Below are 105949 nucleotides of genomic sequence, written 5' to 3'. Positions count from 1 at the left end.
TCCATGCCTTGCGATATCGCTGGCGTGAGCCACCACGAAAGCGCAAGTTTCAGTCCATGCCAAAGCTATCTTAGCGCCTATGCCCGTTTCCCAGGTGTGGCAGGGTCGCGGCTCGCCTTCAATCTGTCTTGGGATACGCCGGCACTGGAAGGGACCCAAGCTGCCGTCCTGTGCCGTGCCCGACCCCCAAAAGGCGCCGCGCATAGCGGGTGAGCGGCTTCTCGAACAGACGGTGGGTGATAAATGCTACGCCCAGGGTTATCGCCAAGGCCGAACCGATGAAAGCCCACGGGCCGAGCACAAAGATCAAGCCTGTACGCCAGAAAATTATGCGAATGGCGCGGATCACGAATGGATGCATGAGGTAAAGAGCGTATGACGCATCGCCAACGCCAGCGGCCCACCTCGCCGCCAGGCTGTCATGCCTCAGTTTACCCGGCGGTGCCAGGGCAGCACTCCAAACTATTAGAGACGCCGGAATGCCATACACGACAGGGCGACCAAGGCCGGCCGAGATATCGGGAAACGCCGCCGCAAGCATCAGGGCACCCAGTCCCGTTGCGGCGACACAGGCCCTGATTGGGCCGGAAGGCCGCAGGCCCGAGGCGCAAATGACCCCGATCATCGCGCCGAAAGCAAATTCGAGGATGATCGGATTGGTCCAGAAACCCCAGGGCTCTGGCAAAGGAGCCGCAAGAGCGCCCGAGAGCACCATCCCAACCAGGATCGTGAGCAGGACCGTAACTGCCCACCGCATGGGCAGCACGATCGTCGCCGTGAACAACACGTAAAACAGCATCTCATAATTGAGCGTCCAACCCAACTCGTAGACCGGCTGAACGACGCCGTCAGGGCGACTGGCCGGAACGAATAAATAGGATTCGACTACAAACCTGAAATCGACGTAGCTCTGGTTGAGAAAATTTGGGGCGGCCACCGCTACCGCAATGTAGAGCGAGGTGAGCGCCCAATATAGCGGGACAATTCGCGCGATCCGGCGGGAAATGAAGAGACGCGCGCCCCCGGGCTTTGCGAACAGCTGTCGCGACGTATGCACCATTATAAGGCCGGAAATCACGAAGAAAATATCGACTCCAGCGCTCCATGGTATCGGATTCCAGCTCTGAAAGGTGCGGCCGGCCTGTAATTCCAGGGTGGCCGCATCATGCTGGGCGTGTCGCAGCGCGACCGAACTAGCCGCGAGGGCGCGCAGGACCTGAACTTGGGTGAGGGTTTCGCGTTGGCTGCGCTCGACAGGCGTCGATCTCTCCGAGCGACGGCGCACTGCAGGCGCCGAGGCGCTCGCCATTCGGGCTTGTTCCATGGATGCTCCGCAGATTGTGAGCACACCCTGGGGCGCCTCCGAAACTGATGCATCCTTCAAATGACGGACACAGCCCGCGAAGTATCGGCTGCCCGCGCGGGTGTCCGGAACAGAGATACGCCGAAGCGTCTGTGCAGCCCTATGGCCTTTGTGCGATCCGGGCTTCGTGACTTCCTGCCCGAACGACGGCAATCACCGTAGCCAAAACAGTGCTCTCATTTGCTCGCCCTCAAGAACCAATGCCATTGACGGGCATCGACCGCGCTCGGCCTGATCGACAGCAAGGCAAAAACCAAGCCTGGCATGATTTTCAGTCGCTTGCGGATATAGACGGCCATGGCAATGCTCCAGATGCTCAGTGCAAGTGCGACACCCACCGCAGCGCCAAGCAGGCCGTACACCGCAACTCCGGCTGCACAGGCAATTATATTGGCCACAGCACCCGCTACCATCGTCGTTGCCGCAGCCCATTCATTTCCAGTCATGGTCAGGAGATTCTGTTGGGGCCCGCACAGCGCGACAAAGACATATCCCAAAATCAGAACCCGTGCGATCGGCGCTCCCGCGCTATAACCCTCACCGAAATAGCTCAAGAACGGCTCGACTATCACCATCATTGGGACGGCCACCAGGATGGCACCGCCAGCAGAAAGCAGGGTTGCGCGCGCGAACAGCTGTTGTAGGCCTCTGCGATCGCCTCTGACGTAGAGATCGGCTGCTGTTGGCGAAAACATGGTTGCCACGGCGATACGGGACAGGCCCACGAGCATCGCGACATTCAAGGCCAGCGCGAAAATACCCGCTTCAGCAATATGGCTTGTCCAGCCCAAAACCAGGACTCCTGCCCGACTGACGAAAACATCGAGCCCGGTGATGAGCATGAGCGGGGGGACGGCAAGCCACCATTCCCTCGAGGCATAACTTGGCTTGGCGTGTCCCAGGCCGGGTGGTTCAAACCTCCTCGCGATGATGAACACCAGGGCCGCTGTGAAAGCGGAACTCACAAGCACCGCCAGCGTCACCGAGGGCGCATCCACTGTTCGAAATCCCGACAATGCCAGGAGGGCTACCAACACGAGCAGGAGCCCGTCTCGCATGATGCGCTCCGGCAACAACGCCGAGACAACGCCGCCGAAAGCACGCACAAGCGTGGCTCCGAGAGCATAGGCGGTAACGAAGGGCACAGCCATCATGCCGAGCACGATGCTTGTCTCAAGCCCTCTTTCCGTTGGATCTGAAAGGAACAGGACTGACGCAGCGCCGATCATCCCGAACAAGGTTGCCGCTATCAGCGATCTCTGCAGCGCAAATCTTATCACCCCGCGGGCCAGATCAAGCCTGCCACTAGCCCTATAGGCCGGGAGGAAACGCAACAATGATACATTAAAGCCAAGCGTTGCCAGATAGGCGAGCACTGACGTCCAAGCCTGAACGTAGGAATAGATGCCGTAGTTGTGAGGTCCGATAAGGCGTGCAATTGCCAACTGGGCAAGACTGGTCAAACCAGCGCCACCAATATAGATCAACAAGGCGAAGATGCTTGCCCAAGCGAGCCGCGATCCCATGTCCTTGTTGCGCGGCGGTGTGGTTGCTGAACCAGTTGTTACGTCTGCGCGATGAGATGGCAACTCAATTTGCTTTTCGCCGACCGCCCTATCGAAGCGCGACAATGCAGAAAGTATTTGTCTCTCAATCCGACAAATACTTTTAAAGGTCGATGGACCATCGGTGTATTCGACGGAGATGATTTCCCGGCCAGATGTTGTCAGGAGGTCATGCATCGCTTCAAAAACGGCGAACGAGCGCATGTTCACGTTCAAGTCGGCCTCGAAAATCCGTTCCGCCGGCGGCTCAAGCTCCATCCGCCTACGAAGGCGACTTTCCACGACCGCAGCTGGCACCAAGAGCCTGACGGTGAGATCGGCCGCCGGTGCGAGGCTGAGCGCCTTTTCCAGCGTTCTGGGGTTGGTGCTCCCATTGAACATCGCAAGCGAACCAATCGCTTGAACATATCCTTGATCGAAAATCGTAATTTCGGGCGATTGCTCCGCAGACTTCCAGCAACGCGAAAGGTGCAGGATGTATCGCCAGATTCGCGCGCGCCATATTCGGTTTTTTGGCGGTATCATCCTCACCATTGCAAAGGAATTGGAAATATCATCGGCTCGCCCTGCCGAAAAAAGCAATATTCTGGCTGTTGAAAATATCGCCGATACGATCCGTGATATGAACAGAAAGATTCCGAGATCATATTTGGCGGCCCTGGTGCTTGGCTTGTAGCTGAGGGCGACCTTGGCGTGATAGCCTTTCCCGCGCAGCTGCTGCGCAAGCGCATGTGCGAAGGTTGTTTTGCCGGATCCTGGAGGTCCGAAAAATTCAATGATCATCGTGTAGCTGGCTCGATTTAGGGACGCGATCGCTCCCTGGAGATTCTGTTGAAGATCGCAGACGCATCTTCAAGCCCTCTCCAACAGAAGATCGGCGTTGTCTCCGAGCCTGGAGCCGGCTAGCCTCTTCAGGTTCACCCGGGTGAGCACACTCCCTACTGGAACGGTGGCGGATCCGCCGGCCCCTATTGCATCCAGAGCACCACGGGCAATGCTGCGCCTCGTCCTTGCCCAGCGAACGGCAAAAAGCACCGAATCGGCCCAGCGCTTAAGCAGCCTGGTTTCAGGCCCCCCGAGGCCCAGGGGACCGTTCATGATGACCACGTCGTAGGCCGAACGCAGCTCCTCGGTGAACTGGCATTTGTCGACGGTGGACAGAAGCGTCAGGAGATCATCGGAAGGTGCTGGAGCGGCCATGAGGTCGATACCGATTTCCGGCATCCTCGTGATTGCATCCTTCAGCACGCAACGTTCATTCACATAGTCGCCGAAGGAGTTCCGGGCCTTGTCGGTGCTGAATTCACCACGAAACCCGTTCGTGAGCCGTACATCCTTGCGATCGAGATCGAGGAAAAGCACTCTTCCTCCCAGCCGCTTTGCCGCCAGCGCCAGGCTCCATGCCAACTCGGTCTTCGCATCGTCCTGGATGCTGGACGTCACGAGAATGATATGCGGCGGCTGCCCCTTCCCCTGAGTTGGCGCCGCAGTGACGAGCAGCGAAGTCACGGCGCGGCTGAACGGCAAGTTCTGCTGGCTCAGAACCAGATGCCGTAGCTTTCTGGCGTTAAGTCCCGCAACCCTGGGAAGCAGTCCTACGCACGGGACCCCAAGCTCGGCTTCGGCTTCGGCTTCACTGCGCAAGGTTTGGTTGAAACCGTTGCGGACCAGGACAATGACCGCCCCCATGAGACCAAAGACGACCATGCCGGGGGGAATCAGGAAAATTGGCGACAATGTCATGGGGGTCGACGGCGGCCAGGCGGTCGAAAGGACCGCTACGCCTGGGGAAGGAGCGGCGATGCGACGTGTCAAGTCCTGCTGCCGGCTCAGGAGTTCGTTGTAATGCTGCGTCACGATGGCTACCCGAGGCTCAAGGGAACGCAGCCCCGAAAGTTGGCTCGCCGTGTCGGCCACGGCCGCGTCGAGCATCGCTTTGCGACTTTCAAGAGCCGTAGCCTGGGACCGGTAGACATTTGCCTCGGCAGCGATTCGGGCAACGCTTTGCTCCATTTCGCGGGCGATCGCGTTGCGCAGATCGCCGTCGGCGGCGGCACCCGACTGGCGTGTCACCAGGTCCGTCAACACGGGCGACCCGATTTCTTCAGCGATGGCCGTGACCGGGGCGCCCGCCTTGCGCAGGTCCTCAATACGGCGAAGGCGCGCTTCCGACGCGGAAAGACTGGCTTTCGATAGGAATATCTGCCGGCCGAGTTCCGCTGTCTCACTGGCTGCGTTGTTGGCCGCAGTCTGATCGACGGCGCCATGCGTGAGCCGGTATGTCTCCAGCCGATCTGTCGCTTCGACAAGATCCCTTTGTACTTGCGGAAGGCTGGCGACTATCGAATCCAGATGAACCTGATCCGATGCTCGGCTTTTTTGTACCAGATCTTGAATGTAGACTTGGGCGAACGTGTTCGCGACAAGTGCCGCACGCGCCGGACTTGGATCGGTGAAGCCGATGGTGATGACGCGCGATCGCAGCTCTTGTCCGACCCTCATTCCCTTGCGTAGCGCCTTCAGCTCGGGCGCGTCCGCTGCGTCCGGATTTTCCGCCACTGTCTTATCCTGTCTCCAGACCCTGTTCAGGAGGTCGATGAGGAACGAGCCAGCCGCGGGCGGGACGGCATTGACGACGCTCTTTCCGTTACCGTCGACTGGTTGGGCTTTGCGCAGTGCTGCCAGGACCCGACGCAGGTGGCCTTGCGAGGAGAGCATCGTCAGATGATCATCGATGTTCGATTCCAGCGAGTCCTGGGCGGATGCCACGCCACCCGAAGCACTGCTGCTCGGGGCGTCGATAATGACCTGCGTCGTTGCCTCGAACAGCACCGGGCGGGTGAAGCCTGCCAGTCCGGCCAGGATGCCGCCCAGAAGGGCCATGGCAAGCAAGAACCATTTTCGCGTCGTCAGGATGATGACGAGCTGGTGGAGGGGTGACGATTGCGTTGGCTCGCGTGGCGGCCGCATCAAGCGCAGATTGGTTTCAAGTGTCCCAGCTTCCATCTGCTTGGCGCGCGGACGCCGGGCGCGGTTGGCTATGGAACCTTCCATCTCAATCCCCTGTCAGTTCGATATGGTAAGAAGGGTGCGTGGCGACCGTCGATGGCCGCATGGCTTCGTTGCGCCACGCCTGAAACATGAGCACCGGCCACAGGTCGCGGAAATTATCTTGGCTTCCATGCAGATGATTGCGCCAGCATGCGTCGACCTTCTCACGGTCGATGACCCCGTCCCCGGAGCGGCCGATCGTGGCAATGATATCGGTTGCCCAGCCGCGCAAGGGCCCTTTCAACCAAGTCCCGACCGGAACGTCGAAACCTTGCTTGGGCCGGTCGACCAGTCGGCGTGGTACATAACGATCAAGCAGTCGGCGAAGCAACCATTTGCCCTTCCCGTTTCGGACTTTGGCACGGGCTGGCAAGCGCCAGGCGAATTCAACGACGCGATGGTCCAGGATCGGGCATCGCCCCTCGAGGCTGTTGGCCATAGTGGCTCGATCGAGCTTCACCAAAATGTCGCCCGGTAGGTAGCCTGTCATGTCGGCGAATAGGAGACGCGAGAGCAGGCCGTCGAGCTTTGTCGTGTCGGTAGGTGCTGTCGACGGCTTGCGATGAACAAGGTCGTTGGCTGAAGATTTGGTCAGTTGCAGAAGGAGTTCGTCCTCATCTCGCGCCGCGAGCAGGCGGGCAAGGCGAGCCAGGCGGTCACCGCGCAAGCCATGCCGCATATTCGATGAAAGCGGCAGATTGCCGAAGATATCTTTCTGAGAGGCTTGGGCCAGCAACCCAGCCCCCGATGCCAACAGCCGGCGAAATGACAATGGCAGCTCATGCTGCTTTGTGAGGCGGGCTGCCAGGAAGTGTCGAGAATAGCCTGCGAAGCACTCGTCGCCACCATCGCCTGAAAGCGCCACGGTTACATGTTGCCGCGCGAGCCGCGACACCAGCAGCGTCGGTATCTGCGATTCATCGGCAAACGGCTCGTCCCAAATCCGGGGCAGCTCCGGAATGACCTCAAGCGCGGCGGCCGGCGAGAGATGAAGTTCCGTATGATCGGTGCCCAGATGCCGAGCCACCGCGGCCGCATGGGGAGCTTCATCAAACCCACCTTCGCCGAACGCTATGGTGAACGTACGAACGGGGTTTCGGGACTGTGCCTGCATCAGCGCGACGACAGTCGAGCTGTCGATTCCGCCCGACAGAAAGGCGCCCAGCGGCACATCTGCAATCATTCGTTCCTTGACGGCCAGGCGGAGCAGGCTGTCGAGCTCGGTTGCGAGGTCCTCGTCGCTGGCAGCTATCGGATCGCGCTGTCCCTTGCAGGCGACATCGGCCAGCGACCACCAAGGGTGAATGCGATGCGCAAGCGAACCGCTGCCTCGGGCGTTGGCGAATTGCGCCGCAGTGACCGACAGGACTGATCCAGGTGGCAGCTTGAACACGCCCTGCCAAATGCAACGGTCATCCGGCACCCAGCCTTTGGAAACCATTGTCGTCGCCGCATCGACATCGAGTTCCGGGGTGAAGCCTGGGAAGCAAGTGATCGCCTTCAACTCCGAGGCGAAGACGAGCGCATCACGTGTCAAGGCGACATAGAGTGGCTTCTTCCCCATTCGGTCGCGGGCAAGCTGAAGCGTTCGGTTCTTCAGGTCCCACAGCCCAAAAGCAAACATGCCAGCGAAGCGCGCGAGGGCTGCATCAAGGCCCCAGCTTTCGATCGCGCACAGCATGACCTCCGTGTCGCTGGCGCCGCGGAAATGATGGCCCGCCCCTTCCAGTTCACGGCGCAGATCGCGAAAATTGTATATCTCGCCATTGAAGGTGATGACATACCGACCGCTCGCGGAGAGCATTGGCTGGCGACCCGCTTCGGACAGGTCGACGATGGCCAGTCGCCGGTGGCCGAAGGCTACCCCCCCTTCACGGCTCACCCAGAAGGCCTCACCGTCAGGTCCGCGATGACGAAGCGCCGTCGCCATCGGTCCGATGGCCCTGAGCGCACTTGCGTTGGCTGCATCGGGCGCCAACAAAATTCCGGCGATCCCACACATTCTAGCATCTCCTCTGGCGAACAATCGCGGGGATCGCTTCCGGCGTCCCAGCGGCAAGGCAGAGGGTCAGACAGAACCACACGATCGGATGGCGGATGACCAAATGCGGAGCACTGAAAACGGCGATCGATGCCACGAGCGCCACCAGAGCGTCCAGCTTCGCCCGCCAGGCGGACAACGCAGCCGAGCCGAAGATCCACATCAGGGCTAGAACCGAAATCAGGCCGCCCTGAGTGTAGAGATCCAGGATGGTGCTGTGCGCCTCGAAGGGCCGCGGCAAAAACTGTTGATTGACCACGGGCGGACTATCTAGGTGCGGGCCCGGACCCAGTCCAAGCGATCCCGATCGTGCCCCCTTCTCCAAGGCTGCATTCCAGAGGTAGAGGCGAAGCGCCGCGGTTTGGGCAGTCGCTTCCCCGCCCTTGTCTTTGGTCAGGCTCTTGGCGAAGTCTTCGGCGCTGGAGGCCTCGCTGAGGGCATAGGGCGCTATAGACAGGGCCAGCGGCAGGAAGCCAACGGCCAACAGGACGGCAAGCTGCCTTGAAAGGCTCGCCTTATTGCCGTCGCTCGTCAGCCAGGCCCGGACCCGCAGCCCGAGAAGGATCAGACAAGCCAGGACCGTGGTATAAAGGTAGGTATCGCTTTTTGTCAGCCTTCCGACGTAAACGGTGAATATGAGGCTGCATAGGGCAAGGCATCTTCCCCATTTATTGCTGGTGGTTGTGGCAAGATGCAAGGCCAGTGGACCGAGTAGGGCGCAGTAGAGCGCAAGCTGGTTCGGATTGTCGGACCACCCGCAGAAGCGGTCCCAGTACCAGGGTTCGACCCCAGCCTGATGGAGCCAGCCGAAACCAAGCCCTACCTGAATGATGAAGCCCGCATTCGCGACAGCAACCATCCACCAGGCGATACGACGCAAACGGAAAGACGCGGCGGGCTCCGCAGCGGCCAGACAGGTGACGCACGCCAACAGCACATAGGCCAGCGTGTCGTGCAACAACGGATCCAGGAACAACGTGGTTGTCAGAAAACCGATGATGTAACCCACGCCCATGGCAAGCGCCAGGATCAGCCAGAAAAGCCCAAGCTTGGCCAGTGCCGGCGTAACCTCCAGTTGGCCGCCAGCAAGGATTCGCGTCATCGACAGCATTATCCAGAGCGTGAGGCACAGTTCGCTGTAGCCGAAGGGCAGCCCTGGGATGCTGAGTTGCGCCGCGTAGGACATCGCGACGCCGAAGGCCAGAAGCGCATCACGCATCATTGCCGCGCCTCACCCAGTCGATGGGGGCTTGGCACCGCCTCTTCCCTCGGATTCGCCTGCGCAGCTTGAACAAGCCTGCTGCGATATCTGCCACCCAGTATTGTCTTGTACAGGTCGCAATACTGGTCGATCACCCACGACAGCGAGAACCGCTCCCGCACGAATCCGACGGAACGGCTGCCCATCGTCTTGCCACGGGCGGGGTCGGAAAGAAGATCGACTATCCGGGAGGCCAAGCCATCCGCGTCGTGCGGCGCCACTAGATAGCCGTTCCAGCCATCCTCAACCACATCGTTGCAGCCCGGCATGTTGGAGGCGACGATCGGTAATCCGGACAATCCCGCCTCCAGCAGGACACGCGGAATTCCCTCGCGATATTGCGTCGGAAACGCAAAGATATCCGCCATGCCAAGGAGGGCTGGAATGTCGCGCCTTGGCCCCAATGCGACAACGTGGGGAACATGGCGCTCGATATCGGCTCTGCTGACGGCAAACGGACCTTCGGAGTCTTGCGGGCCGACAAGTACGAAACGCGCGTTGGGCCTCTCGCGGATAACGCGAGGAACCGCCTCGATGAGGGTTGGAATCCCCTTCTGCCGCGTGAGCCGGCCGACAAATATTATGACCTGGGCCGATTGTAGGCCAAGTTCCTCGCGCATCGTGGCAGCCGAAGGACCACGATACCTTGCCATCGAGAATGCATCGGGGTCGATGCCAGAACTCCGGATCAGTCGCCCTTTGCCGCGAGCCACCAGCCGGTAGCGCTCGAAGAAGGCCTGATCATCACTATTCTGGAAGACGGTCATGGCTGTCCAACGAGACGCCACCCCCTGAAGGCCGCAAAAGAAAGGACGCAATGCCAGGGCCCGCGGCTCCCGCGACGAGAATGTCCAACCAAGCCCGTTGATGGTGCGAACGACGGGAACGTGCCCGCGCACCGCCAGTGGAGTTAGGAGATTGGGCTTGGTGTCGAAACTTTGAATGATGTCCGGACGCAGTTCGGACATCAGTTCACGGATCGCGCTGACAGCACCCCATTCTGCACCGCCGCTGCCAAAGCGGTCGAACCCGAATCGGCGATGGGCAATGCCATGGGGTGAAAAGGCGGCTCCGAGATCACTCGAAACGGCAGTGACTTGAAAACCCCTTTCGCGAAGCGCCAAAAGAAACGGGATTCTTAGTCTATGATCCTCGCCGCCAACGCAAACCAGATGCGGACTCATCCTGTCGCTCCTGGATGCGATCCCAATCTCGTAAAACAGCTGACCCTATCCGCGGTTTCCATGGCCGGTTTCATCGCCCCTGAACACACAACAGCCAGTCCCACGCTAGGAGCAGGCTTTCGTGCTGTCCTCGTCTGTTTGCATGAAGCAAGCTGATCAACGATGCGGCAATGCAGCCACAATCGCTGTCGCCTCGGTCAGTGCGTTGGATCATCCGGTCTGACGGTGCAACGACGACACGTTCGCGTACGACACGGCGGGCCGGATATTTAGAAAAAGAGGGCTGTGTTCGACGGGGTCCGCGCGCTCACGTTCTCTGCCCGCCTTCTCACGCCGGATCAACATCGCACCCAGATGGTGTGATGACTCGCACCGGCAGTTCTCCCGACCGCTTCGTCTGGAACAGGCTTTCACCCGGTCTTTGGATACGGTCGGACCACCAGCCGCCTCTTCCTGCGGATGGGCGACCGCGTTGCCATGCTCCCCGTCATTCGGACCCGCACGCCCGCCTTTCGGTTGAACCCGGCGGGATCCAGTTCAGTGCCTCTCCGCAATTGCCAGCGGCGAGCGCCTCGCATGACCTTGCGGACATTTGGCGCCGAGGCTTTGCTCACGAGGAGCATTGAGCGGCTGCAATGGGAGGGCTTCGCCAGGACGCGATTCTTTTGCGGTCTGAGCTCGAATAAATCCTGCGGAAGCGCGCATTTGGGCGGTGGCTCGCGCAACCGAAGCGCGCATTGGCCGATTGCCGCCACTGCAAATGCGCAGGCGCTCCGGCAGACTTCGCTGCAATGCTTTCGTTGCAGGCTTGAGCGCCCGACATACTTGGATCATCTACAAACCTCTGACGCAAGCGTAGCATCGAGGCTGTTGTGTTTTCCGGACGATGATCAAAGATTCTATCAAGGGACGCCGGTATTTGATTTGTCGCTAATGGATCCTTTCCCTAGGCAGGTGTGGGGCGCCTACCGAATCGGACGAAGGGTATGTCAATGACAACACTCCATTACGCCTCGGGCGGGTCGGCCTCCGAGGTCGCGAAAGCCGGATTCAATCTTGTTGATGTATCTTCCTTGGACCAGCTCAACGCCTTGCCGGCCGGCCAGAAAGGCCTGGTGTGGCTCAATGAAGCAGATGGTGCAACCTCCTCCTTTATCCAGAAGGTCACGCCCTTCATCGGCAATCCGAAAGTGTTTGGCTTCTTCCTCGTCGATGAGCCGGACCCGACCGGCAAATGGGGAACTTATGCCACCGCCGCTGATCTGAAGGCGGAGTCAGACTGGATCCACAGCCACCTGCCCGGCGCCAAGACCTTCATAACAATGATGAACATGGGGTCTTCCGCTAACCCCGACTTTTCAAACACCTTCAATCCTGCCAACACGCATATCGACTATTACGGCTTGGATCCCTACCCGGTACGGACCGGAACAAGCACGATTGATTACAACATGATCGACAGGACTGTGGCGGCGGCCGTCGCCTCGGGCATCCCGCTCAGTCAGGTCGTTCCCGTGTATCAGACCTTCGGCGGCGGCGACTGGACGACCGACACGGGCGGTCGCTATGTCCTGCCCAGCGTTGCTCAGGAAAAGACCATGTTGGACCACTGGGCCAAGGTAGCGCCTTCGCCGGCCTTCGACTATGCCTATGCTTGGGGTTCTCAACAGGGCGACACGGCGCTTGAGAGCTCGCCGACGCTGCAGGCTCTGTTCCTTCAACACAACCAGAGCACCGCAAGCGGTCCTTCGGCCAGCGAACCGACGCCGCCGCCTACCAGCACAGCGCCTCCGCCCACAAGTGTCCCTCCGACCAGCACCGGCGATCACATTTTCTACGGCACGGGTAGCGCGGATGTGCTTCGCGGCACCGCTGGCGCGGACACGATGATGGGCCGCGGCTACAACGACACCTACTATGTCAACAACGCCGGCGACAAGGTGGTGGAACTGCGGCACAGCGGCAACGACAGCGTGCTGGCATCGGTGAGCTACGCGCTGTCGGCCGGCTCGCAGGTCGAGCATCTTGCGACCACCAGCAAATTGGGAACTGCCGCCATCAAGCTCACGGGAAACGAATTCGCCCAAACCATCGATGGCAATTCCGGGAGCAACACTATCAACGGCGGTGGCGGGAGAGACGTTCTGACCGGACATGGCGGCAACGACGTCTTTGTCTTCGATTCGGCTCTCAAGGTCGGCAATATCGACAAGGTCACCGATTTCAAAGTGGGCCACGACAAGATCCAACTCGACCACACCGTGTTTGCCGGCCTGCATACAGGCGCCCTTCCCTCTTCGGCGTTTTACGCCGGCAGGGCCGCGCACGACAGCGGCGATCACATCGTCTATAACAGCACGACCGGCGCGCTTTCCTTTGACAGCGACGGCTCGGGCGGCGCACATCAGATCCAATTTGCCACTCTATCGCCACATCTGGCTCTGACGGCGTCCTCGTTCATCGTGACGTGACCGTGGGACGTCAGCCTGAGCAAGATGGTCTGACGTTCTTGAATATGGCTGACGGAACCAAGAAGCCCCGCCGAGCTTGTACTTGGTATGAGCGCGCGCGGCATCGAATTCCTGCAGAAATGGGTAGAGGATAAGATCCCACTCTACACCAAGGCCGATCCGGCTCTTGCGGCGAAACTTGCGGACCAAGCAACGGCGGATGCCATCAGAGCGGGAATCCGCCCCGAGGAAATCTCTGAGGAAGTCGGAAGCATGTTGACGACCATGCTCGAAGTGCTCGATCAGCACGATTCGACATGATTGCGCGCTTGGCGGCAGATGCTGCCCGGCTTGGCGCCAAATGCATAAATGTGTCATGGATCATAGGTCATGGGCCAGCCTAGGCAGCATGACCAACATGCTCTCCCAGAACGCGCGCGACGACCCCGTCCACGTCGTGAGGTTCAGCACCATTGACTTGTATCAACGGCCATCGGTCCTGGCGCAGGCACTCGCCGACCTCTCTTGAGATTTCGGCCTGCCTTAATCCTTTGTCCACGCCAAGTTCGAACAGCATAACCTCGAGGAGCGGTTGCTGCGCATGCCTATCCACAAGACGGCGGCGTAACGTTTCCTGGGGCGCGTCGAGTTGCACAACGAGATCCGGCCGCGGCAGGAACGCCAGGCACTCGCGGACCGCGTCGAGGCTTGGAGTTCTAGCCAGCACACCCAGCGCACACAAAGCCTGAATCATGCCCTCTTCGAAGATGAAGCAACCGGGCGACTCCCGCGCTTGGCGCCAGGACTGGCACAGTTGGGCGATGTCGACCTTCATTCGCCATGACCACACGCGGCTTCGAAGAGGGATCGATGCCAGAAGCCGGGCCGCGACACTGTCCTTTGGCAAGGTCGACAGCAAGATAGGACCGGATGTGGCAATCTTTTTGCCAATTCTTCCTATGCCATGGCGGATTTCCGGAGCGTCATCCTGAGCCGATCCAGGTTCAATCAGGCGATACCCATTTACTGTCTTCACATTGATGCCGTGTCTCGCCAGCCCTTGGCAGAGGCCGCGAAGCAGCGTGGTTTTACCCGCGCCAGGCGGCCCAAACAACTCGATGATCATATGCTCAAGCGTCTCCGAACGAGCAGTCATTCCCCTACGGATCAAGCTTAGCCGGATTTCAGATCACACCAACGTTCATTTGAATGATTGTTCCAGTCAGTGAATCTGGGCACCGAGCCCGGATTCTAGCGGAGATGCCGATCGCTCCGTTCGCCTGGGCAAGCCGTCTTGCGCTCGACGGAGCTTGCAAGGAAAAACGACCGGTGCTGGACACAGATGGCAAAACTTCTGAAGGACGCTCGGGAAGCGCTGGCTAGGCAAGATCGAGGCATCATCCGAATGATTGATGAAAAGATCTCCGCGGCGAGCGATGTTCGACCGTCAGCTTGGCGGGGCCCTGAATGTCCTCAGTGTGTTTGCATTCGGAAGTGGCAAATCAAAACCTACAGGTGGATCTGCGACCCACCCGAAAGTGGTCAGTCGTTCCCGAATATGATCTTGACCAAGGGGGGCCAGTCTGGCGCCGTTACCGACAGATGGGTGCCAAATTTGCGGACACTCCAATCTTCGACCACCTTGGAGATGTCGCCAGGCGGTATCCTGACAAGCTCGCAATCAGCGACGGCGCGAACCGCCTGACTTTTTCTGAGCTTTTCCGGGCGGTCGAGACGCTGGCAACTCATATCGCTGCCGTCGTCCCCGAAGGGCAGGCCATCGGCATCCTGCAAGCAAACTCCGCTTGGTATCCTGTGGCGATGTTGGCGACCATGGCGGCGGGACGGCCTTCGGTCCCGCTCAACACAAGAGATCCCGCCTCTCGCATTTTCGATATAGTCAGTGCCGCGGGGCTCGGCGCGATTATAGGCGCCGAAAATGTTCGCCCGGTCGAATTGGCCCAAGAGATCATCTGGATCGAAATTGCCGCCGCCGTGGCGCCCAACGATCAACACCCAGAACAGCAGCATGAGCCCCCTATCGTTTCGGTCGATGCGCCTGCATTGGTGCTTTACACTTCAGGTAGCACCGGGCGCCCCAAGGGAATCGTCAACAGCCAACGCAGCCTGCTATGGCGGGTCCGGCAATATGTCGATGCGTGCCATATCAGTGCGGATGACGTTTTCCTGCCGCTGACCGGGCCAGCCACGATCGCCGGTTGCCGGGAGATCTTTGCGGCGCTGCTGACGGGCGCCACATTGCATCTTCTCGAGGTGGAGACTGTCGGCCTGCGCGCTACGCGCGCTCGATTGCAGTCCGAAGGTGTGACGATCGCCTATCTTGTGCCGGCACTGCTTCGAGCCCTCCTGGCTGAGGCGCCCGCCGACGCTTCCTGGCCGCTCAGAGTGGCCCGGATCGGTGGGGAGAAAGTGTCATGGACGGACATCGCTTTGCTGCGCAAAGCCGTTTCGGACCAGTGTCTGATCCAGATCGGCTACTCATCGACTGAAACCATCGGTTCGCAATGGTTCTTGCCGCCTGACTGGCCCGAGCAAGACGCGTCGGTTCCCGTCGGCAGGCTGCTCCCTGGTATGACATTCGCTATCGTCGACGAAGCGGAGCGCAATGTAGGGCCAGGCGAAAGTGGAGAACTTCTGATCAAAAGCCGCTATGTCCTGCTTGGTCATTGGGAGAACGGTGTGGTCGTTCCCGCTCAGCCGGACCCCGACGATCCCAAGGCTCGGCTTTTTTCGACCGGGGACCTCGTTCGGCTGGACGATGATGGCATCTTGAGGATCGTCGGCCGCAAAGGGCGCCAGATCAAGATCAATGGTCGACGCATCGAGCCCGCCGAACTCGAACGGGTCTTGCGTTGCGCGCCTTCAGTGGCGGATGCCGTGGTGATGGTAACGGCCGCGCAGGAACTCATCGCCTTCGTGGTTCCCCAGCGCTTCGCAGGCGGCGCTTTTGCAGACGACCTTCGCCAGCTCCTCAGGATGACCTTGCCGGCACCATTGCGTCCCTTGCGATTGCACACCGTTGACGCAATCCCACGCCTGTCGGGAGGTAAGGTCGATTTGGCAACACTGGCCGAGATAGATCGTTCGCACGGAAGGAGGGCGCAAGCCGCCCGGTCGTCCACTCTCGATGCTCCGCCCGCCGGAGGAGCAAAGGACACGCGTCAAATAGTGCAGCACGCGTGGACGCAGGTTCTCAACACAGGCACTGCCGCCGGAAACTGGGATGATGCTGGGGGAGATTCGCTGCAGCTGCTGCACTGCGTCATGGCGATCGAAAACGCCATCGGGCAAGAGCTGGGCCTCGAGGCATTCACCGTCGGCATGAGCTTGGACGAGATGGTTGAGGCGGTCGTCTCTGCACGGTTAGGCGAAGGGCGCGAAAAGAAGCACCACCCCCCGGTTCTTTTCCTGTTTCCAGGGTCCGTTGGCTATGGTCCGAGCCTCGCTGCGTTCGCAGCCGCCATGGGGAAAGTCGCCCGTGTAAACCCGATCCGATATCCGAGCCTTGCGGCGATACTGGACGGACACAACACCCTCAGCGCCATGGCTGGCGCCGCACTCGAGCAGATAAGCCGCATCCAACCTGCGGGCCCCGTGCGACTTCTCGGCCATTCTCTGGGTGGCGCGGTTGCATTCGAGGTTGCCGCACGGCTCATGAAGGCCGGGCGAACGGTGCGGTTCCTGGGCATCCTCGACACGAGCCTCCTGCACGAGCCGAGCAACCACTGGGAGACACTTACCCGTACGTTCTATCGTATTCGCACCAACCGCATATCCGCGCACCGGATGGCTTGCAGAGCCCTTGCGAAGATCACCGTCGCCGTGGGCGGCGAAGCGCGTCTGGCCAGGATTCTGGACAGATTTGCCAATGGAGAGTTCAACCCGACGATCTTCAGGACCAAACTGGAACTGCAGGAGGTTTTAAGGGCGAAGTCATTCTTCCAGTGGCTTGAGGCACCGAAACCGGCTCTGCCCCTCTCCGGTACCTTGTTCCGATGTCGCAGGGAGGGAATGCCGCGGGCCTTGGGCTGGGACAGCGTCTTGGCACACCTGGACGTCATTTCGATCACGGGCAGCCACATCGACCTTGTCGTCGAACCAAACCTTGCCACCAACCGTCCGCTTATCGAGACGGCCATCGTGCAGACCTATTCCCCCGCCGAATCTCGCAAAAGGGAGGACTTGTCATCGACATAATTCCGGAATTCAGCAAGGACATGCTGACGCTCGATGCCGGCGCGGAGGTCGATCGCATCGTTGACACCTTGCGCACTCAGGTTCTCGGCACCCTGCATCGTCGCGGCGTGGTTGTCGGTCTTTCCGGCGGTATCGACAGCTCCGTCGTCGCGACCTTGTGCATGCGCGCGTTCGGGAAAGACAAGGTCCTGGGACTGTTCATGCCGGAGCGGGATTCTTCCGGCGACTCCCTGAGACTTGGCCGCCGCGTCGCGGCACAGCTTGGCATTGAAAGCGTCCTTGAGGACATAGCACCGGCACTGGAGACCATTGGGGCCTACCGCCGGCAGATCGATGCGATCCAGACCGTCGTTCCCGACTATGGGGAAGGGTGGAAATGCAAGCTGGTGATCGCGTCGGTTCTGGAGAGCAGCGGGCTCAATATAACCCGCCTCACGGTCCAGGATCCGCAGGGTAAAGTAGATACCGTGCGTCTGCCGCCAGCTGCCTATCTGCAGATCGTTGCTGCGACAAACTACAAGCAGCGCCTGCGCAAGATGACGGAATACTATCACGCCGACCGCCTCAAATACGCGGTTGTCGGCACTCCAAATCGCCTCGAGTACGACCAGGGCTTTTTCGTCAAGCAGGGCGACGGAGCCGCCGACGTGATGCCGATCGTTCACCTTTACAAAACCCAGGTTTATCAACTCGCGGAATATCTCGAGGTGGATGATGAAATCCGGCAGCGGCCACCGACCACCGACACCTTTTCCATGACCCAAAGCCAGGAAGAATTCTATTTCGCGCTGCCCTATCACCTGATGGATCTATGCCTCTACGGCCTGAACCACGGGGTCGCCAGCAATGAGCTCGCGGCGGTTGCTGGCCTCACCGAGCCCCAGCTTCAGAAAGTGTTCAAGGACATCGAAGCGAAACGAAGGGCGGCCCACTATCTTCACGCGCGGCCTTTGCTGTCCGCGGAAGGCGGAGATTGACCGAGCATGTGCGGCATCGCTGGAATCGTGGCGCTGAATGCCACAGCGGCTTCTCCTTCGCGGCAGGCGCTGATGCAGATGATGGGCGCGCTGGCGCATCGCGGCCCCGACGGGCGCGGTCTCTACCGGGACAGACGCGCGGGGCTGGCGCATGTGCGCCTGTCCATCGTCGATCTTTCCAGTGGCCAGCAACCGATGGCGGACACAGGCGATACGACGTGGATCGTGTTCAACGGCGAGATATTCAACTACGTCGAATTGCGTGAAAAACTCACGGCGCTCGGCCACCGCTTCCGAACCCGCAGCGACACGGAGGTCGCGCTACACGCCTATCGTGAGTGGGGAGAAACGGCCTTCGAGCGGATGAACGGCCAATGGGCAATTGCGATCTGGGATTCAGTGGCCAATCGTCTTATATTGTCGCGCGACCGCTTCGGCATTTGCCCGCTGTATTTCAGCGAGCATGCGCACCGGCTTTATTTCGCCAGCGAAGTGAAAGCCATTTTCGCGGCCGATCGAACCATACCTCGCGCCCTTGATCCAGCCGGCATCGATCAGACGTTCACGCTCTGGACGGTCGTTCCGCCGCAAGGAGTTTTCCACGGAATCAACGAACTCGAGCCGGGTCGTGTCCGCATCTATCAGGATGGCACCGTTCGTGAGCGGATTTTTTGGCAGCCTTCCTATCCCGACAAGTTCGGATCGCGGCAGGGCGAGTTCACCGGGTCCAGCGATGACGCGGTGGACCGCGTATCTAGCGCTCTTGAGGCCGCGACGGCGCTCAGAATGGCGCGCGCAGACGTGCCTGTCGGGTGCTACCTCTCCGGAGGGCTGGACAGTTCGCTTGTGGCCGCGCTCGCGAGGCGCTTCGCGGGCGATCGCTTCCAAACCTTCTCCTTGCGTTTTGCCGACGCCGAATATGACGAGACCCGCTTCCAGCGAATGGTTGCCGAGACGATCGGCAGTGAGCACCATGAAGTGGTCGTTTCGCGCAGAGATATCGCCGGAATCTTTCCGGAGGTAATCCGACACACCGAACGCCCGATACTGAGGACTGCCCCGGCGCCGCTCTTCCTGCTCTCGCGGCTGGTGCGCGAGCGTGGCATCAAGGTCGTGCTGACCGGCGAAGGCGCTGACGAAATGTTCGCCGGCTACGACCTGTTCCGCGAAGGCAAGGTCCGCCGCTTCTGGGGGCGCCACCCGACATCGACACGCCGCTCTCGGCTCCTGGAACGCCTTTACCCCTATCTCACCCGCTCGCCGGTGCAACAGCAGGCGATGGCGCGTCAGTTCTTCGGGCGAAATATTCAGGCTTACGACGCGCCGGGCTTTGCTCATGAAACGCGCTGGCAAACCACCAGGGCCATCAAGCGCTTGTTTACGACCGACATGCGCGCTCAAACGCAGGGCCGCGACGCCGTGTCCGAGTTGCTCGCCCGTCTGCCCGCGCAGTTTGCCCGTTGGGGCCCTCTTGCGCAGGACCAGTATCTCGAGGTCCAAACACTGATGTCGGGCTATCTGCTCTCCTCGCAAGGCGACAGGATGCTGATGGCTCACTCCGTCGAGGGCCGCTTCCCGTTCCTGGACGATGAACTTGTGAGGCTCGCGAATTCGCTGCCGCCCTCCTTCAAACTCCGCGGCCTCGATGAGAAGCACGTGCTGAAGCGCATGGCGGCACCCATCCTGCCCTCCGAGATCGTAGCCCGCAAGAAGCAGCCCTTCCGCGCGCCCAACGCGCTTTGCTTCGTCGGCGCAGACGCTCCGGATTACGCTCGCGAGGCGGTTTCGCAGACGGCCCTGCGCGAGGCGAATGTCTTCGATCCAAAGGGGGTCACGCACCTGCTTGCCAAATGCCAGGCCAGAACTGGCGATGGCGACCTGTCCAATGCCGACAACATGGCGCTGGTCGGCGTGTTGTCGACCCAACTTCTTCATCAGCAGTTCGTCGCGGGTTGTCCCAGTGCAACGCTCGAATGCACGCTCAGCGTCGACGTCGACTGCGAACATCGGGAAGAGCGCCTGTATGTTGCATGATGCCGTACCATTGCTGCATGACTACCTCGCCCATTCCGCCGTCCGACACGGAAGTAAGGTGGCGCTGGTGTGCAACAGGCAGCGTGTCACCTACCTCGAACTCGAAACGCGAGCCAACGCGATCGCCTGGGACCTGTCCGCATCCGGAGTCGTTCGCGGTGATCGCGTGATGATCTTCGCCGACAACACCGTCGAGACGGTGGTTAGCTTCTGGGCGGTGCTAAAGGCGAATGCGGTGGTGTGCATCGTCAACCCACTCACCAAGAGCGACAAGCTCGATTATCTGCTCAACGACTGCCGGCCGACGGCGCTCATCACGGACGGCCATCTGCAAGCGATCTTCCGCGAGCCGGCGCGCGGCTGCCCGTCACTTCTGCGGGTGATCGTATCGGGACCTATCGACGACGTCGAACTCGCCCAGCTGCCGTTTGCCATGCGCTGGGACGCCGCCCTCGCCAATGGCGCGGATACGCCGCCGGCACGGCAGTGCATCGATGTTGATCTGGCAGCCATCATCTACACGTCCGGGTCGACGGGCGAACCCAAGGGCGTGATGCTGACGCACAGAAACATGATGACCGCGTGCGCGTCTATCGCTTCCTACCTGGCGATTGCCGAGGACGAGGTGATCCTCAATGTCCTACCCCTCGCCTTCGATTATGGACTGTACCAGATGATCATGGCTTTTCGTACCGGCGCCCGGCTGGTGCTCGAACGCTCGTTCGCTTTCCCGGCACAGATCCTCGGGTTGATCAGGCAGGAGGGAGTTACGGGCTTTCCCGGCGTGCCCACAATCTTTGCCGCACTCTCCGAACTCAGGTCCCTCAAAGACCAGGATTTCTCGAGCATCCGCTACGTCACAAACACTGCGGCAGCCCTACCCCTCAAGCATATTTTCATGCTTCGCGAGCTGTTTTCGGGTGCACGCATCTATTCGATGTACGGTCTCACCGAATGCAAACGTTGCACCTATTTGCCGCCAGAGGACCTCGAGCGAAAGCCATTGAGCGTAGGGATCGCAATCCCGAATACGGAGATGTGGATCGTTGACGAGCATGACAGGCGGATAGGCCCAGGCGTTGTCGGCCAACTCGTCATTCGCGGCGCAACGGTGATGAAGGGGTATTGGGGCAAGCCCGAGGCAACGGCCAGGAAGCTCAAACCCGGCCCGCTGCCCGGCGAGCAGGTCCTATACACCGGCGACTACTGCCGGATGGATACGGAGGGTTACCTCTACTTCGTTGGCCGTGGGGATGAGATCATAAAGTCGCGAGGCGAGAAGGTGGCGCCAAGGGAAGTGGAAAACGTACTCATGGACATTCCAGGAGTCCGAGAAGCGGCTGTCATCGGTGTTCCCGACGAGCTCCTCGGGCAAGCGGTGAAAGCCTTTGTGGTGATGGAGCATGGAAGAGCCATTGGCGAAAGGGAACTGCAGAAGGAGTGCCAGAAGCGTCTGGAAAACTTCATGGTCCCGAAATCCATCGTCGTTGTGGCGAACCTGCCGATGACGGACACGGGAAAACTCAAGAAAACGGCGCTGTCATGATGCGGGGCCAGAACCAAGTCGCTGATTTAATGGTGACGCCACGGAGGACGAATTCATGTTGACCATCAAGGAACGCACCGGAATCTACAGCGAGCAGATTCGTAGTTTCTTGGTTTCAAATTTCTACGTCAGCGACGTCAAGGCATTGCTGGATGACGCATCCTTGCTCGATCAAGGCATTGTCGACTCGACGGGTGTGCTTGAGATTATCGGCTTCATCGAGGAGACCTTTGGCATTACCGTCGAGGATAGCGAACTTCTGCCTGAAAACCTCGATTCCATCCAGGGGATCGAGCAATACATCATCCGCAAAATGAACTGATGGGTAAGCGTAACGCCCAGAGCAGCCCCGTATTTGGTCTGATTGTCGCAGGATTCATGCCTGCGTCTTGACTTGCCCCAGAACCACCCGGCCCTCGCCCGCTTCGTTCGAGACCGAACGGATGTTCTCGAATGCCTTGCTGCGTTCCAGCAGACCCGCTACCTGTCGGTCTTGGCCAAGCCCGACCTCGAAGAGCAGGATGCCGCCACGCCGCAGGTATCGCGGTGCGTCTTTCAGTACGCGCATATGAATGCTCAGGCCGTAAGGGCCGGCTGCGAACGCCTCGCGCGGCTCAAGCTCGATCAGATGGGCGCGGTCGCCCTCGAGCCGCTTTTCAGAAATGTAAGGCGGATTGCAGACGATTACGTCGATAGTTCCGTCTAGCCCAAGGCCGATGAGAGAGTCGAACAAGTCGCCCTGAAGCACCGAAAGACGCTCAGCCATGCCGTGATGTGAGGTGTTGCGGCGTGCCGTTTCGACGCATTCATCGGTGAGATCGCTTGCCCAGACAAGGGCGCTGGGCACATGGTAGGCGATCGCGCACGCCAGATTCCCAGTGCCGCAGCACATATCAACTATGCGCGGAGCCGGCAGGTTCATCTGATGCAACACACCAAGCGCGGTCTTGCCGAGCAACTCGGTCTCAGGTCTGGGGACGAGCGCACCGGGCGAAACCAGCAGTTCAAGTCCCATGAACATGGCGCGGCCGGCGCCATAGGCATCAGCTACACTGAACTCTTTGCTCATGGCCGACCCCATCGCTTGATCTCCCCAGTATAGATCTGCGGCGCTCATGCGCCAGCCAAACCTGCTCCGAAATCATGAATTCTCAAGCCTTTCCTTCGAAAAACTGCAGGCACAAACTCGGTGCATCGCACTTCTGACGCTCATTGACCGATTGCAATCTCAGGTCGCCCAAGATGGAGAGAGAGGTGCTGCTCATGCTTTGAAGAGCCAATGGCGCGGTACGGCGGCTTTTAGATTTTGTGGATCGTGGAGAGGGGTAAACGCCTATCCAACTCTGATGGAGCGGAGGCGGGGACCGCAGCTCCATTGACGCGCTAATCTTCGGCTCCAGTAATTCAGCAATTGGTCGGTGGAAGCGCCTCCGCTCCAGCATCAGCCTCACCTTGCTGCATGGAGAGGTTACCTATAGGTTTGCGGACATGTCGAAACAACTGTCCGAAGGTCTCGGATCGACATCTCATTTCCGGTCAATCGCAGAGAGGGGCCGTGAGCGAAAGCGTGAGTGTTCTGATTGTTGAGGATCAATGGCTAGTCGCGCAGGACACTGCCGCGCGGCTGCGTCGCGCCGGTTATCAGGTGGTCGGACCTGTGCCGTCGGTATCCGCCGCTCTGCGTCTTGTCGAATCGGACAAGATTGACGTGGCGTTGCTAGACATCCAGCTGAACGGTGAAACGGGTCTGCCGGTGGCGAGGATATTGCAGGCGCGAGGCATCCCCTTTGCCTTCTTGTCGGGATTTGGCCCCGCCGACGTTCCCGCGGCTTTCCGCGACTGCAGATTCCTGCCGAAGCCGGCAACCGATGCTGTCATCCTTGCTGCTGTCAGCGAGTTGGCGTCCCTGCGCACAGTTTCGCGCTGACATTCGCTCCGCCGCATTATTACCGGAGTTGCGCCCTGGCGACCTGGTAGGCCGGACGAGGTCAGTCTCACAAAGGGCAACATTGGCGCTTTGGCCATGAGGACGGCGGACTACGACCGGCGAGGACGGAAATTCAGCGTTCAAAAAGCATCCGCCGGGGTTCCACTTCTCGGCCTGTTGGCGGCGATTTGGACTTAGGTCCGATCCCGGTCGCCAGAGGTCGGATTGCGGAACATCTGCCAAGGACCCACGTTCGGGTTTGAGCACGGAGGTGCCGGCCGGTCTCGAAGCGCAAGTTTCACGGGCAACTGTTGGGGAGTGTCGTAGTGCCGATTTCAAACGATATGGGGGACGAGTACCTGGAACTGGAATGTCCAAACTGTTCTCATGTCATCATAAAAAAGGGATCGTGGTTGAAGGTGATATCCAACTTCAACTGCACCCAATGCCATGCAAAAATCAGAATTGGTTATATGACCAAGCTCGCGCTTTTCGAGAAAAAAAGGCAAAGCATGAACCCGGCTGCCCGGTGAGAGTCCTAGCGGCCCGACAGTCGTTTGGGGTGGTGCGTTGAACCGTCGGGCCTGACCGGCCCGATGGCGGGGGAGCCAGGCCGGCTGGGTGAATCGTATACATTAGATCGTGCTTATCAAGCCCAAATCCGCGGCGCGACATCGCCTGGTGGGCAACGGTGAAACTCGCGCCCGTATACGCGCTAGGAGGAACGTCGGCGGTCAACATGCCGCTCATTCGTAGAGAGTGCGAACAGCTTCATCAAACAGCTCCACCTCGGCTTCAACCTTTTCAGCCGCTTTATCGACCTTGTCGAAACGCTTCAGCATTCGGTTGTGGAGCATGGACAAGCGTGCGGCATGGTAGACCACGCTGCGCTTGTAACCTTCAGAGTCGAGTGGTTCGAACAACATTGTCATGGCAGAAATCCTCAATGTTTTTCGTCCTGCAATCCTTCCCTAGTAAACCGCCAATTAACTCTTTCGTTCCGCTGGTGATGCGAAGGCGCCCGACTGAATAAGTCGTTGCGCTGTCTCCAGACTGCACGAGCGTGCTTCGTCTGTCTGAGGTTGGGCCCCAAGGCTTGCGCTTGCCTCGCCTGTTCGGCTCATGCTGCGTCAGTCACGACATCGACGGCCAGCTTCAGTTTAATCGCTTTGGGCGTGAGTTGAATACCGGCGCTGCCAAGAAATTGCCGAATGATCATCCTGCTCTGGTGGGACCGCTCAACCCGTCAGGAGCGACGAACCGAGCCGGCTTGGATAGTCGCCCCGCCGCAAGGACGCGAGCGGATCGAAGATCACGTCGGCAGGTGCTCTGCCCTCTCTAGGAAGCCGGCGCCGCGCGCATTACTGAAAAAACCCAAACAGAATAAGAGCGAGAAAGGCAAACAGCAGCGCTGCAGCCGCTAGCAACACACCTTTGTTGGAGCCCCGCCGAGGTTGAGGGTCAGGCACGAGTTTTTTCCGGTTTGGGAGTTCATTCATTGGACATTAATTTGCGGCTGCAAATTAGGTTCCGCTCATGCTTGAATGCCTACAATGCCGCCCCACAGCGCCCTACAGGCGCACGACCTTCGCTAGCCATAGGCGTATCCGCTGGCCTTCTGCAAAGGACAACGCGAACGATTCCTGATTGAATGACCGGGCAATTTCCTGATCTTTCTCATTGATTTCGTTTAGCTGGTTTACTTACTGATGTTGCGAACGACAGATGTCGCCGAAACCACAACGTAGAAACACGGCGACTGCAAATCCTAGTTTAAGCCACTCGAGCAGAAGATCGGAGCGATGCCTATGTGCCGCCGAAGCGCAAGAAGCCGCTGCGGGACATGCCAGTCTCGCCAGCGCTAGTTAGGGCTGCCGGCGCGAATCTAGCGTTTCTTCGGCTTCGGCGTGATGTCCTGCGACCCGCGCCTTGTCGCCATTTTTCGCGAGAACACCAGATTTTGCCTTGTCCTTACTGGTCGGCAACTCTGGACCGCAGCGACCGACGGCGCCGGGCGCCAGTGGCAGATCGGTCGTGGCCTTCAACGGCAAGCACCGCATGCGCGCGGGCATGACTTCTTCGTTGCCGTAGCAATCGCAATCGGCTGCCCAACGGCAGTGCCTGGCCGCTACGCGCCACGGAAGAATTGTTCCTCTCAAGCCTCTTGGCTGGAAAAGGGCTTCCGCAAGTTCAACAACAACGCGCAAAGCCCGTATTGGCTCACATCCAAACAATCGCACATAGTGCTCCCGCGCCATCTCGGTCGCGTTTTCGCATTTTGGGTGTGTGCGGCGCGTCTCGGCGAAGGGCTATGGAGAATTCGTATTTCGTTCCTTTCGCCGCCTTGAATGAGACCAAGAATTTCATGGCTGTCAGAAAACGACACGTACCAACCCGCTCACGACGATCCATAGGCGCCGTGATGATAGATCAGTGCCGGACCGGGCTCTCCGCTCACCACATGCCGGACGCTGCCGAGTATTAGCGCATGGCTGTGGCGAACTATGGTATCCTCGACGGTGCAATCGACCGCGGCAAGCGCACCTTCGAGCGCCAATGCGCCGCTTGCAAGGGTGGACCAGCGTGCACCCTCGTAGCGAGCCTGCCCCTTGAGGCCGCCTCGACCAGCAAAACGGTCGGCAATCGCAATCTGGTCGGCGCGCAGCACATTCACGCAGAAGTGCCGATGCCGGCTGATGGCTGCCCATGTCGACGAGCTCAGGTTGATGCTGACGACCATTACCTCCGGTTCGACCGACAGGGAATGGGCGGTGGTAATTGTTGCGCCTGTCCGCTCGTCGCCAATGCCTGCGGTGACCACGGACACGGCTCCAGCCAGGTGTCGCATCGCAAATTTCAGGGGGATCCGGGTTTCATCCGAGAGAATGCGTTCGCTTAGTGTCATCTGGATAGCCTCATCGTGTTTGCAGCTTCACGACGCCCTGCGACGCAACGCGGTCTGGTATCCCAACCATTGGTGAATTTCGGTGGCGATGCTCTCGGCATGGGCGGTGACTTCAGGGATGCCCATCAGCTCGCCGACGCTGCCGCGCGCCAGCGGTCCGCTGATGAAAATAGTGTCGGCCGGGTGACCTGACTTACCGACCGCGCGGCCGTGGCTGTCGGTGTCGAGACCAAGGCCGGTTGGGTCAAGACGGACCAGGCCCAGATGTCCAAGGGCGGCAATCGCCGTGTTGGTGCGAAGAATGTCGGCATGCGCCGGCCCGGTCGTCACGATCACGCTGTCGAACGTCTCAACGATGAGATCGTGTCGGCGCCTTGACCGCTGCGTGACGCGGATACGTCCGTCGGCCTCTTCGGCCTCGACAATCGATCCGGCGCGATAAGCGAGCGTCCCCTCGTCAAGGCGGCGATCCAGCACGACTGCTACCTGTGGCGCGATGCGGAAACGATGCACGTCCCAGAGCGCGCGAAGATGGCGCACCACGCGGCGCTGCTCGGCGAGCGGCAAGGCCTGCCAGATCAACTGCCCCTGACGCCGGACAGCGTCGAGGACCGGATACCAGTCTTCGCCCTGTCGCGTCGCTGCCGCGATCGTGGCCCGGATGCGCCTGAGCAGCACCGTGGCGCTGCGTAAAGGCAGGCTGGTGAAGTCGCCTATCGGGTCGCCCTGCATGGCGGCCTGCACATGCGAGCGATAGCCATGGCGCGACAGTGCCGTGATGCGGCCGCGATGACCTCTACGGTCGAGGGCTGCAATGACGTCGGCCGAGGTCAGACCGGTGCCAACAATGAGAACACGGTCGTCGCGGCCGATCGCCTGCAGCCGTTCGAGATCGTAGGGATTGGCCACCAATCCGGCGACTGAGGCCACGCTGCGCAGCGGCGCCGGGAGGGCCGGCAATGGATGCGTCGCCGCGATCACCACAGCATCGGCGGAAAGCGTTGCGCCATCGGACAGGACAAGCCGGTAGCCCTCACCACTGCGCTCGACCCAAGCAACTTCGGCCCTGACATGGCGGATCGCCTTGCTTTGCAGGAAGGGCTGCAGGTGGGATTCGACATAGCGGCCGAAGACCCGACGCTGCGGGTAAATCGCGCCGCTGGCGGCGATGGCCTGCGTATCGTCCAGAATAGCGCCGGTCTGCTCCAGCCAGTCGGAAAAATGGCCCTCCTCACCTGAGATCAGCGTCATCCTGGACGCCCGCACGTTGATGCGGTGCGAGGGATCGGCCGTCGAATAGGCCAGACCATAGCCGAGCGCCTCGCGCGGTTCGACGACCACGATATCGGCTGCATCGGCGGGCAGCAGCCGCGCCAGGTGAAACGCGGTTGCGGCGCCGGAAAAGCCGCCGCCAATGATGGCGACCGTCAGTTTCCCAGCCCTGCGGGAAGCGCTCAAGACTGGCTCGCGCGCAGCGCCGATGGTCGATGATCTCCGGCCACCGTTTCGCCGAACGGTCCCATGTTCACCGTCGTCGGCCGGGTCGAGATTTCGTGATCGAGCGGCAGCAGCGGCAGCACCAGTTCGCCGAAGCGATAGGCTTCCTCCAGATGCGGATAGCCGGACAGGATGAAGGTATCGATGCCAATCCTTCGGTATTCGTCGATCCGTTCTGCCACGGTCGCCGCGTCACCGACCAAGGCGGTGCCGGCGCCGCCGCGCACGAGGCCAACGCCGGCCCAAAGGTTCGGGCTGATTTCGAGCTTGTCGCGGCTGCCGCCATGCAACCGGCTCATGCGCGACTGGCCAACCGAATCCATGCGGGCGAAAACCTTCTGTGCCTCGGCGATCGTCTTGTCGTCGAGGCGGCTGATCAGCCGATCGGCATCGGCCCAGGCCTCGTCATTGGTCTCGCGAACGATGACATGCAATCGGATGCCAAAGCTCACTTCGCGGCCGGCCTTTTCGGCAAGGCCGCGCACATGCTCGACCTTGGCGGCGACGTCCGCCGGCGGCTCGCCCCAGGTGAGGTACTTGTCGATCTGCTCGGCGGCGACCGCATTGGCCGCGTCCGACGAGCCGCCGAAATAGAGCGGCGGGTGCGGCGTCTGCACCGGCGGGAACAGCAACCTGCCATCTTCGATGTGGAAATGCTTGCCTTCGAAGGCTACGGTTTCGCCGCTGAGCACGGCCTTGTAGATGTCGAGAAATTCCCGCGTCACCTCATAACGCTCGTCATGGCTGAGGAATATGCCATCGCCCTTGTTCTCGACCGGATCTCCGCCCGTGACCACGTTGATCAGCAAGCGCCCGCCCGAAATGCGGTCGAGCGTCGAGGTCATGCGCGCGGCGAGCGTCGGCGACTGCAGCCCTGGACGGACCGCAACGAGAAAGCGAAGTCGTTGCGTCAGCGGCGCCAACGCCGACGCCACCACCCAGCTGTCTTCGCAACTGCGCCCGGTCGGCAGCAGCGCGCCATAATAGCCGATGGCGTCGGCCGCCTTGGCGACCTGGGTGAGATAGGGCAGGTCGACCGCCCTGCCGCCCTCGGAGGTGCCGAGATAGCGGCTGTCGCCATGGGTGGGCAAGAACCACAGGGCCTTGATCCTGTCGGGGGCGGCAGTGCTCATGAATACTCCTTTGTATGTTTAGCCGACGCTCAGAGACTGTTTCGAAACTCGCTCTGGCGAGTCATATGGTGGTGGTTTCGAGAACCGGCGCGCAGCGGACGTTGGGTCCGTGAGCACCGGAAGCGCAGAAACGCCATCAGATGGCCGCCAGAGTCTCAGCTCCAGGCGTGGAGCGGCGGGTTGACCTCGTTCAGGTAATAATTGCCGAGGATCGCGTATTTCCAGCGCACCGGATCGTGCAGCGTGTGGGTGCGGGCATTGCGCCAGTGGCGGTCGAGATTGTGCTCGGCCAGCGTGGATCGCGTGCCGGCGAGTTCGAACAGTTTGTTGGTGGCGTTGATGGCGATCTCGGTGGTGAGGATCTTGGATTCGGCGACCGCGATCTGCGCTTCCGCGACCGTCTTCTCGTTAGGATCGGCCACGGCGCGGTCGACCGCAAGGCCGGCCTTTTCCAGAATAGCCTCGGCCGCATTGGCGCGCAGGCGGAGGTCGCCGATCGCCTGGATCGTATAGGGATCCTGCCAGGCATGATCGACGCCGCTGTCGATCCACGCGCGCGACCTGGTACGCACGAAGCTGACCGTCTCGTCGATCGCCGCCTTGGCGATGCCGAGATCGACCGCCGCCTGGATGATCTGGAAGATGGGTCCGTCGGCTGTCGGTTTGTCGTACCCCTTGTAGCCGGGGACGAGATGCGTCTTCGCCACCTTCACATTGTCGAGCAGGACCGTGCCGGAGAGCGTCGTCTTCTGGCCGAAGCTCGACCAGTCATCGATGACGGTCAGTCCGGGCGCGCCGCGATCGGCGATGGCATACCAGGCGCGCCCCTCGTCATCGAGCGCCACAATCGGCACCAGATGGGCGAGCAGGGCGCCGCTTGAATAGAATTTCTGGCCGTTGACCACGACATGGTCACCGGCATCGACGAACTTGGTCTCGAAGTCGGCGGCACGCTTGGAGCCGAACTCGGAAAACGCGTTGCCAAAGCGCGTGCCGGACAGTGCCTCGGCGAAGAGCAGCTTTTTCTGCGCCTCGTCCGAAACCGTGCGGATGGCGGCGACCACGCCGAGATGGTTTTGCGGAATCTGGCCAAGCGAGGGATCAGCCGCCGAGATGATGGTGATCACCTTCGACAGCGTCACATAGGAAACCTCCGGCCCGCCATAGGCCTTCGGCACATTGATCGACCACAAGCCGCTCTGCGAAAAAGCATCGAGCTCTTCCTTCGGCCAGATGCGCTCGCGGTCCCGCTTCGAGGCTTCCCTAGCGAATTCAATGGCAAGTTTTTCGGCGATGGCGATCGCCTCGGCATCGGTCTTGATGATATGTGCCTTGGCCGACGGGCGCTCGACCGGAGGCACGGCGACGCGCGCGTCGGACGGCTGCTTGGATTGGATGGTCATGCTGCAGTCTCCTGGGGAAAGTGTTGCGATGGAAGCGGCGCGCCGCCGAGATAGTAGATCTTGATGTCGTCGCGCTGGCGCAGGTCGGCAGCCGACCCTTCCAGCACGCTTTTACCGTTTTCGAGCACGGTGGCGCGGTCGGCATATTTCAGCGCCACCGCCGAATTCTGCTCGGCGACAAGGATCGAAAGACCCTCGTCCCGATTGAGCCGCTTCAAGGCGCTGAAGATCTCGTCGACGATCAGCGGCGCGAGCCCCATCGAGGGCTCGTCGAGCACGAAGAGTTTCGGCCGCGACATCAGTCCGCGACCGATCGCCGTCATCTGCTGCTCGCCGCCGGAGGTGAGGCCGGACCGCGTGCGCCGTTTCTCGAGAAGCCTCGGAAACAGCGCGTAGACACGCTCAAGGTCGGCCTTCACGCCAACGCGCGAGGATGAACGCCCGAGCGCCCCGGTCAGAAGGTTCTCCTCGACCGTCAGCGAGCGAAAGCAGTGCCGGCCCTCGAGAACCTGGACCAGGCCCTTGCGGACGAGGTGCGAGGGACTTGCCCTAGAAACATCCTCGCCATCGAAAATGATCCGGCCGGCAGTGACGGAGCCGCGCTCTGCCGGCAGAAGATTGGATGCGGCGCGCAACAGCGTCGTCTTGCCGGCGCCGTTGGAGCCGAGCAACGCCACGATCTCGCCCTTGCCGACCGAGAGGTCGACGCCATGCAGGGCGGCGATGGCGCCATTGTAGACGGCCTCGACGCGGCTGATCGACAGGATCGGATTTTCCGGGCTGGACATCGATAACTCCGCTGCGAAGATGGATGGCACGGCCGGCCCGCGGGCCGGCCGTGAGCTCTTCAAACTCAGTTGCTGACCACCGCATCGGCGTCTTCGGCCGTGCGGATCTTGAGGCCCTTTTCCTTGGCATAGGCCTCGGACGACTTCTCGATGATCGGGCGCAGCAGCTTCCAGTCCGGCGCGATCCAGTCGGACACGACGTTCCACTTCTTGCCGTCCCACTGCTGGAAGGTCACGTAGCCATCACCCTCGTGATTGTCCCAGGAGACGTTGATCGAGTGGAACAGGTCCTTGGCACCGAGTGCCTCGACGCGCGCCGGGTCGAGCTTGAGGTGTTCGAAGCCCCAGCGAACCTCGTCGCCGGTCAGCGTGCGATTGCCGAACTTGGCCTGGGCGATGCGGATGGCTTCGACATTGAGGATGCCGTTGACGATGCCGAGATTGTGGTAGACCGAGCCGATGCGGCTCTTGTCCTCGAGATTGCCCTTGCCGGCGTCGTAGACCGTCTTGACGATCTCCTTGACGACCGGATAGTCGGCGCCAGACGCCTGGGTGGTGATGGCGGTGTAGCCCTTGGCGGCGTCGCCGGCGGGGATGACGTCCTCTTCGGAGTTGGACCAAACATTGCCGACGATATGATCGGCCGGGAAGCCGGTCTTCTGCGCGGTCTTGAGCGCAACCGGGTTCATCACGCCCCAGCCGCGCAGCACGACATAGTCGGGGTGCTCGCGACGGATGGTTAGCCACTGCGCCTGCTGCTCGTTGCCGGGATGGGGAACTTCAATCTGCGACAGCTCGAAGCCGTATTTCTGCGACAGCAGCTCATAGATAGGGATCGTCTCCTTGCCGTAGGGCGAGCCGTGATAGAGCACGACGATCTTCTTGCCCTTGAGCTTATCGAGGCCGCCTTCCTTGGAGGCGATGTAGTTCACGATGCCCGACGTTTCGCTGTAGGGGTTGAGCAGCAGCGGGAAGACGTAAGGGAATACCCGGCCGTCGGTGGTGTCGGTGCGGCCGTGGTTGATGGTGATCAGCGGCACCTTGTCATCGGTGATGCGGTCGATCATGGCATAGGCGATGCCGACCGAGAGCGGGTTCCAGGCCGCGATGCCGGGATTGCTCTTCAACCGCTCGTAGACCTCGACGCCCTTCTCAACTTCGTACTGGGTTTCGCCCTCGCTCCAGGTCAGCTTGACGCCATTGACGCCGCCGTCGCGGATGTTGATCAGGTTGAGATAGTCGATGAAGCCGCCAAAGAAGCCGGTGCCGCCGGCGGCATATGGGCCAACGCGGTAGCTCTGCAGCGGGAAATATTGTTCGTCGGCATGCACGGCTGTCGCGCCGAGCACGAAAGCGGTGGCGATCGCCGCTTTCTTGAGGTGATTGAAGAAGGTCATGAGTTGCGTCTCCTGAGGTGGGTCCGTGAGAGAATGTCGAGCGGCGCTCAGCTGGACCTTGAGCCGATCCGTCGTTTCAGGCGGTCGAAGAGGGCCGACAGCCCGTTCGGTTCCGCGATGAGGAAAATGATGATGAGCGCGCCAAGCACGATGCGCTGGCTCATGTCGAGCACACCAGAATCGAACAGGCCGCCGAACACGAAGGCGCCGAGCCGAGACAGAACGAGCGGGAAGACGACGATGAATGCGGCGCCCAGAAACGCACCGCGTATCGAAGCCAGCCCGCCGATGATGATGATGAACAGGATCTGAAACGAGCGGTCTAGATTGAAGCCGGCCGGCTCGACCGTGCGCAGATAGGTGAAGGCCCACAGCACGCCGGCGACGCCGATGATGAAGGATGAAATGGCGAAGGCCAGCAGCTTGGTCCGCAGCACCGGCACGCCAATGACGCGCGCGGCGGTTTCATTGTCGCGCACGGCAATGAAGTTGCGGCCGGTCGCGCTGTTGACCAGCCGCCAAACCAGCGCCGTCAGCACGATGACGGTGGTGACGGAAAGCAAATAGCGTCCGGTGGCGCCGTCGAGCGAAAACCCGGCTACGGCAAGGTGCGGTGCAGAAATCACCCCGGACGGATTGTCGTTGGAGAACCAGCCGAACTTGGTCAGCGCCCACTGCACGAAAAACTGGGCGGCAAGCGTCGAGACAGCGAGATAGAAGCCGCGCAGGCGCAGGCTCGGCAATCCGAAGATGACGCCGATGCCGGCGGCCGAAATTCCGGCCAGGATCATGGTCGCCGCCAGCGGCAGTCCTTCGACCCGCAGGTTGAAATTGTAGGCAGCGAAGGCGCCTACCGCCATGAAGGCGGAAGAGCCAAGCGAAAGCTGGCCGCAATAGCCGGTCAAGAGGTTGAGGCCGACTGCCGCCAGGCTGAGCGCAAGGAACGGCAGCAGGATCGCCTCGACCAGATAGCTCGACGCAAAGGCCGGGACCAGGCCGTAGACGACGACGATCGCCACGGCCGGCAAAGCTAATTTCCGGGCGAAGCTCAGCCAGTCGATTGGAGCCCTTGCGGCATCGAGCGCTTGCACGGCCATCGGTCAGACCCTTTCGACGGTTTTCTGGCCAAACAGGCCGGAGGGGCGCACCAGTAGGACAACCAGCGCCAGCGCATAGGCGAACCAGCCTTCGATGCCGCCGCCGACGAAGGGTCCGAGATAGACCTCAGCGAGCTTTTCGCTGGCGCCGATGACGAGGCCGCCGACGATGGCGCCAAGGATGGAATCGAAGCCGCCAAGCACCAGCACCGGCAGCGCCTTCAACACGATCAGTGACAGCGAGAACTGGACGCCGAGGCGGGCACCCCACAGCAGTCCCGCGACCAGCGCCACGAAGCCCGCGGCCGTCCACACCGTTCCCCATATCCGCGGCAGCCGCAGTCCGACGGCAAGGGCCGCGAACTGGTCGTCGGCGACGGCGCGAAACGCCAGCCCGATCCGGGTCCAATAGAAGAAGGCGCTCAAGCCCGCCACCATCGCTGCGGCGATGCCAGCTGCCAGAAGGTCGAACGACGAGATCAGGATGCCGCCGACCTCGAAGGGCGTGTCGTCGATGCCGAGATCAAGCCCGTGCACCTGCGTGCCCCAGATCAGTTGGGCAGCGCCCTCAATGATGTAGGACAGGCCAAGCGTGGCCATGAACAGTGTCATCGGCGAGCGGTTCACCAGCGGCCTGAGCACGGTTCGCTCGATGGTGAAACCCAGCGCGACCATGACTGCGAAGGTGATGAGCAGCGCAAGCGCAAACGGGATGCCGCGTTCGACCAGGCTGACAAAGGTGAGTGCCGCAAACAGCACCATCGACCCTTGCGCGAAGTTCAGCACACCCGACGTCTTGTAGATCAGCACGAAGCCGATGGCGACGAGCGAATACATGACTCCCGACAACAGGCCGCCGACCAGCACTTCGACAACGAAGAGAAAATCATAGTAGCTCATCAGATGCCCTCGCCATCCTCGCCCTCGGCGGTGCCGAGATAGGCCCGGATCACGTCCGGATCGGCGCGCACTTCGGCCGGCGTGCCGTCGGCGATCTTGCGGCCGTAATCGAGCACGGCGACGCGGTCGGATAGGCCCATGACGACCCCGATGTCGTGCTCGATCAGGATGATGGTGACGCCATGCCGGTCGCGCGCGGCGCGCACGAACCCGGCCATCTCGGCTTTCTCGGTCGCCGTCATGCCCGCCATCGGTTCGTCGAGCAGCAGGATCTTCGGCTCGGCAACCAGCGCTCGCGCCAGTTCGACCCGCTTCTGCAAGCCGTAGGGCAGCGTCGCGACCAGCTGATCGGCGACCGTTTCCAGATGCAGGAAGGCGATTGTCTGGTCGACCTTTTCGGCAATCGCAGCGTCTTCGCGCCTGGCGCGTGGCAGGCCGGCAATATGTTCGACAAAACTGGCGCGCCTGGTGTGGACGCGGCCCGACGCGATGTTGTCGCGCACCGAAAGCCCGGGAAAGAGCGCCAGGTTCTGGAAGGTGCGCGCGACGCCCAGACGTGCCAGACGGTTCGCGGGCACACGGGAGAATGACTGGCCGGCGATCGCGATCTTGCCGTGGTCGGCGTGATAGAGGCCGCTGATGATGTTGATCAGCGAGGATTTGCCTGCGCCGTTGGGGCCGATCACGGCGCGGATTTCGCCGCTCTTGACCTCGAGATCGACATCGCTCAGCGCCGTGACGCCGCCGAACGAAATGCCAATTCCGCTCAGGGTCAGGATCGCATCGACCTTTGCCGACAGGCGCGCCGGGCGCGTGTCCGTGAGTGGACCAGCGCCAGCAAGAATGCCGGGGATTTCGGGCGCACGCTCGTATGCGGCGGCTCCCAGCGAAGCACCAATCATGACACGTTCCTGATTTTGGAGGAGTGCGCGGCCCGCAGGCCGCGCCCTGGCCTATTCGGCGGCGACAAGCTCCCTGTCACGCGCCGCTTCCAGTTCGCGCACCAGCGGGATGATGCGCTTGCCGAAGAACTCGACCTCTTCCTGGAAATGCAGGAAGCCGAGCAGGATCAGATCGGCGCCGGCATCCTTCAGCTTGAGGATGCGTTCGGCGATCTGTTCCGGCGTGCCAATCAGATTGCTGCGGAAGCCGTCATTGTATTGCACCAGATCCTCAAGGGACGACTTCGCCCAGTTGCCCTCGCCTTCCGGCGAGGCCTTGCCGGCATTCTTGACCTGGTCGGCAAAGCCCTGCACCGCTTCGGGATTGGCCTTGGCGACGATCTCGTCCAGCACGGCGCGTGCTTCCGCCTCGGTTTCGCGAGCAATGGCAAAGGCGTTGACGCCGATCTTCACCTTGTGGCCATTGGCCTTCGCCTTGGCCTGGATATCGTCGACCTGCTTCCTGATCTCTTCGGGCGTGTTGCCGTTGGTGAAATACCAGTCGGACACCCGCGAAGCCATGTCACGCGCGGCGCGCGACGAGCCGCCCTGGAAGATCTCGGGCTGCGGATCGATCGGCTTCGGCTTCATCGAGTAGTTGGTGAAGCGATAGAAGTCGCCCTTCAGCGTAAAATTGTCCTCGGTCCAGATGCCGCGCAACGCGCGGATGAACTCCTCCGAGCGGCGGTAGCGCTCGTCATGGTCGAGCCACAGCTCGCCGATGGCGGCGAACTCGCCACGGAACCAGCCGCTGACGACATTGACGGCCACGCGGCCATTGGTCAGGTGGTTGATGGTGGCGATCTGCTTGGCCGCCAGCGCCGGGTTCCATGGACCGGGCAAGACGGCGGCAATCACTTTCAGCGTTGTGGTGGCGGCCAGCAGTGCGTGGCTGAACGACACGGATTCGTGCTGGTTGTCGGCGCCGTAGCCGGCGGTGAAGCGGATCTGGCTCAGTGCGTAGTCGAAGCCGTTGGCCTCTGCGATCTGGGCGAGCTTGCGGTTGTAGTCGATGTCCCAACCGGTCCGCTGCTCGATATTGGAGATGACCAGGCCGCCGGAGACGTTCGGAACCCAGTAGGCGAATTTCAGGCCGTCGGAATGAGACGTCATGTCGTTGTTCCCTTTTTGGTTGGCTCAGCCGACGCGCGCTGCGGCGGCGGCATTTGCATGGTTGGAATTGAGCAGTGAAACCGCTTCGGATGCGGCCCGTGAAATGCGTTCGCGTATCGCCTCGCCGACGATTTCGGCGCCGATAAAATCGTCGGGCGCCCCATAGACGCCGGTCGGCACGGTGACGGCGCCGAAAAAGCCGAATAATGGCCGCAGCTGATGTTCGAGAACCAGGCCATGGTATGGACCTCCGCCTGTCGCCGCGAGAAGCACGGTCTTGCCGGCGAGCGCGCGATAGTCGACGAGGTCGAACAGGTGCTTGAGGGCGCCGGTGTAGGAAGCCCGATAGACAGGCGTTCCGACCACGAGCAGATCGGCCTTCTCGACACGCTGGATGATCGCTTCGCCGGACGCGCCGAGGGCGCCACGGGACAGTCCGACGAAAAGCGAAGGCGCCGCCTCGGTGATTTCGATCAGGCCCGTGTCTGCCGGGACGCGCAGCGCGACGTCCTTGACCAGCGCGTTCACCACCGCGGTTGTGCGCGATGGCGTGCTTACGCCGCCGGATATTCCGAGAACCGATAGCCTTGCCAACTCGTCAATCTCCCAGACCCTGCATGCGCATCGGTCATTTCCAAACCGGGGCAGACGATATTCGACAAAATCTATAGAGATAAGGAACGACGTTTCGATTTTTCGCCTTTGGCGAGAAAAATCCGGTTCTGCTAATGTGCGGTAGCAACGTCCATCTGGCGATGGCCGGGAAGGATCAAAACGGCTCGCAGTCATCTATCGACATTTTTGAAAGCGCCGATGCCTTTGGGCAATAAGGTTCGTTGCCATGATGCCTGGCGTCGCCGTCGCGCAATACTACGAAGCGGCTTCCCTTGCCGGCGACATCACCAGTTTCTGGGTGCCCAATCGGGATTGTCTCTTTCCATGGTGCGCGACATTGGCTTTAGGATTAACCGCAGCGACAGTTGGGACACACGCATCCTTGTGGACGCCTCGAGTGCGACAACGTCCAGCAGCGCTGGACGGCTGGACGGCGCCAGTTGCTCGCGATCGACACGGGCAAGCTCTATGGCGGGCGTGGGGATTTCCTGCCGGTGGCCGAGGCGATAGCCCAGCAGATCGTCCATCTCGGTAAGTCGACGAGATCGTCACCGCCTATCACCCACGGCGTCAATGACGGCCCAGGGATCTGGTGGGCTTTTCTGCTGGGTCAGGTGTTGAATGTGGGCCGATCGTACGTCCGCGATCAATCCGCCGCAGCTCGGCGGCCTTGACCACCCGTTGCAGCCCGCCGACGTCACGAAACGACGGACGGGCACCAGGAAGTCCCACGGGTTGCCTCTTCACGCCAGCACGCCTGTGCCACCGTCGCTGCCTAAGAGGCGGCGACGGTGGCCGCTTGAAGCAGAACCCGCGCGCCGGTAACCGCGTGGGCAGGCTCCACATATTCCGCCTCGTTGTGGCTCAGCCCGTCACGGCACGGCACAAAGATCATCACGGCAGGCGCCACCCGGGCGAGGAACAGCGCGTCATGGAATGCACCCGAGATCATCTGTTTGTGCGGCAGCTTTAGGCTATTGGCGGCCTCCTCGACGGTTTTGACCATATCGGGAGAGAATGCCGCCCCCGGCATGTCGAACGACCGACTGATCGTTACCGTGCAATGCTGAGCTTCTGCCTCCGCCGCGCACACCTGGCGCAGTTCTGCTTCGATGGCATCGAGCCGCTCTACCCGCGGATGCCTGATATCGACGGCGAAGACCACAGACTGCGGTATGGCGTTGATCGATCCCGGCTGGGCGGTCACCCGGCCCACCGTCAGCCTTGCCCTGCTGTCGAACGGCATGATCGTCGTCTGGAGCCTGTGAATCGCGGCAACGGCCGCGACCATCGGATCCCTACGGTAGGCGAGGCCGGTTGTACCGGCGTGACCGGCGGCGCCCTCAATGCAGACCTCCAGCCAGCGCGTACCTTGCACGGCTGTGACGATACCGATCGGCAACCGCTCCTTTTCCAGCGATGGTCCCTGTTCGATATGCAGCTCGATGTAGCCGGATATCGGCATGCCGAGGGGGCGAAGGGTTGCCTCTGGCAAGGCGGAGATCGTTGCCCCGAGCTCCTCTGCGAGGGACGCACCGTCGCTGCCGACTATGGACCGCCATGCGGAAATGTCGGCTCCGGTGAAGGCCATGGAGCCCATGACACCCGGCTTAAACCGGCTGCCCTCTTCATTGGCCCAGGCGACCACCTCGATCGGCATCCGAGTCTCGGCCCTCGCGTCCTCCAGCGCTTCGAGCGCCTCGAAGGCGGAAAGCGTGCCGAGCGCTCCATCGAAGCGCCCGCCGGTCGGCTGGCTGTCGAGGTGGCTGCCGATAAGCAGCGGCGGCAGGGTGGCATCCGTGCCCTCGCGGCGGATGAAAAGGTTTGCCATGGCGTCCTGGAAAACCGCGAAGCCGCGCGCGAGCGCCAATTCCGCCAACAGGCGCCGGGCGCCGCGATCCTCGATGCTGAACGCCTGTCGGTTTACGCCACCGGCTGGCGTCGCGCCGATCCGGGCGAAGGCATCGAGCCGGCCCAGCAGCCGCTCGCCGTCGATCTCCGGCACTAAAGTCACCGCTTGAGGCCGCGGATGAAGGCCTTCACCCGTTGCGGATCGACCTGATTCCACCACACTCCATCATGTTTCAGCGAGCTGGCGACAATGACGCCGTCGACGATGTCCAAGATATCGTTGGCGTTGTCGGGTGTCACCCCGCTGCCGACAAGCGTCGGCAGTCCGGCGGCGTCCTTGATCATCCTGATGTAGCTGAGGTCGGCGGCGTGGCCAGTGCGCTGGCCGGTGGCGATCACCGCGTCGGCATCGAAGAACACGAGGTCCTTGACCTGCTCCTCGATCGGCCGGTCGCCGACGATCGCGTGGGCGCCATGCTTGACATGCGCGTCGGCGAAGATGCGGATACCGTTGGCCCGAAGCCTAGCGCGGAAACGCATGGCGCGCGCCGCTTCGCCTTCGATAAAGCCCTCGTTGGCGACATAGGCGTTGGCCCATTGATTGACGCGCACGAAGGAAGCACCGGAGGCACTGGCGATCGAAAGCGCGGGAATGGAGGCATTGGCAAGCACATTGATGCCGATCGGCCGGCCGAGTTCTCTGCGGATCCGGTCTGAGACGACAGACATGTAGGCGGAGGTTTCCGGCCCGATATCATCCGGCTTGGAAAACGGCACGTCACCATGGTTTTCGGCGATCACGCCGTCACACCCTCCCTGCAAATAGGCTTTGGCGTCGTCGAGGCCGCGTTGATAGATGGCCTCGATCGCCTCGCCATGGTAGCGCGGCGCCCCCGGCAGGGGGGCGAGATGAACCACGCCGATCACCACCTTGCTTCTGCCGAAGATCGACTGCAGCGCATCATTCGTCACCTGGCCGACGGGTTTGGGGGATTGTGTCATGCGGTTTCCGCTTCTGTCGTTTCCATGAGCAGTTTCATCTCCCGCCTGCCGGGGCAGGACTCAAGCGTGCCGGCGCGTCCGACCGAGACAGCGGCCGCGCGGACCGCAATCCGCGCTGCCGCGGGGAGCTCCATGCCGGCCGCAAGGCAACCAGCGAGGCAACCGCAAAAGACGTCGCCCGCGCCGCTGGTGTCTAGCACGGCCACCCTGGGCGCCGCGATCCGGTCGATCCGTCCTTCGCCATCGGCGACCAGGCAGCCGAGTGCGCCAAGCGTCACGATGGCAGCGCCGGCGCCCTGACGGATCAAGTCGCGGGCCGCCATGGCAGGGTCGCCAGCCCCGGTCAGTTGCGCCGCTTCGCCCGCGTTGGCGATGACGACGCTGACGTCGCTCAAGCCCGGTGTGTGGTCGGCCGCAAGCGGGCTCGGATTGAAGATCGTCATCGCTCCCGCGCCCCGCGCCACCTTCAGGCAAGTGGCCGTGATATCCGGACCCAGATTGCCCTGAAATACTACGATATCGCCGCGTGCGATCGATCGGGTAAAACCGCTGTCGGCCATAGGATTGTACGCGGCGGCGCAACTGGCTCCGGTGACGATGAGGTTTTCGCCGCGCGCATCGACCATGATCGTCGACCGATCGCTGGGCAGTGCCAGTACCGCCAGATGGCTGGCATCGAGATCGCGGCTCAACTGCTCTGCGATCCAGGCTCCGGCGGGATCGTTGCCGATCGCGGCACGGAAGCGAACATCGGCTCCGGTGCGCGCCGCGGCCAGCGCCTGGTTCGCACCCTTGCCGCCAAGTCCGTCAGCATGTTCCGATGCGTTCAGCGTTTCGCCTGCCGCCGGAAACCGGTCCAACCGAAACGTTGTATCGACGCAAACATTGCCGACGACATGGACGCGCATGGCTAATCCCTGGCCGTTGCCCAGCCTAGCATCTGTTCGAACAACGTCTTGTAGCCATTCCAGGCGATGAAGCCCGGCGGCAGCCAATGCGGCCCTACATCCGAGGTCCAGGCGACAGTGCGGCCCCGACCATATTTGCCGGCCACCAGCAGTGGCAGCGAACGGTAGTCGGAGGACACGGTGGCGAGAACTTCCGAACCGTCCTTGACCGTGACCTCGTTGAAGCCAAGCAGGATCGGCCAATCCTTGCCTAGGCCCTTGAGGATCGGATGGGTCTGCGGGCCGACGACGACCGGCGCATAGCCTTCTGGAACCTCGACACGGTCGTCCACCGGCAGGCAGATGACCGGCAAAACGTCCTCAACCGGCGTCTTGTGATAGCGCGCGCCGCCATTGATGCCCTGAAAGCTGTAATAGCCGCCGAACATCAACAGGCCGCCGCCATTGCCGACATAGTCGCGCAACAGGCGCAGCCGGTTCGGCGTCGGTTTGGAGTGGGTCCAGGTATCGGGGTGAAGCAGCAGCGTGTTGGCCCCAAGATCGGAGAGCACGACCGCGTCATAGGCCGAAAGCGCTTCCATGGTCTGCGGGAAGTTCCGCTGTGCCTCATGCGCCGGCATGAAGGTGACGTCGAACAGGCTGTCCTTCAGCGCGGCCAGCAACTCATCGGCACCGGTGTGATAGGTCACGGTGGGAAACTGATCGAAGCCTTTGATGTGGGTCGCGGTCGAGACCCAGGACTCGCCTGCGAGAAGAACCTTCTTCCTGGACATGTAGTCTCCCTATCTTGTTTTGGAGCCGCGGCTCAGAGGCCCTCGGCGAACACAGTCTTTGGATTGTCGATGAGCATCGTGTCGATTGCCGACTGCTCGACACCATGGCGTTTCAGTCTCGGCACGAAATGCTTGAGGATGAAGCCGTAGCCGAAACCGCCGAAGCGGGTCAGCATGATCTTGAGAAAGACGTCCTGCGACAGCAGAATCCTGTCGAGCAGTCCCATATCGATCAGCGAGCGGATCGCCCGCGCATTCTGCTCGTCGGACGGCGACTGCGCATCCTGGTCGGCATAGTAGAAATCCATGCCGATCATGTCGTATTCCAGGAAGGCGCCACGCGCGGCGAGGCTTTGCTGGTAGGCAAGATCGTTGTGGCTGGGGTTCATGTGGCAAAGCACCGTATGCCGGAGATCCGCGCCTTCTGCCTCGACCACGTCAAGCACATCATGCGCCAGCCGCTCCCAGCCGGGCAGATGAATCGTCAGCGGCACGCCGGTCATCTTGGCCGCACGGGCGGAGGCCCGCAGCGACTTGCGCTCCTCGTCGGTAAAATCCTTGCTGACGCCAACCTCACCGATAATGCCGGCAATGATTTCGGGCTGCGCCGACCCGCCGCCGACATCATTGACGAGGAATTCGGTGACGTCGTCAACGTCCATCGCTTTCAGCCAGACGGGATGGGTGTGCTGCAGGTAGAAGCCCGTCCCCATGACGATCCGCAATCCCGAGGCACGGGCGATGCGCGCCAGCTTCACCGGATCGCGGCCAATGCCGATGTTGGTCGCATCCACCATGGTATGGCCGCCGAGCGCCCGGTATTTCGCCAACTCCGAAAGCGCCAGGTCGCTGTCGTCGAGCGAGACGTTGTCGCGGTTCATGTAGGGGTTCATCCGCAACTCGCCGATGATCTCCATGCTGACCGGCTGCTCGGCGATCTTCTTCTCGTCGGGATGGCAAGGGCATTTCCACGACGTCGCGCCATCGAGCAGTATGTGTTCATGCATCAGCGTCACGCCCATATCGGCAATCGCAACCGGGCCGGTAACGGTCATCACCGTGCCGGAGCGAACACCGATCGGTGCCCGTTCCCTTGGCTTGTCGTCGAACAGATGATCCATGTCAGCGGCTCCGCGTTGCGCCCTTGAACAGCCGGAAATTCAGCCAGATGGCAACGAGGATGATTGTGCCGGTAACGATCGGCGTCAGGAAGGGCGACATATGCGCAAGGATCAAGCCGTTGCCGATGACCGCGACGGTCAACGCGCCGAGCACAGTGCCGATGATCGTACCGCGCCCGCCGAACAGACTGGTGCCGCCAAGCACCACGGCGGCGATGACATCGAGCTCGAAACCCTGGCCGGCATTCGACGAGCCGGAACCGAGCCGGGCGGCGAGGATGATGCCGGCCACCGCCGCCGCCATGCCCGACAGGATGTAGACGAAGAGCGTCATGCAGCGCGTATCGACACCGGCTCGGCGCACGGCCTCTGTATTGGCGCCGATGCCGGTGACATAGCGGCCGAACGGCGTCTGGTTGAAGGCGAGATAGGCAATGATCAGCACGACAAGGGCGAGCAGCGCCGGTACCGGCACGCCGAGAAACCAGGCCCTGCCGATGTTGACGAAGAAGCTGGTCGGTTCGACCGGGATCGAATAGCCGCCGGTGATCAGCAACGCCACGCCGCGGATGACGGAGAGCCCGGCAAGGGTGACGATGAAGGGCGGTATCCGCTCGTAGGCGATGAAGAAGCCGTGCAAGGCGCCGATCGCAGCACCAAGCGCCAGCATGGCGATGACGACCAGCGGCCATGGCAGGTCGGCCTGCAGGAAAACCGCCGACAGCGTTGCCGTCAGCGCCAGCACGGAGCCGACCGAGAGGTCGATGCCGCCGGTGGTGATGACGAAGGTCATCGCGGCCGCAACGATCAGCAGCGGCGCCGACTGGCGCGCGATGTTGAGCAGATTGGGCGTCGTCAGGAAGGAACCGGTGATCAGCGAGAAGACCACGCAGACGACGATGAAGAACAGCGCAATCGAGACGACGCTGCCATTGGCTAACGCCACATCCTTCCACGTGCTGTTGTGAGCGCGTTTGGGCGAGGCGCCAACACCGGCGGAGGTAACGTTCATGGTTGGACCCCCTCATCGCGGCTTGCGCGGGCCGAGCGCGCGTTGAATTTGCGGCCGACGATCAGGTTGACGACCTCCTCGATGCTGGTCTCGCCGATCTTGCGCTCGGCGACTTTGCGGCCTTCGTACATGACCTGGATACGATCGCAGACCAGGAACAGATCCTGCAGGCGATGGGTGATGAGGATGACGCTGACGCCCCGGGCGCTGACGGCGCGGATGAGTTCCAGAACCGCCTCGACTTCCGCTACCGCAAGGGCGGCCGTCGGCTCGTCCATGATCAGCACCGACGGATCGAAGGAAGCCGCGCGGCCGATGGCGATCGACTGGCGCTGCCCACCGGAGAGGTTTTCGACCTTGAGCCTGGTGTCGGTGATGACGATGCCGAGCCGGTCGAGCATCTGGCGCGTCTCGCCATGCATGCGCTTGTTGTCGAGAAAGGGGACGCCGAGAACGCGGCGACGCGGCTCGCGGCCGAGGAAGAGATTGCCCGCCACATCCACCGTGTCGCAGAGCGAAAGGTCCTGGTAGACCATCTCCACCCGCGCGGCGCGGGCATCGGCCGGCGACGAGAAAGACGCCGCCTTGCCATCGATCTCGATGGTGCCGGCATCAGGAATGACCGCACCGGACAGCACCTTGCTCAAGGTGGATTTGCCGGCGCCATTGTCGCCGACCAGACCGAGCACTTCGCCAGGCTTCAGGTTCAGCGAGACATCGTCCAGCGTCTGGATAGGGCCGTACCGTTTGGAAATACCGGTCATCCTGACGCGGTAGGTCTCGCCATCGCTCATCATGGTTCCAATTCTCTGGGCGCGACATGTTCAATTGGTCGCCGGGCTGCGCAGGCAACCCTCGGGTCGATGCGCAGCCCTGCGGTCCGGGGAGGATACTACTTGAACATGTCCTTGAACTGGCCGACATTTTCCTTGGTCACGATGGTGATCGGAACGTTGATGATCGGGTCGATCTTCTCGCCCTGCTTGAGCTTGACGAAGGCTTCGATGGCAGCCTTGCCTTCACCGGCCGGATCCTGCTGGACGACAGCGACCACCCAGCCCTCTTCGAGACCCTGCACCGCCGACTTGGTCAGGTCCCAGCCGAACACCTTGACGTCGCCCGTACGGGCCTGGCTGGAGACGGCGGAAACCGCGCCGAGCAGAGCCGGCTCGCCGGTCGCGTAAAGCGTCGTCATGTCAGGATTGGCGGTCATCAGGTTTTCGGAGGCGGACAGGGCGACGTCCTGGACGTTCTGGCCGTCGACCGTGTCGAGGAAGGTGACCTTCTGGCCGCTGTCGGTGACAGCCTTCTTGAAGCCGTCGAGGCGCTGGTTCTGGATAAACGAATTGAGCGCGCCGACGACGCCGATCTTGGCGGTGCCGCTCAGCTTGGTCTTGACATATTCGGCGTAGAACTTGCCGATATCCTCGCCTGCCTTGGTGTTGTCAACGCCGACGAAGGCGACGTTGTCGCCATTTGGGATCTGCGCGTCAATGGCGATGACCGGAATGCCGGCGGCTTTGGCCGCGGTGATGGCCGGCTTCACGCCGTTGACATCGATGGCGACGAGAATGATGCCGTCGACCTTCTGGGTGATATAGTTCTCGATGGCGTCGTTCTGCGCGCTCGGTACATTGTTGGCGTTGAAGATGACGAGGTCGACGCCGGCAGCCTTTGCGGCAGCCGTTGCGCCGTCATTGATCTGGTTGAAGAACAGGGCCTGCTGGTTGATGGTCACCAGCGCATAGGTCTCGGCCATGGCGGAAGCAGAGCCGAGGGCGAGGGTCATGGCGATGGCTGCGGCGCAGCCTGAAAGGATCTTGGTAAGACGCATTCCGGTTCCCCTTGGTTTTCTCGAAAAGGCCCTTGATCGGGCTCACCTGGCGCCTGCGCGCAGAGCATATTTCAAGATGCTTGATTTCTTGTCAAGTGACTTGAATTGGCATCAACGAAGAGAAATGAGGGGCTCGCCCGATCAGAATGTCGCGGGCGTGTTGACCCAGAAAATGCTGGCGCGTTCGTCGCCGACATTGCGGTACCAGTGCGGCAGTTCGGAATTGAAGACGAAGGAATCGCCGGCCGACAGGCGAAACGTCTTTTCGCCGACCATCAATTCGATCGCACCTGCCAGGAGGTAGCCGACTTCCTCGCCAGCATGCTGGATCGGGCCGGCGCTCTCACCTCCCGCCTCGATGTGATGGATATTGCACTGCAGGAGGTGGCCGGGCGAATATGGAATGACGCGCTCGAGCGAAATGCCTTCGCCGCGCCGAAGCGGATCGAGCGCGATCAACGGCCGCGATCCAGCCCGAAAGACGATGCCTTCCTCACCATCGGATTCCTCGAACATCCAGCCAATGTTCGTGCCAAGCACCTCGACAAGCCGGTGCAGCATGGGAAGCGAGGGCGAGACCTTGCCGTTCTCGACCTTGGAAAGCAGGCTTTCAGAGCAGTTCGCGGCGGCAGCTAGCGCCTTCAAGGTCAGCCCACGCGTCTGCCGGGAGAGTTTCAACCGTATGCCGAGCCGCAGAAGGCTGGTGGCGGTCGAGCGCTCGTCGCCGCCCTTGCTGTTTTGGGTGTCCATCTTGTTCATTTGGGGACGCGAACATCTCCGCTGGTTGGGCTGACTCGTAAAACTGATCCCAGGCGTTGTCCATCCTGTGAAAAACGGACGATCCATCCAATCGACTCGGCTGGGCTTTTCAAAACCATCATCCCCGACCAAACGCTACGACGCCTTCGGCGCATTTGCGAGTAACTGCCCGATGCATGCCGCAGAGGTACCGTCATCGACCACTGATACCACAGCAAGATGCCTAACTCCTCGGGAGGGCCGCGTTAGCTGAGCGTGAGCAACTCGCCTCGCGCAACTCCCACAAGCGTGTGGCTGGCGCGCGGCCACCCGGGGAGCCTGTTTGGGATTCACCTGAACTACATTCCCGGCAGCTTCCGCCCAGGGACCGGTCCGGGATCGCCGCCGATTCTGCCGAGGAGCAGGCGTTCCTGGATAACGGCGTCGCTTTCTCGACCGAGGAAGGCGTCTATGGGACGCTGCAGGCGACTAAGCCGCAGACGCTCGCCTTCGCGCTCAGCGACAGCCCGCCGGGCTGGCGGCATAAGACCGCCGCTTGCCAGCTGACCGATCGGCGTCATACGCGATCGCGTATACATCAATTTTATACGCAACCCCGTATGTTACGACTAATACGCGATCGCGTATATTGCAGACGTGGAGACCCATCATGACAGACCAGATCGCTCGCAACGAAAAACAACTCGGGGCCATCCTGCGCCGCGCCCGCAAGAACGCCGGGGCTCACGCAAGGCTCGCTCAGCAACCAGATCCACCTGCGCCCTGGCGCTATCGGACGAAGGAGCGTTTGGTCAGCCTGCCTACTCCCAATCAGCCGGGATTTAAGGACGCAGACCAGGCAGCGGTCGAAGGCCGAAAAGTCCCCAAGGCAACCGTCGTCCAAATGCCTGGTGCCGCCCTGCCAGGCACATTTGGAGCGGCCTTTCAACGGTTGAAGATCTCAGTCAAGTGGTTGGCGCTTGACGAAGCCAGCAAGCGCAAGAACACGCGGCTGATTGAAGAATTTCTGGAACTGCGGGTGGTCCCAGATCACCCACTGATTTGGCGCGACGTACCGGTTAAGAACCTTAGACGTATCCATATTGAAGAGCTTCTTGGCCGCTTCATCGCCACACCCCATAAGGCCAAGCACCTGCTGGTGGGCATACGCAAGCTGGTCTATGTAGCACTGCGACAAGATTGGATCAAATCGATCCCACAGCAGCGGTCGAGTGGCGCCCGGCCTATGTCGGTTGGAAAGCCTGGTCGCGCGAAGCGATGGCGCAATTTGAAAACCGTTGGCACTTGGGCACCGCAGCACGCACTTGCTATGGTTTGGCGCTTTGGCTCGGCAGCCGCCGCGGCGACGTCGCGGGCCTGCGCTGGGACCAGAGGGTCACCAGCCGTGTCTTCATCGATGGCGTCGAGCGTCACTTTGACGGGTTTGATATCGTCCAGGCCAAGAACAAGGGACGAACAGGCGGCAAACGGCTTTTCGTGCCGATCACGCCGATGCTGTCCGAGATCCTGGATGCGGCTGACAGGCGCGGCGAGACCGTCTTGGTCAACGCCTATGGGGAGCCCTTCTCCGCCAAGTCCTTGACTGGAATGATGGCGCATTGGTGCAAGCTTGCCGGTCTTCCGAAGGGCCTTACCCTGCATGGTTTGAGGAAATCGCTCGGTGTTTATCTGGCGGAGGCCGAGGCCTCCACCAGGCAGATGATGGACGTCCTCGGTCACGACGATATCGATCATGCGGAGCTCTATTCGCGCGAGCATAGCAGGTACGGCTGGCGGTCCAGGGGATCGAGTCGTGCGGCTGGTCACGCGCAAGCCGATGCTTGGCGAACCTGTTGGCGAACCTCGTGGCGAATCACCCTATAACACATTGATAAATAACGATAATGGTGGGCCCGGAGGATGTTTGGAAAAGAAGTTAAATCAAGCAGTTAGGAACTACTGGGACAGCAAAGCATTCAAATCTGCTCCAATGTTTTTCGATGTTCTTGTCCCACCTACACCGCTGCATTTCGCCCGATGAACGCCTCACTCACCCTATCTCGCGAAGAAGGATCGTGAAGGTGTTCAGTCTCTCATTGGAAAGTCGCGGTAGCACCATTAACGACGTTCTTCGACGAGCAAGGAGCGGTAGTGTGCTGAGAGTTCTGCAAATTCGCTGAGAGGGGGCGGTCATGGCAGGCTGGTGATGTTCAACGTCACCGATTCCCTAAAGGAACGCCACCATGACCAAGACAGAAGGTAAATCGACCAGCGCTGCCGTCAAAGACATTTTGCTTTCGAACCCGGATGGATTGCACGAAGTGCTCCGTGCGGTGATGCAGGAGGTGCTTGAGGCCGAGATGGACGAGGCGCTGGGTGCCTCGAAGAGCGAGCGCACGCCCGAACGGCTTGGCTATCGCTCGGGCTATTACGGCCGTACCCTTGTGACGCGGGTCGGCAAGCTCGAGCTGCGGGTTCCGCAGGACCGGGCCGGGCGCTTCTCCACCGAGCTGTTCGAGCGCTACCAGCGTTCCGAGCGGGCCTTGGTGGCGACACCGGCGGAGATGTATGTGCAGGGCGTGTCGACCCGCAAGGTGAAGGCGATCACGGAAGAACTGTGCGGCCATGCCTTCTCGGCCTCGTCGATCTCGGCCATCAACAAGCGGCTGGACGAGAGCCTCGCTGCCTTTGCCAGGCGCCCCCTTCAAGAGCCGTTTCCTTACCTCATCCTCGATGCGCGCTACGAGAAGGTGCGGTGAGCCGGTGTTGTCATGAGCCAGGCGGTGCTGATCGCGGTCGGTATCGACTGGGACGGAAGGCGCCAGATCCTGGCCGCCCCATTTTGCAGAACTTGACGCACACAACCAGGACCTGAAAGGCACGCTTGCCGCGGCCGTGCCTGGAAAAGCGCCGTTGGACCAACAACAAGCGCAAACGGGTTTCAGCGGCGGACCCCAACCCGTCTGGCCGGCGACCGCGGCTGCTGTTGGCCTGATCCTCAATCTGGGCCTTGACGCCGTCCTGGCCCATAGGCTGGTCAAGCGCTTCCGCGCACATCCATCGGGCTGACCGCGACCGAGTGCGGGCGGCCTTCAACCCCACGCGAGCGATTGTCGGCCGTTAAGTTCGACTTCCGGATCATGATGGCCGACGCCGACGAGTGCCTTCCGTCGATCTCAGCGGCGGTCTCGCCTCCCCCTCGAGCGCGGTTGGCCTAGATTTTTGGATAGTGGCAGGCCACTTGCCTGTTGCCGGTTATGGCCCGCAGCAGCGGTCGCTCAGCGCGGCAGCGATCTTGAACGATCGAGCAGTGCGAGGAGAACTTGCAGCCTTTCGGCGTATGATGCGAACTTGGCATGTCAGTCATTAGGATGGTCCGCGGCCGCAGCTTGGCGCGCGTTTGCTGTACGGATGAAACCAGCGCTCTAGCATAGGGATGTGCTGGTCTCTCGAATACATCGTCGGTGTTCCCGATCTCGACCAGAGAGCCGAGATACATAATCGCCATTCGATCCGCAATCTGGCGGATCACGGCAAGGTCATGGGCTATGAAGATAAGTGACAGATGCAGTTGGTCGCGTAGGTCTAGGAACAGATTGACCATTTGCGCCTGCAACGAGACGTCCAGTGCGGAGACCGGCTCGTCGGCGATGATGAGCGCCGGCTCCACTGCGAGTGCCCGGGCAATGCCGATGCGCTGTCTCTGCCCGCCAGAAAATTCGTGCGGATAGCGTTCGAGCGCTTCGAAAGGCAGGCCGACCAGTTGCATCAGCTCCTTAAGCCTTGCACCGAGGTCAGCCGGCCTGCGCAGCTTATGGAAAAGGATCGGTTCGGCAATAATATCGCCGATCCGCCGCCTAGGGTTTAGTGAAGAGGAGGGATCCTGAAAGGTCATCTGCACCCGGCGCCGGAACAAAGCCAGCCGTCGCTCCGGCGCATGGCTGATATCTACACCCTCGAACTCCAGAGCACCGCCACTGATTTCGTAAAGCCGTGCAATACAGCGGCCAAGCGTCGTCTTTCCGCATCCCGACTCACCTACTAGCCCAACTGCCTCCCCCTCAGCCACTTCGAACGTCACGCCGTCCACAGCGAGCACCATCCCACCTTTCGACCCGGGCAGCGCACGAGGTATACGGTAGATCTTAGTAAGGGCTTTCACCGCGATTATAGGCTTTGAAGCGGAACGCGTGGGGTCAATCCTGGGAGCAGGCGCCTCAGCCCCCAATACGCGGTCTCGGTGAGCCGGGCGATCGACCGGTTCCAGATGGCAAAGCGAGAAATGATCGTTTTCGACGGTACACTGCGGCGCGGTATCACAGATCCCCATTCGAAACTGGCAGCGGGGTGCGAAGCTGCAGCCATTGCCAATCTCATCAGAGCTCGGCGGCGCGCCGGGTATGCTAGCAAGCCTGGACTGTCGTTTCCCGCTCAAGGGAGGAATGGAAGCTAACATGCCCCAAGTATAGGGATGATTGGGACGACTGAAGATCGGTCCCGTTGGCGCGTGCTCGACGATTCGTCCTGCATACATCACTGCGACCTTGTCAGCTATATCGGCTGCCACACTCATGCTGTGGCTGACGAGGATGATCGAGGATCCAAGATGCGTCCTGAGCCGATCAAGCAGGCTCAACACTTGCACTTGCGCTGTCCTATCAAGAGCAGAGGTAGGCTCGTCGGCGATTAACAGCACCGGATTGGAGGAGATCGACATAGCGATTATGGCCCGCTGCCGCATACCGCCGGAGAGCTCGTGCGGATAGCGGCCGGCGATTTCAGATGGGTTGGCGAACCCGACTTCACCGAGCAACTCAACTGCCCGCCGGCGTGCCGACGATAGAGGAATTTTTTCATGCGCTCGGATCTGCTCGGCGATCTGCCAGCCCACCGTATAAACGGGCGTCATCGCTGTCATTGGGTCCTGAGGGATCAGTGCGATTCCGGGGCCCCGCAAACGGCGCAATTTGCGATCGGACAGTTTAAGAATATCCTGGTCCTGGAATTCGACCGTGCCAGTGACCGCGCCGTTACTACGGTCGACGAGCCCGAGAAGGCTCAGCACAGTAGCAGTTTTGCCCGATCCGCTTTCACCGACAATGGCCAGAATCTCCTTGCGGCTAAGTTGAAAGGATACATCGCGCACAGCCCTGACCAGGCCACTGTCAGTCTCAAAGGAGACACTGAGCCCACTGACATTCAGCAGAGACCGTTCCCTCGGGGTTGCGGACGCGCCGTCGGGGTTCATGGTGCGCGCACCTGAGTCATCGCGTGCGCACCCTTGGGTCCATGAGGACATAGGCGACATCCACAGCGGCGTTGACGATTACAACCCAAAAGGACGAATACATTACGATACCCAAGACAACGGGCAGATCTAGGATCTGCATCGAACGGTAAGTTAACCGCCCGACCCCGTTCAACCCGAATACTACTTCCGTGAGAAGTGCCGAGCCCCCCACCAGCACGCCGAAATCGAGACCGAACATAGTGACGAACGAGATGAGCGAGGATCGAAACGCGTGCTTCAGCATAATCCGCGATCGGCTTAGGCCCTTGGCTCGCGCAGTGCGGATGAAATCTTCTCCGTAGGCTTCGACAATGTTTGTCCGCAGGACCCGCCCATAGAGACCGATGTAGAGGATTGCCAGCGAAAGCCATGGAATTATAAGCACTCGGAACCATCCCCAGGGGTCCCGAGTAAAGGGGATATAACCGAGGGGAGGCACCCAGCTGAAAAGCCAGGTATCGTGGAACCGGCTTTGCGAGAGTAGGTTCATCACTTCGCCGACCCAGAACACCGGCATCGAGACGCCGACAAGCGCAACCGCCATCAAGGCTTTGTCCAACAAGCTCCCGGGCCTGACGGCAGCTGTTACGCCCAGGACTACCGAGCCAGCCACCCAGAGCAGGGCGGCCCCGATTACCAGCGACAACGTTACCGGGGCAGCGGCTACAATTTCCGGCACCACAAGTTGGCCGCGCGTCGTGAACGAGGACAGATCGCGCGTGATGAACAGCCGATTCATCATTGCGACGTACTGGGCAGGCAAGGGCCGGTCGAGGCCAAAATCGCGGCGCACCGCAGCAACTGTCTCGGGCGCCGCGTTGCGGCCTGCTATACGCGCCGCGGGGTCAGCGCCAGGCGTTACGAAAAAGATTAAAAACACCAGCACGCTAATGCCAAACATGACAAAGAGCATCTGCAGAAGGCGAAACCCGATGAAGACCTTTAGGCTCATCCGTTTCTCGACTTGGTGCGAGGATCGAGCACCTCGCGCAGCCCTTCGCCAAAAAGGTTAAGCGCGACAACGGTGACGACAATAGCGAGACCGGGGGCGAGCGATACAGCCGGGCGAGTGTAAAGCAATGCCTGTCCATCCTGTATGATAGTGCCCCAACTAGCGCCCGGCGGCTGTACCCCGATCGACAAAAAAGATAGGGCAGACTCGGTGACGATGTTTAGCGCCATCAGCAAAGGCATGAAGACCAGGAGGGTCGGCAAAACGTTGGGCAGGATGTCATGCAGTATGATGCGCCAGCGCGGCAGGCCGAGTCCAATCGAGGCAAGCACAAACTCGCTCCGGCGTAAGCTCAGCACTTGTCCGCGGATTGGCCTGGCGACGTAAGGCACGTAGATTATTCCAAGAATGAAAATCGGCATCAAAAGGCTTCCCGATCCGATGACAAAGGGACCCATGACAATTGTCTGCGAAATAAGGACGATCGAGAGCGAGATGGCGAGAAGATAGGCTGGGAAGGCCCACAAAATGTCGAGCATGCGCGACAGCACCATATCAACCACCCCGCCCCAATAGCCTGAGACAAACCCGACAAGCCCGGCGAGCGTTAGGCAAAGAAAGGTGGCCGCCGCTGCAATTAAAAGAGAACTGCGGCCGCCGTAGAACATTCGCGCGGCGACGTCCCGGCCTTGATTGTCAGCGCCGAGGAAATAGCTCGGTTGCCAAGTCGGGCCGATCGGCGTCACACCAAGCCTGAGACCGGTGGTCGACGGCTGCATCACTGGCACTAGCCTACCGTCGACCACGATCTTGGCGTTGAGCCCGGAATGAAACGGATCGTTGTGGGACACAAGGCTGGAGTAGAGCGGAGCGGCCAAGGCCCCGAGCACGATCAGCAGCAGAAACGCGCCGGCGGCCATGGCGATCCGGTCGCGTCCGAGCTTACGCAAGGCCGAGCGCCATCGTCGCTGGCCCCAAGCACCATCGATCGCCGCGCTGCCGAACCCCGGCTCAGCAAATTGCGATGTCACAAAAACACCTTCTAAGTGCACCGGCAGACTTTAGTACGACCATCGTCCCTTCCAACCTAGCTTACCTGACCCAGGCCTGGGAAAAAACAAAAAGGAACTGGTTCGAAAACATGAAGTTACCGAGTCGCTTAGAAACGAAGTCCACGTGTTTGGGCGTGATCAGCGGCAAGATGGGCGACTTCTCCATAGCTTCTCTATCAATGTCCGCCCAAGCTCTCTCTGCGCCCTCAGGATCGGAAACAGCCTGTTTCAATGCAGCCTTCATTTTCGCGTCAAATCCGGGGTCGCAGAATTGCGCCGAATTCTGAGCATTGTCGGAACCTCGCGTAAAGGAGGCACAACTTAAAAGCACGTTTAAGAAGTTGGAAGCGGCAGGGTAATCGGCATACCACTGAGTTATGCTTATTTGGACGTTATTATTCGAGTTCTTGATATAGGTGCCCTGGATTTCTGACGAGATCGCCATGACGGTGGCTTCGTAGCCAAGGTCCGTGAGCACGCTCTGCAGATACGTTCCAATCGCCTTGGACACCGCTTCGTCAGCTGCTATGATTTGAACTCGCTGTCCGGTGGTGCCGGACTCCTTAACCAGGGCCCTGGCTTTGTCCAAGTCTGGCGCCGACCATTTAGCGCCTGGTTCTTTTGTGTAGACGCAGCTGTCGACATGACCAGGGAAATTAGGCGGCAGAATCTGGCAGGAAGGCTGTGCCAGCACCGGGCCCCCATACAGGTTCACTATCTGGTTGCGATCGATTGCATAGTTTAGCGCTTGGCGCACGCGGATATCATCGAAAGGTGCCAGATTGGTGTTCATAGGGGCGTACCAAAAAGCGGCAAGCGGCGTTATATGCACCTGATCGGCGTATTGGGTGCCGATTTCGTTAAGCCTGTCTGCCGGTGCAGCGTCATACATCCAATCCGCCTGCCCGTTCTCAATAGCTGTGATCGCAGCCTCTTCCGTTAGTCCATAATCATAGTGGATTTCATCAGCAAAGCCGTCGGGCTGCGCATCTGCACTCCACTCCTTGAAGTGCGGATTGCGAACCAAGATCATGCTCGTATTCGGGTCATAGCTCTCTATTATGTAAGGACCGGTACCTGGGATCGGTGTAGTGCCCTGGTCTTTCGAGGGAGTCGAGGCCGGCAGGATCGAGGCATGCGGCACAGCTAATTTGTATAAGAATTCGGGGTCAGGCTGGGTGAGATGGAATGTCACCGTACGAAGGCCATCGTTGCCATCCACCCCTCCTTCCAAAGTGCAGCCATCCGGACTCTTGAGGCAGCCGTCAGCACCGACAATGTTGTGATAGAACGTGCCCGCTGTGGGCCCAAGGATTTTGAATATCCGTCGGAACGACGCAGTGACATCATGGACAGTGACCTCGTCGCCGTTCGAAAATTTAATTCCTTTGCGCAAGGTGAAAACGTACGTCTTTCCGCCATCCTGCGGCTCCGGCAGCGCCTCGGCCAGGTCAGGAACGACAGTGAAACCTTCGTCGAGATCGCCCTTTTTGAAGGCGAGAAGACCGTCGTAGGTGTATTGAAACACCTGCCAATTTTTCAGCGAATAATTGACCTGGGGATCACCCGTGCCTTCGGCTGCGACCGCGAGCAGTCGCATCGTTCCGCCGCGATGCTGCGCCATCAAAGTCTCGCCACTGTCCGCCGCCGCCGCGCCCGCGATCCAACTTATCACCGGTACACACATAAGCGAAGCCAGGCGCAATGCGGTCAGTAGGCTTCGTGCACACGAACTCCGAATCGATCGTTCCATAGCCGTTCTTCCTGTAAAACGCTGTGGCCTGCCTGAAGTGATATCACCTTATTAGGCGGCCGTAACGACCAGCCGCGAAACCCCGCTAAAAAGCTCTAAAGGCTATTTGCTTCTTATGGACGGCTCGACCTTGCGGATGTAGCTGCAATGATCAAGGTTACTCCCCCCGCGGGATTGCAATCGGCGAAACGCATGTCTCAGTCGAAGCGGAGGGACGGCGTCGGCCGATCCCTCAGTTGCTACTCCAGCTGAACTGGTTCGGCACTTCTTGGTAACCGCAATAGCGTTCTTCATCGCTGCCGACGATGAACTCGCTGCGATCACCAATTCTCGCGCGGGGTACAGGGAGCAAAATCACAGCATTTGCTATCTATAGTATCACCGGCACCATCGTATCATAGCTTCGAGGCCGTTCCTGCAGTCTCCTTCAACTATCGCGTCCACAAGCAATTTTCTTCCATGAGGTTCAAATGCGGTCCGACATCATTCCGGGGTCGATTTTCCCAAACTATGAGCTATCAGATCACGCCGCGATGCGGCGGATGCTCTCCGACTTACAGGGAAACGACCCGATGATCCTCGTCCTCGGCAGAGGGGGGTATTGCCCCAAGGATCGCCGGCAGGCCGAAGGGCTTGTCCAACTCCATCGCGAGATGGAAGTGGGTTATTGCCAGCTCGTCACTATCACAACGGACTCCATCCTAGAAACGAACGAGTATCGCACGGGAGTGGGCGCTCATTGGCCTTTTCTTTCCGACCCGCGGCGGGTTGTTCAGAAGGACCTCGATATCATCGAATACACTGATCCCGTGCACAACCCGATGATCCCTCACGTTATCGCGCTAGAGCCAGGTCTTATCGTCTACAAAATCTACAATGGATACTGGTATTTTGGCCGACCCACACTGGAAGAACTTCGGCAGGACATGAGAGCGCTGACCAGCAAATGTCGGACGGATTGGGACATCACGACGCCTGAACTCAGGTCCGCCTGGCAATCGGGTCGTAGAAGTCTTTTTTATCCCTACGGCGATAAAACGGGCTCACACGTTACGCGTGCCTGAGAGGATTCGACATACTCTGCGAATATCGCCACTTGAGCGGGGGAAAGCCCTTTCGAGACTCGGGCAGGTTCGGCCTCCAAAGATGACCAGCCTCGCCTTTGCCGGTTAGCTTACGCATGGTTCTGGGATTTTTCCGATGGAGACAGCGTGCGCCTTCCACCCCAAAAATACTGCCACGACAGCTCCTGGATTTTCCTGACGTCGGGAACCTCAACCCACTGCGTGGACATTGGACAGCTTCTGGAAAACTAGGAGCCGGCCCTTGGGCAGCGTTTTGCCAACAGGTGTTGTCATTCGGTTCGATATTCCGGCCCATCTCGCGGGATTTCATCGACCGGCAGCAACTGGAGCAGACTTGCAGATGAACGGCAGACTCTTACACGTCAGCCCCGGCGCTTCGGCTCAACGTCATGGTCCCCCGATGCCATGCGGCATGTCCGTCCGACAGTGGTCGCCGCGGTTGACTCATGCGGGCGGCATCTTTGGGGAGAGGCCGGCTTCGTCAATCAACGTGAGCTTAGCTCGCTTCAGATGCGGAGCCTTGGCTGAAAAGGGCCAGATTCTGTTGAGGGCGCCTAGGACACTTGCGCGCCGAAGAGCGGTAGAGCGCAAACTAGCGCTCTGATCGGCCTACTAAATCACTTGGAGAGTTGCCCGATCGGTTGAGAAGGAAAACTTCCCCGTTCCATGGGCCAATTACGTCCGCCTAGCGCCTCTCCTGCATATCTCTAATCACAGTTGGTATGAGCTCCGAGACGGTTGGATGGATAGGCACGGCCCATTGAAGGTCGCGATATGGTGTGCCAACGCTGATCGCATTGAGGATACCATGGATGGCCTCGTCGCCGCCGGGCCCAAGAATCGCGCCGCCCAGGATCTTGCCAGTCTCTGCATTTGCAACAACCTTCATAAATCCGAGCGTCTCCCCTTTCTCAATTGCGCGGCCCACACGGGTCATAGATCGAGTGCCAACCTTAACGGGCAGACCGCGACTGCGGGCTTCCGTCTCAGTCATTCCCGCGCGTCCAAGTGGAGGGTCGATAAAGAGCGCATACCCCGGCACGCGGTCACTTAACCTGCGGCTTTCTCCGTCAAGCAGATTGGCAGCGAGGATCTCGAAATCATTGTAGGCCGTGTGCGTAAATGCACCGCGACCGTTGCATTCGCCGAGCGCGAACACGCCCTTGACGTTGGTGGAAAGAGAGTCGTCGACGATGATGAAACCACGCGCGTCCGTCGCGATTGCTGCTTGGTTCAACCCTAGATCATCAGTGTTTGGACGGCGTCCAACAGCGAGTAACACGTCGCTACCTACGACCTCGCGAGGTCCAGGCTCGCACTCAATGCCGACGCGAATATCGGCACCGTGTGGCTCAAGACGAATACACTCCGCGTTGAGCCTGATCGTGATACCTTCACGCTCGAGAATGTTGCTGATCGAGGCGGAAACATCTTCGTCCTCGCGCGAAACCAGCCTGGATCCCTTCTCCAACACGGTCACCTCGGTACCAAAACGACGGAACATCTGCGCGAATTCAAGGCCCACATAGCTGCCGCCTATAATGACAAGGTGGCGAGGCGCGCGTTCGAGCTCCACCATTTCGGTGTTGTCCAGGATCTTGACATTATCAATGCCAGGAATGCGCGGTTTTGCTGCTCGGCCCCCGACATTGATGACAATGATCGGCGCCGAGAGCAATTCGCCATCGACATCGACACTATGCGGATCGACGAACCGGCCGTGGCCCTGGATCAGGCTGCAGTTCTCAATCCCGATCAGCCATCTCTCAAGACCCGATCGCGCATCCAGTGTCACTTTCGCAGCGCGCTGGTGGACCCTCTTCATGTCAACTGCAATCTTGCCGCTGATTGAGACGCCGAAGTCGCCGGCACGTCGAGCGAGATTGGCCGCATATGCGCTGGCAGCCATGGCCTTGGTTGGCATACAGCCGGTGTTCACGCAGGTACCGCCAAGAAACTTGCGTTCGATAAGGGCGACCTTCATACCGGCGGCCGTGAACCGCCCCACGACAGACGGACCAGCCTGTCCGGCGCCGATAATGATCGCGTCGAAATTGCGGCTCATAATACATACTCGATCAGACGGGCAACCACGGTGGCGACAATGCCCAATCTTGTGAACGCCCTGACAATTTTCCGGATCACATATAATATAAAATCCTAGCCCCTTCTATTATACCATAGAGTTGTCGCGATTAGGCAAATTCATCCAAGGCACGTCCCACGGGTAACGGCACCACCGCGCAGATGGGATTGCTTCGAGCAACTGCACGATTTGGCAAAGTGTGCTGCTCTTGCCGGATCATTTTGCAGTGCCCATGTGGATCCAAAACCCACTGCTGCACCATCGAAATGAACGGCAGCGCGCTTATCCGCTGCCAGTGACAAGAATGAGAAATGCGAAGGCTCGTCTGCAGATTGGCAGCTCGGCTGCGCCAAAACATCAGCACACATCAAACGCTTCGAAGTGCGAAAGGCCTACATCGTTCGACGCCGCGTTTGGGCCGAGGGCGCGCTTCGAACTCTGCCCAAGACATTGCGCTGCAGCTATGAAGGCGTTGAGCCCTCGGCCCGATCTAGGATATCAGCGCACTGACTAGGCTAGAAAGACTGCAACGGCATGTTGGCCCGGATTAAGTTGCGTCAACTCACAAAAGGCTGGGTGACGAGGCTTGGCTTGCACCTAGGGCTAGGACGGCTCGTCGTTTACTGAGGCAGCATTGCGCTCTTGCTCGGCAAAGGGAACATTGTTTCTCTTTAGGGTCTCCCGCTAACTAGCCCGCCGCAAGATACTCTCGTCCACGGGCATGTGTCTCAAGCGCTTGCCTGTAGCCGCGAAGATCGCATTGCTCACAGCAGGAACGATGCAGGAAGTCCCGGCTTCACCCATCCCGCCCGGAGCTTCAGAACTCTGGACAATGTAGACCTCGACCGCTGGCGTCTCGTTCATCCGCAGGATCTCGTATGTGTCAAAGTTCGTCTGCTCGACTCGGCCGTCCTTCAGCGTGATTTCACCATAAAGCGCGGAGGTGGTTCCGAATATGACTGCACTCTGAATCTGCGCCTGGACAGTGTCCGGATTGACTACAATTCCGCAATCTACTGCGCAGACGACCCGCCGAACGTGAACGGTGCCATCTTCCGCGACTTCGACTTCGGCAACCTGCGCCATGTAGCTCCCGAACGCATTCTGGACGGAAACGCCGCGGCCAATCCCTAGGGGAAGCTTTTGCCCCCAGCCGGCTTTGTCAGCGGCGAGCTGGAGCACCGCCTTTGCGCGAGGCGACTTCCCCAGCAGCGCTAGCCGGTAGTCAACCGGATCCTGCTTAGCGGCTACCGCCAGTTCGTCCATGAAACTTTCGGTCACGAAGACATTGTGGGATGGGCCAACGCTGCGCCAGAATGCCGTCGGAATGCCCGGCGGCTCCACCCTCACGTATTCAACGTTCAGATTCGGAAGGTCGTAGACAAGGTTGATGGCTCCCTCCGTGGTGTCGGAGTCCAGACCGTTGTTGAACCCTGGAGGTAGCCATCTTGCTACTATGGAGGATCCGGCAAAACGATTGTTCCAAGCGAGAGGCATACCGTTCTTATCGAGACCTGCCGAGACCCGGTCGAAAAACATGGGCCGGTACATGTCATGCTGAAGATCCTCTTCACGCGTCCACACGACCTTGACCGGCCCTTTTACATGCTTGGCAATCTCGACCGCACGAATGACGCCGTCCACCTCGAGCCTCCGCCCGAAACCACCGCCGATCAGATGATTGTGCACCACAACCTTGTCAATCGGCAGACCGGCGGCCTCCGCCGCGGCCGCTTGGGCGCGCCCTAATGCCTGACTCCCGACCCAGATCTCACACCCGTCCGCACGTAATTGAACCGTGCAATTCATAGGTTCCATTGCCGCGTGCGCTAAAAATGGAACCCGGTAGATCGCTTCGACCTTGATGGCGGCGTCCGCCATTGCACGCTCGACCTGGCCGATACTCTGCGCAACTACGCCTGGGTTTAGCGTCGCCCCTTCAAGTTCTGCTAGAATGGTGTCCGTATCGAGATTGGCGTGCGGACCATTGTCCCATTCGATCACAAGCGCCTCAAGCCCTTTTTTGGCAGCTCCCATGTGATCCGCCACGACGGCCACGGCGTCCTGAAGTTGTACAATCTGGTGCACACCGTTGACGGCTTTGGCAGCCGCGTCGTCTACACGCCTGACGCGACCGCCAAACACCGGGGACTGCGCAAGCGTTGCGATCTTCACGCCTGGCGGACGTGCGTCAATACCGTAGACCGCCGTCCCATTTACCTTCGCCGGCGTGTCTAGACGCTTCGCCGGGGTGCCGATGAGCTTGAAATCTTCCGGTCGTTTAAGCTGAACGCTTGGGGGGACCGGAATCCGAGCTGCATCAGCAGCAATTTTGCCATACGCGAGACGTTGTCCCGTTATCGCATGAACTACTTCACCTCGTTCAGCTCGACAGGTACCCGGATCGACTTTCCAGCGTTTCGCAGCGGCGGCAACCAGCATGATCCGTGCCGTTGCGCCGGCATGACGAAGCGGTTCCCATGCTCCCCTGATCGCGTTCGAATTGCCGGTCGCCTGGACCCCGAGCAGCGGGTTAGCGTAGAGCTTTTCATTGGGTGGGGCGTGCTCCAATTCGACCTGACTGAGTTCCACCTCCAGCTCTTCGGCAACGAGCATTGGGATGGCCGTGTATGTACCTTGCCCCATTTCAACATAAGGCATCGTCAGGGTAATCTTGCCATCACTCCCGATGCGGACGAATGCGTTTGGCATAAAATCAAGATCAGTGCCCGCTCTGGCTCGGTCGCCCGCGAATGGTAGTATGAGGCTGAGCAGCAAGCCGCCGCTGCTCGCAACACCAGCCTGCAGAAAGGATCGCCGAGAGAGCGCGTTGCCTGCTGGCAATTCATGATGCCCGAAGCGTGAGGACGCCTGCTTATCGACTTCCATGAGTGCATTCCCCTATTTGTTCGCGGCAGCCTGCTTGATGGCCTCGCGAATGCGCGTGTAAGTACCGCATCGGCAAATGTTCCCCGACATCGCGTTGTCGATATCGGCATCCGTGGGATTGGGATTTTTGGCGAGTAGTTCCGCCGCGGACATGATCTGTCCCGACTGGCAGTAGCCGCACTGAACAACCTCGCGATCCAGCCAGGCCTTCTGAATTTTCGCCCCCGCTAACGTCGAACCAATATTCTCGATGGTCACGATCTCCGAAGCGCCGATACTGTCGACGGGTGTGACGCAGGAACGAGTGGCGACGCCATCGATATGCACTGTGCATGCTCCGCAGAGCCCCAATCCACATCCGAATTTCGTGCCTGTCATGCCAAGCAGGTCACGCAGCACCCACAAAAGAGGGGTGTCACTGTCAACATCCACGCTATGGAAATTGCCATTGACTGCGATGGAAAAGGCCATGGTGTGATCTCCCTTTCACTATTGTAGCTGCAAGGCTACCCCCGGCCGGCGACAAGTCCATTGCACGATGGTGTTGCCGATACTTGCGGTCAGTTGGGACAACTTGCTCGAACGCGACTGTCCCGGCACTGGTAGCTAACGATCTTCCCAGGGACGCACGCCTTCAAGGCGATCAACATAAAATAACTGCCGGAGAAACGGATGGGGGGGTTCTGCGGCAAGTTGTGGCCCATATTTCCTGGAATCATCGGTGCTGATATTTGCCGGAGAACAGGCGACGCTCCGATTCTTCCAACTCTAGCTCGCACACAGCTAGTCGAGCCGGTCAGCGCTAGTTGTGGATCAGGATCGCCACGTGGTCCAGATTGTCGAACGCCGCAGCGCAGCGTTCGACCGGTCTGCCACAACAGCCCCTCAAGCCGCCGTAGTATCACTGGCGTCTAAGGCAGCTCCCCATCAATCAGGTGTCGGAAGCTGCTGTACAGCGTGGATTAAAGCGGTAGCGGCTTGCCCGATTGCTCTGCCACAATGTATTCGGCATACCAATCCGGCCATTTCTCGTCTCGCTGTCCGCCATTTCGGCTCTCATGATGACCGTGAGCAGCTGAGGCGCGACGCAACGCATTCGCCAGATCGGAGACGGAAGCGAAGCTCGTTGTGTTTGAATCAACCCGGCCTGGGAATCGTGTGGTGACTTCCTGAAGGAGCCATTCGTTTCCATCCGGGTCATTGAAGGTGGCGTAGGTGAAGTAACTCCGCCGTTCAGGGTCCGGGCCAGCTACAGCTGGTTTTCCGGGACCGGCACGATGGAACACTTCACTCACTGCGACACCTCGAGCTACCAATTCGGCACGAGCTGCTGCCATGTCCGACACAACAAGATAGAGTGGATTTGGCGATCTTGACGATGCAGGCGGGGTCCCCGTACCAAATTGGATCGATGCCGGAGAGCCAGGAGGCGTGAATTGTACGCCCCTAAAATCACCGACGACGAAGTCCCCGTCTAGACGCCAGCCCAAGTCACCATAGAAGCGCTTAGCGCGATCCACGTCTGCAACAGAGATGACGACGACCTCGAGCTTCAAGTCGACGGTTCCTGCGGAGTGTACGATCGCGCTTTGGGAAAAAACCTGGTTCATGACGCTCTCCTTCCTCTTTAATGTTATTGCCATCCGATTGGATGCCATTCACACATCGACTTTCGGCCCACGAAAGTCTATTAAACGATAGTGTCATCGATACCATTGTATCGCTAACTACTGAGAAGCCGATTGCTCTCACACAGATGGGCAATGGCGCGGTCGCAGGGTCGATTCAAAAGCGATAAGGGCAGTGTCAGCTCGTCCGGATAACAAGTCGGGCATAGAACGCCTATCTGGTCGCTTCCGCGTGCGCGATCGCCTTCATCCACTCGCGAACCTAGCGGTCGTCCGGCCTGCTCGCAGCGAACTGTCATGCGCAACAGCCGATGCTTCGTTATCGACGAGATTGTTGTCGCTGACGGCCGCAGCAAGGCACCCAGGACCGAAAGGCTTATGCCGTGGTCGGACCTGGGGGGAGGGTTGAAGACGTACACGCCCGCCGTCCGCTCATCCCGAAGGCATTTTTAGGCGAGCGACGGCTTCGCGCTCGGGGGCGGGCCCTACCTTAAAGGCACCCGGTCCTTCCGCCCCATGATCCCTCCCTGCGGCCGCAGAGACGCGCGCGCAACTAAGTACCAATTGCCTCATGCGCTGGTGCATGCGAACTACCTACCTGGTAGCCTTGAGGTTACCTCTTGCAACAGCCAACTGTTACCCTCCGAATCGTCGAAAGTTGCAAAAGTGAGATAACTTGCCCGCCCCGGATGGAGGCCAAGTGAGCGCGCATGAACGCTAAAGGGGTTGTAGCCGCCGGTTTCATCGTGAAATATCTCACTGACTTCGACGCCCTTCTCTAGCAATTCCACTCGGGTCGTCTGGACGTCAGCAACAACCAGGTGAAGGAATTTGGCGGGGCTTATCCCCGAGGCTGCGGTACTGAGAATGATCGAACACGCGGATCCAGGTGGCGTAAACTGCAGAAGCCGGTATCCGTCTTTCGTCAGATCACCGTCTTCTCTCCACCCGATTGTTTTATAGAACTTTGCGGCCCTCGCGATATCTGTCACCGATAAAACTACAACTTCGAGTCGCATTTCCCCCAGGGCGGGCTCCGCCTTCGGGGATGATCTGGCGCTCAAGGCGTCGTTAGTCAACATTATTTCCTCCTTCATCTGAAAATGGCGGTCACCTAAATTCGTAAGGCGCTCAGCTGATTAAGCTAGCCGCTTTCTATTCGCCCTCGCCGCCTACCGATGGGTAGCCGGTCAGAGTTGCCGGGTGAGAGTGACCAGCCGGTCCGGTCTCAGGAATGACGAAGTTGATTGTCTTTTCCTGGCCTGGAAAAACGGTGTGATCGGGGTCGACAAGCTGTATGCGGACTTTGTGCGGCCCGGGTGGAAAATTTGCGATGTCAACGGTATTTGTATCACTTGCATCGGCCCACCACCACGGAAGATCATCAACGATAACGTGAAGATGTCCGACGCGAGGAGATACATCTTTAGCGGCTGCCCCAAACACTGGAACAATGCGCAAGTTCTCCACCCGATACTGCGCCCAGAACACTCCAAGCTTAAGACCCTCTGGAAGCGGTGGATCAACAATAAGTTTCGGAGGAGGCTCGCTGTTAATCGGCACGTATGGCGAACCGCCGCGAAATTGTTTTGCGGTTTGGTGCGCAGTTGCGTTCCCTGACGCGAAAGCTCCGCAACAGACGATTATCAAGGCTCGGTAGATTTTCATGACGCTCTCCGTTAGTAAGCAGATTTTCTCAGCACAAAACATTTTACGAATTTGCTTCAGCATTTTGAATTATACAAAAGTATTCCCGATACTTAGGTGTGAAGCGTTTCGGCGGGAGCATGAAACCTGCAGCAGAGCTCGGGGATTGCAACCTCGGAGTTTGACGACCCGATCATCGGGACATATAGGGGGCCGAAGCAACTCCGCAGATCAGCCGGAAAGCCCGTTTGACATGGTCCCAGCCAATACTGCGTCGACGATTCTGTTTCGGTCGAAACTGCGGCGTCATGGTGTTCTGAAACGACCATTGTCATCAACACTGCTGGCTGGCGCGTTCGATGATGGTGACGTGGCTCCTCCTGTTGTCCGCGTCGATAATTTAGCCCTGTTAGCGTTGTGATCCTTGATGGACCGGGTTGCATTTGAAGCTTTCGTGGGAGCCGTTCTGCATCAGCTCGCCCAATGACATGTAGCCATTTGACATGCCGATCATGCAGGGGGAGCCGCGACGCTTGGCGATGATGTCGTGTCTGCGCACGACACCCTCACCCGAGATCGAGGTCATCTGCTCTTCAACGTATTAACGATCATAAATCATCTTACCGGTTTGAGGTTCCGCGTCGGAACCCGCGCTGGCCATAGCTCACTGCCTCAACTACTGGCCCGGCGCCGTAAACGCAGTACGGGCCCACCCGCAAGCGGTGCTATCAAAGCGGGTCGCGGCCAGTCACCGCTGCCCGCACCAAAATAGATCGCCGTAAAAAGCTTTGGAAGCCAGTAGTTCAAAGGTGTCGACAACACCTTGGTACAATCGACTTCAAGCCGATTGGCCGGATATTGCCTACACTAGTTTGGCTGTCACAAGCGAAAGGTAACTTTCTCATGGTTGATGCACGGAGGGTAGCGATAATTACGGGCGCATCGCGCGGCATTGGCGCCGCACTCACAAGGGCGTACCGGGAGCGAGATTACCGTGTGGTTGCCACAGCCCGTTCAATTGAGTGGCCGAGCGACGACGACGTTCTGGTAGTGGCCGGAGATGTATCCGACCCCAACACAGCTCAGCGTGTTATTTCCGCGGGAATTGATCATTTCGGGCGGATAGATACGCTCATCAACAATGCCGGTGTCTTCATTTCCAAACCATTCCATCTTTACACCAGCGACGACCTCACGGCGTTGCATGGGGTCAACATCGCTGGATTTTTTCACATCACACAGCTCGCGGCACGCGAGATGGAAAAGAGAAGCAGCGGCCACATCGTGCAGGTTACGACAAGTTTGATCGCGCATCCGACTGCGGCTGTGCCAGCCGCACTCGTTGCGCTTACAAAAGGCGGGTTGAATGCCGCGACCAGATCGCTTGCTGTCGAGTATGCTAGCCGCGGGATCCGAGTGAACGCCGTCTCGCCGGGGGTCATCAAGACCACTATGCACCCAGTCCAGACGCACGAAGCGCTTGGCGCCCTTCACCCGATCGGACGGATGGGTGAAATTGCCGACGTTGTCCAGGCAATACTCTACCTGGAATCGGCTGCGTTCGTGACCGGAGAGATCCTTCATGTAGATGGCGGCCAGAGTGCCGGTCACTAGGAAATCGTTCTGTGAATGCATTTCAGCGAGGAAACAAAATGCCTATCGTTACCATTCAAGTGACCCGCGAGGGGACCAAACCAGGAGCAACGTCGGTTACGGCAGAGGAAAAGGCGGCTCTGATCAAGGGAGCGACTTACCTCCTGCGCGATGTTCTTAACAAGTCTCTGGACTCGACCTTCGTCGTTATCGAAGAGGTCGACACTGAAAATTGGGGCTGGGGAGGCTTGCCTACGCTCGACTATCGCCGCACGCGCGGAGCCATTGGAGGCTAAACCATGCACCCGAACCAAATCAACTCTGGTACTGGGATACTTGTTGGTGATCTCACGTCCACAAGCGAAAAATGTCTCCCTCGGCCGGTGGAAATGCGGTCATGAAACCGTTCAATATCACGCAACTAGCAACACTGTTCGCGGCGTGCTCGCTGATCTGCTTTTCTGGCCAGACCCTGGCACAAAACTTGAAGCGATCGGGTGGCGCCCAGGCGCCGGTTCCAACAGCCGAAACAAAAGCGCAACCAAGTATTCTGTTGACCCACCGCAGCTCAACGTACTGGGAGATAACCCTCAACAATCCGCCACTGAACATAATCGGCCCTGCCGAGGTTCTCGAATTAGCTAGTATCATTGACCAAATTGAAGCGGACCCGAGCGTTAGAGTTGTATTGATCGACAGTGCGGTTCCGGGCTATTTCGTGGCGCACTATGACCTGTTGAAGCCGCTCGAAGATTCTACGGGCATGAAGCCGGGACCTACAGGCATGCACCCAGTGCCTGACCTGATGGTCCGTCTTAGCCGGTTGAAGGCGGTGACGATCGTATCAATTCGCGGCCGGGCGAGTGGGATCGGCAGCGAACTTGCACTTGCAGCAGACATGCGTTTTGCAAGCCGCGAGAAGGCAGTGTTGTCACAATTTGAAGTCGGAGCTGGATTCGTCCCAGGTGGGGGGCCGATGGCGCGTTTGCCCCGCCTGGTCGGCCGTGGCCGCGCACTGGAAATTCTGCTTGGCGCGGATGACTTCAACGGAGAACTGGCTGAGCTTTACGGCTACGTAAATCGGGCCCTCCCCGATTCCGAACTCGACAGTTTTGTCGATGCTTTGGCGAGGCGTATCGATTCATTCGATCAGGAAGCCATTGCTGAGACCAAGACCCTGGCCAATCTCGCCAGCTCGCCGCCAGACGCCGAAATGCAACAGGGATGGGATGCCTTTATTACCTCCGTACAAAGGCCTGCTGCACAAAGCCGAATTAAAGCACTCATTGAACGGGGCTTGCAGCAGCCCGGCGACCTCGAAAGAAATCTCGGTAGTTATACTGTGAAATATCAACGGTAACCATTTCCAGCCATCCGTGCCGCGGCACAGGAGAGCGACTATGAAAATATTAATGGTAATAACGTCTCACGATCAGCTCGGGGCGACGGGCGAGGCAACAGGTTTCTGGCTCGAAGAGTTCGCGGCGCCCTACTACGTGTTCCGCGACGCCGGAGCCGAGATCACTTTGGCATCGCCTAGGGGAGGACAGCCGCCGATCGACCCGAAAAGCGACGATCCGGGCAACCAGTCAGAAGCAATGGCGCGCTTCAAAAATGACCCTGAAACTCAGCGCAAATTGGCGAACACCGAAAAGCTCCGTCATTTGACGGCGGACGGTTTTGATGCGGTCTTTTATCCGGGCGGCCATGGTCCCATGTGGGACCTTGTAAATGACGCGGATTCTATTCGCCTGATTGAGGAATTCTATAACTCGGGCAGGCCTGTTGTCGCGGTATGTCATGCACCGGCTGTCCTGCAAAAGGTGACTTATCGAAACGAGCCCATCATCAAGGGCCTGCGTGTCACCGGCTTCACCAACAGCGAGGAGGAAGCCGTCCACCTAACTGATGTCGTACCCTTCCTGGTGGAAGACGAGTTGAAGCGTCTGGGCGGCATTTATGAAAAAGCTGATGATTGGGCAGATTTCACAGTTGTGGACGGTCGTTTGATCACCGGCCAGAACCCCGCGTCATCTAGCTCGGCCGCCAAGGAATTGCTCAAGCTTCTGGAGGTCCAGCATTCTTTGAATGATGGCAAAGCGCATTCAAGCGTGACGTGAGTGCGCCAATAGCCGAAGCGGCGCCGTTGATCGCAGTTGGAGAGACGGCATCATCCGGCCGGATGCTCATGTGGCGAACGCTCGAGCGATCGACGAAAAGAGCCTTGCACTTTCTGCGCTAACGTGAACGCTCTCGGGGGACAAATAGCTGGTCCAGCAGCACTCTGGGTAAACAGATGATGGCGAGCCTAGTGCTCGCCATCAACCAATGAGCTCTCTGCGCACGGGCTGAATGCAAACGCCGCCAATTGAGCTTCTGGGCGAGCGGCTCGCACCCCATTTCCAAGCTGATCGAACGCCGATCTACGCATATTCGCGACGTGAGAACAGGGATCGAGCATATATCTCTCCAGTTGGGGTGATTGCCTGTTTATTCCGCTCGTTCGCAGACGGCGGAAAGCTTGTTTCCGTCTGGGTCACGCACGTAGCACGCATAAAAATCCGCGTGGTGAGGCCGAAGTCCGGGCTTGCCTTCGTCGGTTCCACCTGAGCCTAGCGCGGCAGCATAAAAAGCATCCACGGCAGCCCGGTCCGGCGCATCGAAAGCCACCATGGAGCCGTTGCCTACCGAGGCGGCCCTCTTGTTAAACGGGGCAGTAATCCAAAGGCGGCTGCGGCTATCGCCTACTGCCGCATACCCAATCTCGAATTCCTCGGCGCTACGGCACACATAGCTGAGGGCGCCGAGCGCTGCGTCATAAAACGCACGAGCGCGCTTAAGGTCCCTTGTACCAAGCGTGATGTACAGAAGCATAGGCTGTTAACCGGAATTACGAGCTACGGAACAGAGTACCTCTCTAAATTTAGCTTGAGATGCAAGGCTTTGTCGTTGTCCCTTGGTAACTTCTCCCCTGAAACCGTTCAGGCATGGCTTTGAGGCATCACAATCCCCGCTTGGATCGGTTGGGCTGGCGTTTCCGAAGGCGCGAGCTTCGCGCCGGCGTTGAGCCCTTGGCCTCTGCCATGCTTTGCTGGCCATATGTGGTTGGAGAGGTTGGCAGATCTAAGAGTAACCATAGCTGACATACCCGGTCTCAGAAGATCCATGTCTGGCTGCCCCGCGTCGAAGCTGATCTTGACCGGGATACGTTGGACTATGTGGGTGAAATTACCGGTCGCGTTATCAGGCGGCAAAAGCGCGAACTGTGCTCCACTCGCCGGCGAGAGGCTTTCAACGCGGCCGGTGAAACTCCTGTTGGGAACGCCATCAACTAGGATTTCTACAATATCCCCTATCCTCAATGCGGCAATCTGCGTCTCCTTAAAATTGGCTACGACCCAGACGGTTCGAGGCACGACCGGGATGAGCAGAGTACCCGCTCGGACATACTGGCCGACCCTAGCCTGGCGTTCACCGACCCAGCCGTCGGCCGGTGACCTCACGAGGGTACTTCCCAGTTCAATTTCTGCCAGTGTCAGATCTGCAGTCGCCGCGGCGATGTCGGCTTCGAGCTGAGGGCGTTGGGTTTGGACCACGCTCATCTGCTGCCGAGCTGCGGCCAGGTTTGCTTGGGCTTCGGCAATCTTGGAGCGGGCTCGGAGATCATCCGCCTCGGCCTGGTCCCTTATAGACAGCGAAGTCCAACCACCTTTGTTCAATTCTCGAGTTCTGGCGAAATTGCGCGCAGCCCTATTCGCCTCGGCTTCCGCCCCCTGCAAAGAGGCGATCGCCTGTGCAATAACGGCTGCCTGCAAGTCGATCCTGCTGGTGAGGTTTGCCAATAGAGCGCGACGCGTAGCAAGCCCTGCGGTAGCTTGATCGACCTTGGCGCGATAATCGGCGTCATCGATCCGGAACAGGACCTCCCCAGCTTTCACCGCTTGATTGTCGCGTACGGCGACTGCCGCAATGTACCCGCTGATCTTGGGACTAACGGGCGTGATATCACCACGCACATAAGCGTTGTCGGTCGAGGTTGAACTCAGTGCCATAATCCATCGTCCGGGGGCTATCGACGTGGATGCCAGGGCGAAAACCGCTCCAGTTACGACAAGGCTGGTTAGCCCAGCACTCAACAGCTTCATGGGACTTCTCCTATGGCGGCTCGCACGGACCGCAAAGGTGGCGACCGGCCAATAGCGGTGATTCCCATTGCGCCAATCAGCAACACGACGACTACCACAAGGAAGCCGTCATTGAACGCCAGGACCCATGCCTCGCGCCGTACGATCGAGGCCAAGAGTGCGGCCGCTCTTGCGGCGGCGCTGCTGTCATCGACCAGCCGATTTGAAAAGACTGCAGTGATAGTGGCAAGGCGATCAACATCAAGCCGGTTGTAGAGCGATACGTACTCTGTGATTATGTTGGAGTGAAACTTTTCGCGCTCAGTTACAAAATGGGAGACCAGAGCGACGCCAAGGGTGGTGCCTCCGAGCGTCGCTATGTTGAAAGCAAGCGAGGCTGTTGGAAGGTCAGCAGGCTTCAACGAAGTCGCGCCGACGACCAAGGCTGGGGCTAGGAACATGATCTGGCCTGTCGCGAAGATGATAAGTGTCGCACGCAGCTGCTCGGTCGCAACCAGAGCCGTACCAGGAACGACCAAAGACGTACCGATGACGCAGAGCCCCAAACCAAGCCCCATGACTACTCGCATGTCGAGACGCTGCATGAGCCACCAGACCAGCGGTAGCGCAATAAGTTGCGGTATCGCAGCCCACAGAAACAATACAGCTAGTTCGACCGGTCGATAGCCTTGCACAACCGCAAGGAACTGCGGAACCAAGTAGGCGGTAACTACCAGGCCAGCACGAAACACCAGATTTAGCGCAATCGGGATACCCAATTTGCGCGACGCAATAAGCCGAGGGGAAATGATCGGTGCGGGCGAAAATCGCACAAGGAACAGAAACCCCGCCCAAGCGCCAAGGGAAAGCGCCGTGCTCCAGGCTATGAAATCGTCTTCAAACCAGAAACGCCGCGTGCCTTGACTAAGGACAAGCATTGTCGTGGTGAGCGCCACTGACAGCAACACTACAGCGACCCAGTCGGTCCTGAGGGCCGACCAATCAAGGTCAGTCTGACGCGGTACCCACGCCCAGGCCGCGAGGGCTAGAGTCGCGCCGAAACCGGCTTGAATCAGAAACAGCATTTGCCAGCCCAGGCTGTCTTCGGCGAAGCCCGCGATGACCGGACCCATCGAGCCAGGAAACAAAAGCACGAATGCGAGCATCGTCAGGCCGAAAGGAAGCCGTGGTCCCCCAGTGACAATGAACACGGCAACGAAAGCGGCGGGACCGAACCCGCCCGCCGCGAAGCCCTGGAGTGTGCGAAGCGCGATCATCACTCGGATGTCTGGGGCTGCGGCACAACCTAAGGCGGCTATCATGAAGATACAGGCGCTCATCGTTAGAAAGCGGCCGATACTGAGAAACCTGATGAGTGGGCCGGAGAAAACAATGCCTGCGAAAGTGGCCATCGTGTAGACCGTGAGGATCCAAGATGCCTCGTCAGGCGTGGAAAAGAGGCCTCCCTGTATGTCGGCCACGTTGGCCGATGGAAACTGAGCTGACAGCCCTATGAGCAGCGATCCCGCGAGCCCGGTTGCAAGAAACAGAACCTTGCTTGGCGTCAGGGCATTTGTCGTGATCACTGCGTCAACTCCTCGATCCAGGGACGAGGACAGAATTGCGTTGGCGATTAACGGTGAATGGACGGATCAGATTGCCAGCGCCCGACGCCCGCAATGCTCCGCCGAGCAGCCCGATGACGCCAATGGCAGCCGTCTCGGCAATCACGTCGCGCCGTTTTGGCGTTGATGAATTCTCTGACATGTACATCCTCACTGTCGTCGGTCGCAGGCCGTTTGTGGCGGTCGGAGAGCGGGCCGGCAAAACAGCCCGCTCGCTTCAAATCTCTTGTCGTAGCGGCCGAAACCCTGCCCTAAGCTCGCCAGAAAATAGAAGCGGCTGCTCCCAGGCCGCAAAGTGGCCTCCCCTATCGACCTTGTTGTAGTAGATCAGCTTGGGATAAGCTCGTTCAGTCCAACTCCTTGGGGCTTGGTATTGCTCTCCAGGGAAAACCGTTACGGCCACGGGAATGGAAACGCCCTTAGCGTTGAAAAAGCCGCCCCTGTATTCCCAATAGAGGCGCGACGCAGAGACGCCCGTGTTCGTGAACCAATAAAGCGAGATGTTGTCGAGGATTTCATCCCGCGTCAGTTCGCCATTGACGCTCGTTGTGCGGTCCAGAGCGGAAGCGATTGCTGCAGCCGGCTGGCCACCAGCATCATTGTGGTCAAGGAGCCATGCCGCGAGGCCCACCGGCGAATCCGCGATGCTATACAGAGTTTGCGGGCGCGACGCCATCATCCGCGCATAGGCAACCTGCTTGAAAGTCGCGACAAGCTGATCGTACGCGCGGCCTTCGTCAGTCGCTAGAATAGACGGCGGCGGGCCTCCGGCCTGAGCCGCCTTGTCAATCTCCTCTGGAACAGTGGCAGGCATGTTGGTGTGGATCCCAAGCAATCCGGTAGGCGCCTGCAAACCCATTTGGTCGACAACAAAAGCGCCCCAGTCGCCGCCTTGGGCGACATAGCGGGAGTATCCGAGGCGCTTCATCAATTCCGCCCAGGCCCGGCCCATACGCTCAGGACCCCAGCCGGTCGTGGTCGGCTTGCCTGAAAAACCGTATCCCGGCATGGAGGGGATCACCACATCAAAAGCGTCGGATGCGCTCGCGCCATATGCCGTTGGATTTGTCAGCGGATCAATGATCTTCAGTTGCTCGATGATCGACCCCGGCCACCCGTGGGTGACGATCAGCGGCAAGGCGTTTCTATGCTTCGAACGGACGTGAATGAAGTGGATGTCCAACCCGTCAATCTCGGTGATGAATTGCGGGTAGCCGTTGAGCTTGGCCTCACCTTTGCGCCAGTCGTAATCTGTCCCCCAATAGCGCGCGAGCTTCTGAATAGTGACGAGCTGAACACCCTGCGAAGAATCAGGAACCGTCTCACGATCGGGCCACCGCGTCGCCGCTATCCGTTGACGAAGCTGAGTGATCTCCCTTTGCGGGATGTCGACACTGAATGGACGGATGGAATCGTTGGCACCCGCCGCACGAAGCGCTCCCGGCAACAGGCTGAGCGCTCCCATAGCGGCAGTTGCTACAAGCACTTCGCGTCGTGTGGCGACGATCGGTTTTGATGACATAACAGGCTCCTCTGTCTACTTGGCCCAGTGTTGGTACTAGTTAAAGATCCACTTCCAACGAGCGAAAATCTATTGCACGTTAGTATCGGCGATGCGTGTGCGGTGAGAAAAGCGAGTGACATCGTCGGTGCTCATAAGTATAAGGGGACAGAATTGGCACGAAATCGCGGGCTGTACGAAGCGCCTGCACAGCCGACCGATAACGGGACTGAGGGACACGACTACGGCATGGCAATGATCAGTGATATCAAGTCGGCACCGTAGACTGCCCGTCACAAGAAGCCACTTCTGGTGGACTGAATTGGCATGGTGCCTGCACCATCTTGGTTGCGGCTCTCTAACTGGCTTAATCAGAACGCAATTTCAACAGTGAGACTCGATTCAACAACATCTTCGCTTCAAGACGTGTCCTCACGCAGCCCGATCCATGTAAAATTGTCGGCGACTGGGCGGCCGCAATTTGGCCCACATATTTACCAGTTCAGGAAGAGACCTAGCCATCATTTTCCGCATTACTTTTCCTCGATGGGCCTTCACTGTGATTTCACTGATCCCAAGCTCGAAGCCGATTTGTTTGTTCAACAGACCAGATACCACCAACTCCAGGACATCTCGCTCTCGACAACTAAGGCTTTTGTGGCGCTCTTCCAATTCACGTAGCTCTAAGTTGAGCGTGGAGATGATCCCGCTACGCTCGAGCGCCTGTTCAATCGCAGGCAATAGGACGTCTTCTGAAAACGGCTTAATGAGGAATTCAACCGCGCCAGCTTTAATGGCCCTGACTGTCGTCGACACGTCGCTGTGCTCCGCCATAAACACTATCGTGGTTTCCGCCCGATCTTTGGAGACAAGCTTCTGTAACTCGAGCCCATTCAGATCCGGAAGATGCATGTCAAGTATAAGGCAGCTGGGCCCGCGGGGGCGCTCACAGCTTAGAAAGTCTCGGGCAGACCCGTAGGACTGCGGCAGCCACCCCGCAGAATGAATCACCGACTCCAATGATGCACGCGTACGGCAATCATTGTCTACGACGAACACAACCGGCATATCGCAAAAAGTGGCCGGATTCGTTCTGAGTTCTTGTCGTCTCGAGCAGTGAACATGCATGACGTGATCTCCTTGCAAATTTGCTATCCCTGAAGCCGGCGGGGCGCGATATCCCGTCTGGGTAGATCGTCCTTCAAACACGGCGCCAGCTTAGAATCTCCTGGCGGCATCAACTGCTGCTCGAGTCCCAACCTCGGCCTCCGAAGCATGGTACTGAAAGCTTCTTTCGAATTGGCCCAGATGAAGGCCTCTTGCGCGCAGGCATAGCCCAGCAGGGTGGTAACTGCGGCGCGCGCCGCTCCTTTCACGCCACAGCTCAACCTCGATGGCGCAGTGGTTCAGTTCGACCATCCGAGACATCAGCCGACAAAACCAGCATTCGGGCCAGCGCTCGCCTATTCGTGCACATATCGTCTGGCCTCGCGGACCGCCTGACAGGCGGTTCAAAGCTCGCGATAAATTAGCAAAGATGGTCATTAACAACTCCTAATCATCAGACACCAAGGGCAGCATGGTCGCTCTATTCCCACGCCAAGCCCGATTGCGAAGCCGAGGATTGCTTTTCGGCTTGGTAATTAGCTATAGGTTTCTAAAACAGCGAAGGTCTGATTTCTATACTTTTTGCCAAGTATATCTGTCTCTCCGCAATAGACCGGCATATAGAATATGCCGTTTAACCACTCAGCTCTTTGTTCATTCTTACATGCGTTAGCACGGATGGTATTTTATCTTGTCCGCTATTGTACAAACTTTATCAAAAACGTTCTACTAAGGCATTCAAGCAAATTTCAGAGCAATGCGCTCGTTAGAAAATGCTGACAGCCGTTAATCTTCATGAGAAGATGCGAGCTCCTAGCGGTTCGGCCCGAGGGGGGAGCCCACGGCAATGCGCGACTAGGTTCCTCTGCCGTGAAAAATCTTCAGCGGTTGAGGCGTCTAGTGCGTGGACTGCGATTGCATTTCGATGGCCAGGGCCGGCTCGTAGGGAGATCTGACGATGATAATGGCGCCTGTGGTTCCACCTCGGCAGGTGATATCATTCGGGCCGTTCAGCTTGGTTTTAGGCGAACGCCGTCTGATGAAAAATGGCAAGCCGGTTGAACTTGGTGCCCGCACGTTCGACACGCTGGCTGCCTTAGTGTCGCACCCAAACGAGGTGGTGAGCAAGCGGGACCTGATGAGGCAGATCTGGCCTGATGTCACCGTTGACGAAGGTAGCTTGCGGTTTCACATCGCGGCTGTTCGCAAGGCCCTGGGTGATGGGACGGGCGACGCGCGCTATATCGCCACCGTCGCTGGCCGGGGGTACAGTTTCATCGCTGCGAGCTCAGTCTCGACCGACACGATTGGCAACAGCGAAAAGATCGCCCTGCCCTTCGATGTCGCTACCTTTCTGCCGGCACGGCTACTGACGATGGTTGGACGGGAAGATGGCCTGCTCACACTTTCAAACGAAATCACCGCCTCCCGCTTCGTGACTATCGTAGGCCCAGGGGGAGTGGGAAAAACAACGGTGGCCGTTGCCGTTGCACACCATCTGCTGGAGGCATTTTCAGGCGCAGTGCTTTTCGTTGACCTCGGAATGCTCAGGGATCCGGACATGGTCCCCAGTTTTCTAGCCTCTATGCTGGGACTTGCAGTCCAGACAAACGACCCCACGCTTGGAGTGACCGCCTATCTTCGGGACAAACGGGTCCTTTTGGTCCTCGACAACTGCGAGCATGTGATTGAAGCAACGGCGAACCTGGCAGCGAGGATCTTCCTTGCTGCCCCGCAAGTTCACATCCTGGCAACCAGCCGTGAACCTCTCAGGGTTGACGGCGAGCAAGTTCACAGATTGTCATCGCTTTCGTTTCCACCAGCGGAACACCAACCGACAGCTGCGGAGGCGTTGACGTTTCCCGCCATTCAACTGTTCGTAGATCGGGTAGCTGCTGGTGGTGCGCAGCTCAACCTCAGTGATGCTGATGCTGTCATTGTAGCCAACATCTGCCGCAGGCTCGATGGCATGTCACTTGCTATTGAGCTGGCAGCCGGACGGGTGGCCGGCTACGGCCTGCAGCAGACTGCACAGTTGCTCGATGAACACCTCACATTGCTATGGCCTGGCAAACGCACAGCACCGCCACGGCAAAAAACGCTGCGAGCGACGTTGGACTGGAGTTTTGAACTTCTTTCCGAACCGGAGCGGATCGTGCTTTGCCGACTTGCCGTTTTCGTAGGGCATTTCAGCCTGGAAGCAGCACGGGCTATCGTGACCAGCGACAAGGTGGATGAAGCTTCAGTCTTGCTTGCAATTGATAGCCTCGTATCGAAGTCAATGGTCGCTATCGCGCGTGTAGGCCCAACGGTACGTTACCGGCTCTTGGACGTCACCCGCACCTACGCGCTTGAGATCAAAATTTCGGACTTTGACCTTCGCGATCTGGCTGCTCGGCACGCTGCTTATTATCAGAAATTGTTGGAGCAAACGGGGACTGAGTGGCAAACCCGTATGGGAACGCCCGAAGGCGCATCCCACGTTTCGGACATAAACAATGCCAGGATGGCCCTGGAGTGGTGTTTCGGTGTGGACGGGGACCCGGCTATCGGCTGCCAGCTTGCCATTGCTGCCGCGCCAATCTTTCTGGGTATGTCCCTTTTAGCCGAATGCCATCGCTGGTGTGCACGAGCGCTTTTCGCGCTTACTTCTTCAAGACGTTTGGGGGGCAAAGACGAAATGTATCTCCAGGCGGCTATGGGAACGTCGCTAATGTATACGACTGGGAACAACGATGCTGCCGAGCAAGCTTTGCGTAGGAGTCTTTCAATAGCCGAGGGAATTGGCGATGAATTGAACCAGCTACGACTTCTTGGCATGTTGTACTCATTCCGCTTGCGCGTGGGCGACTTTAGAACAAATCTGCAGTATGCCGAACGCGTTTTCCTCCTATGTCCAAACATACAAGATCCGGCCGCGACCGCCTTAGCCTATTCCTTGTCCGGGACCTCCCATCATTTCAATGGCAACCTTCGGGAAGCCAATACGGCGCTCGAGATGGCTATAAAAAACAGTGAAATTGCGCTGCCGAGGACTCCAGAATATCCCGGCTTTGACCTGCGCAGCTGGGACGATTGGGTATCGCTCACGCTTGCACGGACACTTTGGATCCAAGGCCAATCGACCCGAGCCGTAGAGATGGCGATTAAGACTGTTAGGGACACAGCGCGTATGGGCCATCCGGTCAGAATATCCGTTTCCTTGACGTGGGCCATTTCGGTTCTCCTTTGGAACGGCGATCTAGACCTAGCTGATGAGTATACTGACTGGCTCACCTCGCAAGCAGAGGCGCATTCTCTCACACCATACCTTGCGGTTGGCCGCGGCTACAAAGGCGAATTAGCCCTGCGTCGCGGCGACGCAAAGGGCGGCGTCGAAAACATAAGGAAGTGCCTGGAGGAGTTTCAAACAACCCATTATAGCATCCTAACCACACCCTTTCGGATCACTCTCATTCAAGGGCTTTTAGCAATGGCTGAGCCATCGCAGAGTTTGAAAGTGGTCGACGATACAATCGAGCGGGTGCAGGCAAACGGAGACCTATTGTACATGCCTGAGCTGCTAAGGTTGAAGGGCACAATTCTCCTCACCCTGCCGGAACAGCAGAACCAGGCGGAGAGCTTCTTTAACGATTCGCTCAACTTTTCCAGAACTCAAGGCGCGCTCGCATGGGAGTTGCGCACTGCCATTGATTTGGCCAATCTGTGGGCCACACAAGGCAACCGCCGGAAAGCCGCAACGCTTATTCAGTCTGTTTATGACAAATTTCCCCACGGTTGCTTCACAGCCGATCTGAAGGTAGCCGAAAGCTTGCTGAAGATTTCGGGTTGATTCAGTCATCTTTGCCCCAATGTTAAGGTTGAGAGCAGCTTCGAATCCTCGGGCACCAGCGGATCACGACGACTGTCTCGGTCCCGTTGGCGAGTTCGACAGCTTTATTCCGCCTGGCTTCCGCCTCTGAATTCGGGTCCCTCCGATGGCTTCAACGCTTTCCACGTTTGCCCCGAAGGCCTCGTCAATCTCGGCGGCGTGAACTAGCGTGACATCGAGGCAGCACGCACCGAGCTCGCCGGGCGCGGGGTCGAGATCACCAAAGTATTCCCAGGCTCGATAAATGGCCCGGCTCCGAACCGGGCAAGCTATGGTTCACCCGCTTCATTCAGCAATCCGGATGGCAACCGGTAGCTGCTCCAAGAGGTTATCCTCACGCCAGGGCGCGTCGATACAGACGTCACAACGTTCACGTCGCCAGACTAGCTTGCGGCCGCGTGACGCCGTTGCGCATGGCGAGCATGAGAAGCGAAACGGCGGTCAGCGCGATGAGAACTGGCCCGCTGACTGGGAGTCGCCGTACAACGCTCGACGCGCGACATGAGTGTGATCGCTGCCTGCATGCAGGCAGCCGAAATCGCAACCGCCAAACCCAGAGACGCGCCAAGTTTCAGCTCCCAACCCAAGTTAGTCGATAGCATCGCGAATACAATGCTTGGGCATCCTCCGACCTAGCGCGTAGATCATTTTACGACTCCCTGCGATACAAAGGTATCGCCGACACCAACGTACCATATCATCCAAAAGATTACTGAGGCCATCTGCATATCTCATCTGACACTCGTCAGATGCTTTGGGCGCCACGTCATTGCGTCGAGGCGAAAACCAGGAGAGGAATTACACAATGAACATCAAAGCAATTGGTATCGGTGCACTTGCGATTTTCGCCGTCGGCGGCACAGCCCTCGCCGGCGCACTCGATGTCGTCGACAACTTGGCGCCCTTCTATACCGATGCGTCGATGAAGACCATGAAGCCGATGCCGGAATTCAAGGCCGCCTTTATGGCCATGCCGCAGAACAAGCGGGACATGATGAAGAAGGAGTGCAACGACGCGGCGATGAGCAAGCCCTACGCCGAGTTCTGCGCCAACGTGAATGCCCTCGGCGGAATGAAATAGTCTCCGCTCCTTGGCCGGAGACGCCCCAAAAATGGTGGCGGGCAAGCCCGCCATCACTCGATCTCTAATTTTCCGCTGGCCATCGCAAAGGCCAGCTTCAACGATGCCGGTCGGCGGCCTCGGCGGCTCCCTCCCCCGCCGCGCATGATGGTCTTGACCGGCATCGGCCTTCTTTCGCTCACAGCACTTTCTCGACGGCCTTGCCAGGAAACAAAACGACACAGAGGAGTGGACAATGGACAAGATCCAAGATTCAGAAGGTATTAATCAGGATCGGCGCCGACTTCTAGCCGCAGTCACGACGGGCGTCGTGGTTGCTGGCGCGGCAATGCTGCTCCCGTCACCGCTGGGTGCGGCAACCTCCAATGACGCCATCCATCCCTTCCACATTCACGTTCCGGAAAAGGAACTCGTCGACCTTCGCCGGCGACTTGCTGCCACGCGGTGGCCCGACAAGGAGACCGTGACGGATCAGTCGCAAGGTGCTCAGTTGGCCAAGCTGCGGGGACTGGTTCAGTACTGGGGCACCGACTACGACTGGCGCAAGGTCGAGGCGAAGCTGAATGCATTGCCGCAGTTCATCACCAATATCGATGGGACCGATATTCACTTCATTCACGTGCGTTCCCCTCACAAGAATGCGCTTCCCCTCATCATCTCGCACGGTTGGCCCGGATCCATAATCGAGCAACTCAAGATCATCGGCTCGCTTACGAATCCGACCGAGCATGGAGGCCGCGCCGAGGAAGCCTTCGACGTTGTCATCCCCTCATTGCCGGGCTTTGGCTTCTCGGGCAGACCGACCGGCACCGGGTGGGACCCCGACCATATTGCGCGAGCATGGACCGCGCTTATGAACCGCCTCGGTTACACAAACTACGTCGCCCAGGGCGGCGATTGGGGGAGCGCAATCTGCAACTCGATGGCGCGTCAGGCGGCCTCCGGATTGCGCGGCATTCACATCAATCTTCCGGCAACGGTACCGCCGGAAGCAGCCGCGGCCCTCGGCGGTGCGCCGTTGCCGGCGGGCGTTTCCGAAAAGGAACGCTCGGTCATCGAAGCGCTCATGATGTCCGGCAAGAACGGCAACCTGGCATATTTCACCATGATGTCGGCGCGGCCGCAGACAGTGGGCTATGGCATGACGGATTCTCCAGTCGGCCTCGCGGCGTGGATTCTCGTTCATCCTGGCTTCTCGCACTGGTCGTACGGTGCCGATCTCGAAAACTCGCCGACGAAAGACGACGTGCTGGACAACATCACGCTCTACTGGCTCACGAACACCGGGGCCTCGTCGGCGCGGCTGTATTGGGAGAACCCCGCTCATGGAAGCATAATTTTCGCGGCCGCGCAGAAGACGTCCGAGATATCGCTTCCGGTCGCCATCACTGTGTTTCCCGAGGACGTCTATAAGCCGCCCGAGACATGGGCGCGCCGTGCCTACCCCAATCTGACCTACTTCCACGAAGTCGACAGGGGCGGACATTTTGCAGCGTGGGAGCAGCCAGAGCTATTCAGTGTCGAGCTCCGCGCGGCATTTCGGGACTTCCGCCAGGCCTGACTATCTCCACCGTATCTCATCCCGCCGAACATTCGGCCGGATCAGCCACACAGACTTGTAGGAGGCCGACATGAAGGCAAGGCAGATTGGGGCGATCATACTGATTGCTGGAAGCGGTGTCGTGTTCAACGCAACTTGGGCGCAACAGACGAAACAAATGCCAGGAATAAAGCGTACGGACCTGCAGAGGCATGATCTCAGCATTCCGGGTCAGGAGGCCATCCAGACACGTGTGGACTTCGCGCCCGGTGCGGCGTTCCCCGGGCACAGGCATCCCGGTGAAGAGATAGTCTATGTCCTCGCAGGGTCGATAGAATACGAGGTCGAGGGCCAGCGGCCGCAAATCATCAATACCGGCGGCGTGCCATTTATTCCCGCCATGGTGCCCCATGCCGCGAAGAATGTCGGCACCGTCAACGCGGCTGGGGTCGGAACCTATGTCGTCGAGAAAGGCAAGCCGCTCGTCGAATTGGTGAAGTGAGATTCGGAGGTCACAGTCAGACCACGGAAGGAGTTTCCGCATGAAGACGAACCAGTTGTTGGCCTCGTTCGTGTTCATCACCGCGATCGGCCTGCCGAACAGCAGCTTTGGAGCAGAGGCCAAGGAGCTATCGATGACATACAAAGGATCGCAAGGTTCATCTGTCCATGCCTCGATTCTCGGCTGGATTGCCGACCAATCGGAGTTGTCCTCTATTGAGCGAGCCAATGAGTGGCTCAATTCGGCGCCACTGACGCCGGAAGCGCTTCGCGGGAAAGTCGTCCTTGTCAGTTTCTGGACCTACACCTGCATCAACTGGATGCGCGTGCAGCCCTACCTTCGCGCCTGGGCGGAAAAGTACAAGGGCCAAGGCCTGGTTGTGATAGGCGTCCACTCGCCGGAATTCCGATTTGAGAAGAACATCGATAACGTCCGCCGCGAGGTGAAAGCGCTTGGCGTCGACTATCCTGTCGCCGTTGACAGCGAGGGAGCAATCTGGAGCGGGTTCAACAACAATTATTGGCCTGCGTTTTATTTCATCGATGCGCAGGGAAGGGTCCGCGATCAACATTTCGGTGAGGGTTCTTACGAACAGTCCGAGACGATCATTCAGCGGTTGCTGGCAGAGGCCGGAGCCGAGCGAGTGAGCAGTGACCTGGTGTCGGTCGATGCGCAGGGCCTCGAAGCCGCTGCCGACAGAGCCAATCTGAAATCTCCGGAGAACTACGTCGGCTACAAACGTACCCAGGGCTTTGCATCCCTGGGCGGCGCAATTCGCAACGAGCCGCATCTCTATGAAGCGCCGGCACAGTTGCTCCTGAACGAATGGGCGCTGTCGGGCGACTGGATAATCGGAAGCGACGGCGTCTCGGTGAAAAAGGCCAATGGCCGCATCACATATCGATTCCACGCCCGCGATCTTCATCTTGTCATGGGGCCGGCAATGCCGGGAACATCCGTGAAATTCCGTGTCCTGATCGATGGTCTGCCACCGGGTGGCGCTCACGGATTGGACGTTGACGAAAAGGGCAACGGCACGGTGAGCGAACAACGCCTGTTCCAGCTGATCCGGCAACAGGGGCCAATCGTAGATCGCCAATTCCAGATCGAATTTCTGGCCCCTGGCGTCGAGGTTTTCTGCTTCACGTTTGGCTGATTCACAGACCGACCTGCGCGCCGGTCGCGACGCGTGACCGAGCCAAGCAGAACGAGACCTGCTCGAGTCCTGCTGCGCGGCAGCTTCGAACCTGTCTTCAACCCCTCAGTGTTACCAGGAAAGGGAATACAGTGAGCACCATCGTCAAAGCCGCCGCCGTGCAGGTCAGCCCAGTGCTGTATAGCCGGGATGGCACCATCGAAAAGGTCGTCAGGAAGATCCGCGAGTTAGGCGAACAGGGCGTCCAGTTCGCCACCTTCCCCGAGACGATCATCCCCTACTACCCGTATTTTTCGTTCATCCAGGCGCCTGTGCAGAACATCATGGGATCCGAGCGGCAGAAATTGCTCGATCAATCCGTGACGGTGCCGTCTCCGGCTGTCGATGCCATAGGCGAAGCTGCCCGAGCGGCAGGAATTGTCGTCTCGATCGGCGTTAACGAGCGCGACGGCGGAACCGTTTACAACACGCAGCTTCTGTTCGATGCCGACGGCAAATTGATCCAGCGACGCCGCAAGATTTCGCCCACCTATCATGAGCGAATGATCTGGGGCCAGGGCGATGGTTCCGGATTGCGCGCCGTCGACAGCGCCGTCGGCCGCATCGGACAGCTTGCCTGCTGGGAGCACTACAACCCCCTGGCGCGGTACGCGATGATGGCTGACGGCGAGCAGATTCACTCAGCGATGTATCCAGGCTCCATTTTCGGAGAGCTGTTTTCCGAGCAGACGCAAATCAACATCCGTCAGCATGCGTTGGAGTCAGCCTGCTTCGTCGTCTGCGCTACCGCCTGGCTCGATGCTGATCAGCAAGCGCAGATCGTCAATGACACCGGGGGCAGCATCGGTGCGATCTCTGGCGGCTGTTTCACTGCGATCGTGGCACCTGACGGGAGTCTGTTCGCAGAACCACTCCGATCAGGCGAAGGAGTGGTTATTGCAGATCTCGACTTCATGCTGATCGACAAGCGAAAGCGGCTGATGGATTCACGCGGCCATTACAGCAGGCCGGAGCTGCTAAGCCTGCTGATCGATCGTACGACCACCGCCCACGTTCATCAGCGCGCTTCCCATCAGGAGTCGGACGCGGAGCAAATGTTTAAGTCTTTAGAGCACGACGATCAACGACGTCTGCTGAAGCCGGCTGCCGAGTGATCGCCCAAATGTCACGGACGGGCGCGCGCACGGTAGCAATGGAAATTCCCTTCCGGAGAACAACATGGCCCAGACGATCTCCCAAACTCGCACCTCACAGATGATTGTGGTTGAGCATGTCATGCCTCGTCAAACAGATCGTTCGAACAGATGCGAGAGAAACTCAAGAGCAGCTGCCGACAGTCGACCTCGGTATAATTGCCGCGCTACGCAGCGGTGATCAGAAATACGTCACGGACTACGAAGAGAACGGATTTTCGACTCCCGCGGCCATGGTGCGTTGTGCAGATCGATGACCGAAAATGCCATGCCGTGCGGTATGAGATCGGCAACCCCGTTACTGCTGCAAAGATGACCCATCATGAGGTTTCCGCTGCCCTCTACGCGCCACTACGTGTTCTGCTCGAGGACGTGCTAGGTCGGGGAGCTTTTGAATAGGACAGGCCCTCGACCTTGGTATGACGATGAGCGTGCCCGAAGTCGCGCGCTATCTCGACGCCGCCCTGGAAGCGGTCCTGCGCAAGGCTGCCGAGTAGAGGGCAAAATAGGTGTGATGTGCGCACTCCAGCCCCCAAACTGCCGCATCAACTGCCGGCAACATCAATGATCGCCTGCGCGAACGCCTCGGGGGCCTCTTGCGGCAAATTGTGCCCAATCCCGCTCCCGACAACACGGTGTGAATATTTGTTCCAGAACATTTTGGCGTACGCACTTGCCTCTTGATGGGGAGCCCCATTGGCGTCTCCTTCGAGGGTGATCGTCGGCACGTCGATCAGGGGTGCCTGGGCAAGTCGTTGCTCGAATTCGTCATACGGAGGCTCACCATTGGCGAGGCCAAGCCGCCAGCGGTAGTTGTGCATCACGATATCGACGTGATCTGGATTGTCGAAGGCAATTGCGCTGCGTTCAAAGGTGGCATCATCGAAGCTCCATCGCGGCGAGGCCGTCTGCCATATCAGCCTGGCGAACTCGCGCCTGTTCTTCTCGTAGCCGGAGCGACCGCGTTCGGTGGCGAAGTAAAATTGATACCACCATGCCAGCTCGGCCTTCGGGGGCAGCGGCTGCATGCCCAGCTGCTGGTTTCCGATCAGATAACCGCTCACCGATACCATGGCCTTGCAACGTTCCGGCCACAGCGCAGCAACAATGTTTGCCGTGCGCGCGCCCCAGTCGCAGCCGCCGATCGTGGCTCTTTCGATCTTCAGAGCATCCATCAAGGCGATGAAGTCGACAGCGAACGCCGACTGTTGACCATTGCGCACCGTCTCGTTCGAACGGAAGCGAGTCGTCCCGTAGCCGCGTTGGTAAGGAACGATCACTCGATACCCCTTCGCTGCAAGCAAGGGAGCGACGTCGACGTAGGTGTGGATGTCGTATGGCCATCCGTGAAGCAAAACGACTGGCTTGCCGTCGGCCGGCCCCAACTCGGCATATCCAACGTTCAGTTGCCCAGCGTCGATCTGCCTGAGCTGGCCAAACGATTTCAGCGGGCCAGGCTTCGCCTTAGCCGTATCGAGGCTATCAGCGCTTGCTTTCATCTCCGCGCCAAGCTCGAAGGCGGTGAATGTCATTGCCGCGACGCCGATAAGGCGGCGACGATGGTGATCGATTGTGTCGGAAGGATCGTTCCTTGGCATGATCAAACTCCTGTGATTCTGGCGGGAGGGCCGGCGCAATTCAGCGCCGTGAGGTCAAGGCTGATGACCCCAAAGCGGTCAGCACTAGCTGAAGGAGGAGTTGCCATGGTGCGGGACCTCTTGGCGACGATCCAGAGACCATCCGGGTGGCCGCGGCAGCAGACGAGGCGGCGAGAAAGAATTCTATCATGGTGCCCTTCAAATCCGTTCTACCCTTTCGAGCTGTACCGACAGATTGGCCGACTTGATGCGCAAATCTATTGCACGAAGGTGTCGCCGAGACCTTGGCGTTGGTGGTGCAGAGACCTTTGTCAGGGCACGGCACTCTCGTTCAGGCGGAAAATTGGAATAGGTGAAAAAAGTATGCGTGACGGACCCGGGAGCAAACCGCTCAGTCCGAAGAAATGGCAGCGAATAATCCATGAACCTTACCAGTCGTCTCGTGGCCATACGAGGAAGAGCTGCCGTGCGCTTTCATGATTTGCCGCGACCAGGGGCAGCAGCACGCGAAAACACCAAGGCGATCCAGACGCCTCCCTCGGCGCTGGTTTTGCCGCGACGGATTTCTTGGCTAGAGCGAGCCAAAAGTATTGCCGACACCATCGTGCAATAGATTTTTCGCCCCTGGCAGTCGAACTTTTTTGCGCATCGAACAATTAGGTATCAACACTGGAGGACGTTATGACAAGGCGTGAACTACTCGCCGCTACCGCTGCTGCCGGAGCCCTCAGCATGCTCCCAGGCACGCTATATGCGACTGATGGAGACATTCGCCCCTTCCGCGTCCACGTCCGGCAGACGCAGCTCGATGATCTGCGCCGGCGCGTCGCTGCTACGCGTTGGCCTGACAAGGAAGTAGTCGCGGACGATACACAAGGCGTGCAACTCGCGACCATCCAGAAACTCGCGAAGTATTGGGCGACAGATCATGACTGGCGCAAGGTCGAAGCGCGACTCAACGCGTTGCCGCAGTTCATCACCGAGATCGACGGACTGGATATCCACTTCATCCATGTCCGCTCGAAGCACGAGAATGCATTGCCGGTGATCATCACCCATGGCTGGCCGGGCTCCATCATCGAACAGCTGAAGGTTGTCGAGCCGCTCACCAATCCAACCGCCCACGGCGGTAGCGAAGCGGACGCGTTTCATGTGGTGATCCCATCGCTACCAGGATACGGCTTCTCCGGAAAGCCGACCGCGCCGGGATGGACACCTGTCCGCATCGCCCAAGCGTGGGCGACGCTGATGCAACGCCTCGGTTACACGAAATACGTCGCGCAAGGCGGCGACTGGGGCAACGCGGTCTCCGAGACCATGGCTCTGCAGCAAGCGCCGGGCTTGCTCGGCATTCACACTAACATGGCCGCGACCGTCCCTGCCGAGGTCTCCAAGGCGCTCGCCGCCGGCGGCCCTGCTCCCAATGGTCTGTCGCCGGACGAGAAGCGGGCTTGGGATCAACTCGATGACTTCTACAAGAACGGACTGGGCTACGCGATCGAGATGAACAACCGTCCGCAGACACTCTACGGGATCGTCGACTCGCCGGTCGGCCTCGCGGCGTGGATGCTCGACCACGACATTCGCAGCTATGAGCTGATCGCCCGTGTCTTCGACGGTAAGACCGAAGGCCTGACGAAGGATGACATCCTCGACAACGTCACGCTTTACTGGCTGACGAACACCGCAATCTCGTCGGCGCGCCTATACTGGGACAACGCGCATTTCCCCGTAGGAGGCTTCTTCGATCCCAGGGGCATCAAAATCCCGGTCGCCGTGAGCGCTTTCCCCGATGAGATCTACCAGGCACCACAGAACTGGGCAGAGAAGGCGTATCCGAAGCTCATCCATTACAACAGGCTCCCGAAGGGTGGGCACTTCGCAGCCTGGGAACAGCCCGCGACCTTCACCACCGAGCTCAGGGCGGCGTTCCGGCCGCTGCGCGACTCGATCTGACGCGAGCAAGGCGCGCCCCACGCCTCCTCGCTAACGCGCGGCCGGGTCTCCCTCCCGCCCGGCCGCGCAGTGGATTCACGCGCACCGCAACGCGTGGAAAGACTAAAGCTTCGCATCTCACAGCAGGTGCAAACGACGCAACTGAACTCACGCGCTTCCGACCAGCGCCAATCGAACAGGGAGGCAATGAAGTGCATACGAGACGTAGCTGCGCCGCCGCGCCGGATACGAAGAATACACGCGGGATTTCGCCCGCCTGATCTGGGAATTCGCGTCGCCGCAGTGGAAATTCTGACCTTCAGGCGCACCGCCGCGGCCCTTCGAAAATTGCGATCATGTCGAAATAGCGGTTTACAACTACCGCTGGCGCAGAGCGGTTTGCCAACACGGAGCTCGAGCAGCAACTCCGGCAATATGGCATCACGCATGTCATGTTGCCGGCTTTCTTGCCTACACATGTGTCGAGTCCACCGCTCGCTACGCGATGGAACTCGGTTCCAAGTCACCTTGGTGCGGGATGCGACAGCGGCGTTTTGGAAGGAAGTGATGCATACCGCGCACGAGCTGAATGGGCCGACATATGCGCATGCAATGCTGACAGCCTACGAAGTCGGTTGCTTTCCTAAATCGCGCTATACTCGAAGACTCAATAAACGCCTGGGAGATACGATGGTATCGACGATACCTAGGGACAATTATCCGCCACCAGATATCAATCCAACCTTGCTCCTGCATCTGATCGTTCAAGACAGGAGATCTGTTATGTCTAACTATCACTCCGGCAGCACTAAGCGTATCGGCGCAAAGGTCGGCACGGTTGCTGTTGCTGTTGCACTTGGATTGGCTCCGGTGGCCGGCGCCTGCGCCGACAACGAAGCGCAACCTGGCCAGCCCGGGATCCCTTACCTGAAAATGCCGTCGTTGGCGCCTATCGGGGAGCGCGTTGACCACTATCTTCCGATCCCTAAAGAAGACGTCGTTCCGCCGCATGATCCGGGATACCGGATCCAGGAGCTCGGCCGCGACCTCTACATGATCACTGACAATGGCTATCAATCGATGTTCCTCGTGTACGAGTCTGGCGTGGTGGTGGTCGACGCTCCGCCCGGATACTCAGGACACATACGCGAGGCGATTGCCGAGGTGACTGATCGCCCCATAACGCATGTCGTCTATAGCCACGCCCACGCTGACCACATCGCCGGGGTGAACGACCTGGGCGGACACCCCATCATCATCGCGCAGGAAGAAACTCAAGACCTGCTTGGGAGGGCCAATGACCCGAGACGTCCCCTGCCCACCGTGACGTTCAAGGAGCGCTATACATTGAAAGTAGGCAGCCAGGTCCTTGAGCTGAGCTACCCGGGCAGCAGCCCTCATGAGCCTGGGAACATCTTCATCTACGCCCCGAAGCAGAAGGTCTTGATGGTGGTCGACATAATTTTCCCCGGCTGGATGCCCTGGCGCCGCTTTGCGCTCGCCAAAGATGTTCCGGGCTATTTCCAGCAGGTGGCGGACATCGACAAGATGCCGTTTGAGACGATCGTTGGTGGCCACGTCAACCGCGTGGGTACTCACGCCGACGTTCGGGTTCAGCTCGACTTCATGAATGACCTGAAGACCGCTGCCACTGCGGCCCTCAAATCGACGGCCCCGGCCGAGGAGATGAGCGCCGAAGACAAGTCCAACCCTTGGGCGATCTACGACAACTACATCGACCGCGTCGTCGTCAAGTGCGTGAACGACGTCACGCCAAAATGGCAGTCGAAGCTTGCCGGCTACGACGTGTTCATCTGGGATCAGTGCTACGCGATGGAGCAGAGCCTGCGGATCGACTGAGGCGTTTCCCGGTTGGCTCGCGAGACGGGTCGTCGGGTGCACGCTATCGACCTACTACGCTTTGTCCAGCGGCGGCATGGAAGCCGGCTGTTGGCTTTGGGGCGCAGCGGCTGAGAACTACTCGCTCAGCGCAACGTTAGAAATTTCCGCTGTCGCGCTGCTGCTGGTCGCTGCGAGCTGGTTCTTTTTGCCTATTTATCAGTGGCAGGACTCCGACCAAGGTTGCGAGACGCCTCAACTTACTATGGAGCTTCAGCCGAGAAGCGGGCCTATCGTCGTCAACGATACCAGAGGTCCACATCGAAACCTCCGAGGTGTGGGCAAAACCCAGGTTGCAATTGGAATTGCGCATGGAGCGGCCACGGGGGGCGCATTCTTGAATTGGAGGGCGCCGGTCCCTCGCAATGTGTTGTACGTCGATGGCGAGATGCCGGGTGCTGATCTGCAGGAACGTCTTCGCATGTTCAGCCGGGTCAGCTCTGGGCGCTTGGAGATATTGCCAATGGACGAACAGGAGATTGGTGACAGCCTCAATCTCAAGCAGACGGAGTCGCAGGAGCGGTTGGAAGCGATTTTGGTGCCGACAGAGCTACTCATCCTAGACAATCGCTCCACGCTGACGAGCGGCGGCCGCGAGAACGAAGCGGAAAGCTGGACACGATGCAATCCTGGCAACTGAGGCTCCGTCGCCGAGGCATCAGCGTTCTGTTGATCGAGCATGAGGGCCGCGGTGGAAACCCGCGTGGCACAAGCAAGCGGGAAGACGTCCTGGACACGCTTATCACGTTGAAGCACCCGGATGACTACTCGATCGAGGATGGTGCGCGCTTCGAGGTTCACTTGGGCAAGGCACTCGGCGTGTTCGGCGAAGCCGCAAAGCCATTCGAGGCAAAGCTGGAAGTTCGCGACGGCGAGGCCCAGTGGATGGTGAAGGATCTTCATGATGTCGAAGCCGATCTCGTCATGACCATGACGCGCGACGGCGCAAGCGTACGCGACATCGCCGCTGCACTTGGTTTGAGCAAATCGAAGGTCAATCGCATTCAAACACGGTTGAAAGCAATTGAGCCGTCGAGCAGCCGGCCTTGAATTGCTGCTGCCCCACCGTCCCACTCCCTAGACAGTGGGCAGCGCTTCGATGCTGAGCGCTATAAACGAGGGAAGGGCTTCTGCCACCTTCCAGCGATGACGATGCGACCAAGGGATCGTGGCTCGTGCAAGGAGGAGGCATTACTTTCGGGTGGCCATCGCGGCATGAGGTGCTAGGGCATCTATCGCCGGCGAAGACCAACAGAGCTGTATTAAACAACTCGTCGGGTTCACGCGACGACAGCTGAAGGCTTTTAATACGCAATGGCTTTTCGTCCTAGTGTGCGGCAGGCGCCGGGTGGGCACAATGAGATCGAGGCGGTCAGTTGTATGAAGACCAAAAAGGTTTATTAATGGTCCTCGCTCACGGTCGCAGTGCGGGTCGCTTGAGCTGGATAATTCGGTGACACTCCAAGCGCTTTGACTTAAAGCGCTGCCCTTGCAGCGAAGAGTTTGTCGATTGGGAGAAGTCGTGATTACTCCCGAAGAAGACTATTACGTCCTGTCGAGCTTATCGCCAAGTCCGGTGCAGAAGCGCCTGGCTCTCTTTGTCGTCCTCAGCATGTTGGCCGTCTATGTCTCCATAGTTTCCGGACTGACGGCGAATTTCCATCCAGGTGCGGTCGGCCCTTTTACCCCGATCTATTCGACAGCAATGATCGTGAACGAGCTAATCACCGCGATCCTTCTCTTCGCCCAGTTTTCAATTTTACGCTCGCGAGCGACCTTGATGATCGCAAGCGGGTATCTTTTTAACGCGCTCATCCTGATCCCGTGGTTCCTGGCGGTTCCGGGCGCATTCGCGCCAGACGGCATGATTGGCGGTTATCAGAGCACCTCAGCGCTCTACCTCTTCTGGCATCTTGGATTTGCTCTCCTCACAATCGCGTATGCCCTGTCAAAGGATGTTGCTCCCAGCAGGCGCTATTGGCGAGGCACTGTTCGAGAGGCGATAACCTATAGTGTTGCCTTAACCGTAACGGCCGTCTCGGCACTGACATTCCTCTCCATAGCGGGTGAACCGCTATTGCCAGTCGTGATCAGCGGTACCCGGAATCTTACGTCGCTCTGGGTATGGTTCGTCGGCGCGCCTGTTGTGCTGACATCGATGGCGGCCCTCGTTGTGCTCTGGATTCGGCGACGCTCTTTGCTTGATCTTTGGTTGGTTGTCATAATGGTGACGTATGTCATCGACCCAATTCTGGCTTATTACCCGGATCCGCGCCGCTTTAGCGTAGGTTGGTATGCTGTCCGGACCTTTGGGCTTTTCGCCGGTGGTGTCGTCCTAGTCGTCCTGCTGTACGAGACATCGGCTCTCTACGCTCAGCTAGTCGGCGCAGTCCGAGCGCAACGACACGAGCGTGAGGCCCGTCTCATGACTGGTGACGCCGTCGCGGCCACCATCGCCCATGAGGTAAAACAACCTCTATCGGGCATGATAACGAGCGCCGATGCGGGCTTGCGCTTTCTCAATCACCCCGTGCCCGATCTGCAGGAAGCGAAAACGGCATTCAAGCAGATTATTGCCGGTGGCCATCGCGCGGCATCAGTGATTGAAGGCATTAGAACGATCTTCAAGAAAGAAGATCGGAAGAGCGCTTCACTCGACCTCAATGACCTTGTCAGGGAAACTCTCGCCCTGGTGAGAGAGGGGCTGGCGAAACACCGGATACTGGTTGAAGCCGAGCTGGATGAACGCCTGCCACAAATAACAGGTGATCGAATCCAGCTACAGCAAGTCCTCGTAAACCTGATCACGAACGCCATCGATTCGATGACCGCCGTCGACGGAGCGCGGGTCCTGTCCGTGAAATCCGAGATACATGACGATGGTCATGTAATGATATCGGTCGCGGACACTGGGAGAGGAATAGGTCCGCAGGACATCGATCGAATATTCAACCCGCTCTTCACAACAAAGCCCGACGGCATGGGGATGGGCCTGTCGATCTGCAGATCGATCATCGAAGCCCACGATGGGCGGTTGTGGGCTGCCCCGAACACACCCCGGGGTGCTATATTTCATTTTAGCTCAATTCGCTCTGTCTCCGCATGACGAGGATCCGTTGTGATCAAAGTCGCACCGAAGAGTTTGCAGCCGACCAGGGAGGCCGAGCCTGTTGTCTATGTGATCGATGATGACGCCGGTGTCCGCGACTCGCTCGGCCTGCTATTCCGGTCGGTCGGTTTGTGCGCCGAACTATTCCGTTCGGCGAACGAACTCCTGCAAAGCAAGCTGCCTCAGATTCCGAGTTGCCTGGTTCTCGACGTACGCCTACCCGGGTTGAGCGGCTTTGAGCTTCATGCAGAGTTGACCAAGGCCAATGTCCATATTCCCATCATCTTCATCACTGCACACGGCGACATTCCCATGTCCGTGAGGGCTATGAAAGCCGGCGCCGTAGACTTCATCACCAAGCCGTTTCGCGACCAGGACATGCTGGATGCCGTCACCGCCGCGATCGCCTGCGACCGGGCCAGGCTGGATACCGAGCGCGCACGGCTGGACTTACAGGGCCTATTCGACAGCCTGACATCGCGCGAACAAGAGGTGATGGCGCTCGTCGCTACCGGCCTAATGAACAAACAAGTCGCGGCTCAAATCGGCCTCAGCGAGATTACTGTCAAAATTCATCGCGGTCATGCGATGAAGAAAATGCACGCGAGGTCGCTTGCAGACCTGGTCAGAATGGCTGAGGCGCTCGGCATTTAATCGAGCAAGCGTCGTAGCCTAATATCTATGTATGACTTTCGCACGCTGCTAACTCGCACCATTGTATAATGCACACCGATGGACCAATCGCTTGCGTGACGCGCCCGTTATTTCAATCATCGACGATGACGAATTGAGCCGTATCGGCACTGCGAGCCTTGTGCGGTCGCTTGGCTTCGTCGCTCACGCCTTTCCATCTGCACGTTCGTTCTTGCATTCGCAGCAACTGACAGAAACGTCGTGTTTGATTTCGGACGTGCAGATGCCCGAGATGAGCGGAATCCAGTTGCAAGACGCTTTGCACGCGCGCGGGCACAACATTCCGATTATCCTCATTACGGCGTATCCTGACGACAGAGTCCGCGCTCAGGCGTTTGCTCGAGGCGCCGTCTGCTTTTTGAGCAAGCCCTTTGACGGCGAAACGTTGTCTCGCTGCCTCGCCGTTGCATTGAAAAACAATGCGAGTGAGAGCGAGTAGAGCGTCGTTCATCGCCGGGTCGATCAGGCCGGCAGTCCGCAAGGTCCAATTGTCGAAACGAATGCATTCAACCGCGGGACGCTCGGTCTGGCTCAGCCAATAAACTTTGGTATGAGCGCCATAAACTAACACGCGGTCATGACCAACCTACGTTCGATGGAGCGCGCGCCGGAGTGAGAGCACAACAGAAGTGTTCAACCACTCTAATGGCATCGCGCAAAGAAGGAGACTGATCATGTCCACCGCATCACCGGCGCCAAATCGGCGCGACTTTCTCGCCACATCGGCCACCGCATTGCTTGCCGCTTCGGCAGGCGCGGCCGCGTTCAACTTCACCTCGGCTCAGCATGCGGCCGCGGCCGAATCCAGTTCAATCCGCCCTTTCACCGTCGGGTTCCCGCAGGGGGAGATCGACGAGCTACGCCGCCGCATCGCCGCCACGCGCTGGCCCGAACGCGAATTGGTTGCCGAAGCAGCTTCCCGGCGGACTTCGGCGACATTGGCGGTCGGCGCCACACAAGGCGTGCAACTCGGCACAATGCAGAAACTCGTCCAGTACTGGGCAACCGAATACGATTGGAACAAGTGTGAGGCGCATCTGAAGTCTCTCCCACATTTCATCACAGAGATTGACGGCCTCGACATCCACTTCATCCACGTGAAGTCCAAGCATCAGGGCGCGCTGCCGGTCATCATCACGCACGGCTGGCCCGGTTCGGTCATCGAACTGCTGAAGGTCATCGATCCGCTCACGAATCCCACTGCGCATGACGGAACGGCGGCCGACGCGTTCGACGTGGTGATCCCATCAATGCCGGGCTACGGCTTTTCCGCCAAACCGACTGAGCCCGGCTGGGATCCGACGCGCATCGCGAAAGCGTGGACCGTGCTGATGAAGCGCCTCGGCTACAACCGGTTTGTCGCACAGGGCGGTGACTGGGGGGCCCTCATCACCGAAAAGATGGCACTGATGGCGCCTCCCGAGTTGATCGCCATCCACACCAATATGCCAGCGACCATTCCGCCCGAGATTGTTAAGGCGCTTGCTGCCGGCAGCCCGCCTCCCGCTGATCTCGGACCCGACGAAAGGCGTGCTTACGAACAGGTCGCCTTTTTCTACAAGTTCGGCCTGGGCTACGCCAACGAGATGGCGCTTCGTCCGCAGACGCTCTATGGGCTCGTCGATTCACCGGCCGGCTTGGCGTCATGGATTCTTGATCACGACGCGGACAGTTATGCGCTGATAGCCCGCTCCTTCGATGGAGAGCCGGAGGGCCTTACCCCCGACGACATCCTCGACAACATCACGCTCTATTGGCTGACCAACACTGCCGTCTCGTCAGCCCGGCTCTATTGGGAACACCGGCAAACGGCGAAGGCGGGCTTCTTCGACGCCAAGGGCATCACCATTCCCGTCGGCGTGAGCGCGAACCCCAGCGAAATCTACACCGCACCGAAGAGCTGGACGGAGCGCGCGTTCCCGAAGCTCCTGCATTACGGTCGGCCGCCCAAGGGCTGCCATTTCGCGGCATGGGAACAGCCTAAGTACTTCACCGACGATGTGCGCGCCACGTTCAAGACGTTGCGAACGGCCTGAAGTGTCGGGTGGGGTGGCGCGCCGGACGTGCGCGTCATCCACCGCCTCGCGAAATCTGCGTAGCGAATCTCAGAAAGGAGAGAATGCAATGAGCAGCCCCGTCATCAAGACGCTCGCCGCACTCGCGACTTGCACCGTGTTTGCTACTGGTGCGTTGGCCCAGAGCACGGTCGTGCCCATAGTCAACGAGCCCGCACCGAAGCTGGTCGTTGAGCCGCCGCTTCCCGGTCCGTTGGCCGGGGGCGTTGTGTTCATCCCGTACCGGGTGGAAAACTTGCGCATCCTGCCTGTGGGTGGGCCGACTGCGCGCAACGTGTCTCCACGGGTCGGGCACCTGCATCTCACCGTCGACGACCTGCCCTGGGCGTGGGCGGACTACGGTCAGAGCGACACCACTATCCTGGTGGGCATGCCGCGCGGCCAACACAAGGTGCTGATCGAACTGGTGGACCCTGAAGGCGACGTCTTCACCAAGCAAGCGGTGATCTTCTATTCTCCAGGCAAAAACGCTCAGCCATGAAGCTCTACCAGCCGGCGACCGTGCTGGCATTCGGGCTTGCAATCTTTCCGCCCTGGCCAACGCCATGCTGCGGGAGATCGCTAGACCCGTCCCTTCAACGCTCGGGTGCCGCTAGCGGGTCTGGGAACAGCCAAAGCTCTTCTCCGCGGAACTCAGGGACAGCGTTCCGGCCGCTTTGTTGAGATCGGACGATCGTACAGCGCCAAAGTGGCGCCGTACAGATCAATGTCGGCGATCTGCGTCGTGAGCATCGCATAGAGATACCGTGGCGAATGCCCTGCGAGTCTCGACCCGGCTGAGTTTGCGGGTCGGCTATCGCGAGCAGCGCAGCACCATGTGCCGGGGTGCAGCGGGAACCGTTCACCGGCATAGTGGAACGATAACAGAAAGGAATTTTCGTTATGGCTGAGAAACTTCTCTTCACTGGTAAGACTCACAACACTAGCGGTCGCGATGGCGGAGCGCGCAGTAGCGACGGCCAACTGAACATCAAGCTAAAGCAGCCCCACCCGGCTGCCGAAAATCTATTCGGTGCAGCCTGGTCGGCCTGCTACATTGGAGCCATCGAGGTCGCTGCCTCCGACAGAAAGATCAAGCTCCCTGCGGGTACCGCAGTGGATGCCGAGATCGAGTTGAACTCAGACGCCGGCTCCTACTTTCTGCGCGCGCGCCTTAACGTCAGCGTCCCGGGCGTCGACCGTGCGGTTGCGCGAGAACTGCTCGATGCGGCACACAGCATTTGTCCGTACTCCAAGGCAATACACGGCAACATCAACGTTGCGACCAATCTCCTCTGATCCGAATCAGTTGGGTCTGCCCTAGTGAATGGGTAGACCCAACTTTGGCGTGGATAGATAACGGCCAAAGCTGCCGGACCGCAATGCGCCGGATGCGCCCGCCACTTCCCGGAGACAGACTTCCGGCACGCCGAACCTGGGCGCGGAATAGCGCTCGGCTTCCCTAAGAACATACCCGAAGGACGACCGGCGGCTGATCCTTCACGACGAGAAGCTGAGAGCTGCGCGAGTGCGGCGTCGATGCATGGCGTTGATGCGGCCACTGTTCGCAAGTGGGTTGCGTTGTACCAGGCGCATGGCGATGCCGGGCTATCTGGTAAGTGCGGTCGTTACGACGCGGCGTTCAGGCTGTCGGTGCTTGAGCGAATGAGGGAGGAAGGTCTGTCGTATCGGCAGACGGCTGCATTGTTCAATATCCGCAATGCCAGTTGCCTGACGGGCTGGGAGAAGCGCTATCATGCGGGCGGGATAGAGGCGCTCGGCCCGTGTGCCAGAGGACGACCCATGTCAAAGCCGCCGTCCCCCGCAGTGCCTGTTGCAGCCAGTGACGAGGCCAAAAGCCGCGAAGAACTGCTGGCTGAGCTGAAGCATCTGCGGATGGAGAACGACTACCTAAAAAAACTGGAGGCCTTAACGCAGGGACACGCGCTCAAAAAGCGCAAGCCGTCCAGGCGTTAAGGCCGTTGCATTCGCTTGAGGGGCTGCTCGAGCTGGAGAAGCTTGCGCGCAGCACGTTCTATTACAGACAGAAAGCAGCGAAGCGCTCGGACCGCCATGCGGCGCTGAAGGCGGCGATCAAGGCCATCTTCGACAGCCACAAGGGTCGCTACGGCTATCGCCGGGTGACTGCGCAACTGCACCGGTTGGGCCGGCGCGTCAACCACAAGACCGTCCAGAGCCTGATGGCCGGGATGGGATTGAAGTCGCTGGTCAGGCCGAAGAAGTATCGCTCCTACAGGGGCGAGGCTGGGCGGACCGCTCCCGATCTGTTGCAGCGCAAGTTCGGCGCCGACCGCGCCAACCGCAAATGGGTGACCGACGTGACGGAGTTCAGCCTGGCCGGCGACAAGCTCTATGTGTCCCGGTCATGGATCTCTACAATGGCGAGATCGTCGCGTTCGAGACGGGCGCGGCGGCCACGCTTCAAAATGGTGGACAATATGCTGACCAAAGCCCTCGCCCGGCTTGGTGAGAACGAAAGGCCGATCCTGCATTCCGATCAGCGATGGCAGTATCAGATGTCGGCATTCCAACGCAGGCTGGAAGCCAGAGGCCTTCAACAGAGCATGTCACGCAAAGGCAATTGCCTCGACAACGCCCCAATGGAGAGCTTCTTTGCCATCCTCAAATCCGAGCTCTTCCATCCCGGAACCTTCGACACCGTTCAAAGCCTGGACGACGCCATCACGGACTACATCGACTATTACAACCACCGCCGCATCAAACTGAAACTGAAAGGGCTGGCCCCTGTGCAATACAGGAACCAGCCCTTGAACCTCCCAACTCAATAAACCGTCCAACTTTATGAGGTCAGTTCACATTCGTCGGGGCTTTTCTTTGCGTGGATGAAACTGAAAAAGCCCGTCGGCCGGATCCAGCGGGCTTTGTGATGGGGATGGCCCGCGCCTGCTTCCGAGGCTGCGCGAGCCGACCATGACGAGTGAGGGACGCATCTTGGTCACCGGCACGGACCGCTGAAGAACGAACCGGGTGTCACCGAACAGCCTTGGAGCGGGAATGTTCCTGGACCGCACAAAAAAGCTCGCCAGCATGCGCCGGCGGGCAATCGGTCTGGAGTAGCTGGACTCATCCAGCATAATTCAACGAGCGGCGGAAGGTTGGGTAGCAACCCGCGCTCATCGCTCCCCAGGGATCCAGGGAGCGGCGAGTTGTTGCCCTGCGAGCCGCGACACAGAAACTTCGCCGCGCCATGACGGACAGCGTCGAGCGCGCAAGCTCTGCAACAAGCTGCCGCCGCTCTGGGAGGTCTGTCCGCTTTTCGGACTGCCACGTGCCAGTCCCGACCAGCACTCCCCCTGGTGAGCGTAATCCTGCAATTGCCTGCGCTGAAGGCGGCGCTTCCTGCACCGCTTCGGGAACGGCCAACGGCACCATCTGCGCCGGATACGGCCGTCGGTCCAGCCGTTCCGGAGCGCTCGCTATCAGTTTGACCGTTCAGGCTGGCCATTCGCGTCACTTCGCAGAAAGCCTCCCGGTTGGGCTTATGCTGCACGTCCCAACCGAAATAAACCATGGCCGGCTAGGACGACGTGTGGAGAAACTGTTGCTCTCTCGTCGGTGCCGTCGAAAACGCTGTGATTATCGCCTCGAGCGATACATTCAAGGCGTTGGAAAAGGTCCGGCCCTTCTGCCAAATCGCAACGTAGTGGTAGAGCGCGGACGGCTCCACTGGCCTTATTCCCAAGTGAAACGCCGCGTACTCACGCGCGATGATCTCATTGGTTATCGAAATGCCCACGCCAGCCGAAACGTATCCGGCTTCGTGACCGTTGCAATCGAATTCCACCAGTATGTCCGGCTCAACGCCGGCGAAGCGCAAGGCATTGAAGTTCATCTGGTGGGCGGCGAACTGGGGATCGATATCGACGATCGTTTCGCCTGACAAATCTTGCGCCTCGATAGAGGTCTGTTTTGAGAAACGGTGGTCGGGATGAAAGATGCACACGTTTCGTGCCGAGCCAAGCGGCGCCCAATCGAACAGACGTGGATCCAGCGGCAGTCTCGAGATTCCAAGGTCTGCCCGCCCAGCGAGGATGTGCTCGCCGATCTGCTCGTAGCTTCCCGAAATCGACCGGACATTCGAAGCGGTCTTGGAGTGGATGATCGCCACGACCTTGGGCAAGGTCACGAAACCGAAAACAGAAGGCGCGGCAATCGCGATCCGCTGCTTTTCCTCGTTCTTCATTGCGAAGATCGACGCCTCCAGCCGATCCAGGGACGTCAGGGCAAGTTCTACGTTTCGCAGGAGTTCCCAGGCTTCCTGCAAGGGGACGATGCGGTTGGCTGATCGCTTGAACAGTGTGATGCCGAGCGTGGTCTCGAGTTGCTTCACATGTTGACTGACGGCCGGCTGGCTTATCCCGAGCGCTGCCGCCGCTCGCCTTGTCGAACCGGCCCGCAACACTTCCCGGAAGACCTTCAACTGACGGAGCTTGAGGTCGCTCTGCAGAAGCTCCATCCCGGCGCACCTTTCCCTGACAACGCTACCCGGGAAGCGGATCACGCCAACCTAGGAGCAACGGACCGCCTTAGTATATAACGGTGCGTTATAGATGAAATAATAAAAATTATAGATTGAGTGTGTAATTTAAGGCGTTAGAATTAGCAGATATCTCAAATTAACTCCAAATTACAAATATAACAATTCGCAACCTTGGGTTATGCCACTTGGTCTGAGTGACAAAGGCCGGCGTATCCAGCGGTAGTTGCGAGTCGAGGAAAGCGCCCGATGGGTGGTTTTACTACTCAGTTTCTTGTCGCACTCACCGTGACCATCAGCCTGGCCCTTGTCAGCGGCTGCCTTGGTACGGCATTTGGGTTGTTCTTGGCTATTTCGAAGGGCACGGCACAACCGCGCTTCACCAGCGTCGTAACCGCCTACACGACGGTCGTCCGGGGTGTACCAGAACTTCTCATTATCCTGCTCATCTACTTCGGCGGAACGACCCTCGCCAGCAAGATCGCCGGCCGTTACGTGGAGGTGAACGCATTCACCGCAGGGGTTATCGCGCTCTCGGTGGTTTTCAGCGGTTATGCGACCGAAGTGTTTCGCGGCGCGATTGCGGCGGTGCCAGCGGGTCAAACCGAAGCGGCAAAGTCGCTTGGCCTGAACGCCTGGCAGCGCTGGATGTTCGTCATCGGACCGCAGATGCTGAGGCTGGCGCTGCCTGCCTATGGCAATCTATGGATTTCGCTCTTCAAGGATACCGCGCTGGTTTCGATCGTCGGCCTGACCGACATCATGCGCGTTGCGTATGTGGGGGCCGGATCCTTGCGCGCTCCCTTAACTTTCTACCTTGCGGCCTCCGCTCTCTATCTCTCGCTGACCACCGTCACGCTGCTGTCGATCCGGCGGGCTGAGCGGCGCTATCCGGCGCTTGGCCGGTAGGAGGGAGCGACCCATGAACCTCGGCTTGATGTTTGACGCAATGGTTGTCCTGCCTTCGGGCGTTGGTCTCACATTGACTCTGACAGTGTTGTCGCTGACGGCCGGATTTCTTCTGTCCGTGCCGCTGGCCTTCATGCGCGCTTTCGGACGTCCCGGCCTCTCGCTCGCGGTGCTCTCATACACTTATGTGATCCGCGGGACGCCGATGCTTGTTCAGCTCTTCCTGCTCTACTACGGCCTCGCTCAGATCGAGGCGGTGCGAACCAGCATCTTCTGGGTGATCCTGCGCGACCCTTTTTGGTGCGCCCTTCTGACATTTTCGCTGAACAGCGCGGCCCACACCACGGAGATCCTGTGCCGCGGTCTCCAGTCCGTGCCTAAGGGTGTCACAGAGGCGGCCACGTCTCTCGGCTTGAAACGCTTCCAGATTGCTCGCCTGGTCACCTTCCCGATCGCTTTCAGGATATCGCTCCCGGCCTACGGCAATGAGATCGTCGGAATGATCAAGGGCTCGTCGCTCGCCAGCACCGTGACGCTGCTCGAGATCACCGGCATGGCGAGACAGATGGTGTCGACCACGTTCGCGCCGTACGAGATCTTCATCGTCGCCGGAGCGATCTACCTATCGCTCACCTCGATCGCGGTGAAAGCGATCCAGTTGCTGGAGCGATGGCTGTCGACCGACGGCCATCCGGTGCGTCGACGAAAGGCGCGAGTGCGCCCCGCTTTACCTGATCCAGAGATCACGACGCCCCTGCCCTGACGCCGCAGGTTCTGAGCTCCCTTTCCATCCAAACCAACGAAGAGGTGCATCATGCGCATACCCCTGGCTATTGCTGTTTCTATCGCATCCCTGATGTCGGCATTCCCCGCCGGCGCGCAAAGCGGGCGCGTCATATCGATTGCCACTGAAGGCGCCTCGCCGCCCTGGGACGGCACCGACGCGAACGGTCAACTCTACGGCTACGATATCGATGTTGGACAGGAGTTGTGCCGTCGCATCCAGATCAAATGTACCTTCGTCCCGCAGGATTGGGACGGGATCATCCCGGCACTGCTTGTCGGCAAGTTCGACGTGATCATGTCTGGCATGGCGATCACTGAAAAACGCAAGCAGAAGATCGCGTTCTCCGTTCCCTACGCCACCGGCTTCAACCAGTTCGTTGTGCGCAAGGACCTGGGTCTCGATCCTGGCGACATCAAGCAGAAGGTCAACCTCTCGAGCATCGGGGACAAGGAGAAGGCGACCATCGAACGCCTCAGATCGACTCTCGCCGGCAAGGCGATCGGGGCCCTGCGCTCGTCGAATTCGGAAGCAGTAGTGAAGGAAATGCTTGGCGACGTCGTGACCATCCGCAGTTATGACAGCCAGGACAACATGAAGCTCGATCTTGCGGCGGGTCGCATCGACGGAGGTCTCGCCGACTATTTCACCTGGCGGGATTTTCTGGAGACGCCTGCCGGCTCGGATGTGGTGTTTTTCGGCCCTGAACTGAACGGCGGGCTCTGGGGGCCGGGCGTCGGCGCCGGCATGCGCAAGGAAGATACCGAGTTGCTCGCCAAGTTCAACGCGGCAATCGACGCGGCTACCAAGGATGGCACGATCAAGGCGCTGAGCCTGAAATGGTTCAAGAGCGATATCTCACCGGCCGTCTCGCAATAGGCAGGCACCCGGCTTCGACATCGACGTGGCGCCAGCCGGAACGCCGGCGCCCTCCCCCCCTTCAAGGCGAGTTCCATGAAAGACCATTTCTGCGCTGTCGTTACCGGCCAATCCCTGATCAAGTACGACATCCGTGACGTCAAAGACGAACGCTTCATCGCGGTTACGGACTTCCTGCGCCAAGGCGACGTCGTCTTCACCAACTTCGAGTCGACGATCCTCGGCAATCACGGCGGGTGGCCGACCAAGGGCAAATACTTCGGATATTCCAGGGCTGAAGTGCTCGACGCATTGCAGGCCATCGGTTTCAACGCGCTTGCGCTCGCAAACAACCACGCCTTCGATCTCGGCGCTGGCGGTATCCTCTCGACGTTGGAGGAAGTGGAGGCGCGTGGCTTCCTGCATGCCGGCATCGGGGCCGACGAGACGGAAGCGAGGAAACCGGGCCGCCGCCGGCTGGACGCGCGCGAGGTCGCGCTTTTTGCGATGGATGCAGGCCCCGGCCCAAGCAACATGTATGCCGAAGACCGCACGGCCTTCCGGCCGGCTCGGCCCGGCGTCAATCGTCTGAACACCGGTCGCAAGATGGGAGTGCCGGACGGACATTTCCGCAGGCTGGCAAGGCTGGGCGCACATTTGCAAAGCTCCCGCTTTGAACTGGCCAACTATGCGCAACCGGAGGACCCGGTAGAGGTTTCGGCCGGCAACGAGATCAATTTCTACGGCACCGTGTTCACACAAGCTGCCGATTTCGGCCGTCTGATCGAAGTCGATCAGCAGAGCGCGAGTGTCCATCTGTCCGCCATCCGGCAGGCGGCGGCACAAGGCGATTTCGTCATCGCCTACCTTCACCACCATCATTGGGAACCAGGTTGGCAGGACGTTCCGCGCTGGGTGCAGACCTTTGCCAGGATGTGCATCGACGCCGGCGCCAACCTCTTCGTCAGCCACGGCGCTCCGGTGCTGCAGGCGGTCGAAATCTACAATGGCTCGCCGATCTTCTACGGCCTCGGAAACTTCCTCTTCCACGTGCACCCCGACGAAAACGAATGGGATCCACCGGAAGTCTGGCAAAGCATCGTCGCCGCATGCCGCTATGATGCGAGCGGAACCCTAGCGGGGATAGATCTTCTGCCCGTCGCAATCGATTCGGACCCCCAGTCTCCCGGATCAGCAACAGGCAGACTGGTGCCCGTCGCGGTCACTGGAAGCGCTGCGCGAGAGATCCTCGAGGGATTCGCGACCCGCTCGCGAGCGTTCGGCGTCGAAATCGAAGTGTTCTCGACTTGCGGCCGCATCGCCCTGCCCGCTGCCCGAAAATTCGGCTGACGGGCCCAACTGGCGGTCAGGCGGTCTTGCATTCGGCCGGCGCGGACTCGCCGGCCATCTCCCTATCCGCCTTTGTGTCCAGCAGGGCCAACTCCTCCCCCAATGCGGCGATAAGGGACGAGACGCGACCGCGCACACGCGGCGGAAGATTCACTAGCCCCTCAATCAGGCGCCGACCCTCCGCGCTGGCAATGAAATCCAGGCGCTCATCGACCGGCAGCGGCCGCGCCTCGACGCGGGTCTCATCGTTTCCCGGCAGGCCTTCGAAGAAGCGGCTGACAGGAACGCCGAGCGAACTGGCGATCTCGTAGAGCATCGACGCGCTCACGCGATTCCGCGCGTTCTCGTATTTCTGGAGCTGCTGGAAACTGATGCCTATGGATCGGGCAAGCTGGGCTTGCGATACATCGGACTGGACGCGAACGGTCGCAATCTGCCTGCCGACATGCTGGTCGGCGGGATGAGGGTCACTCTCGATCTTTGGCTTCGGCTCCATCCGAAGGAGGATGGAGCGTTGCGGTTTCAACAAGGCCGTTTCATGCTCCATTAGTCAGCCTGGATTGGAGAGTTTTTCGCGTACGCTCCGGGTTTCTCGATCGACGTGATCTGAAAGTCGAATCGCTGTTTAATATACCTTATAGGGTGCAAAATGACCCTATAGGTGGCAAACAAAATCGGCCTGCCGATTGTGGACCCATGGTCAGTCCACGACAGATTCGAGCCGCACGGGCCTTGCTTGGTTGGTCGCAGCAGGAGCTTGCCGACAAGGCAATTGTGTCGCTGAATGCGCTGGTCCGGTTGGAAAACGGGAAGGTAGATTCCCGGATCAGCACTTTGCAGGCCATTGAGGCGGCTTTGATAAAAGCGGGTGTCGAATTCTTGTCCGCTGGCCAAAAGGGTGAAGGTGTACGGCTCTTAGATCCTCTGGTTTGAACGTCAGTTAGCGGGGAAGAGGGATTCCACTCGCAATTGCAATTGCCCAAGCACCCTCCTGCGGATGACGAGAGGCAAAGTCGTGGTATTGTCGGAATCAGCCATGATCCGAACCCTTGTCAGCGCGGTTGTGGTCAGGCCGATCAAAGTCTCCTGGACCTTGATCGATCGTCGCCCGTGCGATGCATGTGCACCGCACGTGCTTTGTTATGGATTTTTTCTGCTCCAAGTTCAAGCTGAAAAGCGACAATGATAAAAAAGCCATTCACAACTCGTTTGGACCCATCTGTGCTAGCTCTGGCTGAACAACTCGCAGAGTCGGAACGTCGTTCGGTAACCGCTGTCATTGAGCTCGCATTGATCGAGTATGCAGAACGTCGCGGTGTAAAGGCGCGAGACGTCAAAAACGGCGGATAGCTGCGTGGCGAAGCACGTCATTGAAAGGCCGAAATTGGGGCCGGAAGCGGACTTGCGGCTTGGAGGCTTGGAATGTGAGAAGCGGACGTTCAGGCGCCGCCATGCATCGACGCCCTCTGACCCATCTCGGAAGTCGGCCGGATAGACTCCAGGCCAGATGACCAATACAATCCCAGATGCCGGGTTTCTGAAAGTATTCAACCCACATGGCCGAGATTCGAGCCCAACGCCGCCTTGCCGCGATTCTAGCTGCTGATGTCGTTGGCTTTTCGCGCCTCATGGAGCACGACGAGGCTGGCACACTGGCCGCTCTCAAAGCGCGGCGGCGCGATGTTCTGGTTCCATTGGTTGCCCAGTACCACGGCCGCGTGGTCAAGGTGATGGGCGACGGTGTGCTGGTGGAATTTGGCAGTGCGGTTGATGCCGTCCAATGCGCCGTCGAACTGCAGAAGGGTTTTACCGGGGCCAACGAGAGCGTGGCCGAGGCCTACCGCATCGTCCTGCGTATCGGCATCAATCTGGGCGACGTCATCGTAGAGGGCAGCGATCTCTATGGCGACGGTGTCAACGT

At 59.4% G+C, this 105949-nt stretch carries 88 protein-coding genes and 3 pseudogenes; 41 read left to right on the top strand and 50 right to left on the bottom strand.

The genetic code is table 11. The annotated features are described in order from the left end of the window. Positions 1–118: 118 nt before the first annotated feature. The 6 genes from NKI35_RS22205 to NKI35_RS22180 all read right to left on the bottom strand — a co-directional run bounded on the left by NKI35_RS22205 (position 119) and on the right by NKI35_RS22180 (position 10465). Complete coding sequence (locus tag NKI35_RS22205; protein ID WP_352741505.1) at positions 119–1324, bottom strand: acyltransferase family protein; 1206 nt, start codon at positions 1322–1324, stop codon at positions 119–121. Between the two features lie 215 nt (positions 1325–1539). Next, entirely contained in the window at positions 1540–3711 is a 2172-nt protein-coding gene (locus tag NKI35_RS22200) for a polysaccharide biosynthesis C-terminal domain-containing protein (RefSeq protein ID WP_352741504.1), read from the bottom strand. Positions 3712–3780: 69 nt separating this feature from the next. After that, positions 3781–5982: a GumC family protein gene (locus NKI35_RS22195; RefSeq protein ID WP_352741503.1), complete on the bottom strand. Its 2202-nt coding sequence runs from the start codon at positions 5980–5982 to the stop codon at positions 3781–3783. Between the two features lies 1 nt (position 5983). Beyond that, complete coding sequence (gene asnB / locus NKI35_RS22190; protein ID WP_352741502.1) at positions 5984–7981, bottom strand: asparagine synthase (glutamine-hydrolyzing); 1998 nt, start codon at positions 7979–7981, stop codon at positions 5984–5986. A 1-nt stretch (position 7982) separates the two neighbouring features. Next, positions 7983–9242 carry an O-antigen ligase family protein gene (locus NKI35_RS22185; RefSeq protein ID WP_352741501.1) on the bottom strand — a complete coding sequence of 420 codons (1260 nt, stop codon included), beginning with the start codon at positions 9240–9242 and terminating at the stop codon, positions 7983–7985. Beyond that, the gene (locus tag NKI35_RS22180) at positions 9239–10465 is read right to left on the bottom strand and encodes a glycosyltransferase family 4 protein (protein WP_352446268.1); all 1227 of its coding nucleotides are present in this window, start codon (positions 10463–10465) and stop codon (positions 9239–9241) included. The genes NKI35_RS22185 and NKI35_RS22180 overlap by 4 nt, the downstream gene beginning before the upstream one ends. A gap of 992 nt (positions 10466–11457) precedes the next feature. Between NKI35_RS22180 and NKI35_RS22175 the strand changes: the two genes are divergently transcribed. Further along, entirely contained in the window at positions 11458–12936 is a 1479-nt protein-coding gene (locus NKI35_RS22175) for a M10 family metallopeptidase C-terminal domain-containing protein (RefSeq protein ID WP_023681029.1), read from the top strand. Between the two features lie 87 nt (positions 12937–13023). Next, complete coding sequence (locus NKI35_RS22170) at positions 13024–13236, top strand: DUF768 domain-containing protein (RefSeq protein ID WP_023670889.1); 213 nt, start codon at positions 13024–13026, stop codon at positions 13234–13236. Positions 13237–13315: 79 nt separating this feature from the next. Here NKI35_RS22170 and NKI35_RS22165 read toward each other — a convergent pair whose 3' ends face one another. Then, positions 13316–14041 (bottom strand): AAA family ATPase, encoded by a 726-nt coding sequence (locus tag NKI35_RS22165; protein WP_023670888.1) that lies wholly within the window; start codon positions 14039–14041, stop codon positions 13316–13318. A 341-nt stretch (positions 14042–14382) separates the two neighbouring features. Here NKI35_RS22165 and NKI35_RS22160 point away from each other — a divergent pair, with 341 nt between their 5' ends. Genes NKI35_RS22160 through NKI35_RS22140 form a run of 5 tightly spaced genes read left to right on the top strand, consistent with a single transcriptional unit; the run spans position 14383 to position 22012 of the window. Continuing rightward, entirely contained in the window at positions 14383–17133 is a 2751-nt protein-coding gene (locus NKI35_RS22160; RefSeq protein WP_502897162.1) for an AMP-binding protein, read from the top strand. Next, positions 17130–18110 carry an NAD(+) synthase gene (gene nadE, locus NKI35_RS22155; protein WP_352741510.1) on the top strand — a complete coding sequence of 327 codons (981 nt, stop codon included), beginning with the start codon at positions 17130–17132 and terminating at the stop codon, positions 18108–18110. The genes NKI35_RS22160 and nadE overlap by 4 nt, the downstream gene beginning before the upstream one ends. A gap of 6 nt (positions 18111–18116) precedes the next feature. After that, the gene (asnB, locus tag NKI35_RS22150; RefSeq protein ID WP_352741499.1) at positions 18117–20144 is read left to right on the top strand and encodes an asparagine synthase (glutamine-hydrolyzing); all 2028 of its coding nucleotides are present in this window, start codon (positions 18117–18119) and stop codon (positions 20142–20144) included. Beyond that, positions 20134–21690, top strand: coding sequence for a class I adenylate-forming enzyme family protein (locus NKI35_RS22145; RefSeq protein WP_031238135.1), 1557 nt, complete (start codon positions 20134–20136; stop codon positions 21688–21690). Before asnB (NKI35_RS22150) ends, NKI35_RS22145 begins: the two co-directional genes overlap by 11 nt. A gap of 55 nt (positions 21691–21745) precedes the next feature. After that, positions 21746–22012 carry an acyl carrier protein gene (locus NKI35_RS22140; RefSeq protein ID WP_023670883.1) on the top strand — a complete coding sequence of 89 codons (267 nt, stop codon included), beginning with the start codon at positions 21746–21748 and terminating at the stop codon, positions 22010–22012. Between the two features lie 54 nt (positions 22013–22066). On the opposite strand, the gene NKI35_RS22135 is transcribed toward NKI35_RS22140, so the two are convergent. Next, positions 22067–22759, bottom strand: coding sequence for a N5-glutamine methyltransferase family protein (locus NKI35_RS22135; RefSeq protein ID WP_023689767.1), 693 nt, complete (start codon positions 22757–22759; stop codon positions 22067–22069). 486 nt (positions 22760–23245) lie between these two features. Between NKI35_RS22135 and NKI35_RS22130 the strand changes: the two genes are divergently transcribed. After that, positions 23246–23617 (top strand): response regulator, encoded by a 372-nt coding sequence (locus NKI35_RS22130; protein ID WP_023729587.1) that lies wholly within the window; start codon positions 23246–23248, stop codon positions 23615–23617. A gap of 746 nt (positions 23618–24363) precedes the next feature. On the opposite strand, the gene NKI35_RS22125 is transcribed toward NKI35_RS22130, so the two are convergent. The 23 genes from NKI35_RS22125 to NKI35_RS22015 form a co-directional block, all read right to left on the bottom strand. Then, positions 24364–24549: a hypothetical protein gene (locus tag NKI35_RS22125; RefSeq protein WP_023681021.1), complete on the bottom strand. Its 186-nt coding sequence runs from the start codon at positions 24547–24549 to the stop codon at positions 24364–24366. Positions 24550–26015: 1466 nt separating this feature from the next. After that, positions 26016–26522: a flavin reductase family protein gene (locus tag NKI35_RS22120; RefSeq protein WP_352741498.1), complete on the bottom strand. Its 507-nt coding sequence runs from the start codon at positions 26520–26522 to the stop codon at positions 26016–26018. Between the two features lie 27 nt (positions 26523–26549). Continuing rightward, on the bottom strand, positions 26550–27980 hold the full coding sequence (locus tag NKI35_RS22115; RefSeq protein ID WP_352741497.1) for an FAD/NAD(P)-binding protein: 1431 nt from the start codon (positions 27978–27980) through the stop codon (positions 26550–26552). After that, on the bottom strand, positions 27977–29152 hold the full coding sequence (gene ssuD / locus NKI35_RS22110; RefSeq protein WP_352741496.1) for an FMNH2-dependent alkanesulfonate monooxygenase: 1176 nt from the start codon (positions 29150–29152) through the stop codon (positions 27977–27979). The genes NKI35_RS22115 and ssuD overlap by 4 nt, the downstream gene beginning before the upstream one ends. Before the next feature lie 155 nt (positions 29153–29307). Then, positions 29308–30555 (bottom strand): SfnB family sulfur acquisition oxidoreductase, encoded by a 1248-nt coding sequence (locus tag NKI35_RS22105; protein WP_352741495.1) that lies wholly within the window; start codon positions 30553–30555, stop codon positions 29308–29310. Next, positions 30552–31343 (bottom strand): ABC transporter ATP-binding protein, encoded by a 792-nt coding sequence (locus NKI35_RS22100; RefSeq protein ID WP_352536717.1) that lies wholly within the window; start codon positions 31341–31343, stop codon positions 30552–30554. The genes NKI35_RS22105 and NKI35_RS22100 overlap by 4 nt, the downstream gene beginning before the upstream one ends. A gap of 65 nt (positions 31344–31408) precedes the next feature. Continuing rightward, positions 31409–32740: an ABC transporter substrate-binding protein gene (locus tag NKI35_RS22095; protein WP_352741494.1), complete on the bottom strand. Its 1332-nt coding sequence runs from the start codon at positions 32738–32740 to the stop codon at positions 31409–31411. Between the two features lie 47 nt (positions 32741–32787). Beyond that, positions 32788–33837, bottom strand: coding sequence for a branched-chain amino acid ABC transporter permease (locus NKI35_RS22090; RefSeq protein ID WP_352741493.1), 1050 nt, complete (start codon positions 33835–33837; stop codon positions 32788–32790). A gap of 3 nt (positions 33838–33840) precedes the next feature. Further along, positions 33841–34737, bottom strand: coding sequence for a branched-chain amino acid ABC transporter permease (locus tag NKI35_RS22085; protein WP_023727744.1), 897 nt, complete (start codon positions 34735–34737; stop codon positions 33841–33843). Further along, complete coding sequence (locus tag NKI35_RS22080; RefSeq protein WP_023706570.1) at positions 34737–35639, bottom strand: ABC transporter ATP-binding protein; 903 nt, start codon at positions 35637–35639, stop codon at positions 34737–34739. The genes NKI35_RS22085 and NKI35_RS22080 overlap by 1 nt, the downstream gene beginning before the upstream one ends. 51 nt (positions 35640–35690) lie before the next feature. Further along, positions 35691–36791 carry a dimethylsulfone monooxygenase SfnG gene (sfnG, locus tag NKI35_RS22075; RefSeq protein WP_023739635.1) on the bottom strand — a complete coding sequence of 367 codons (1101 nt, stop codon included), beginning with the start codon at positions 36789–36791 and terminating at the stop codon, positions 35691–35693. Positions 36792–36815: 24 nt separating this feature from the next. Then, positions 36816–37385 (bottom strand): FMN reductase, encoded by a 570-nt coding sequence (gene msuE / locus NKI35_RS22070; RefSeq protein ID WP_031193016.1) that lies wholly within the window; start codon positions 37383–37385, stop codon positions 36816–36818. Between the two features lie 305 nt (positions 37386–37690). Continuing rightward, the gene (locus NKI35_RS22065) at positions 37691–37933 is read right to left on the bottom strand and encodes a hypothetical protein (protein WP_023701792.1); all 243 of its coding nucleotides are present in this window, start codon (positions 37931–37933) and stop codon (positions 37691–37693) included. A 248-nt stretch (positions 37934–38181) separates the two neighbouring features. Further along, positions 38182–39420 (bottom strand): Zn-dependent hydrolase, encoded by a 1239-nt coding sequence (locus NKI35_RS22060; protein ID WP_352741492.1) that lies wholly within the window; start codon positions 39418–39420, stop codon positions 38182–38184. Continuing rightward, a complete protein-coding gene (locus NKI35_RS22055; RefSeq protein ID WP_023707683.1) occupies positions 39417–40259 on the bottom strand; it encodes a BtpA/SgcQ family protein in 843 nt (280 codons plus the stop codon). The genes NKI35_RS22060 and NKI35_RS22055 overlap by 4 nt, the downstream gene beginning before the upstream one ends. Then, positions 40256–41167, bottom strand: coding sequence for a ribokinase (locus tag NKI35_RS22050; protein ID WP_352741509.1), 912 nt, complete (start codon positions 41165–41167; stop codon positions 40256–40258). Before NKI35_RS22050 ends, NKI35_RS22055 begins: the two co-directional genes overlap by 4 nt. 2 nt (positions 41168–41169) lie before the next feature. After that, on the bottom strand, positions 41170–41940 hold the full coding sequence (locus tag NKI35_RS22045) for a glutamine amidotransferase (protein ID WP_352741491.1): 771 nt from the start codon (positions 41938–41940) through the stop codon (positions 41170–41172). Positions 41941–41972: 32 nt separating this feature from the next. Next, positions 41973–43061 (bottom strand): phosphotriesterase family protein, encoded by a 1089-nt coding sequence (locus tag NKI35_RS22040; protein WP_352741490.1) that lies wholly within the window; start codon positions 43059–43061, stop codon positions 41973–41975. Position 43062: 1 nt separating this feature from the next. Then, the gene (locus NKI35_RS22035; RefSeq protein WP_352741489.1) at positions 43063–44073 is read right to left on the bottom strand and encodes an ABC transporter permease; all 1011 of its coding nucleotides are present in this window, start codon (positions 44071–44073) and stop codon (positions 43063–43065) included. Beyond that, a complete protein-coding gene (locus NKI35_RS22030) occupies positions 44070–44870 on the bottom strand; it encodes an ATP-binding cassette domain-containing protein (protein WP_502897161.1) in 801 nt (266 codons plus the stop codon). The genes NKI35_RS22035 and NKI35_RS22030 overlap by 4 nt, the downstream gene beginning before the upstream one ends. 95 nt (positions 44871–44965) lie before the next feature. Continuing rightward, positions 44966–45907: an ABC transporter substrate-binding protein gene (locus tag NKI35_RS22025; RefSeq protein ID WP_352741487.1), complete on the bottom strand. Its 942-nt coding sequence runs from the start codon at positions 45905–45907 to the stop codon at positions 44966–44968. Positions 45908–46048: 141 nt separating this feature from the next. Continuing rightward, positions 46049–46666, bottom strand: coding sequence for a cupin domain-containing protein (locus NKI35_RS22020; RefSeq protein ID WP_352536704.1), 618 nt, complete (start codon positions 46664–46666; stop codon positions 46049–46051). Positions 46667–47606: 940 nt separating this feature from the next. Further along, positions 47607–47843, bottom strand: coding sequence for a hypothetical protein (locus NKI35_RS22015; protein WP_031195849.1), 237 nt, complete (start codon positions 47841–47843; stop codon positions 47607–47609). 137 nt (positions 47844–47980) lie between these two features. Here NKI35_RS22015 and NKI35_RS22010 point away from each other — a divergent pair, with 137 nt between their 5' ends. Further along, positions 47981–48529 (top strand): tyrosine-type recombinase/integrase, encoded by a 549-nt coding sequence (locus tag NKI35_RS22010; RefSeq protein ID WP_502897163.1) that lies wholly within the window; start codon positions 47981–47983, stop codon positions 48527–48529. A 359-nt stretch (positions 48530–48888) separates the two neighbouring features. After that, positions 48889–49479: pseudogene (locus tag NKI35_RS22005) on the top strand (IS256 family transposase); the annotation flags it as partial. 380 nt (positions 49480–49859) lie between these two features. Here the strand turns inward: NKI35_RS22005 and NKI35_RS22000 are convergent. The 4 genes from NKI35_RS22000 to NKI35_RS21985 form a co-directional block, all read right to left on the bottom strand. Beyond that, positions 49860–51893: a dipeptide ABC transporter ATP-binding protein gene (locus tag NKI35_RS22000; protein WP_352741486.1), complete on the bottom strand. Its 2034-nt coding sequence runs from the start codon at positions 51891–51893 to the stop codon at positions 49860–49862. A gap of 16 nt (positions 51894–51909) precedes the next feature. Next, positions 51910–52887: an ABC transporter permease gene (locus NKI35_RS21995; protein ID WP_352741485.1), complete on the bottom strand. Its 978-nt coding sequence runs from the start codon at positions 52885–52887 to the stop codon at positions 51910–51912. After that, positions 52884–53918 (bottom strand): ABC transporter permease, encoded by a 1035-nt coding sequence (locus NKI35_RS21990; RefSeq protein WP_352741484.1) that lies wholly within the window; start codon positions 53916–53918, stop codon positions 52884–52886. The genes NKI35_RS21995 and NKI35_RS21990 overlap by 4 nt, the downstream gene beginning before the upstream one ends. Before the next feature lie 61 nt (positions 53919–53979). Further along, positions 53980–55563 (bottom strand): ABC transporter substrate-binding protein, encoded by a 1584-nt coding sequence (locus tag NKI35_RS21985; RefSeq protein ID WP_352741483.1) that lies wholly within the window; start codon positions 55561–55563, stop codon positions 53980–53982. Between the two features lie 599 nt (positions 55564–56162). Between NKI35_RS21985 and NKI35_RS21980 the strand changes: the two genes are divergently transcribed. Continuing rightward, positions 56163–56756 (top strand): redoxin domain-containing protein, encoded by a 594-nt coding sequence (locus NKI35_RS21980; RefSeq protein WP_352741482.1) that lies wholly within the window; start codon positions 56163–56165, stop codon positions 56754–56756. Between the two features lie 706 nt (positions 56757–57462). On the opposite strand, the gene NKI35_RS21975 is transcribed toward NKI35_RS21980, so the two are convergent. From NKI35_RS21975 to NKI35_RS21945, 7 genes are all read right to left on the bottom strand, one after another. Then, a complete protein-coding gene (locus NKI35_RS21975; RefSeq protein WP_352741481.1) occupies positions 57463–58842 on the bottom strand; it encodes an FAD-containing oxidoreductase in 1380 nt (459 codons plus the stop codon). 705 nt (positions 58843–59547) lie between these two features. Then, positions 59548–61752, bottom strand: coding sequence for a xanthine dehydrogenase family protein molybdopterin-binding subunit (locus tag NKI35_RS21970; RefSeq protein WP_352741480.1), 2205 nt, complete (start codon positions 61750–61752; stop codon positions 59548–59550). A 12-nt stretch (positions 61753–61764) separates the two neighbouring features. Beyond that, positions 61765–62223, bottom strand: a complete 459-nt coding sequence (locus NKI35_RS21965; RefSeq protein ID WP_352741479.1) for a (2Fe-2S)-binding protein — start codon at positions 62221–62223, stop codon at positions 61765–61767. 491 nt (positions 62224–62714) lie between these two features. Next, positions 62715–63362, bottom strand: a complete 648-nt coding sequence (locus NKI35_RS21960) for a VOC family protein (protein WP_352741478.1) — start codon at positions 63360–63362, stop codon at positions 62715–62717. A 608-nt stretch (positions 63363–63970) separates the two neighbouring features. Next, positions 63971–64462 carry a VOC family protein gene (locus tag NKI35_RS21955; protein ID WP_352741477.1) on the bottom strand — a complete coding sequence of 164 codons (492 nt, stop codon included), beginning with the start codon at positions 64460–64462 and terminating at the stop codon, positions 63971–63973. A 73-nt stretch (positions 64463–64535) separates the two neighbouring features. Continuing rightward, positions 64536–65048, bottom strand: coding sequence for a DUF6130 family protein (locus tag NKI35_RS21950; RefSeq protein ID WP_352741476.1), 513 nt, complete (start codon positions 65046–65048; stop codon positions 64536–64538). 388 nt (positions 65049–65436) lie between these two features. Next, a complete protein-coding gene (locus NKI35_RS21945) occupies positions 65437–65613 on the bottom strand; it encodes a hypothetical protein (RefSeq protein WP_352741475.1) in 177 nt (58 codons plus the stop codon). A gap of 317 nt (positions 65614–65930) precedes the next feature. Between NKI35_RS21945 and NKI35_RS21940 the strand changes: the two genes are divergently transcribed. From NKI35_RS21940 to NKI35_RS21925, 4 genes are all read left to right on the top strand, one after another. Further along, positions 65931–66641, top strand: a complete 711-nt coding sequence (locus tag NKI35_RS21940) for an SDR family NAD(P)-dependent oxidoreductase (RefSeq protein WP_352741474.1) — start codon at positions 65931–65933, stop codon at positions 66639–66641. A 38-nt stretch (positions 66642–66679) separates the two neighbouring features. Continuing rightward, complete coding sequence (locus NKI35_RS21935; protein WP_352741473.1) at positions 66680–66916, top strand: tautomerase family protein; 237 nt, start codon at positions 66680–66682, stop codon at positions 66914–66916. Positions 66917–67017: 101 nt separating this feature from the next. Continuing rightward, on the top strand, positions 67018–67980 hold the full coding sequence (locus NKI35_RS21930) for an enoyl-CoA hydratase/isomerase family protein (protein WP_352741472.1): 963 nt from the start codon (positions 67018–67020) through the stop codon (positions 67978–67980). A 40-nt stretch (positions 67981–68020) separates the two neighbouring features. Next, the gene (locus NKI35_RS21925; protein ID WP_352741471.1) at positions 68021–68740 is read left to right on the top strand and encodes a type 1 glutamine amidotransferase domain-containing protein; all 720 of its coding nucleotides are present in this window, start codon (positions 68021–68023) and stop codon (positions 68738–68740) included. 370 nt (positions 68741–69110) lie between these two features. Here the strand turns inward: NKI35_RS21925 and NKI35_RS21920 are convergent, their stop codons facing one another. The 5 genes from NKI35_RS21920 to NKI35_RS21900 form a co-directional block, all read right to left on the bottom strand. Further along, on the bottom strand, positions 69111–69494 hold the full coding sequence (locus tag NKI35_RS21920; RefSeq protein WP_352741470.1) for a VOC family protein: 384 nt from the start codon (positions 69492–69494) through the stop codon (positions 69111–69113). A gap of 107 nt (positions 69495–69601) precedes the next feature. Further along, positions 69602–70765: an HlyD family secretion protein gene (locus NKI35_RS21915; RefSeq protein WP_352741469.1), complete on the bottom strand. Its 1164-nt coding sequence runs from the start codon at positions 70763–70765 to the stop codon at positions 69602–69604. Next, complete coding sequence (locus tag NKI35_RS21910) at positions 70762–72330, bottom strand: MFS transporter (RefSeq protein WP_352741468.1); 1569 nt, start codon at positions 72328–72330, stop codon at positions 70762–70764. The genes NKI35_RS21915 and NKI35_RS21910 overlap by 4 nt, the downstream gene beginning before the upstream one ends. 256 nt (positions 72331–72586) lie before the next feature. Next, complete coding sequence (locus NKI35_RS21905) at positions 72587–73891, bottom strand: epoxide hydrolase family protein (protein WP_352741467.1); 1305 nt, start codon at positions 73889–73891, stop codon at positions 72587–72589. Positions 73892–74302: 411 nt separating this feature from the next. After that, positions 74303–74938, bottom strand: a complete 636-nt coding sequence (locus tag NKI35_RS21900) for a response regulator transcription factor (RefSeq protein ID WP_352741508.1) — start codon at positions 74936–74938, stop codon at positions 74303–74305. Between the two features lie 1078 nt (positions 74939–76016). Here NKI35_RS21900 and NKI35_RS21895 point away from each other — a divergent pair. The 6 genes from NKI35_RS21895 (at position 76017) to NKI35_RS21870 (ending at position 84281) form a co-directional block, all read left to right on the top strand. After that, on the top strand, positions 76017–78809 hold the full coding sequence (locus tag NKI35_RS21895; protein WP_352741466.1) for an ATP-binding protein: 2793 nt from the start codon (positions 76017–76019) through the stop codon (positions 78807–78809). 844 nt (positions 78810–79653) lie between these two features. After that, the gene (locus tag NKI35_RS21890; protein ID WP_352741465.1) at positions 79654–79929 is read left to right on the top strand and encodes a hypothetical protein; all 276 of its coding nucleotides are present in this window, start codon (positions 79654–79656) and stop codon (positions 79927–79929) included. Positions 79930–80164: 235 nt separating this feature from the next. Continuing rightward, the gene (locus NKI35_RS21885) at positions 80165–81490 is read left to right on the top strand and encodes an epoxide hydrolase family protein (protein WP_352741464.1); all 1326 of its coding nucleotides are present in this window, start codon (positions 80165–80167) and stop codon (positions 81488–81490) included. Positions 81491–81560: 70 nt separating this feature from the next. Then, the gene (locus tag NKI35_RS21880) at positions 81561–81971 is read left to right on the top strand and encodes a cupin domain-containing protein (RefSeq protein WP_352741463.1); all 411 of its coding nucleotides are present in this window, start codon (positions 81561–81563) and stop codon (positions 81969–81971) included. A gap of 40 nt (positions 81972–82011) precedes the next feature. Continuing rightward, positions 82012–83127 (top strand): redoxin family protein, encoded by a 1116-nt coding sequence (locus tag NKI35_RS21875; protein ID WP_352741462.1) that lies wholly within the window; start codon positions 82012–82014, stop codon positions 83125–83127. A 131-nt stretch (positions 83128–83258) separates the two neighbouring features. Next, positions 83259–84281, top strand: a complete 1023-nt coding sequence (locus NKI35_RS21870; protein WP_352741461.1) for a nitrilase-related carbon-nitrogen hydrolase — start codon at positions 83259–83261, stop codon at positions 84279–84281. Positions 84282–84865: 584 nt separating this feature from the next. On the opposite strand, the gene NKI35_RS21865 is transcribed toward NKI35_RS21870, so the two are convergent. Then, positions 84866–85918, bottom strand: coding sequence for an alpha/beta fold hydrolase (locus tag NKI35_RS21865; protein WP_352741460.1), 1053 nt, complete (start codon positions 85916–85918; stop codon positions 84866–84868). Positions 85919–86599: 681 nt separating this feature from the next. On the opposite strand from NKI35_RS21865, the gene NKI35_RS21860 reads away from it, so the two are divergent. From NKI35_RS21860 to NKI35_RS21805, 14 genes and pseudogenes are all read left to right on the top strand, one after another. Further along, positions 86600–87874, top strand: coding sequence for an epoxide hydrolase family protein (locus NKI35_RS21860; RefSeq protein WP_352741459.1), 1275 nt, complete (start codon positions 86600–86602; stop codon positions 87872–87874). 211 nt (positions 87875–88085) lie between these two features. Further along, positions 88086–88244 (top strand): annotated as a pseudogene (locus NKI35_RS31360) (alpha/beta hydrolase); the annotation flags it as partial. Continuing rightward, a pseudogene (locus NKI35_RS31355) lies at positions 88240–88486 on the top strand (isochorismatase family protein); the annotation flags it as partial. The pseudogenes NKI35_RS31360 and NKI35_RS31355, both read left to right, overlap by 5 nt. Positions 88487–88636: 150 nt before the next feature. Next, the gene (locus tag NKI35_RS21855; protein WP_352741458.1) at positions 88637–89713 is read left to right on the top strand and encodes an MBL fold metallo-hydrolase; all 1077 of its coding nucleotides are present in this window, start codon (positions 88637–88639) and stop codon (positions 89711–89713) included. Then, positions 89646–90392: an MFS transporter gene (locus tag NKI35_RS21850; RefSeq protein WP_352741457.1), complete on the top strand. Its 747-nt coding sequence runs from the start codon at positions 89646–89648 to the stop codon at positions 90390–90392. The genes NKI35_RS21855 and NKI35_RS21850 overlap by 68 nt, the downstream gene beginning before the upstream one ends. A gap of 29 nt (positions 90393–90421) precedes the next feature. After that, the gene (locus NKI35_RS21845; protein ID WP_352741456.1) at positions 90422–90802 is read left to right on the top strand and encodes a helix-turn-helix domain-containing protein; all 381 of its coding nucleotides are present in this window, start codon (positions 90422–90424) and stop codon (positions 90800–90802) included. Between the two features lie 472 nt (positions 90803–91274). Continuing rightward, positions 91275–92858, top strand: coding sequence for a sensor histidine kinase (locus NKI35_RS21840; protein ID WP_352741455.1), 1584 nt, complete (start codon positions 91275–91277; stop codon positions 92856–92858). A gap of 12 nt (positions 92859–92870) precedes the next feature. Next, positions 92871–93515, top strand: coding sequence for a response regulator transcription factor (locus NKI35_RS21835; protein ID WP_352741454.1), 645 nt, complete (start codon positions 92871–92873; stop codon positions 93513–93515). A 91-nt stretch (positions 93516–93606) separates the two neighbouring features. Continuing rightward, positions 93607–93993, top strand: a complete 387-nt coding sequence (locus tag NKI35_RS21830) for a response regulator transcription factor (protein WP_352741453.1) — start codon at positions 93607–93609, stop codon at positions 93991–93993. Between the two features lie 235 nt (positions 93994–94228). After that, entirely contained in the window at positions 94229–95590 is a 1362-nt protein-coding gene (locus NKI35_RS21825) for an epoxide hydrolase family protein (protein WP_352741507.1), read from the top strand. 88 nt (positions 95591–95678) lie between these two features. Further along, a complete protein-coding gene (locus NKI35_RS21820) occupies positions 95679–96110 on the top strand; it encodes a DUF6130 family protein (protein ID WP_352741452.1) in 432 nt (143 codons plus the stop codon). A 401-nt stretch (positions 96111–96511) separates the two neighbouring features. Continuing rightward, complete coding sequence (locus tag NKI35_RS21815) at positions 96512–96907, top strand: Ohr family peroxiredoxin (RefSeq protein ID WP_352741451.1); 396 nt, start codon at positions 96512–96514, stop codon at positions 96905–96907. Between the two features lie 240 nt (positions 96908–97147). Next, positions 97148–97585 carry a helix-turn-helix domain-containing protein gene (locus tag NKI35_RS21810; RefSeq protein ID WP_502897160.1) on the top strand — a complete coding sequence of 146 codons (438 nt, stop codon included), beginning with the start codon at positions 97148–97150 and terminating at the stop codon, positions 97583–97585. Positions 97586–97590: 5 nt separating this feature from the next. After that, on the top strand, positions 97591–98418 hold the full coding sequence (locus NKI35_RS21805) for an IS3 family transposase (protein ID WP_352741450.1): 828 nt from the start codon (positions 97591–97593) through the stop codon (positions 98416–98418). A 749-nt stretch (positions 98419–99167) separates the two neighbouring features. Here NKI35_RS21805 and NKI35_RS21800 read toward each other — a convergent pair. After that, positions 99168–100106: a LysR family transcriptional regulator gene (locus tag NKI35_RS21800; protein WP_352741449.1), complete on the bottom strand. Its 939-nt coding sequence runs from the start codon at positions 100104–100106 to the stop codon at positions 99168–99170. Between the two features lie 270 nt (positions 100107–100376). Here NKI35_RS21800 and NKI35_RS21795 point away from each other — a divergent pair, with 270 nt between their 5' ends. The 4 genes from NKI35_RS21795 to NKI35_RS21780 all read left to right on the top strand — a co-directional run bounded on the left by NKI35_RS21795 (position 100377) and on the right by NKI35_RS21780 (position 104028). Next, positions 100377–101036, top strand: coding sequence for an ABC transporter permease (locus tag NKI35_RS21795; RefSeq protein WP_352741448.1), 660 nt, complete (start codon positions 100377–100379; stop codon positions 101034–101036). A 13-nt stretch (positions 101037–101049) separates the two neighbouring features. Further along, on the top strand, positions 101050–101799 hold the full coding sequence (locus NKI35_RS21790; protein WP_352741447.1) for an ABC transporter permease: 750 nt from the start codon (positions 101050–101052) through the stop codon (positions 101797–101799). A gap of 51 nt (positions 101800–101850) precedes the next feature. After that, complete coding sequence (locus tag NKI35_RS21785; RefSeq protein ID WP_352741446.1) at positions 101851–102699, top strand: transporter substrate-binding domain-containing protein; 849 nt, start codon at positions 101851–101853, stop codon at positions 102697–102699. Between the two features lie 75 nt (positions 102700–102774). Next, positions 102775–104028: a CapA family protein gene (locus NKI35_RS21780; protein ID WP_352741445.1), complete on the top strand. Its 1254-nt coding sequence runs from the start codon at positions 102775–102777 to the stop codon at positions 104026–104028. A 16-nt stretch (positions 104029–104044) separates the two neighbouring features. On the opposite strand, the gene NKI35_RS21775 is transcribed toward NKI35_RS21780, so the two are convergent. Continuing rightward, entirely contained in the window at positions 104045–104575 is a 531-nt protein-coding gene (locus tag NKI35_RS21775; protein ID WP_352741444.1) for a helix-turn-helix domain-containing protein, read from the bottom strand. Positions 104576–104724: 149 nt separating this feature from the next. Between NKI35_RS21775 and NKI35_RS21770 the strand changes: the two genes are divergently transcribed. Together NKI35_RS21770 and NKI35_RS21760 are read left to right on the top strand one after the other, a co-directional pair. Next, a complete protein-coding gene (locus tag NKI35_RS21770) occupies positions 104725–104961 on the top strand; it encodes a helix-turn-helix domain-containing protein (protein ID WP_032909948.1) in 237 nt (78 codons plus the stop codon). Between the two features lie 623 nt (positions 104962–105584). Beyond that, the coding region (locus NKI35_RS21760; RefSeq protein WP_352741443.1) for an adenylate/guanylate cyclase domain-containing protein at positions 105585–105949 on the top strand (365 nt) is incomplete at its 3' end.

The organism is Mesorhizobium sp. M0676 (assembly GCF_040320535.1).
GTDB lineage: Bacteria > Pseudomonadota > Alphaproteobacteria > Rhizobiales > Rhizobiaceae > Mesorhizobium.
This window is presented reverse-complemented; position numbering and strand designations above follow the sequence as displayed.

What these genes read in the sequence shown, in the direction of transcription:
- NKI35_RS22135 (WP_023689767.1), bottom strand. Translation starts at nt 22,759, where the DNA reads ATGAGCAAAGAGTTCAGTGTAGCTGATGCCTATGGCGCCGGCCGCGCC.
- NKI35_RS22035 (WP_352741489.1), bottom strand. Translation starts at nt 44,073, where the DNA reads ATGAACGTTACCTCCGCCGGTGTTGGCGCCTCGCCCAAACGCGCTCAC.
- NKI35_RS21925 (WP_352741471.1), top strand. Translation starts at nt 68,021, where the DNA reads ATGAAAATATTAATGGTAATAACGTCTCACGATCAGCTCGGGGCGACG.
- NKI35_RS22025 (WP_352741487.1), bottom strand. Translation starts at nt 45,907, where the DNA reads ATGCGTCTTACCAAGATCCTTTCAGGCTGCGCCGCAGCCATCGCCATG.
- sfnG (WP_023739635.1), bottom strand. Translation starts at nt 36,791, where the DNA reads ATGACGTCTCATTCCGACGGCCTGAAATTCGCCTACTGGGTTCCGAAC.
- NKI35_RS22020 (WP_352536704.1), bottom strand. Translation starts at nt 46,666, where the DNA reads ATGAACAAGATGGACACCCAAAACAGCAAGGGCGGCGACGAGCGCTCG.
- NKI35_RS21880 (WP_352741463.1), top strand. Translation starts at nt 81,561, where the DNA reads ATGAAGGCAAGGCAGATTGGGGCGATCATACTGATTGCTGGAAGCGGT.
- NKI35_RS21810 (WP_502897160.1), top strand. Translation starts at nt 97,148, where the DNA reads ATGCATGGCGTTGATGCGGCCACTGTTCGCAAGTGGGTTGCGTTGTAC.
- NKI35_RS21885 (WP_352741464.1), top strand. Translation starts at nt 80,165, where the DNA reads ATGGACAAGATCCAAGATTCAGAAGGTATTAATCAGGATCGGCGCCGA.
- NKI35_RS21890 (WP_352741465.1), top strand. Translation starts at nt 79,654, where the DNA reads ATGAACATCAAAGCAATTGGTATCGGTGCACTTGCGATTTTCGCCGTC.
- NKI35_RS22175 (WP_023681029.1), top strand. Translation starts at nt 11,458, where the DNA reads ATGACAACACTCCATTACGCCTCGGGCGGGTCGGCCTCCGAGGTCGCG.
- NKI35_RS21935 (WP_352741473.1), top strand. Translation starts at nt 66,680, where the DNA reads ATGCCTATCGTTACCATTCAAGTGACCCGCGAGGGGACCAAACCAGGA.
- NKI35_RS21955 (WP_352741477.1), bottom strand. Translation starts at nt 64,462, where the DNA reads ATGTTGACTAACGACGCCTTGAGCGCCAGATCATCCCCGAAGGCGGAG.
- NKI35_RS21920 (WP_352741470.1), bottom strand. Translation starts at nt 69,494, where the DNA reads ATGCTTCTGTACATCACGCTTGGTACAAGGGACCTTAAGCGCGCTCGT.
- NKI35_RS22185 (WP_352741501.1), bottom strand. Translation starts at nt 9,242, where the DNA reads ATGATGCGTGATGCGCTTCTGGCCTTCGGCGTCGCGATGTCCTACGCG.
- NKI35_RS21965 (WP_352741479.1), bottom strand. Translation starts at nt 62,223, where the DNA reads ATGGCCTTTTCCATCGCAGTCAATGGCAATTTCCATAGCGTGGATGTT.
- NKI35_RS21930 (WP_352741472.1), top strand. Translation starts at nt 67,018, where the DNA reads ATGAAACCGTTCAATATCACGCAACTAGCAACACTGTTCGCGGCGTGC.
- NKI35_RS21785 (WP_352741446.1), top strand. Translation starts at nt 101,851, where the DNA reads ATGCGCATACCCCTGGCTATTGCTGTTTCTATCGCATCCCTGATGTCG.
- NKI35_RS21995 (WP_352741485.1), bottom strand. Translation starts at nt 52,887, where the DNA reads ATGAGCCTAAAGGTCTTCATCGGGTTTCGCCTTCTGCAGATGCTCTTT.
- NKI35_RS22120 (WP_352741498.1), bottom strand. Translation starts at nt 26,522, where the DNA reads ATGACACTAAGCGAACGCATTCTCTCGGATGAAACCCGGATCCCCCTG.
- NKI35_RS22040 (WP_352741490.1), bottom strand. Translation starts at nt 43,061, where the DNA reads ATGGATCATCTGTTCGACGACAAGCCAAGGGAACGGGCACCGATCGGT.
- NKI35_RS21960 (WP_352741478.1), bottom strand. Translation starts at nt 63,362, where the DNA reads ATGAACCAGGTTTTTTCCCAAAGCGCGATCGTACACTCCGCAGGAACC.
- NKI35_RS21795 (WP_352741448.1), top strand. Translation starts at nt 100,377, where the DNA reads ATGGGTGGTTTTACTACTCAGTTTCTTGTCGCACTCACCGTGACCATC.
- NKI35_RS22170 (WP_023670889.1), top strand. Translation starts at nt 13,024, where the DNA reads ATGAGCGCGCGCGGCATCGAATTCCTGCAGAAATGGGTAGAGGATAAG.
- NKI35_RS22205 (WP_352741505.1), bottom strand. Translation starts at nt 1,324, where the DNA reads ATGGAACAAGCCCGAATGGCGAGCGCCTCGGCGCCTGCAGTGCGCCGT.
- ssuD (WP_352741496.1), bottom strand. Translation starts at nt 29,152, where the DNA reads ATGAGCACTGCCGCCCCCGACAGGATCAAGGCCCTGTGGTTCTTGCCC.
- NKI35_RS22090 (WP_352741493.1), bottom strand. Translation starts at nt 33,837, where the DNA reads ATGGCCGTGCAAGCGCTCGATGCCGCAAGGGCTCCAATCGACTGGCTG.
- NKI35_RS22125 (WP_023681021.1), bottom strand. Translation starts at nt 24,549, where the DNA reads ATGACAATGTTGTTCGAACCACTCGACTCTGAAGGTTACAAGCGCAGC.
- NKI35_RS22180 (WP_352446268.1), bottom strand. Translation starts at nt 10,465, where the DNA reads ATGAGTCCGCATCTGGTTTGCGTTGGCGGCGAGGATCATAGACTAAGA.
- NKI35_RS22195 (WP_352741503.1), bottom strand. Translation starts at nt 5,982, where the DNA reads ATGGAAGGTTCCATAGCCAACCGCGCCCGGCGTCCGCGCGCCAAGCAG.
- NKI35_RS22140 (WP_023670883.1), top strand. Translation starts at nt 21,746, where the DNA reads ATGTTGACCATCAAGGAACGCACCGGAATCTACAGCGAGCAGATTCGT.
- NKI35_RS21940 (WP_352741474.1), top strand. Translation starts at nt 65,931, where the DNA reads ATGGTTGATGCACGGAGGGTAGCGATAATTACGGGCGCATCGCGCGGC.
- NKI35_RS22030 (WP_502897161.1), bottom strand. Translation starts at nt 44,870, where the DNA reads ATGATGAGCGATGGCGAGACCTACCGCGTCAGGATGACCGGTATTTCC.
- NKI35_RS21970 (WP_352741480.1), bottom strand. Translation starts at nt 61,752, where the DNA reads ATGGAAGTCGATAAGCAGGCGTCCTCACGCTTCGGGCATCATGAATTG.
- NKI35_RS22105 (WP_352741495.1), bottom strand. Translation starts at nt 30,555, where the DNA reads ATGACCATCCAATCCAAGCAGCCGTCCGACGCGCGCGTCGCCGTGCCT.
- asnB (WP_352741499.1), top strand. Translation starts at nt 18,117, where the DNA reads ATGTGCGGCATCGCTGGAATCGTGGCGCTGAATGCCACAGCGGCTTCT.
- NKI35_RS22095 (WP_352741494.1), bottom strand. Translation starts at nt 32,740, where the DNA reads ATGACCTTCTTCAATCACCTCAAGAAAGCGGCGATCGCCACCGCTTTC.
- NKI35_RS21855 (WP_352741458.1), top strand. Translation starts at nt 88,637, where the DNA reads ATGTCTAACTATCACTCCGGCAGCACTAAGCGTATCGGCGCAAAGGTC.
- NKI35_RS22045 (WP_352741491.1), bottom strand. Translation starts at nt 41,940, where the DNA reads ATGTCCAGGAAGAAGGTTCTTCTCGCAGGCGAGTCCTGGGTCTCGACC.
- NKI35_RS21980 (WP_352741482.1), top strand. Translation starts at nt 56,163, where the DNA reads ATGCGGTCCGACATCATTCCGGGGTCGATTTTCCCAAACTATGAGCTA.
- NKI35_RS21790 (WP_352741447.1), top strand. Translation starts at nt 101,050, where the DNA reads ATGAACCTCGGCTTGATGTTTGACGCAATGGTTGTCCTGCCTTCGGGC.
- NKI35_RS21770 (WP_032909948.1), top strand. Translation starts at nt 104,725, where the DNA reads ATGGTCAGTCCACGACAGATTCGAGCCGCACGGGCCTTGCTTGGTTGG.
- NKI35_RS21905 (WP_352741467.1), bottom strand. Translation starts at nt 73,891, where the DNA reads ATGTCATCAAAACCGATCGTCGCCACACGACGCGAAGTGCTTGTAGCA.
- NKI35_RS21985 (WP_352741483.1), bottom strand. Translation starts at nt 55,563, where the DNA reads ATGGCGCAGCATCGCGGCGGAACGATGCGACTGCTCGCGGTCGCAGCC.
- NKI35_RS22000 (WP_352741486.1), bottom strand. Translation starts at nt 51,893, where the DNA reads ATGAACCCCGACGGCGCGTCCGCAACCCCGAGGGAACGGTCTCTGCTG.
- NKI35_RS21895 (WP_352741466.1), top strand. Translation starts at nt 76,017, where the DNA reads ATGAAAAATGGCAAGCCGGTTGAACTTGGTGCCCGCACGTTCGACACG.
- NKI35_RS22065 (WP_023701792.1), bottom strand. Translation starts at nt 37,933, where the DNA reads ATGGACGATCTGCTGGGCTATCGCCTCGGCCACCGGCAGGAAATCCCC.
- NKI35_RS22160 (WP_502897162.1), top strand. Translation starts at nt 14,383, where the DNA reads ATGTCCTCAGTGTGTTTGCATTCGGAAGTGGCAAATCAAAACCTACAG.
- NKI35_RS22100 (WP_352536717.1), bottom strand. Translation starts at nt 31,343, where the DNA reads ATGTCCAGCCCGGAAAATCCGATCCTGTCGATCAGCCGCGTCGAGGCC.
- NKI35_RS21780 (WP_352741445.1), top strand. Translation starts at nt 102,775, where the DNA reads ATGAAAGACCATTTCTGCGCTGTCGTTACCGGCCAATCCCTGATCAAG.
- NKI35_RS22055 (WP_023707683.1), bottom strand. Translation starts at nt 40,259, where the DNA reads ATGACACAATCCCCCAAACCCGTCGGCCAGGTGACGAATGATGCGCTG.
- NKI35_RS22085 (WP_023727744.1), bottom strand. Translation starts at nt 34,737, where the DNA reads ATGAGCTACTATGATTTTCTCTTCGTTGTCGAAGTGCTGGTCGGCGGC.
- NKI35_RS21800 (WP_352741449.1), bottom strand. Translation starts at nt 100,106, where the DNA reads ATGGAGCTTCTGCAGAGCGACCTCAAGCTCCGTCAGTTGAAGGTCTTC.
- NKI35_RS21900 (WP_352741508.1), bottom strand. Translation starts at nt 74,938, where the DNA reads ATGCCGGTTGTGTTCGTCGTAGACAATGATTGCCGTACGCGTGCATCA.
- NKI35_RS21825 (WP_352741507.1), top strand. Translation starts at nt 94,229, where the DNA reads ATGTCCACCGCATCACCGGCGCCAAATCGGCGCGACTTTCTCGCCACA.
- asnB (WP_352741502.1), bottom strand. Translation starts at nt 7,981, where the DNA reads ATGTGTGGGATCGCCGGAATTTTGTTGGCGCCCGATGCAGCCAACGCA.
- NKI35_RS22080 (WP_023706570.1), bottom strand. Translation starts at nt 35,639, where the DNA reads ATGATTGGTGCTTCGCTGGGAGCCGCCGCATACGAGCGTGCGCCCGAA.
- NKI35_RS21945 (WP_352741475.1), bottom strand. Translation starts at nt 65,613, where the DNA reads ATGACCTCGATCTCGGGTGAGGGTGTCGTGCGCAGACACGACATCATC.
- NKI35_RS21975 (WP_352741481.1), bottom strand. Translation starts at nt 58,842, where the DNA reads ATGAGCCGCAATTTCGACGCGATCATTATCGGCGCCGGACAGGCTGGT.
- NKI35_RS21865 (WP_352741460.1), bottom strand. Translation starts at nt 85,918, where the DNA reads ATGCCAAGGAACGATCCTTCCGACACAATCGATCACCATCGTCGCCGC.
- NKI35_RS21860 (WP_352741459.1), top strand. Translation starts at nt 86,600, where the DNA reads ATGACAAGGCGTGAACTACTCGCCGCTACCGCTGCTGCCGGAGCCCTC.
- NKI35_RS22050 (WP_352741509.1), bottom strand. Translation starts at nt 41,167, where the DNA reads ATGCGCGTCCATGTCGTCGGCAATGTTTGCGTCGATACAACGTTTCGG.
- NKI35_RS21875 (WP_352741462.1), top strand. Translation starts at nt 82,012, where the DNA reads ATGAAGACGAACCAGTTGTTGGCCTCGTTCGTGTTCATCACCGCGATC.
- NKI35_RS22145 (WP_031238135.1), top strand. Translation starts at nt 20,134, where the DNA reads ATGTTGCATGATGCCGTACCATTGCTGCATGACTACCTCGCCCATTCC.
- NKI35_RS21815 (WP_352741451.1), top strand. Translation starts at nt 96,512, where the DNA reads ATGGCTGAGAAACTTCTCTTCACTGGTAAGACTCACAACACTAGCGGT.
- NKI35_RS21775 (WP_352741444.1), bottom strand. Translation starts at nt 104,575, where the DNA reads ATGGAGCATGAAACGGCCTTGTTGAAACCGCAACGCTCCATCCTCCTT.
- NKI35_RS22200 (WP_352741504.1), bottom strand. Translation starts at nt 3,711, where the DNA reads ATGATCATTGAATTTTTCGGACCTCCAGGATCCGGCAAAACAACCTTC.
- NKI35_RS21915 (WP_352741469.1), bottom strand. Translation starts at nt 70,765, where the DNA reads ATGAAGCTGTTGAGTGCTGGGCTAACCAGCCTTGTCGTAACTGGAGCG.
- NKI35_RS21950 (WP_352741476.1), bottom strand. Translation starts at nt 65,048, where the DNA reads ATGAAAATCTACCGAGCCTTGATAATCGTCTGTTGCGGAGCTTTCGCG.
- NKI35_RS21820 (WP_352741452.1), top strand. Translation starts at nt 95,679, where the DNA reads ATGAGCAGCCCCGTCATCAAGACGCTCGCCGCACTCGCGACTTGCACC.
- NKI35_RS22165 (WP_023670888.1), bottom strand. Translation starts at nt 14,041, where the DNA reads ATGATCATCGAGTTGTTTGGGCCGCCTGGCGCGGGTAAAACCACGCTG.